Source organism: Evansella cellulosilytica DSM 2522 (genome assembly GCF_000177235.2).
Taxonomy (GTDB): Bacteria; Bacillota; Bacilli; order Bacillales; family Salisediminibacteriaceae; genus Evansella; species Evansella cellulosilytica.
In genome coordinates this window covers 3,806,324-3,921,666 of record NC_014829.1, presented here as the reverse complement: position 1 = coordinate 3,921,666, position 115,343 = coordinate 3,806,324, and the positions used below count along the sequence as shown (strand labels likewise).

The window sequence follows — 115,343 nt, the reverse complement described above, 5'->3', positions numbered from 1 at the left end:
CATATAGAAAAGCGCGTGCGCTCCAGGCAGACTATTACCATATTCATGATCCCGAGCTGCTGCCATTAGCCTGGCTTTTAAAGAAGAAATCAAATGTCGTCATCTATGACATTCATGAGGATTATGAAACGAGCATGCAGCAAAAGGAATATATCCCAAAGTCAATTAGAAAGCTAATGGGTAAAACGTATAGGCTAATAGAAAGGTTTTTTTCAAGAAAGCTAGCACTATGCTTAGCGGAAAAATACTATAAAGAGAAATATCCTTCCGGAACCTGTATTCTTAATTACCCTGTATTAAACGAGCAACTCATTGATCACAAGATTGATAGTACAATGGAACGGGAAGACAAGCTCATCTATACTGGTAATATGACTGAGGAGAGAGGGGCAAAAATCCATGCTCGGTTGCCATTAATTGACGAACAAATAAACGTTAGCTTTTACGGAAGGTGTCCTCGAGCACTGGCAGAAGAAATGCTTCATTTGGCTGGTGAAAAAAAGGATCAGTTGCATATTGAAGGCATAGATCGTTACGTTCCTAAGTCGATTATTGATCAGTCTTACGTAAAACACCAATGGTTAGCTGGTATTGCTTTATTTCCGCCAACAGATCATTACATGAAAAAGGAGCTTACTAAGTTTTTTGAATATATGAGTGTAGGATTACCTATAATATGCTCCAATTTTCCGATGTGGAAGCAGTTTGTCGAAGAATATTCATGTGGCATTGCAGTGGATCCTTATAACGATGATGAAATAAGATCCGCCATTGAGTTTTTGAGAACAAATAGGAATTTAGCTTTGGAAATGGGCAATAATGGGAAGAAGGCTGTAATGGAAAAGCTAAACTGGCATGCTGAAGAAAAAAAGCTAATCAACTGGTATAAGGAATTAGCATTAACAGTTAATGATGGAAATATCTCATAATGGTGAGTGATAACATGGAAAGAGTTGAAAATAAAAGCATGCCATTAATATCAATTATTACTCCGACATATAATTCGGAAAATTATATTGCTGATACGATCGAATCTGTATTAGCTCAAACGCTAGACGATTGGGAGATGATTATCGTTGATGATTGCTCGACAGATAATACAACGAGCGTGATTAGGTCGTATGTGGAAAAAGATGAAAGAGTAAAGCTTATTCAGCTCGAAAAAAACAGTGGTGCAGCCATTGCGAGAAACACAGCTATAAGCCACTCCGTAGGTAAATATATCGCCTTCCTCGATGGTGATGACCAGTGGTTACCAGAAAAGCTAGAAAAACAATTGCAATATATGCAGGAAAAAGGTGCTTCTTTCTCTTTCACGAAGTATAAAACGATGGATCAAAAAGGCGAAGAAACGGGGACAATTGTAGATGCGCCTGAAACAGTAAACTATCACCAATTATTAAAGCATAATGTGATAGGCTGTTTAACGGTCATGCTTGATGTGGAAAAGGTTGGACAAGTTAAAATGGTCGACATACGTTCTCGCCAAGATTACGTGCTATGGCTCGAATTATGCAAAAAAGGGTTTGAAGCCCACGGGATACAAGAGGTACTAGCAAAATACAGAGTGAGCCAACACTCCTTATCGAGTAACAAAGTGAAAATGGCAAAGCAAAACTGGAAGGTATACCGGGAGATTGAGGATTTAAGTTTATTAAAAAGTTTATGGTATTTTATAAATTACGCATTTTATAAGTTAAGTAAATCTCTTTTTAATAAAATTCTATAGTGAAATTTAGTAATGACTATACCCGATTTTACAATTTTTACAATAGTGTTCACTGCTACCATCATCTAATGATTTTACTATTTATTTTATTATGCACTTTGTTGTTAAATAATATGAAAATCAACCTTTATGAGTCTCGCTGCAAAACTGTTTAAATATGTAGGAAAATATTGTGTGATAAAAACTTGTAATTTGTCTTGTTGAGAAGTATTATAAAAAAAATATCATATAGGATAGTGGTTAATTATCAGATATTGTAGGACGAAATTTAATTAATATCAATTATTAGCAGAAATAAATTAATCTATATTAAAAATGTAACTTATTGTATATGTACAGGTTTCATTCTATCTATTTAATTTAGTAGAGAATATACAATTCTAAGAATAAGTGATTATTGAAGTAGTAAAGTAAAATGTACAGAGTTACATCTATTCAGAAGAAATCATTAATTGTAACATGTTAAATAGAGAATATGTTGTAATGTGAAAAATTTGGTTAGTATGATCCCGGTGGTGGTATTTAAGGGTTTAGTAATAGTAAAAAAATATTATTGGTAATGTTGGATCGAGGGGAAGCTATTTTCAATATTAAAAAAGGATTTGTATACTATGAAAAGATGCCTTTTCTTTTATTGAAAAAAATTACAAAATAGGAGAGATTTCTTTGACAATATTGAGGTGTTAGAGAGCTCATTATGTACATAAGTAATTGTTATGCACAATTATTACCTTTAAAAATTAAGGATATATACAATAAGGGGGTGAAAAAATAGACTGTATAGGAAGTTAATAAATGAATGTATGAATGAACTATAAGATTAAATAAACATAGAAAAAGTTTGAAAGTTTGAAAAGTTTAAATTAGCGTTTTTTGATAATAATAATGTATGTTATAGATTTTTATTTTAAGGCGGTGTAATACAATATAATGCAAGAATATATTAAAGAAATGTTAAAAAGGAAAGATCTTTTATTTTATCTAGTAAAGTCAGGTCTAAAGGCAGAACACCGTAATAGCTATTTAGGATATTTTTGGTGGCTGTTAGACCCTTTGCTAAATGTTGTAGTGTACTACTTTTTAGTAATTGTAATTCTACAGAGGTATTCTGATGTACCAGAATACCCTGTTTACTTAGTAATTGGTATGGTTGTCTGGCGTTGGATGAATACTACTGTAAATACGTCGGCAAAAGCAATTACAAAGTATTCTTCAATTATTAACCAAGTTTATTTGCCAAAGTCCATTTTCCCATTAGCTATGACTTCTACTCAATTGTTTAACTTTGCATTTGGATTAGTGGTAATAGCTATATTCTTAGCTATCTTTGGAATTGTACCAGGTTGGCATGTTATTTTATTACCAGTTATAATATTAATTCAATTAATATTTTTGACTGCTGTAAGTTTATTCTTAGCTTATATATGTGTTTTTGTTCGAGATATTGATAATATTCTATCACATATTTTGCGCTTGTTTTTCTACTCTTCTCCAATTATATGGATAGGGAGCCGTTTGCCAGAACAGTATGATTGGATTGTGGCAATAAACCCTGTAGCAATAATAATTGAATCATACAGGGATGTACTAATGTATAATACAGCTCCATCATTCACCGGTTTATTTATAATAGCATTATTGTCAATCATAGTTATTTTTGGAATGCTACGTCATTATAGCAAGAATGAACACAAAATAATTAAAGCATTATAAAAGAGGTTATTTATTATGTCATTTAATAAGATGAATAGACTGAATGAATATGATCAAAATAAAGAAGTAGTAATAAAGGCAGAGAATCTTGGTGCATCTTTTGTTTCTGGATATAAAGATGATTATAAATCACACGTAATTAATTTTTTTAAGAAAAAGGAAAATGATGAAGATGCCGAAGGTAAAGTAGTGTGGCCAATAAGGAATTTAAACTTTAGAGGTTATAGAGGTGAAATATTAGGTATTATTGGCTCAAATGGCTCTGGTAAAACAACACTGTGTAAGATACTATCAGGTATTCTTAATCCTGATGAAGGAGAAATTCAAGTTAAAGGAAAAGTGTCAGCTTTATTTTCCTTAGGGATGGGATTCAATAAATCTCTCACTGGACGCGAAAATGTATATCTTAATGGAATGATGTTGGGTATAGACAAAAAAAGAATTCATGAATCTATAGATGAAATTCATGCATTTTCAGGAGTTGGTGATTTTATGGACCAACCAATGAAATATTATTCAAGTGGAATGAGGGCTCGTTTAGGTTTTAGCGTTGCAGCATATCTAGAACCAGAAATTTTAATTCTTGATGAAGCTTTAAACACAGGTGATAAGGAATTTAGTGAAAAAGCAGCTGTGAAGATAAAGGAACTAGTTAAAAAAGCAAAAATGGTCATTTTAGTAACACATAGTCTAAAATATGCTGAAACTAATTGCGATCGCTTGATTTGGTTGGAAAAGGGTATTATTAAAGAAGTAGGAAATCCAAAGGATGTCATAGAAAGATATCAGTCTACATTACCAGAAAAAAAAACAAAGAAAAAGAGAAAGTTAGATCTAAAAAAAACAGAATCTATAATAAGAGACACTACAATAATTAAGGCTGAAAATCTTAGTGTGTCATATAATATAAAAAAAGGGAAACATTGGGCTTTAAAAGATATTAATTTTAAGATTAATGAAGGAGAAGTTGTTGGGATAATTGGGCATAATGGTGCTGGAAAAAGTACTGTTTGTAAAGTATTAACAAGAATTCTTACTCCTGATAAAGGCGTTCTTAAAGTAAATGGTGAAACTACAGCACTATTGGGGTATGGGACTGGATTTAATGCACAATTAACGGGTAGTGATAATATATACTTAAACGGAATGTTGTTAGGTATACCAAAGGATAGAGTGAATCGGGATTATAATGATATAGTTAAATTTTCTGAACTTGGCAAGGCAATAAATAAACCAGTTAAAGAATATTCAAGTGGAATGAAATCTAGATTAGGATTTAGTATTGCAGCAACATTACAACCAGATATATTTATTATAGATGAAGCTTTATCTACTGGGGATATATCATTTAAACAAAAAGCAAGTGAAAAGATCCAGGAGATGATGGAAAGTGCAAAAGCGGTTATAATTGTGTCACATAGTATGGGGTTTGTTGAAAAAGTTTGTACAAGAGCAATTTGGATTGAAAACGGCGAAATAAAATTTGATGGAGATTCAAAAGAAGCAGTAAAGCTTTACAAGGAAAAGGTTAGAGGTACAAAAGATAAAGGTAAATAGACAAGGTGTTGAATATGATGTCTAAAAGGGTATCACGAAAAATTGCTGATTTTTTTCAATGGGTTTATGATAAAGTACTAACATCGGAGCAAAGAGGTAGAATAAAAAAATTTCTGAGTGAGAATCAGAAACAGTTTTTAAAAAGTAAATTTAAAAATGGAAAAAAACAAATACAATTAGATAAGATAGATAGAGTTAAATATCGTCTAACATCACTTGGTTTTAATGGAAAAGCATATGATGATCTTAAAATGATGTATAAAAACAGTGAAGATGACAACATGAGAAAGCTTGCGGGATGGGAGCTGGCACTCTGGCATGCAAATCAATATACTTCGGACGATGCTGAACAATGTATTAAGTATTTAGAAGGTACATTTAAAAATGAAAAAGAATTCGGCAATATTAAAAAAAATGCGATATTACAAGCAGAATGTTTAGACTTGCTAGGTAAAATTGAGGAAGCAAAGAAAGTAATTTTGAAAGCATTACAGATTAAAGACGATCCGGATTTGTTTTTATCCTATGCTAACCTAGAGCCGGAGTTACAGACAAAAATAGAGTATATTAATAAAGCGTTAAGTATAAAAAAATTATCAAATATATCAATATCTGATTCAGGCAAGACAATGTATGACAGGTTAAAAGGAAGAAAAGGGGAAGATCCTAGAAAACTAATTAAAAATGTAATTCCAAAGGTAACAGTAATTATACCTGTTTACAATGCAGAAGAAGGGCTGACCACAGCACTAGACTCTGTGTTGTCACAAACTTGGACAAACCTTGAAATTATTGTAGTGGATGACTGTAGTACAGATAGTACTGTTACCATAGTTAATGAATATATTAAGAAAGATTCAAGAGTACTTTTGATTAAGACAGAAACCAATAGTGGTCCCTATATTGCTCGTAATCTAGCTCTTAAAAAATCTACAGGAACCTATGTGACAATAAATGATGCTGATGATTGGTCCCATCCTCAAAAAATTGAAAGACAAGTAACACACTTGGAAGGTAATCCAAAGGTAATAGGGAATACCTCTCAACAATCAAGAGCAACTAATGAATTGAAGTTTTTTAGAAGAGGGAAACCAGGCCATTTTATTTTTAGTAACATGTCATCATTTATGTTTAGGCGTGAACCTGTTTTGGAGAAAATAGGTTATTGGGATTCAGTAAGATTTGGGGCTGATTCTGAGTTTATAAAAAGGGTTAAGTTAGTTTTTGGTGATAAGTCTGTAATTGAATTAACAACAGGTCCCCTTTCTTTTCAAAGACAAACTAATACTTCTTTAACTGGTAGTTCTGCTTTTGGATTTCCTGGTTACTTTATGGGAGCCAGAAAAGAGTATACAGAGGCTCAAACCTATTATCACTCTAATACTGAAAACTATTATTATAACTTTCCGCAAAAACAAAGACCATTTCCTATACCTGAACCTATGTTACCATCTCGTGAGTCTACAAATGATGAAAAACGGAAATTTGACGTAATCATTGTTTCAGATTTTAGACTTGATGGAGGCTCAACTATTTCAAACTTAGAAGAAATAAAGGCTCAAAAAGAAATGGGATTTAGGACAGGACTAATTCAATTAGCTCGTTATGATTATTCACCAAAGAAATTTATCAACTCTAAAATAAGAGACACCATTGATGGAGTTAATGTTCAAATGCTTGTTTATGGAGAACAAGTAGCCTGTAGATTATTAATTATAAGGTACCCACCTGTATTGGAAGAATGGCAACGCTTTGTACCAAGTGTAGAAGCAGAATTTGCTTGTGTAATAGTTAACCAAACTCCAATGAGCGATTATGGGGATACTGGTATAAAGCGATTCGATATCATAAAGTGCAATCGCCATTTGCAAGAGTATTTTGGTGTTTCTGGTACTTGGTATCCGATTGGACCATTAGTGAGAAAAACTTTATATAAACATCATAAAAAAGAAATAGAAGAGATATCTTTAGGAAATGATGATTGGAATAACATAATTAACATTAAGGAATGGAGACGAGAGTCCTACGAACCAAATAAAGAAAAAATAAAAATAGGAAGACACTCTAGAGATCATGTAGTTAAATGGCCAGAGAATAAAGATGAACTCCTAGAGATTTACCCTGTGAATGATAATTTTGAAGTTCATGTCCTAGGAGGGGGCGAAATCCCCAGGGGAATATTAGGAAAGTTGCCAGAAAATTGGCGTGTTTATAATTTTGATGAAAAAGAACCAAAGGAATTTTTGGCAACTCTTGATGTATTTGTTTACTATACTCATTCGGATTGGGTCGAATCTTTTGGTCGTGTTATTATTGAAGCGATGGCTGTTGGGGTTCCAGTTATACTTCCTTATGAATATAAAGAATTATTTGGAGAAGCTGCTATATATGCATTCCCTTCAGAAGTGCAAAAAAAGGTTGAACTATTAATAGCAGATGAAAAGAAATATCAAGAACAGATTGAAATTGCCAACGATTACGTTGAGAAACATTTTGGATATACAAAACATGGGCAAAGATTGGCAAAGTATACAAAGATATAATGTTTGTAGGAAAGACCCCGGGAATTCTGGGGTCTTTTAATTTTTGGCCTGCCCAGCACAACTATTAATAACTTCTCCTTATTGATATGGTGCAAAACCTTGGATATTGACTTCCAATACCAAATAAGACATCTTACTCTCTTTTGTGGATTATATCTCTGCTCTTTTAGTTCCAACTAGGATTCATTGAGTAAAACCATCTTCTATGAACCATGTTATCTTCCAAAGTTGTTCTTCTGTTATTTTCTTGGTTTACATCATCGAAGGTTTCGTTAGGAAAGAAAAGGTGGTCTTTCTTTATATATATGAATCACACACCTCAAAAAGGCCAAAGCAAAAGGTGCTAACTTTAATTAAGGAATTCACCGAGCTAAGACATAAATTATATATGACATTTGCAATTTAGATAAAGGCTATAAATCAGTTTAAAACGACTTAATATCATAAGAATAGACGAAATAGAAAAACTAAAGTAAAGAAACTTTGGAAGAAGTTTAATACTGTATTAGTGAAACTGGAAAGCTAATGTCGAAAAGTCAAAGAAAGAAGAACGTCAGAAAACCGTATAAGTAAAAATAGCAATTACTGTCTGAATAAAGAGAACTGAATGTCAAGAAGAAATCCAAAGGGATATTCTATAAAAATCAGTTTTAATCTCATTTGGAAATAATTTATCTTAAAATCAAATGACATAAAATTTCAATATATGATAAAATCTACGATAGAACAAATCAAATGTGTTTTTTGTATTAAAATTGATAATTATTTGTATGAGAATGAATATATATATATTTTTTTTGTCACTTTTGTTAATAAATATTAATAATTGCTATAATATTAGGGGAGATAAATAATCAAAATACCTAATAAGTAGGTGAGTAAAATAGATACAATTGAAAAAATAAATAATGCAAAAAAATTAATGAAAAAAAGAAAATGGTCAAAAGCAATAGAGGAATGGAAAGATGTTCTAGACGTTCAAAAAGGTAATCCAAAAATATATTTAAATTTAGGGAAATGTTATCGTGCTACTGGTAAATATGATGCTGCAGAATTAGCAATTAAAGAGGGGATGTATCAAAGTAAAAAAACAAATAAAGAGCAAACAGAAGTACGTGTTATGTTTTATAGTGAACTATTTGGAGTATATAAAAAACAGAAAAAATGGGATGAAGCAATCAATGTTGGGGAAAAGTTGACTAACTTAGAGCCTAAAAGTGAAAAGTATTATCGATGGATAAGTCGAATTTATGAAAAGAAAAACATGAAGGACTTAGAATCAAAATACATGAAGGAAAGTTTAGAAATTAGACTATCCCCATCTTTGAATGAGGTGATAAATCATGTCGAGTGTGGTTTGGAAGCTCAAGGCTATCTGTGCAAATCCAATTACAGATGTATAACGGGAGCAAATAATCTCGGTGTTATTGAGCACTTTCCCATTAATAACGAAAGTAATAAAAGGGAATATATTACGAAAATTATTGAGAACTTTAAGATAGGAAATGAATCTTTATTTTATTCTAAAATACGTAATACATTTTCAGTATTACAAAACGTTACGCCTAGAATGGTTCATTATACTGAATCTAACAATATTAAATTTTTGACATTAGAGAAAGTAGAAGGCGTTCATCCAACTAAAGAAGAATTAAAAGAGATTTTAAATCTGCATAAGGCAATAACTTCTATTAAATTCGACGATGTTAAGGGTTTATTTACAAAAAATGAACATATTTTTAGAAACAACGAACCTGAGTTGGCATATTTCTTTCAAAATATGCATGATGGATATGTAAATGAAGAGATATTTAAATGGCTTTTTATGGAAATAAATAAAAAGCAATATTCTGTTGATATCTACACTCTAATTCAAAAACTTAAGGGTTTAATTATAGACAATAAATTATTTAGTATTTTAGAGCCAAAACAGAACTACACTCTAATGCATGGAGATTTCCATCATAAAAATATAATAACTAGTTCTCAAGGGGTTAGTAAGGTCATTGATTGGGCCTTTTGTGGCGTGGGCCCAAATGGAATTGATCTCGTAATATTATTTAGAAGATTTCAATACAAATTTAAACAAATAGAAAAAAATTTCCTTTCTGACTTAGAGAGTGGAGGAAAGCTTAAAAATATTGAGAAGATATTTTTTTGTTACGGACTAATTGTTACATGGTTTAGATATCAAGAAATAAAAATGATTAATTCAAATGACCAAAATCTTGAAACAATTATTAATTATATCGAATCATTAGTAAATCAAGAATTAGAAAATAATAATCAAGATCAAATATTAACAATTAATAGTAAATTTACAAATAAAGCATTAAAAAATAATAATAGTGATTTACAATTATCTCAAGACAATTCGAAAACTACTAACATAAGTATTTTAACTCGTTTAAAACAATTGTTTAACAAAGATAATTAAGTCAATGTATTTGTTAAATCTTAAACAGTAAAAATAACTTGTAGTAAATATTTAGTCTAGATTGGAGAAATTTTATGAAATGGATAATTAAAAATCCAGCACCAACTGACTGGAGACAAGATAAGTGGGGAGACTTCCACTTTGGGAGATCTCTAACAAAGTATTTATCAAGGATGAATCAAAAAGTTGAAACAGATTACCATGGGGAATGGGATAATAATAAAACGGCTGATGTTGTTCTTGTATTAAGAGGAAAACATCCTTACACAGTAAAGAAAAGTGATTTTAATATAATGTGGAATATTAGTCATCCTGAATCAGTTACACTTGAGGAGTATCAGTCTTATGATATAGTTTTTGTAGCATCAAATTCCCATGCCGAATATTTAAGTTCAAAAATTCAGGTTCCAGTATTTCCGTTGTTACAATGTACTGATACAGAAGAGTTTTATGAAAGTTCTTCTAATTATCACGATAGGAAAGATATTATCTTTGTTGGTAATACTAGAGGCGTTGAGCGAGCTTGTGTTATTTGGAGTTCTGAATTAGGTTTACCCCTTAAAGTATGGGGGAGAGGTTGGGTTGAGATGATTAATAAAAAACTTATTGTCGGAAAGTATATAGATAACCAAAAGTTGGGTGAACTATATTCTAATTCTAAGATAGTATTAAATGATCATTGGGAAGATATGAAGCAATATGGGTTTATTAATAACAGAATTTTTGATGCAATTGCGTGCGGTCTGCCAATTATATCTGATTATCACGAAGAACTTTATAAGTTATTCGGGAATAAAATTTTATATTACAAAGATAAAGAAGAATTTAACTTATGTGTGGAAGAATTCTTTTTAGCATATCCTCTTCTCAAAGAAAATGTAGATGAATTAAAAGAAGAAGTTACAAGCAATTACTCTTTTCAAAATAGAGCACAATTTTTAGTTGAAACTGTAGAAGAGCATATTAGAAAAAATAAAGTATAAGACTTCAGAAAAATTCTTAGATCGAACTACAATAATTTTTTGTAGAATAGGAGGAAAAATATTGAATAGATATTGGGAAAATCTAATGCAACCTATATTAGATATCACAAAAGCAAAAACGATTGTTGAAATAGGGGCACAAAAAGGGATTAACACAAGGAAGATTCTAGAATATTGTACAGAGAATGGTGGGAAATTATACACAGTTGATCCATTGAAAATACCTGAATATGATATATGGACAGAAGAAAATGGGGAACATTTTGAGTTTCTACAAGAATTAAGTCTTAATGCATTACCGAAAATTGAGGATTATGACGCTATTCTAATTGATGGAGATCATAATTGGTATACAGTTTATAATGAACTTAAAATAGTGGAGAAAAATTTTAAGGGCAAAAATAAATTCCCAATTATATTTGCACATGATATTGGATGGCCATATGGGAGAAGGGATTTATACTATACACCAGAAAATATTCCACCTTATTATCAGCAAGCTTATAAAAAGTTAGGGATGTTACCAAACAAAAATGAATTAGTGGAGAAGAATGGATTAAACGGACATTTATTTAATGCCATATATGAAAATAACAATAAAAATGGAGTTCTAACTGCCATTGAAGATTTCATACAGGAAACTAGCCTCGACTTAGAATTGGAGAAAATTCATGGTTTTCATGGTTTAGGTATTATCTATGAAAAAAATGATAAAAATCGTAAAATAACAGAGTTCATTTCTTCTCGATCTTTTCAAGATAGCCTGTCAATGAAATTAGAAGGAGAAAGACTAACGTATTTAATTAAGACTAATAACCTATCCATTAAGATAAGGGAGTTAGAGGAAATAAAAAATAAGACTGCTAGGGAAAAAGAACGCTTATTAGAAATATCAAAGGAAATGGACGTACTTAATGAAAAGTTAAGAAACTTATCTCAAGAAAAAGACAATTTAAGTGGTAAATTAGAAGCTGTATCAACTGAAAAAAATACATTAAAAAATAAAATTAATAACTTAGAAGTTGTTAATAAGGAACAAACTAAAAAATACAATTTGGTTACAGAAGAATTACGTAATATGCGTCAAGATCTAAAGAAACAGAGTAGAGAAACTGAGAAAGTCTATGATTCAATAAAGTATAATCTAGGTGATCTTTTGATTTCATCTGTCAAATCACCAAAAAATTTATTAGCATTACCATATCGTTTACTTAAGCTGTCAAAAAGGGCTGTTAGCAAAAATAAGTCTACGACTGTAAAAGAAAAAAAAAATAATAAGACTTTTAGGAAATTAAATTTTCACAATAAAAAATTTGATAAAACCCTATTTTACAAAGTTGTAGATGATATAAACAAAGAAAATCCAAAAGGCAATTTTTATAAAATATTACAAGATAGTGAATCACAATTAAAGGAAATAACCAGATATATTGAAAATGAGCCTTTAGTAACAATTATAATGCCAACATATAATAGAGCAAATGTAATTGGACAAGCTATACAAAGTATAGTTGAGCAAAGTTATACGAATTGGGAACTCATTATATGTGACGATGGAAGTAGAGATAAAACAGAAGAGGAGGTAAAAAGATTTAAAGACGAAAGAATAAAATATCATAAATTAGATTGGGGCGGAGCAGCAAAAGCGAGAAATTATGGACTATCAGTTTCTAAAGGTGAATATATAGCCTATTTAGATTCTGATAACGTATGGCATCCACTTTATCTTACAGCTAATATTGGAAGGTTACTTGCGAACCCAGGGTATTACTCTGTGTTCAATAGATATATTGATGTTTATTATTACGATAACAAATACAAAATTAAAACCTGTAAATCACTAACTTTTGATTACGAAAAATTAATGGAGAAAAACTTTATTGATTTAAATTCCTTCGTTCATCGAAGAGAATTATATGATCATTTTGGAGGTTTTAATAACGATCTCGTTAGGCGTCAGGACTGGGATTTAGTTCTTAAATATACTTTTTTGAGGAACCCACTATATGGAGATCAACTTCTTGTTATTTACCGCAGAAATGAAAATTGGGGACAGATATCAAATTTACAAAGTAATGACCACCAAAGTTTGAGCACAATCCAAGCAAATGTTTCTTCCTATTTTGAAAATGGATTACCAGCACTTAAACCTTCTGTTGATCTTCCTAAAATAACCATTATTTCATGGGATGTTAGTAGGAACCATTTTTCAAAAGCATATAATATCGCTGAATCATTATCTTCATTTTATACAGTTCAGTTACTTGGATTTAGATTTTTTGATGAGAAAATTTTTCCGCCTTATGAAAATGAAGTGCCAAATTTTGAAATGACTATACTTGAAGGAAAAGAATTCCCCGATTTCTTTAAAATGATGTCTGAGGCTTTAACAAAAATTAACGGAGATGTTGTTTACGCTATAAAACCAAGATTATCAAGCTTAGGTTTGGCTTTATTAGCAAATTATCATTTAAGTAAACCTCTTATATTAGAATATAATGACTTGGAAACTGTTGTTTCAAGCCCACAAAAAGACAAGGAGCTTCAAAAGAAATTTAAATTAGAAGAAGTAGATTTTACAGATAAAGAATTACAAGTTCCTTATAGTTTGCAATGGTCAAAAATAATGGAAGAATTATCTCATAAAGTACCAGTTACTACTACTCATAATAAAACACTTGACCAATTTTTTGGTGGAAAAAGCTTTTATATTAGAAATTTGAAAGATGAAAGCTATTACGATCCAGATAAATACAATAGAGATGAAGTTAGGGAAGAACTAGGATATACAAAAGATGACAGAGTTATTTTATTTGGTGGACTCATAAGAAAGCATAAAGGTATATATGAACTAGTTGACCTTATAGATAGACTAAATGACCAAAGATATAAATTATTGTTTGTAGGTTCAAGAGAAACACCAGATCAAAAAAAATTAATGGATAAGTATGGGGATAGAATTAAAGTTTTACCACCTCAAGGAAGAAATGAGATGGCAAAAATTAATTATGCTTCAGATCTTGTTATTTTATGGCTTGATCCAAGTATCCCAGCGAGTCACTACCAAATGCCATATAAATTTACAGATGCAATTGCAATGAAAGTTCCTGTTATAGCAAATGATATTTCAGATTTGGGTGATTTAGCAAGAAGTGGATACTTAAAACTTGCAAAACATGGTGATTTTGATGAATTAATGTATGCTATTAAAGATGTTTTTGATAATCCAATGAAAACAAAAGAAATTGTAGATAAAGCTCGTAGTTTATATATTAGGCAGTTCTCTTATAAGGCAGTAAAAAGTAATTTAGACTTAATTTTTGATGTAGCTAAAAAACAAGAGAACACATTGGATGTAGCTAACGAGTTTGTTGATTTTATGAGTAACTATTATAAACAATACAAAAATTAGTCTTAATGGTATGTTCCAAAATAAATGGGAATAGAAAAATTATTAAAATATATTATATTCCCTCTTTTCTACAAAAATGAGTCTAAGTATAGAAAAACAGGGTGATTAATTTGAAAGGTATTATTTTAGCAGGAGGTAGTGGTACGCGATTATATCCACTTACACGTACTGTCTCAAAACAACTTTTACCAATTTATGATAAACCTATGATTTACTATCCAATCTCAATTTTAATGTTAGCAGGAATTAAGGAAATATTAATTATTTCTACTCCAACTGATCTACCGAGATTTCAGGAGTTATTAGGTGACGGGTCTGACTTTGGAATTTCATTTAGTTATGAAGAACAGCCTTCTCCCGATGGTTTAGCTCAAGCCTTTATCATTGGTGAGGAATTTATAGGAAATGATTCCGTGGCTTTAATTTTAGGAGATAATATATTTTATGGAAGTGGTTTATCACAAACACTTCAAAAGGCTGCAAATAAAACAAAAGGAGCAACAATATTTGGTTATTACGTTAACGATCCAGAAAGATTTGGAGTAGTAGAATTTAACAGGTTTGGTGAGGTATTATCAATAGAAGAAAAGCCTACTGTACCAAAATCAAATTATGCTGTTACTGGTCTTTATTTTTATGACAACAGAGTAATTGAAATTGCGAAGAGTATTAGACCATCAGATCGTGGTGAATTAGAAATAACTGATGTTAATAAAGCCTACCTTCAATTAAATGACTTACAAGTAGAACTGTTAGGAAGAGGCTATGCCTGGTTAGACACAGGAACGCATGAATCTCTTCTAGAAGCTTCACAATTTATTGGTACAATAGAGAAGAGACAATCACTTAAAGTAGCATGCATTGAAGAGATTGCTTTCAGGATGGGTTATATTAATAATCAAAAACTTATTGAATTAGCTAAGCCATTAAGAAAGAATAATTATGGGCAATATCTGTTAAATATAGCTAATAGCAAAAATTAGATAAGCAAATAAGTCATGGGAGGAAGTCCTTATATAAATTTTTAAGGACTTCCCAAACATTTTTTTCACTTCTGTTTAAACTTCTTGAAAAATGTGTCGATAATAGTAATAGAGATTTTCTATTTATCTCAAGTTCACTATTAGAGACGGAGGGGAAAAGGAGATTTGAAGATTAAAAATAGTAGAGGGGATTGAGATGTTGTTATTAAATAAAAGAATAAACCTTATAATATTCTCTTTCACATTGTTACTTTTCGTAGGCTTTGTAAGCCAGCCTTCATATGTATTTGCTGATGAAAACCTTAATACAGCAGACGAATGGCTTGATTATGCTAGACGTGAGCCAAATTCATCTTCGCAGTTAACAGCTTATATTCAAGGTTATAATTTATACCCTGAAGACACAAGATTCACTGATGGAATAAATGATAGAGCTAAATCATTATTGAATTATGCTAGTAATCAACATCAATTAGGCCACTTTCAATCGGCTATTTCACGATATAATTTAATATTGTCAGCACCATCTCTTCATGAAAGTATAAAATATGAGGCATCCTTAAAAAAGGAATTAGCTGAACAGGAGAAGAAATTTCCAAATGCAGATGATTTAGTAAGAACAGCAAGAAATCAATCGAATTCATCAGCACAATTAACAGCATATATTGAGGGGTATTACTACTATCCAAGAGATAGTCGTTTTAAGGATGGAATAAATGACCGTGCTACCTCATTAATAAATTTTGCAAGAGGACAGCATGAAGCTGGAAACTTTGCTTCTGCTCTTATAAGATATGATCTAATATTATCAGCCCCCGTTCTTGATGAAAATATAAAAAATGAAGTTGTAAGTCTAAGAGAATTTGCGGTTCAAGGTAAACAATACAAAACAGCAGATCAACAGTTTAATTTTGCTAGAAATGAACCAAACTCTTCGGCCCAATTGACAGCATATATAAAAGGCTATGAAATGTTTCCACATGATAAAAGGTTTGAGGATGGAATTAATGACCGCGCTTCATCATTGTTTAATTTTGCCAGTGGACAGCACCAAATTGGTAATTATGGCTCTGCAATACTCAGGTATAACTTAATTTTGTCTGCTCCAGTACTAAATAAAACTATAAAGAATGAAGTGGAAAAAAACTTGCAGTATGCTTTAGAAGGAAAAAGAACTGCTGATTTACAATATTTATTTGCAAAGAATGAACCAAATTCATCGGCCCAGTTAACTGCTCACATAAAAGGTTATGAGATGTATCCAGAAGACGGGCGTTTTGAAGATGGAATTAACGACAGAGCACAATCATTATTAAACTTTGCAAGTCGACAGCATGAATCAGGTAATTTTGGCTCTGCAATTTTAAGGTATGAATTAATTTTATCTGCGCCTATACTAGATTCACAGATTAGAAGAGAAGTTGAAACAAAACTGGATTTTGCTAATAGAAATAGAACATATCCATCTGCAGATGATCAATTCGATTTTGCAAAAAATGAACCCAATTCATCAGCACAATTAGTTGCATATATTGAAGGATACGAAATGTATCCACATGATCAAAGATTTGAAGATGGTATAAATGATAGAGCTCGTTCTTTATTAAATTATGCTACTAACCAACATGAATTAGGTAATCTTACATCGGCTAACATGAGATATGAATTAATTCTATCATCTCCAGTACTTGATAAATTCATAAAACAAGAGGCAGAACTGAAAAAATCATTTGCTGATAGAAATAAAAGTATTCCAACTGCAAATGAAATGTTTAATACTGCACGTAATGAACAAACTAGCTCAGCCCAATTAACAGCTTATATACAAGGGCATGTTATTTACCCTGAGGATCAAAGATTCGTAGAGGGTATAAATGACAGAGCTCAATCTCTATTGAGATGGGCAAGTGAACAACAACAAGATGGTAATTTCTCTACAGCGGTAAATAGATACAATTTGATTTTAACAGCACCTGTTCTAGATCCAGGGATAAAGTATGAAGCTGAAATTAAACTTGAATATGCTCTTCAGCAAAAGAAAATTCCTACAGCAAATGATCTATATAATCTTGCAGTAGCTGGACCGAATTCATCAGCTCAGTTAACAACTTATATTACAGGTTATGTCTTATATCCAGATGATAGTCGTTTCGAAGAGGGAATAAATGATAGAGCGCGTTCCTTGTTGAATTTTGCTAGCAATCAGCATTTATTAGGTAATTATGGCTCAGCACTTTTAAGGTATGAATTAATTTTATCTTCACCTGTTCTAGATGATAGGTTGAGATTGGAGACTGAGGCTAAAAAGGCTTTTGCTAATGATAGAAAAATATATCGAACTGCAGAAGAACAGCTTATTTATGCCGAAAAACAACCGAACTCATCAGCACAATTATCTGCATATATTGATGGCTATATTTTATATCCAAGTGATGAAAGATTTATAAGTGGTATAAATGATAGAGCTCATTCACTACTAAACTATGCAAATAATCAGCATAGAGCGGGTAATTTTAGTACAGCAATTCATAGGTACAATTTGATACTAGATTCATATGGAGTCGATGAATCAATTAAAGAGAACGTAAGAGTTTATTTAAGATTAGCTGTTGATGGTGATATCTTAGGAAGTGAAATAGTACAATATACTACTTATAATGTTACCTTATCACAAGCAATAAATACTCAATTGGGTCTAAACCCTCCACCACAAACGGATAAGTATCGAAATACACCTGTGTATATACACAGTTCACTTCTTGATATTATTGAGAAAGGAGTTGTATCTTCAGGAGTAAATGTAAGAACATCTCCTTCAACTGGAGGGAATAATATTGACTTTACTACTACTTCTACTATAACTGTAACTATAGAAGAGGAAGTAGAGGGAAGTTCAGTAAGTGGTGATACTAAATGGTACAAAATTAAGCACAATAATAAAACACTATATGTACACAACTCAGTTATTAATGTTAGTGATGTAGCTATAGTCAAAAGCACAGCAAATATTCGTCAATCTGCTAGCTCAAGTAGTCATAGCTTCGGAACAGTAAGCTCTGGTACTGAGATGCGTGTTCTAAGTAAAAGAACTGGTACTTCTGTTGGTGGAAATAATGTATGGTACCAACTTGACTTTAATCGTACTTGGAGAAATGCAACTATTGATGACTTTAAAGCATATTTAGATCCAAATAACCATGATATATTTCAACATTTAGTATTGTCATCAAGTGTGGGTGTACCTTCCACTGAATTAAATAAACTCCTTTCAGGGAAAGGGATATTACATGGAACAGGACAAGCTTTCATTGATGCTGGCAGAGAGCATTCTGTAAACGAAGTTTACTTAATTTCACATGCTCTTCTTGAAACAGAACATGGTCGTTCCACATTAGCAACAGGTGTTGAAGTAGGAAGAAATAGTAGTGGTAATGCTGTTCGTGTCACTTCAAGTAACAGAAGTAACTTGACGAATATAAGAACAGTATACAATATGTTTGGTATAGGAGCTTATGATAATACTGCAGTAACAAGTGGAGCAATCTATGCTTACAATCAAGGGTGGTTTACTCCAGAGGCAGCGATAATAGGTGGTGCGAAATTTATCGGAGAAGATTATATTCACAATAGAGATAAACAAAACACCCTATACAAAATGAGATGGAACCCAGCGAGGCCAGGTGTAAAACAGTATGCAACAGATATGGGATGGGCAGTTAAGCAGGTTAGCACAATTAAGAATTTTTATAACCAACTAGACAATCCAGTTTTACATTTTGATATCCCAGTGTATAGGTAATCTAAAAAATCTAAGTTCACTATAGTGAACTTAGATTTTCTTATATATCATAATAAAGTAGAAATTGAAAACCATTCGTATTATAATACAATTGTTATAGGAATATTTCTTTTTTAATGCTGAAAGTATAATTAGTAAATCTATGCTAAGAGAGGAAGAGAAATAATGCACGTAAAAAAAGCCATTATTCCAGCTGCAGGTCTTGGAACAAGATTTCTTCCAGCAACGAAAGCGCAACCGAAGGAAATGCTACCAATCGTTGATAAGCCGACTATACAATATATTATTGAAGAGGCAATTGCCTCAGGAATTGAAGAAATTATCGTCGTTACCGGACGAGGGAAACGTGCAATTGAGGACCACTTTGATAAATCATTTGAGCTTGAAGAGACATTAGAGAAAAAACAAAAGCATAAGCTACTGAAGGAAGTACAAGCTATTTCAAGCATGGCTAATATTCATTATATCCGTCAAAAGGAAGCGAATGGATTAGGACATGCGATTTGGTGTGCACGTCAATTTATAGGTAATGAGCCTTTTGCTGTATTACTCGGTGATGATATCGTACAATCAGATACCCCGTGTTTAAAGCAATTAATTGAAGTGTATGACCGATACCATTCTTCTGTCGTTGGTGTACAGGAAGTTCCTGATGAAGATGTATCAAAATACGGTATCGTATCTCCAAAAGGGGCTAGAATTGAAGAAAACGTTATTCATACGGATACATTTGTAGAAAAACCAGCCTTAGAAGATGCACCGTCCAATTATGCGATAATGGGTAGGTACGTATTACGCCCTGAAATCTTTGATATTTTAGGAAACATACCACCAGGAGCTGGTAATGAAATACAGCTCACAGATGCAATTAAGGAGCTTAATCAAAGTCAAGCAGTATTAGCCTATAACTTTAATGGGATTAGATATGATGTAGGTGATAAGCTAGGCTTTATTAAAGCGACAATTGACTTCGCGCTTCAACGAGATGATTTATCTGATGATGTTTCAGAATATATAAAAGAAGTGTATGAGTCCAAGTTTGCCTCACCTGGAAATAGATAAAAAGTGAAACTATTTTGCGTTAATATCGTCTAACTCTTTGAGGCGATAAACAACATTATTTACTAAAAACTAACAGCATACAAGCCTCTCTTACGTGAATAACTAATAAGAGAGGTTTAATTATGTAATTTTTTGTTATTAATAAAAATGTATAGTCATGGTGAAAAATTTTTAGTATAGTTAATGATGATTGTTTTTTAAAAGAAAAAAATACGCAATGTAAACAACACGTTGATCAGCTAGGATGTAGGAAAGAGGGTTGAGCATGTCAACGATAAGCGAATTAAGAAATCATAAAATTTTAATTATCCTGGGAGACCTATTATGTATATTAATTGCATATGTAGGAGCCTTTTATTTAAGATACTTTGATTTTCCAGAGAGAAATTGGGAATCTTTTATATCATTATTACCATGGATATTGCTAATCGGTTTATTTTTTATATCGGTATATGAGTTATATGCATTAGATCGTAAAAATACACTCTGGGATATCGGAGTTAAAGTGTTTATTGCGGTTACGTTTATGGTATTTTTAACGATGTCTGCTTCCTATCTCTTTAGGGAGTTTGCAATGCCACGTTCCGTTATTTTAATTGCTTACTTTTTAATGATCTTTCTTCTATTAAGCTTTAAAGGGATTTATTTAAAGCTCACGCGAGGAAATGTCGTCGGAAATGTTTTGTTAATTGGCAATGATGAAGACTCAGATCGACTGATGGCTAAAATTAAGCATCCTATGCTAAAGGGAACAAGAGTGAAGCACATTTCACCAAATATGTCGATAAATAAAATAGACCGCTACTTGAAGGAAACAGACTATGTCATTCTTTGCCCAAGTATAAGTAAAGAGCAAAAGTCAAAAATTATTTATCATGCAATGGAATTCAATAAGATTGTTTATGTTATCCCAACGCTTTATGAGCTATTGCTACAAAGATCAACTGTATCTCCATTGGATGACACAATGGTCATGACGGTAAAGCCGTTTGGACTGACTTTAGATCAAACCGCCGTTAAAAGAGTTTTTGACTTTTTAGCAGCTAGTATGATAACCATTTTAGTTTCACCAATCCTGTTGATTGTGGCAATAATTATTAAGTTTGAAGATCCAAAAGGAAAGATCATTTATAGTCAAGAACGTCTTGGGAAAAATAATAAACCGTTTATGATATATAAGTTTCGCTCTATGATTGAAGGTGCAGAAAAAGAATCAGGACCAGTATTAGCAACAGAAAACGATGCACGGATTACGAAAGTTGGTAAATTTATGCGTGCAACTCGTCTTGATGAACTGCCACAGCTATTTAATGTTATTAAAGGAGATATGTCTTTAGTTGGACCAAGACCAGAAAGAGGTTTTTTCATTAAACAGCTTTCGAAAGAGCATTATCATTACATGTATCGAAATACAGTACAGCCAGGCATTACGGGCTATGCACAAATCATGGGTAAATATTCGACTAAGGTAGAGGATAAGCTCCGATTTGACCTTTACTACATTAGAAATTACACATTTTGGTTAGATATAGTTATTTTGCTTAAAACGTTTATTGTATTGTTTGACAAGACTAAAGCAGAAGGAACAGAAGACCCATCTTCGCAAAAATCTAAAGAAAAAAGTGTGAAATATACGTTGGCGAATAAGCCATAAAAACAACATGTTCTAAAACTTCATGTAGCCTCAGGTAAATATTACTGGGGCTTTTCTTTTTTCATTTTTCCATTCGATTCGGAACATCATCATTTGACAGATACACATATTTTTTATAACCTTGAATTGTATTTTTTGTAAATCGGAGGACACTTCATGTCTATTAAAAAGAAGAGAATATTAAAAATAATGATAGTAACTGTTAGTTTATTAGTGCTTTCAGGCGTGTCATATGCTAGTTTTGTAGGTTATAAAGTTCACCAAACTTTAAATGACATACAGGATACAGACTTTAATAATGAAGACGATATAAGTGAATCAGAGGATGAAAAACAAGAAACGAATAAACAGATAAATAATAGTATAGAAGAAGTAACTGAGAGAGTGAGACATGGGAACACAGTATCCATTCTTATTGCAGGTGTGGATAGTGAGCACGGGAGGTTTGTTGGGAGGTCAGATGTATTAATGGTCGCTGTCATTGACCTAGATAGTCAAGAATCGACATTACTCTCAATCCCGAGAGATACGTATGTAGAAATGGCTAGTACTGGTGAATATGATAAGATTAATCATGCCTATGCTGAAAGTGTAGAAAACTCAATGAAAACAGTAGAGAATTTTTTAGATATCCCAATTGATCATTATGTAGCTATTAATTTTACAGGCTTTGAAACTTTTATTGATCATATTGGCGGAATTGAACTAGACGTGGAAAGAACGATTTATCATAATCTTCACCCTGATCGTGTTTACTTATACCCTGGTGTACAAAAAGTGAATGGCTCTAACGCATTAGAATATGTTCGGTTTAGAGCGGATGGTGAAGGAGATTTTGGTCGTAATCGACGACAGCAGCAAGTAACAAAAGCAGTACTAGATCAAACATTGAATATAAGAACTGTTACACAAATTCCAGGGATTTTAGACATTGTTGGGAATAATATTAGGACGAGTATGGACACAAATACAATGCTTTCATTAGTTAGAAATTTATCATCGCTCACAGGAGAGAAAGTAGAAACGTTACGCTTAACTGGTGACGGAGAGATGATTGGTGGCATTTACTATGTAATGGTAGACGAAGATGAGCATGAGGAAGTTGTTGAAAGACTTCATAAGCGAATGGATATAGAGTATGTAACTTTAGAGAGATAAAGGTACGTCTTTAGAGGACGAGGGGGAAATGGTGCAATAGCCCGTCTTATTAATAGGCGATAGAGTTTAAATGAAGCAGTAAAATTTTTTTCATTAATAATAGTAGTGAGAGCGCAGTTCCTGCTAGATTTAAGCAGGTTTTACTTCTTATCATAAGGATGACTCTAAAGGTTGATTTTTACCGATTGAGTCATCCTTTTTCAATGATCGAAGCCCCTAAGTCACAAAAAGCCGACTAAAAGAGGGTTCCTACAGTGGTAGCACGAACGAAGTCTTTATCCATTGCCAATACTGTTGATAGTTTATTCCTCATCCTCTAACCGCTCTTCTATTCTTTTGAGAATAGCTTTAATTTCAACAAGTTCTGCTTTATTTGTATATAAAAATTCCTCGAGCTCATTTTTATATTGACCAACAATCTTTCTTAATTCTTCTAAAATAGATGACTTTTCATCTTCGTTAATCGTTGAAGCGATTTGTAAACGTGTCTTGTATTTACTTAATTTTGCCTCGATTGTTAGCTGTCTGTTTTCAATCTCTGCTTTCCTCGCTTCTAATTCTTCTTTCCACATTGTGAGTTCATTTAATTGGTCAGCATCCATGAAATACCTCCGTCAAAGAATATTACAGATATTATCTCATGCTCACCTTCTAATATCAAAAAAGGTGTTCAAAATGGCATTTGCCAATTTGAACACCTTTTTTCATTTTGAATATTAATTTATTGTTCTGTTTCAGCTTCTACTTCGTCAGTTTCAACTTCAAATTCTGCGTCTACTGCTTCAATAATATTTAAATGAACCTGTAATCTTTGGGAAATTTCTCGAACAGATTCTGGTCGAAGCTCGTAAAAGTAAACGCCACCTTCCGTCAAGTTATCACCTTCAAATGAAAGTGATTCAATGTCACCTAAGTCAGTAGCAAAAGTGTGCATAGATAAAATATTGTTAAAGGTAATATTAGTTTTTAAGTTACCTTCCAAACTATCCATTATTGGATTGAAGCGCGTAATAGAGCTAAAGCTTGCAGTTTTTTTAATAATTGCTTCAATTACTTCTTTCTGTCTATCTCCTCTTCCTAAATCACCACGAGGATCAGATTTTCTCATTCTTACATAAGCTAATGCTTCTTCACCATTTAATGTTTGAACACCTTCATGAAGCGTAATTGTGCCATATGTTTGGTTATCCTTCTCAGTAAACGTAAATGGAACATCTACTTCAACACCACCAAGCTCATCGATGACTTTCATAAAAGCATCGAAGTTTAAGGAAACGAAGTAGTCTACAGGAATATCCAGTAAGTTTTCTACTGTATCAATTGTCATATCAAGACCACCAAAAGCATGTGCGTGGTTTATCTTGTCTAGGCCAGGTCTTCCGACAATTTCTACGCGTGAATCACGTGGGATATTTAAGATTTTAATCGATTTATCTTCAGGGTTAAACGTAGCAAGCACCATGGCGTCTGTTCTTCCTCTTAAATCTCCATCTCTACTATCTAATCCTAGGAATAAAACAGAGATTGGATCACTACCAGGCTGAACGATATTTTCTCTAAAATCAGAGCGATCACCACGTTCTAAATCGGTTTGAGCACTTGAAACAGCGTTAGCTGCTTGGATAATCATATAAGCTGCCACACTACCAGTTAGAAGTAAAACTCCCAATAAAGTAAACAATGAAACTCTGAGAAATTTATTTGGCCTTTTTTTGTTTTTTCTTTTATATTCTGTTCTTAATTGTGCCATTTATCGACACTCCTCTTTTTTTGACTTTACACATCTTTTAAATTTGACGATGATTGACATGGAAAGTTTCAATTAATAGACAAATAATTTAACATTACTAAAGTATTTTACATCATAACTAATCGATAGTAAATATAATTATTTCTATTTTAATTACCAACATTAGTAAGCATTTCCGAGTTTACTATTTTATGAATATGCACGAAATGATGAATTGTTTCAGTATATATTCTTGTGTAGGTACATTCTCCTATAGAGAAGTAAACATTGATTATTTTTGGAGAATATAATTGGCATATAGTAGCTTATGTGACAAAATTCTGTCAAAGATTACAATAATATTCCTTAAATAACGTTACAAAAGTGTAAAAAAGTAGTAGAATAATAACTAATTAGTTACATAAATGTTATATCATTTGGAAATTTGTAGTAACTTGTGTAAAACCACTAGTTATATCGATCAGGGAATGTTCACTATTTAGAACGAAAACGATTTAGTCTAAAATAAAGAGCGCTAAAAATTGTTAGTTTCAGCATGATGCTCCCCTAGACATATTAAACTCAAAATGTGTTTGAGAAAGTAAAGGAGTTAAGTAAATTGAAAAAATATAAGTTTGCTGATATAAAAACTAACCATAAAATAACAGTAAATCCCGAAAATAAAGAGGTGTGGGATCACCGGACAGAACAGCTTGTTCAACAAATTAGTGTAAGGTACGCACACGAAATCCTCAATGCGCTAACACCTGTTTACGGTGTACTACAAATGCTTAAGAAGGATGCTAATATAAATACGAGTGATAAGCATAAGCAATTATTAGAAATTGCTGAGCAAGAGGTTTTAAAAGGGAAAAATTATGTGAATGATTTCATGAACATTAATATTAATCCGAATCCACATCGGCAGCTTTTAAAGGTCTCTGAGTTAACATCATACATACAGAATGAGTTGGACCGCCAATCGCCCGAGTTTTCACCACATGTGATTTTTCACTACGAGGAAAATGAGGATGAATGTGTGTATGTTGACCAAAAACAAATTCGACTAGTACTTCAGTTGATCGTCAAGAAGTGGATCGATTTTGTAGATGGTGTAGCACAACTGAAAATTACATTTGATGCTACTGAACCGAACTTGTTTCTGATCCACTTAAATATGGTTGGAGATGACGATTTTTTATTTGAGAGTGACCATGAATTTTTATTTTATTTACATTTAATTGCAAGGAATATGAAAAAACATGGTGGGAAAATGAAAATCGGTCATGGTGTAAGATTAGAGTATGCGTATCAATGTGATGGTGCAAAAGAACAGCTAGTAACACAAACATAAAAGTATCCACCTAGAACAGGGGATACTTTTTCTTCTTTAAAGGATAAAGTTTTTGTGGTTGAAAACACGCATCGCAAAGTAACATAGAATGATGAGTATTACTAAGCTTAGATTTTCCTTCTAGACAAAAGCTTCTTATAAACGAATTAGTTTTTAATTGAGTTCTTTCCTTTGCTCTAAATATTGTACATCTGTTTGCTCGATTATGGCTTGGCCATTTGTTAAGTTCGTTATCCATTCCTCAAACATAGACTCTTCTCCAGTCATCACGAAAGCTTCTACTTGCACTTTTTCTAAATATTGTATTTGATCAAGAATAAAGCTAGAGCTTCTTATTTCATTCTCGACTTTTCCAAGGTGATGATAATCTATCGTGATCTTATATTTTTGCGTAAGTTTTCTTTCAACGACTCCTGTAGCTTTAATCCCTTCAGAAGTAGAAGTGCTATACGCGCGGATAAGTCCCCCAGCACCTAATTTTACACCGCCATAATAACGGGTGATAACAACAACCGTATCCTTGAGCTTCATTTGTTTTAACACTTCTAGTATTGGTACTCCAGCAGTTCCAGATGGTTCACCGTCATCATTCGCTTTTTGGATTTGATCGTGCTCCCCAATCATATACGCAGAGCAATTATGTGTTGCGTTCCAATGCTGCTTCTTAATTTTTTCTATAAAAGCTTGTGCTTCCTCTTCAGTATGTACTCTATCAACGTAAGCAATAAATCTAGAACGTTGTATCGTTATTTCATGTTCCCCGAAACCTGCAACTGTGAGATAATATGATAGCATAGTGAATCTCCTCTAATATAGATTGTTGTCAATAGGGTATGATTTCTGTAAAGGTTTGTCAAGAAAAGAACAAATGGATAAGAATACCTAAGTAATCGTTTGTAATCATAGTATTTCTGTACCATTTAGACTAGTTTTAATAACTACTATTTAGGACTTTAAAGATCATGAAAATTAGCGAAAAATAATGTATAATTTTAGAAAATAGATTATTATAAAGTTGAAAGAATATTTGTTCTTTTTTATAACAAATTGTTTTATTATGATTTGAAAAAAAGAAATGGTATAGGTATTTATTAATGCCTATTTAGACCATACAATTGAGTAAAGTGGACAAGTATATGTGTTTTATCACTTTTGTTCTTCTTTCACTTTGGTATTTAGTCATCTGAAAAATGTAATAGGTTTTGGTGAAAGAGGGGATTGTTATGACTCGTGGGCACTCTATACAAAAAGTATTAGAGAAAATGATGGAAACTGTTGGCGATAGTCGTGAGAAAATATTTGAAATTGGGGAAGAGTCCAGAACGGAATACAATCAATTGAAAACAGAATTAGCACGAGTGCAATCAAATGTTATAGATATTATTGAAAGAAACGAAAGAATGGAAGTACATTCTCGATTTGCACGTAATCGCTTATCTGAAGTAAGTAAACAATTTGGAAACTACTCTGATGAAGAGGTTCGTAAAGCATACGAACAAGCAAATGATTACCAAGTACAGCTTGCAATACTAAGGCAAGAGGAAAAACAGTTAAGGGAGCGTCGCGATCAAATAGAGCGAAGGCTGGTTAAGCTAAAGGATACAGTTGAACGCGCAGAGACGTTAGTTAGTCAAATTAATGTCGTTATAAACTATTTAACTGGAGATCTCAAGCAAGTAACAGAAATGGTTGAAGATGCTGTTGAGATGCAGAAGTTTGGCCTCAAGATAATTTTAGCTCAGGAAGAGGAAAGAAAACGCCTTTCACGTGAAATACATGATGGACCAGCGCAGATGATGGCAAACGTTATGATTCGCTCAGAGCTAGTAGAAAGAGTATACGTGGACAAAGGAATCGATGAAGCATTAAAGGAAATTCACGATCTTCGTAAGATGGTTGGTGATTCACTTGCTGAGGTGAGAAGGATCATTTATGATTTAAGGCCAATGGCATTAGATGATCTAGGCTTAGTCCCAACGTTAAAAAGATATTTAAAGCATATGGAAGAACGTACTAAAACGATCATTACGTTTAAAAGCCTAGGAAAAGAAAGACGTCTGCCAACAGATTTGGAAATAGCATTATTTCGTTTCGTACAAGAAGCTGTTCAAAATGCGAACAAGCATGCATCAGCAACTCGCATTGATGTTAAGCTAGAACTAACTGCTAATAAAGCGCTTGTCATCATTAAAGATGATGGCATCGGTTTTAACCCTAATGAAAAGAAGGAAGGTTCTTTCGGATTACTCGGGATGAGAGAAAGAGTAAATATGCTTGATGGTGAGATAGGCATTGATTCGAAGGCAGGTGCAGGCACACTGATTATGGTTCAAGTGCCTATAAATAAGACAAAATGATAATTGGTTTATAGCAAAAATTCGAAAAAAATACAAGTTTTCAGAAATCGTATTTCTGGGGAGGAGAAACAATGAATATAGAGAAAAAGTTACGAATTGTGTTAATAGACGACCATCAGCTTTTTCGTGAAGGTGTTAAAAGAATTTTAGCAATGGAGCCTTCCTTTGAAATTGTCGCTGAAGGTAGTGATGGGGATGCGAGTATGGAGCTCGTTCAAATGTATGAGCCAGATGTTGTATTAATGGATATTAATATGCCTAACGTTAATGGTGTAGAAGCAACGAAGCAGCTTGTTGAAATGTTTCCTGGTGTAAAAGTACTCATTCTTTCCATCCATGACGATGAAACGTATGTAACCCATGTATTGAAAACAGGTGCATCTGGTTATTTGTTAAAAGAGATGGATACGGAAGCTTTAATTGAGGCTGTGAAGGTAGTCGGTGAAGGTGGTGCTTACATTCACCCTAAAGTAACACATAATCTTATTAATGAGTATCGTAAACTTGCAAACGAAGATAGACTAGAACCTGAAGTAGGATTCCGTGAAGTAGAATTCCGTCGTCCACTGCACTTGCTTACACGCAGAGAATGTGAAGTGTTGCAGCTTATGACAGATGGTAAAAGTAACCGTGCTATAGGCGAAGCACTCTACATAAGTGAAAAAACAGTAAAAAACCACGTTAGTAATATACTGCAAAAAATGGGAATGAACGACCGGACACAAGCCGTTGTTGATGCGATTAAAAATGGCTGGGTAAAGGTAAATTAATAAATGGAGACTATTAATCTTCGTAATGATTAATAGTCTTTTTTTGTATAAACCAAGGCGGTTGTGACGATTTTTGGCAAGTGTAGTGGCGAGAGGGGTACTCATTACCACTGGTGGGAACCCTTTTTAGCGGTTTGGGGATAGGTTTAAAATTCGCTTATTTGTTGACAATTTTCATTATGTTAATGTGCTCGATACACAGGAGAGCTTGAATTGTTAAGTGCGTTTTTTGTGAGGCGAGAATTCCGTTCGTGAATGGAATAGTATGCTGAACGGAAAGGAAAGCTGGAAAGTATTCCGTTCGTGAATGAAATAGTGTGCTGAAAGGGAAGCGAAGTTGCATAGTGTTTCGTTTATGCATAAATCTTTACCAGCAAATGAAGATAGCGAGCCATTGTAGTAGGAAATTAGCGTTGTAAAGGCATGCAAAAAGAAATAGTGTCCCATTGAAACAGGAAATCTAAAGTGAAAAGGCCAGCGAATGAAGAAAGCGAGCCATTGTAGTAGGAAATTAGCGTTGTAAAGGCACGCAAAAAGAAATAGTGTCCCATTGAAACAGGAAATTTAAAGTGAAAAGGCCAGCAAATGAAGATAGCGGGCCATTCATAAATGAAAACAGCGTTAGAACGTCCCGTACCCTATTGCGAATCCGCACTAGAAACGCACCACGAGTAGAGTGGAATAAGAGAGAGCCAATACGGTACCGTATAAAATTCCCTACGTCCATCGAGCAAATAAAGATTGTCCGCAACGAGTGATACACCACCCTCAACTATCCCTTACTGCAGTACTATTAAATCGATATTTCCAATTGTCGGAAATTTCCTTTATAATTTATTACCTATTTAATAGACAACCTTCATACTATCTTGATACTATAAATAAAGATATGTTGTAAGAAAAGAATATGATAAGAAAGAAGTTCAACGGATTTATTAAATATAGTTATAGCAAAAAACTTACTAAGAGAAGGTTCTACTACATTGAAGGAAAGAGGTTATCTAATGAGTAAAGTAGCGATAATCACTGACAGCACATCCTACATATCAAAGGAAACTCGAGAAAAAAACAACATAACGATGGTACCATTGAATGTTGTTTTTGGTGAAGAAGCTTATAAAGAGGAAGTTGAAATTACAACTGAGCAATTTTATAAAGAAATGGAGAATGTTGATAAACTCCCTAAAACGTCGCAGCCTGCTATTGGCTTATTTGAGGAAACTTATCAGCAATTAGCAAAAGATCATGAGGAAATCATTGTCGTTACTTTATCTAGTGGCATTAGCGGGACGTACCAAACAGCAGTAACAGCGTCCTCTATGGTTGAAGGGGTAAAAGTACACGTTTTTGATTCGGAAATTAGCTGTATGGTTCAAGGCTTTTACGTGTTGAAAGCTGCGGAGTTAGCTGAGCAAAATAAATCAGCTGAAGAAATATTAGAAAAGCTAAACGAAATGAAGAAAACGATACGTGCCTACTTTATGGTTGATGACCTTAATCATCTTCATAGAGGCGGACGTTTAAACGGTGCGCAGCTCATTGTCGGAAGTTTACTGAAGATTAAGCCTGTCCTTCATTTTGAAAACAAAGTGATCGTTCCTTTTGAGAAGGTCCGTACTGAAAAGAAGGCATTAAGTATGATTCTAGGAATGCTTGATGATGACGCTAAGGATGGTACGCCAATCGATGTTACGGTTATCCATGCGAATCGCCTTGATAAAGCTGAAGAAATTGCTAACGAGCTAACAGAAAAATACGATAATGTGAATGTGATTGTAAGTCATTTTGGCCCAGTTATTGGAACGCACCTTGGTGCAGGTAGCGTTGGTGTAGGCTGGGTTAGACGATAACAACGGAAAAAACGATAGCAACTGTTTTATACAAAGATGAGTGGGAACTAACGGAAGAATGGTTTACTACTCGTCTTTTTCTACATAAGCATTGTATTATTTTTCTTAATACCACGAGAACACGAATTTAAAACGTAAAATTCAAATTTTTTATAAAGGGGCTGTTGCCACATGCGCTTTTTTGCTCCGACGATGGCTGAACTCTTGACTTACATGGAGGAGATAGGAGGGACAATAGAGGATTACCGAAAAATACTACCATATGCCATTGACACTGCACAAAAGGACACCGTATGGTTGATACCCGAATTCCCCACAAATACTGAACATGAACCATTACATGAACCGACATTAAGAGAAAAGAAGCTAATAAAAAAATTAAACGATATCCACTCACCATTATCCCTGCACAAACATTCCTTTACTGAAAAACAACATTACACCCTCACAGAAAATAAACTCTTTACAATTAATTCCAAATTACGAACAATTCTTTTAGGAAGATTACTTTTACTTGATGAACTTCCGTTTTCCTTACATGAGATACATGCACATGTCAGTCAAGGCATGATCACATATGAGCAAGGCGTTGTATACGAGGATTATCGGTACAGTTGTAAAAGATGTGGAAATAACAAGCAAAGCATGTTTGCGACTTTTTCCTGCTATCGCTGTAAAGACGAATGTACGTATTGTCGAAGCTGCATCATGATGGGGCGTGTAACGACGTGTACACCACTTTTGAGATGGACTGAAAAAATAGAAGAGGAAACTAGAACCATACACACACTACAATGGCATGGAACTTTGTCTTTTTTTCAGAAGAAAGCTTCATCAAAGCTAACCGACATTATATCCGCCATGAAGGAAAACACCGAAACCCTACATGCTGAGTGCTTAATATGGGCAGTGTGTGGTGCTGGAAAAACAGAGATGCTCTTTGAAGGCATTCAATTAGCTTTAAATAGTGGATTAAAAATAGCGGTTGCAACGCCTAGGACAGATGTTGTACTAGAGCTCGAACCACGCTTTAAAGAAGCATTCCCAGAAACGCACATTCATGCCTTTTATGGCGGTGCTGACGATAAATACGCACAAGCGGAATTTGTGATAAGTACGACGCATCAATTATTACGCTTCTACAAGGCGTTTAATATTGTCATCATCGACGAAGTGGATGCCTTTCCATACTCATACGATGAAAAGCTGCGCTACGCGGTTGCAAAAGCAAAAAAAGATGATAGCCTTACCGTCTATGTGACAGCTACTCCAGAGAAAAAGATGAAGGAGAGAGCAGAATTAGGTATCCTTCCATGCATGAAGGTAGCACGCCGCTATCACCGATACCCATTACCAGTACCACACTATTTATGGGTTGGAAATTGGGAGAAAAAACTAAAAAAAAATGCGCTTCCTTTTCAAGTAGTGCTTTGGATAAACGAAAAAATGTCATTAGGAAAACAAGTGTTTTTGTTTGTCCCTACAGTGAAAGTGATGAAACAAGTAGTAGATTGCCTCTCACGTTACATTCAAGTGGAAGTGGAAGGTGTTCATGCTAGTGATGAATGTAGGCGTGAAAAAGTACTGAAATTCCGGAAAGGCGATATAAAAGTACTTGTCACTACTACGATTCTTGAAAGAGGTGTTACAGTAAAAGGCGTTCAGGTTGCGGTGTTAGGAGCAGATGATCGCATCTTTACAGAGTCAGCGCTCGTGCAAATTTCTGGTAGGGTAGGGAGAAGTCCTGACGAACCAGGCGGAGACGTAGTATTTTTCCATCATGGGAAAACGAATGCAATGGTCGAAGCGAGAAAACATATCGTTCGAATGAATAAGCTTGGAGAGGCTGAGCTGCAATAGGAAGGGCACTGAAAAAGTAGTGTTCTTTCACTTTTTCAGTGGTCTCTCAGAAAGGAAGGAGCGTCTCATGCGGTCGATAGACATAAATGGGGATGAAAGATGCCTTTGGTGTCATGAAAAATATAGTAGTAAGTTAAGTTGGAATTGGTTTGTTGGCTTTGAAACATATAGGAAGCTATGTGGGGAGTGTAACGAGCAGCTTGGACAAATACATGATGTTGATTGCCATGTTTGCGGCTGGCCAGCTGAAAAATCAAAGGGTAAAGCAAGTTTGTGTGGTGATTGTGAAAGGTGGAAGGAAACAAAACCGTGGGACGAATTACCTTTTGTTCATCGTTCACTTTATGTATATAATCCGTTTTTACAGGAGTTGTTAGCGAGATACAAATATCGTGGTGATGTAGCGTTGCATCAAATTTTTTCTCATCATCTAAAAAAGTTAGCAGGTAGAATAGGTGATTTTGATATAGCGACATATATACCTTTAAGTGAAAAAAGAAAATGGGAACGTGGGTTTAATCAAGCTGAAGTGCTTGGAGCGGCTTTTTCAAACAAGCTATCTTTATTAGAAAAAGTGAGTAAGCGTGACGTGGGAGAAAAACAGAGTAAAAGATCACGTGCTGAGCGGCTTCGCTCGCTTGACGGAGCATTTACTCTTTCAAAAGATGGACAAGGATTAACTATTGCTAACAAAAAGATATTACTAGTCGACGATATTTATACGACTGGTGCGACTTTAAGAAGTGCGGCAACAGTTTTATATCGTGCCGGTGCTAAAAGTGTGGGTGCTGTAACTGTCGCACGATCTGTTGCAGGCTTAGTGGAATAATTTGGTCAGGTGAGAGTCGAAAGACCTATTCAAATGTTGTGGAAATTTGTCGATATAATTAAAAAGGATTGGGGAGGAGACTTTTTAATGCCAGATTTAATGAATTGTCCTAACTGTGGCAAAGTGTTTATAAAAGCGTTAAGACCAATATGTGATGAATGTTATCGTGATGTCGAAAATAAATTTGAGAAGGTGTACAAATTCATACGAAAGCGTGAAAATAGAAGAGCTTCGATGGATGAAGTGCATGAAGGAACTGGGGTTAGTAAAGATTTAATCGTGCGTTTTATACGCGAAGGAAGACTCCATTTGTCGCAGTTTCCGAATTTAGGATATCCGTGTGAAAAATGTGGTGTATCGATTCGGGAAGGAAGACTCTGTAAAGATTGTGCGAAAGGTTTACAATCTGGACTTAATCAGTTAGAAAGAGAAAAAGACTTTGAGGGTCGTAAACTAAGAAGAACGAAGAACGAGGAAACACTCACATACCATACGTTTCGTGATGAAAGAAAGAAATGAGATAACGTGAAGTGCTCCAGCTGAGGAGCACTTTTTTTAGATAGCCTTTAAGTATTTGTTATAGGCTAATTTTTGGTTAGCTACTATGAGAAAAACCACTCATAGTAAAGTTTCAAAAGCATTGCAACGACTACAATGCATGGAGGGACTGGAAATAGCTAGCATTAGATTCGCTCAAAAACACTCTTCATTGAATTCATTCAGTAGCAATAAATAAACAGTTTTGTACAGTTAGTGTTGATTGAAACGAAATGGTACGAGACGCCTACGGGAAAAGCAAGAGCTGAAGATCCATCGGGGTGGGGTTCCCCGATTAGCTGAAGCCTTGCCCGAGACAAGCGAGTATCCTGAAGTGAAAATAAACACCGAAGTTAAGTTAACAAGAAATTTTATAATAAGGGATATTATTCTGAGTCTATTTATGAAACTGATTGAAATAAAAATATATAAATTTCTTATTGCTTTTACTAAACTTATAAGCTCTATGGCCGATATATACAGTAGATAAACGTGAAACGATGTAGAGTTGACCGTAAAAAGATGGGTATTATATACTGTATAACCTTATTAAAGGAGGTTCGGAGCATGAAAATAAATCCAATTCATTCTGTTAATGCGTATAAAAAAGTGCAAGAAGTAAACGTCAAACAAAACCAAGATGTTGCTAAAAAACGTGACGACGTACAAATTTCGTCAGCTGCAAAGCAAATGCAGCAGTCAACACAAGTCTCAGTGGATCGCCAAGAAAAAATTGAGAAGCTAAAAGCACAAATTGAACAAGGGGAATATAAAGTTAACCCAAATGAAGTAGCAAGAAAGTTTTATGATTTTTGGAATGAAAAATAACAGTTTAATTAAGCAGTAGGAGGGCGAGAGAAAATGGACCAAGTACAGAGCATCATTCGAATTTTTCAAGGACTCGTGTTAATCCATGAAAAGTTAAACGAACAAGCCCTCGCAAAGCAAACAGTAGTGACAAAAGGAGAAATCCCTGCTTTAGAGAAGCTCATGAAGGAAGAAACGGTATTAGTGAAGCAGCTTCAAAAGCTTGAGATTACGAGACGAAACGTTGTCGAACAGTGGCTACAGGAAAAGGGACTTGTGAAAGAAAACGTAACGATGCACGAGCTTATCGATCTTTTTCCAGCAGAACACAAAAAAGAACTGCATGAATTAGAAGAAAAACTCGTGGCAGAAATTGAGAAGTTAAAGCAGCAAAATGAATTAAATCAACAGCTCATTGAAGAGTCTTTACGATTTGTCAACATGTCTCTCGGTGCAATGTATCCACAAAAAGAGTTTGGTAACTATCGTCGACCCGATCAAAGAAGTGAGCACGATGATGACTTTGAAGCAGGTGGCCCATCGATATTTGATTCAAAAGCGTAATATGACGTGAAAAGTAGACTTACGTTCCAAATCGGAAGAGTGAGCATTCATATAGGGGAGATTACATTATGGCAACATCAACATTTCATGGATTAGAAACAGCGAGAAGAGCAATGACAACGCATCAATCTGCGTTGCATACAACAGGACATAATATTGCAAATGCAAATACGCCGGGGTATTCGCGTCAGCGCGTTAATTTTTCTACAACTGAGGCGTTTCCTACGCCAGCGTTTAACATGCCGAATATGCCAGGGCAAATTGGAACAGGGGTAAAGGCTGGAGAAGTACAGCGTATTCGTGAAGCCTTTTTAGATACACAGTTCCGTTCTGAAAACAATAAGAACGGGTACTGGACAGCGCGTCATAACGCTCTTGAAAAAATGGAAGACATTATGAACGAGCCTACTGAAAGTGGACTAGCTAGCACGATGGATCGCTTTTGGCAGTCTTTACAAGATTTATCTGTGCATCCAGAAGATGCTGGTGCCCGCTCTGTCGTAAGACAACGAGGAATTGCTGTTGCAGAAACATTCCAATATACGTATCAATCATTACAAGCGATTCAAGAGGATTATCGTAGTGAAATTGGTGTGCAGCAAGACCGTATTAACTCGTTAATTCGCCAAATTAATAACATTAATAAGCAAATATCTCAAGTGGAGCCACACGGACTTTTACCGAATGATTTGTATGACCAACGTGACCTTCTCGTTGATGAATTATCCGGGTTTATGAACGTGACGGTGGAAACGGTAAGTAGTGGTGGAAATGCAAGTCCACAAGCAACTGGAAGATATACGATTAAGCTAGCGGATGAACACGGTCGTGATATGGGTGTTACGTTAGTAGATGGCGCTCGACTAGAGAGAACGGAGCTGCACATTTCTTATTCGGATGATGGATTAGTACAGGGGCTACACGTAGCTAATGAAAGAGCGCTAAACCAAGTAGAGAATGCGAGTGAAATAAAAGATTTAACATCTGGTGTTGTACACATGAATAATCTCGATGCTTTTCGTTCTCCTGGCGCGCTCCGTGCAACGATTGAAACGCATGGATATATTGATAGAAATGGACAAGTAAGAGGCGATTATCCTGAAATGATGGCAAACTTGGACTTAATGGTATTCACTTTTGTTGAAGAGTTGAATGCTGTCCATAGTTCAGGATGGAGCTTATCTGAAATTGAAGCAGGAGTTAAAGCCAATGATGGAGAGGGGATTCCATTCTTCACATTTGCAGAAAATGCGAACATTAGTAGTGATAATATGAAGGGAGCGGCACAATTCCTTCAAGTAAATCGCGCGATTATAGAGGAGCTAGATAATATCGCTGCATCTGGATTTACGAGTAACCCTAATGAACCGTTATCAGAGGGCTTTGCCGGGGATGGATCTAACGCGCTTGCATTAGCAAACGTGAAAGATAAAAACTTGAGCTTTGGTGGATCAACAACGAACGTACAAAGCTTTTATCAAAGTGTCATCGGTAATATGGCAGTAGATTTAAATGAAGCAAACCGAATGATGAAAAATACAGAGACACTACGGGACTCTGTAGAAGACCGTCGTCAATCAGTGATGGGTGTTTCGTTAGATGAAGAAATGACGAATATGATTCAGTTTCAGCATGCGTATAATGCAGCTGCAAGAAACATTACAATGATCGATGAAATGCTAGATATTATTATTAATAGAATGGGCGTCGTTGGACGTTAAGATTTTTCATAGAGTAACATATTGATAAAGTAGGTGAACCGTGATGCGTGTAACGCAATCGATGTTAACAAATAGTTCCTTAAGACATTTAAGTCAAAGCTATCAAACGCTTCATGATATACAAAACCAATTAGCGACAGGGAAAAAAATCTCGCGTGCTTCCCAGGACCCGGTTATTGCGATGAATGGGATGCGTTACCGTACGCAAGTGGTGGAAACGGAACAGTTTAATCGTAACTTGACAGAAGTATACAACTGGATGGAAAATGCCGATGCGACGTTAGATCAAGTGACGAGCACGATGCACCGTATTCGCGAATTAGCAGTACAAGCATCTAATGATACGTACGAATCTACGCAGCGTGCCAACATTTCAAAAGAAATTGAGCAGCTTCGTGAGCATCTTCAATCATTAGCAAACACGAAGGCAAATAATAAATATATTTTTAACGGAACGAATACGACAAATGCACCGCTCGACGCTGATCAAATGAATGTTGGTTTTAATGCAATTGAGGAAGCTTTAGCTGATCTACCGAACTTTAATGCAGATGAGGCTGTCCCATTTACTCACGTATTGACACATAATAGTGGAAGATACGAGCTTGTTGAAAAAAATGATGACGGCTATATTTTTCAAGACGTTAATAATCCTAATAAATCGATTACAGTAGCTGTCGATGGCGAAGGGAATCCAGAAAGCTTTACACACGCACATACGTATGTGAATAATGCTGGAGAAACAGTGACAGATACGAAGGATCTTAAAGAACGCCAGTTTGTCGTATCGCGACTAGACTCTGTGTCAACGAATACGCAAAAAGTAGAAATCGAACTATTAAAAGGGGTAAATGTGGCAACGAACATTAACCCTAGCAACGTGTTTTCTACAGATTTCTTCGGCGATATTTATCAGCTTGAAAAAGCGCTCAATGATCCTGCAGCAACAGGTAAGGAGCTAGAAGAACTAATCGCAAACTTTGATCGTCAAATTGATAAAGTCGTAAACGAACGAGCTGAACTCGGTGCTCGCTATAATCGTGTTGAAATGATTGATGACCGCATGAAGGAACAAGAGGTTATCGCAAGACGAATTCTCTCTAACAACGAAGATGCAGATATAGAAAAAGTCATTACAAATCTACTCTCTTCAGAAAATGTTCATAGAGCGGCCTTGTCTTCAATGGGACGTATTATGCAACCGACATTAATGGACTTTTTAAGGTAGAATAGTTGCAGTCGTCGCACGATGAGCGCTACTGTTAGAATAATAGAACAAATCCAAAACTCCTGCATGACACAATTGCAGGAGTTTTGTTGAAATTGTTAAATAGAAAAAGGAGGGGGAACAATGGAACTAGCACGCTATCATATTCAATCAGAGCGAGCGATAACTGGTATTGCATCGCAACGGCCAGAAATGACAATCCGTCAACGTCCAGCTGATATGGAAATAAAGCAGGAGCTTAACGGAAACTTGCGTATTAGCTCAACAGCAGCGAAGCTATTCATAAATCAAACGGAAGCGTTTGCTGATGCTGACTTAAAAGGGCCATTACGCCGATCGAACGAATGGCATTCTTCTACTAAGCAAAAAGTGTACCAATATATTGCTAAAACGATGCGTGAGGGTGAACAATATAAAAGTATAGAAAATGGAGGAAATGCAATCGCTAACGTAGCGAGACAGAACGGCGAAAGAGCACCAAAATCGTATAATGTATCTACTGTTCCACAACCGTTTCGAGTGAAAATTGACCATGTCCCTTCGGAAGTTCGCGTGCAAGCGGATTGGCCAGAGCCAAGCATACGTTTTCATAAAAACGAACCGGATATAACGATTCCAAAGTGGCAAAGTAATGTATATATACAACAAAAAAACGCAATACATTTTTCTGTTACAGGTAATCAAGTCGATCGTGGCTTATAATGACGTAATATGGAGTGATAAAAAATGAAATTAGAAACAAAATATTCAGGTGAAATAGAAATCAATGAGGAAAATATTATTACGTTTGAACATGGTGTACCAAGCTTTGAGGATGAGAAAAAATTTGTTCTACTACCTTTTAGTAATGAACCGAGCCCATTTTATATTTTGCAATCCGTCAATACGCCTGGACTTGCCTTTGTTGTCATGACACCATTTCAATTTTTCCCTAACTATGAAGCAAAGCTTTCAGATAGTGTCATTGAACAGCTAGAAATAAATGATCAAGAGGACGTGGCGTTGTTCGTCATCCTTACTGTACGTGAAACTTGGGCAGAATCAACAGCGAACTTGCAAGGTCCAATTGTGATTAACGGTAAAAAACAAAAAGGGAAGCAAATTGCATTGAATGATTCTGAATACAAAACAAAGCATCCGTTAGGTGATGTACTTACAGCTACTGGTGAAAAGGAGGGGTAAACAATGCTTGTTCTTACTCGCAAACTGAATGAATCGATTCAAATAGGTGACAATATAGAAGTGAAAGTGATCGGCATTGAAGGAGACCAAGTAAAACTTGGAATCAATGCCCCTCGTAATGTTGATATTCACCGTAAAGAAATATATTTAGCGATACAAAAAGAAAATAGTGAAGCTGCACATGCATCGGTAGACATACTAAAGCAATTAACAAAAGCTTTAGATAAATAAGGTTTGACAAAATCGTGAAGAGTAAATTGGTATTTTAGGATCGGTTAGTTTAGTTTTAATGGAAAAAAATTCTCATACCTAAATCCTCGCTCACGATAGTCTGTCTGTTAATTAACTGCTTCATCGTTAGAGGAAGTTGTGACTATCGAACTATGTCAAAAATTGTATTTTTTTGATAATTTTAAAGCATGTTCACTTTACTTTCTTTCACTTGGGAGGGTTAACCTTGCAGACAACTTACTCAAATAAGTCTAATAAAACGAAGCAAATCCTCTTTTATGACATAACTGAAACGATCTCAAGAAATAGCATAAGGAATGTGGAAAGTGTTTTACATACTTCCGTATCGATACAGCATACTATTCCTGAACACCTTGACGTATATGATCTCATTATTTGTTATATAGATGGCGATTATAATGAAAATAAGAAAGTAATTCATGAGGTAATGGCAAAGTCAAATAATCTGGAGGTTCCAATCCTTTTAGTAACTGGCCATTCCGTACAGCGTGTACTCCAATATTTATCATTTCCGATTAGCGGAATTGTTACTTTACATTACTTTATACGATACTGTCCGATAGTTGTGAAGGACTTGTTAAAGGAAGGAGTTTTTCTAGAACCTTCTTTCCAAAGAGAGTTAGCGAAGCAAATTGATGAGAGCCAATCTTCAAATAAGCCAATCAAAAAGCTGTTATTATGTCATGACCGTATACATATTAAGCTATCTGAAAATGAAAAAGATGCACTACAGCTCATTCTGGATGGCTATAACAACCGGACAATATCACAGAAAATGTATTTAGCACCAACAACGATAAACACGATCATTAGTAACCTACTAAAAAAAATAGGTGCAAACGACCGCACAGACGCAATGATAAAAGCGATTCGAAGCGGTTGGGTCGATCCAGTTAGGTAATCAATGTAAGTATCATTCACAATAATGAGTGATGCTTTTTTTATTGGAAAAATTTTCAGGTGAAAAATCGCCAAAAAACATCAAAAAAATTTATAAAACTACTAAACATTCAATCAATCGATCCGATAATATATATGTAAAGGTCATTAGAGAAAAAGGCGGCCGACTTTTTCCCAATAGACCAACCTTTCCAATCACAAGGATGTGGCTGGAGTAAAAAAACAATATAATTTCAAGGAGGAAATTCATTATGATTATCAACAATAATATCCCTGCGTTAAATACGTTCCGTCAAATGGGCGCGAACCAAAATGCAATGCAAAACTCTATGGAGAAGCTTTCTTCTGGTCTTCGTATTAACCGTGCTGGTGACGATGCTGCTGGTCTAGCTATCTCTGAAAAAATGAGAGCGCAAATCCGTGGTCTTGACCAAGCTTCTCGTAATGCACAAGATGGTATCTCTATGATCCAAACAGCTGAAGGTGCTTTACAAGAAACTCAAAACATTCTACAACGTATGCGTGAACTAGCTACACAAGCAGCAAACGATACTAATGTAGGTGTAGACCGTAACGAGATCCAAAAAGAGATCAACGAATTAACTTCTGAGATCAACCGTATTGCTAACACAACTGAGTTTAACACTCAGCCAATGTTAAATGTTAGTGGAGCTGGTGGAGCTGGATTTAGTTCTACATTCCAAATCGGTGCTAATCAAGGTCAAAGTATGACTATCGAAATTAAGAGTATGACTGCCGAGTCATTAGGTTTACAAGGTGGTAGCGGTGCAAATGCTACAGCAGGTGCTTCTATCTCTGCATTGAACACAGGAAAAGGTGCTGAGGATGTAACTGGTGCAAAATTTGCAGCTGCGTCTGGTGTATCTAACGGTACAAGTAATAATAAAACAGCAGCAGGTTTAAGTGTAGCAAACCATACAGAAGCTTCAGCGTCTATCCAAGTAATTAATAACGCAATTGAAGCAGTTTCAGCTCAACGTTCAAACCTTGGTTCATTCCAAAATCGTTTAGAGCATACAATTTCTAACTTAGATAACTCTTCTGAGAACTTACAAGCTGCCGAGTCTCGTATTCGTGATGTGGATATGGCTCGTGAAGTAATGCAAATGACTAAGAATAACATTCTTTCTCAAGCTTCTCAGTCTATGCTTGCTCAAGCTAACCAACAACCACAATCTGTTCTACAGTTATTAGGATAATTACTAATTAAAAACAGAGTGTTTCCCGTTTATAAGGGAAGCACTTTTTTATTTCCAGTAAACTACTAAACATTTTTCAACAAAATCCGATAAAATATATTGTAGGGTATCACTTATTTTGGAGGGATATGAATGTTTTTAATTATCGAAGAAGAAATCTTTGAGTATAAAAATAATATTAATGAAATTAATAATATAATCTTAAAAATTAATAAAAAAGTCGAAGAAGGAGATAACTATTTTAGCCACTTGATAGTAGATGGTAAAGAGGTTTATGAGAATCATGATAGTTATCTTTTAGAAAATATTAATGGGATTTCTGAAATTCGGGTTATTTGTAAATCTGTCAGTGAATTAACAAATGATATTCTACTGTCGACAGAAAAATATATAAACTCAGCAGTGCCAGAAATTAAATTATTAGCTGAAGAATTTTATAACACACCAACGGATTTAACGTGGAAAAAATATGATCAATTACTTGAAGGACTTCAATGGATTACTCATATGATCGTATCGGTAGACCGTCTAAAGCATAATATAAGAAATTGGAATGAATATTTACAAATAGTCTCAAGTGTTGATGAAGAACTTAATCATATATCAGATGCATTAGAACATAAAGACTACGTATTAATAGCTGATATTATCCAATATGAAATCATGGATATGCTAGAAAAACTTAAAGTTCGTATAAGTATGACAATAGATAGTGTAGGTATAAGGGAAAACTTACTATAAAAGGTAGGGAACGTTTGTATGTCATTATATAGAAATAAAAGTATTTTAATTATTGGTGGCACTGGTACAATTGGCCAACATTTACTTAAAGAATTATTGCAACATAGTCCAAAAGTAATTCGAATTTTTAGTCGTGATGAACATAAGCAATTTGAACTGCACCAAGATTATTTAGCTCATGATAATATTCGCTATTTAATAGGTGATGTACGTGATGAAAGACGATTATCACGTGCTATGGAAGATATTGATTATGTATTTCACTTAGCAGCAATGAAGCATGTTCCAGCTTGTGAATACAATCCATTCGAAGCAGTTCAAACTAATGTATTAGGAACACAAAATGTTATTCAAGCAGCTGTTCAAAATAAGGTGAAACGAGTATTATTTACAAGTACTGATAAAGCAATTTCACCAACAAATACGTATGGAGCTACTAAATTAACTGCAGAACGTTTAATATCTGCCGCTGAATATCAAAAAGGACCAAACAAGACAATCTTCTCATCTGTTCGTTTTGGAAATGTTATGGGATCTAGGGGCTCTGTTATTCCACTATTTAAAAAACAAATATTGAACGATAAGAGAATTACTTTAACTAATGCCAATATGCTTCGTTATATGATGACTCCTAATCAAGCAATACAACTAATTTTAAAAGCAAATTCTATTGCACTTGGAGGAGAGGTATTTGTATTAAAAATGCCAATTATAAAAATGCAGGACTTAGTGGAAGTAATCATAGAGGAAATGAAAGATAAATGTTTTATTAATGAGGAAATATTAATCGATACTATTGGCCTACGTCCAGGTGAAAAACGATATGAAGAATTAATGACAGAAGATGAATATAGAATTTCCATAGAAACAAAAGAAATGTATATCCTACCACCACCATTCGGAGGCAAAGGTCGAAAATACAAAGGTCAACTTGAAATAGATCATTGTTCTGTAATGGACAAACCAAGAATAGAAGATGTCATTACTAAGAGACAACTTAGAGATTGGATATGTAATGAGAATTTATTGTATTAAAGGGAATGTGATTCAGGAGGAATCCCATGATAAAAAGTAATCAAAAAGAGTTGAAAAATAATCATAAATTACTATTAGATTTAATTGTAAAAAATGAAAATTTTTTGTCAGAAGAACCATTGAAGATTGGGGATTCAAAGACAGGTGATAAAACATTAGAAGTAGATATTAATGGGCGTCCACTTTCAATTCATAGTAAATACAATCCTTTGAAAGAAGCTCAAAAGGTAGTGGATCAATATAGGAATGGAATAGATCAGTACAATCATATTGTCTTCTTAGGTTGTGGACTGGGTTATCACATTGAGGAGTTCATAAATCAATACCCTGATAAAAAGTACACCATATATGAACCATCTCCAGCAATATTTTATCAGTTACTATGTACAAGAAAAGTTGATACAACTATTTTAAGTAAGGTCAATAATATATGTCTGGATTTTGACCCAATTTATTGGGAACAACTTATTAATGAATTAGTACATGATTATGATAGTAAAGTTTTACTTGTTATATTACCATCCTATACTAGAGCTTTTTCTGAACAAATTGAAGAGTTCACGAAACTATATAAGGAAAAAATTCAACAAAGAGGCATGTCACTAACTGCCGATCTTCATTTTTCAAAAAGATGGACATTAAATAGCTTAATCAATTTACCTGAAACGATAAAATCTCCAAACATCCTTATGGATAAGAAAGAAGTTTTTTATGGTAAACCGGTAATTATCGTCTCGGCAGGTCCTTCTTTACATGAGGAGCTAGAAAACCTTAGGGAAATTAAGAAAAATGGAACAGCATATATTATTGCAGTAGGTTCAGCAAATAAAGCATTGATAGCCAGTGATATCTTACCTGATGCGGTTAGTACTTATGATCCACAAAAACATAACTACCGAGTATTTATGCCAATGCTAGAAAAGAATATTGATACTGTTCCAATGATCTATGGAACTAGCGTTGGTTATGAAACAGTTGAAAAGTATAAGGGGCCAAAACTTCATTTTGTTACTACACAAGATACTGTCTCTCCTTATTATATTGATTATGGTGATAGACCAATAGAACTAGTTGATGATGCATTTTCAATTGCGACTGTCACATTTGAAATTTTTGCTAAGCTGAAGGCAGACCCTATTATTCTAGTTGGCCAAAATTTAGCCTTTAAAGATAACCTTTATTATTCAAAGGAAATTCGTAGAGGGAAAAGTGGAAATGCAGAAATAAAAGAAAAAGACCTAACAAAGGTGTTAACAGTAAAAGACGTTAATGGAAAAGATATAAAGACAAATATGTCATTAAATCAGATGCGATTAAATTTAGAAGAAAAAATAAGAATATATGATAATGTTCAAGTTATTAACACAACTAAGAATGGGGCTAATATTGAAGGTGCAAATTTTCTATATTTAAATGAAGTTATAGAGAAATACTTGGATATTAAAGTTGTAAAAAGGAATTGGTATACATTAAAAGATTCTCATCCTATAGAAAAAACGCTTCATAAAATAAGTAAGATGGAAAGAGAAGAAACTAGTTTTAAGGGTCTTTATGAAAAAGTCCGTAGGATAATAGAAGAAATATCAAATGCAACTGAAAATTATTCTATAAATAAGCTCGAAAATTTATTAAGTAAACTTGATAAAAGTATGAAAAAATTAATGAATAATAATTTTTTCCAATTTATAATTTTACCGATATCTAGAATTGATTATGAAAAGCTACAATTTGAAGTTAAGAAACTTCAAACTATTGATGACATAACAACGCGGTCTAGAATTATTACTAAGGAATTCGGTGGTTATTTGATAATCTGTAAAAAAATATACAACGAGTTGCTTCCTGAAATGAAATTAAATACCCATTCTAAACTTAGAACATTAAAAGGGAAATATTACTCTTCAGACTGTGGGGTATTTAAATATACAAGAGGATGGAGCACACATAGATATTCCAATGATATCAATAGAGTAGATTCTAAAATCTACTACAATACGAGAAAAAATGCGGAAGCGATTTCCTTTAAATTTAGTGGATCATCTATAAAGATATTCGCAGGTACTCGTAATGACTTCACATCTAAAGTAAAAGTAACGATAGATAATGAGGAATATATCGTATCATCAAAAAGTAATGAAAGTACTGAATTTATTTTTGAACCTGATTTTCCAATTCTAGAAGTAAGAAACCTAGAAGAGAAGATGCATTTTATTACTATAGAATTACTAGATGATAACCATTTTGTGTTTAACGGTATTGAAATTGAAGCCAACGCTAGAGTTTTTCATATTGAAGAAGTTACGGAAATCAGAGATTTAGAAATAGGGAAAAGAATTAGGTGCCATTATAAAGCTAATTTTAATAAACCAGGTGTATTTAGTGGTCTAGGAAAGGAGACTAAATTATTTATATCTTCTCAATCTAATGATTATCCAAACGGTGATTTCTATTTAATCATGGTTGATAAAGACGGTGAAAAATTGAAATTAATATCAGATAGAAATGTGCAAAAAAATATTAGTTGGAGTATCGACTTGACAAACCAACTAAACAGATATAAAAAATCTGATCAAATAAAAGAGACTATACAAATAAATTTGTTGGAAAGTTCTGAATGGGATTATTATATCGTTAATTCGGAGATGCTGGAATTAAATAAAATACCGAAATCTGATTGGAACTTATTACCTGGGAGTTATTTCTGGACTGAAACACTTCAAAATAAGGGTGTTGTCTATAGAGGGATGAACTATGAACAATGTAATAATATAGCGTTTAAAGGTGTTACACCAAACTATGAAGCTAGAGATAGTGCGGGAGCAAGGATAAAAATGTTAATTATAATGTAATTTATTATGAGGTGCTATATGAAAAAAAGTAGAAACTATACACAGAAAGTAATAATTGATATCTTTAAAGATTTGGTTCATTCTAAAATAATGCTATATGGGGGAGGTGAACATACAATTACATTACTGAGATTATTAGAAAAAAATCATGTGTGTATAGACAATATTATAGGAATTATTGATAAGAATACTGAAATAACGAAAATAAAAAATATTAAGTGCTACCCTCCTGAAAAATTGAGCGAAATAACTCAAAATGTTGATAAAATTATAGTATCTTCGTTTCATTATCAAGAAGAAATTATAAATAAATTAAACGAGTTGAATTTATTAAACAAGGCAGTAAAATTATACGATAAAACAGAAAATAAATGTTTTTATTGGGTTGTTAATAAAGAAGTCATACTTAATATTAATGATATTCCCAAGACTCCAATTTCAAGGGAAATAGCAATTAAGGATTGTTCATTTCAAATAAATTTGTACCTTCGGGATGATCTACAAAGAAAAATATTTAATAATGGTTATTATGAAATTATGGAGAGTAATTTTATAATAAATAATTATAAAAATAGTAAAATTGTTTTTGATATTGGTTCAAACGTAGGGTATTACACTTTATTATTATCAAAAACTCTAAGAGAAAAGGGGACAGTTTATTCAATCGAGGCGTCTACTGATAATATAAAATTATTACAAAAAAACCTAGTTTTAAATGATGTTAAAAATGTAATAGTAATGAATAATGCAGTTGGAACTGAAAAGGGAACACTAAAATTATATAATAATTCAGAAGAAAATTGGGGCCAAAAATCATTAATAAAATCTTTAAATGAATTAAATAAGTTTGAAATTGTACAAGTAGACTCATTAGATAATATTATCAGGTCATTAGGTTTAAGTAGTGTAGATTTAATAAAGTGTGATATTGATGGTGGGGAATATAACGCATTCAAGGGTGCTAGTAACTTGTTATCTAAAGCAAAAGCTCCAGATATTTTATTTGAAGTTAATCATCACAACTTAAACCAAATGGGGTTAGATTCAAATAACCTCGTTTCGTTAATAAATAGTTACGATTATTCTGTATATACTTTCTCAAAAGAAGGAGACCTAATACCTTTACAGGAATGTGAAACATTAGACACTAAATGTAATTTATTTGCCACTAAAAAAGGGATAGATAGCTTTGTTTTCTCTCGATAAATCAGTATATTTTAATACAATTTAAATATTTATTAAATCTTTGAAATGGGTGAGGGATTTTTGAATCTGATAATACTTGCAGCTGGTAGAGGTAAAAGACTAGGAAATATTACTAGAGATATACCTAAACCTCTCTTAAAAATAAACAATAATACTACTACAATATTAGAGAATAATATTAAAGGTGCAAGAAATTTTGACTTTATTCAGACTATTTCAGTTATAACAGGTTATCATGCTGATTCAATAGATTCTAGGATAGAAAAGTACAATGGAGTAAAAACGCTCTATAATCCCAAATTTTCTGATGTAGGACCATTATTATCCATTTGGACAGCCAATTCTTTGATCAGTTGTGATGATAGTATCATTATTAATGGTGATACGGTTTATAACAAGAATATATTTTCAGAAATAAAATCAAAGTGCGAAAAAGAAGGGATATATTTACTCAGTAGTACAAAAAGAAGCTACGCTTCAGATGATGTAAAAGTTAATATAGAAAATGGATTAGTTATTCAAGTATCCAAAACATTAGATGAATCTCTTTGTGATGCAGCCTCTGCGGGAGTACTAATTATAAAAGGGAAAAATAATAGAAGAGATTTTGTTGATGAACTAGGTCAAATAATAAAAGAAGAACATAAGTTTGGAAAAATATGGCATGAATTGATAAACCGACTAAATGAGAGTGGGAAAAAAGTTTATTCAATTAATGTTGATATAGATTCGTGGTATGAAATTGATACAGTTGAAGATTATGAAAATCTGAAAGTAGGTTGGAATATATGAAAATCAAGCACCCAATAAAGTTTATATTTAAGGGAATCTTATATAGATTTATAGTTGGGTGGTGTATTTGCATCCCTTTATCAATAATTATACCAAAAAACAAAAAACAAATAGTTTTTATCCCTAGAATGAACAATAGGTTTGCTGATAATGTTAAATACTTATATCTATATTTGTACAATAATATAGATAAAGATCAAAGGATGAATATATATTATTTATGTGAAGACGCTGCAACATTTAATACATTAAATGATAATAATTTACCAGTTATATTTTATCCAAAAATATCATCAATTTGGAAGTTATTAAGAGCAGGCGTTGTAATTGTAGATAGTAATGAATGGTTAGGAAATTTCAAGCCACACTTATTATATAGAAGTTACAAAATACAGTTATGGCATGGGGTTGGAATGAAGAAAGTAGGAAATTCAAACCCCATTATGCAGGAATACAAGAAAAGAATGCTCACTAATATTTATAGTAAAATCATAATTAAGTCCCCTTTTTATGACTTGCTTGTCCTTAGCTCTGAACTTCAAATTAAAGAAAAAGCAAATATGTTTAGATATAAGAACATTTTTATAAATGGTCAACCTAGAAATGATATATTCTTTAATAAAAAAGTTTCAAGTAATGTCATGTTAGGTGTAGATGCGTCTGTATTAAATAAAGTCGAGTATTTTAAGAAGCTTGGGAAAAAAATAATACTCTATACACCTACATGGAGGAATAATGCTGATACTATTAAATTGGAAACTGAAGCAGTTGACTATAATAGACTATCTAATTTCTGCATGAAAAATGAATTTATTTTTATTTTAAAACAACATCCAAAGAGTAAATCGATAATAAATTGTAGATACGAAAATATTATTGAATACCAAAAAAATTTAGATCTTTATCCATTATTCTCATTAATAGATGTTTTAATAACTGATTACTCTTCTATATACACAGATTTTATTTTAATGAATAAACCTGTTATTTTTTATAACTATGACTATGAATATTATAATCAAAAAGAGGATAGAATTCATTTTAATTATGGTGAAATAACGCCAGGTAAAAAATGTAGTACGCAGATTGAATTAGAGGAGGAACTTCATAATTTATTTTATAAGGGTGATAATTACATTGATGAGAGAAAGGTTTTATTAGATAATCTTTTTGAATATCAAGATGGTTACTCATCAGAAAGGCTATGGAGGTATCTGGTAGATATTAACATTACCTATAAATTGTAGACTTACACAAATCGGTATCAAATTTTCATCCTATTGAGCGGTACAAACAATACACATTAGAAAAACATTTGTTATATAAAGGTTGTGAAGGAATGAAGAGAATTATCACTTATGGTACCTTTGATTTATTCCATGAAGGTCATTTAAATTTACTGAAAAGAGCTAAAGACCTAGGAGATTACTTATTAGTTGGTGTTACTTCAGAAAGTTACGATAATAGCCGGGGCAAATTAAACGTTCAAGATAATTTAATGAAACGAATAGATAATGTATTAGCGACTGGACTTGTTGATGAAGTAATAATAGAAGAATATGAAGGACAAAAAATAAACGATATTCTGAAATATAATATAAATATATTTGCAATTGGTTCAGATTGGTTTGGGAAGTTTGATTACTTAAAAGAATATTGTGAAGTTGTTTATTTAGAACGTACAAAAGGAGTTTCTAGCACATATCTAAGGGAAAAAAATAATGGTATTTTAAAACTTGGAGTAGTAGGTTATGGAAGGATAGCTAACAGGTTTATTCCAGAAGCAAAGTTTGTAAGTGGTGTTAATGTAGAAGGGGTTTTCGGACCAAATAAAGAGTCTTTAATAAATTTTTATGAAAATCATCAATTGATGTTTTGGACATTAGACTATGAGGAATTTTTAAATAGAGTTGACGCAGTTTACATTGCGTCACCGCATCAAACCCATTATGAATATATTAAGCATGCAATTCAAAGAAAAAAACATGTATTATGTGAAAAACCAATGGTACTATTTGAAGAGCAAGCTCGAGAACTATATGAACTTGCACAAAAAAATAATTGTGTCCTTATTGAAGCAATTAAGACAGGATATTCACCAGGTTTTAACAGACTTATTAGTACAGCTAAAAGTGGATTGATAGGAAAGATCAAAAGTGTAGATGCTACTTTTACGAAACTAGTCTCAGGACAATTACGTGAATTAAATAAAGAATCTGCTGGAGGTAGTGTCAACGAATTAGCATCATATCCACTTTTAGCTATTATAAAACTACTTGGTGAAAAAATAGAAAGTGTAAATTATTATACGCATTATGATCAACAAAAAGAAGTAGATTTATTTACTCAAATAAATATCAAATATAAAAATGCGATTGCAACAGCAAAAGTTGGATTAGGTGTAAAATCGGAAGGTGATCTAGTTATTTCAGGAACAAAAGGATATATATATGTTCCGGCACCTTGGTGGAAAACGGAATATTTTGAAATAAGATATGAAAAAAGTTCGGAAAATAAAAAAATATATTATAAATTTGATGGAGAGGGGTTAAGGTACGAACTTTCAGAATTTGTTAAATTAATTAATTCGAATCATAAGGAAACATATAAGCTTCTATCATCAGAATCAATTTCTATTATTAGAATAATTGAACAATTTAGTCTTGGTAAAAATGTTCAAAGAATATAATAGAAAACTCCTCTTTAGGAAGGGAAATATATTATGAGAAAAGTTGGTTTTGCTTGTACAACCATTTTTCATTATATTCATTATAAACATATTGCTAATGAATTAGAGTCTAGGGGATATGTTGTTGAATATATAATATTTACGCCAAAATTAAGTGATCGTTATAATCGAATTTTTTGCTACTTTAAGGAACATTCTATTAAATTTAGTGATTTTGAAGACATTTTTTTAGCGGAACAATTTGATGTTATACTAGCTCCATATTATTTAGCAGGATTCCAGTTACTTGATAAAAATATATTAAAAGTACGACTAATGTATGGGTATGCAAAAGACAGTTGGAATTATGCAGAATGGAATAAAGGGTTTGACTTAGTATTGGCATATGGACCTTACGCAAGCAAAAAATTAAATCAGTTTACAGAAGTGAAAAATATAGGTCATCCGCGATTTAAGGATAAATATAAAGAAAATGTAGTAGACATATCTGGAAAAATATTCACAAGAGAGGGTGATAAACCAATTCTGTTATATTGTCCAACCTGGTCGGATTTATCTTCCCTAGAAAAGTTTATGGAAAAGAAGGAAATATTTTTGGAAGATTTTACCCTTCTTATTAAGCTTCATCATGGTAATAGTAGTTCAGATTTATTTAATTTATCTAAAGCGCAAAATATATACTATTTTAATGAAACAACAGATCTCTTTGATTTGCTATACCTCTGTGATGTTATATTGAGTGATTATAGTGGATCAATATTTGACGCTATGCTATTAAGAAAGCCCATAGTTTTACTAGATAGTTATGATAAGGATATAAAAGATAGTGGGTATTTGAATATAAGTGAAATGAAAAATGTAGCGGTTTATAGTCAAAGTCACAGAGATGAAAATAACACAAGTTTAGATATTAAAGTTAGAGGTGTATTACCGCATGCGAGAAAAATTTCAGATGTTATTGAATTAATTAAAAATTATAGTTCAGGAAAAGATTTACCATACGAGGGTTTAGTCAAAGAACTATATAGTTATCAAGATAATAATGCACCTATTCGAGCAGCTAATGCAATTGATGAACTAATTGAGAATAAAAAAAATTATAGAAAATACGGGGATGATTCTTTTTATTTACTAAATACTATTAAGATTAACTGTTTTCTTAATGCAAATAACGACCAACAGATTGCAATATGGGGAGCAGGAGAAATGGGGCAAATATTATATGCCTGGTTAAAAAAACAGTGGAAAATAGATTGCTTCTTTGATATGGATGTAACAAAACAGGGAAAAAAAATAAATGGTATATCAGTTAAGAAAATTGATTTAAGTAAGAAAATTTTAATCACTGTGGCAAAATATGAAATTGAAATAAAAGATTACTTGATAAAAGAAGGTAAGAGAGAAGGCATTGATTTCATTTCTGTTTTTAATCGAGGTGAGTGTTAATGAGCCTTATATGTAAATTTCGTTCTTTTCGTCAGAAATATGTTGTCCAACAAAGACGCCCTCAAGAGTATCTTTTTAATAAATATTACGCACATCTTATAGACCCCTTTTTTACAAAACTGGTCTATGATATGAGATTAACACCAAACATGGTAACTGTTATTGCTGGGCTGTTTGGTATTGGTGCAGGACTTTCCTTTATATTCGAACAATGGATTCTTGGAGCAATTTTACTTCAGCTACATCACTTAATGGATGGCGCTGATGGTAACCTAGCTAGACTAACGAATCGTTGTTCGGATTTTGGGGCGAAATTAGATCAGTGGGTAGATCAAATAGTACGACTTGTATTATTTGTATCTATTACTTTTGTTGTTGATGTACCAATGTGGGCTAAAGTATTATTTGTAGCAACAATATATATCGATGTTATTGTTGTACATAAATTCGTTTTACCATTTATGAGGAAATATACGATAGTACGTTCAAAATGGAAACAGTGGTTTTTTTCTAGGGGTATTATACCTGCTTTTGATATCTTCTTAATATATTTCTTAATATCACTATTTGCAATCATAAATAATTTAGAGATGTTAGTTTTTATAGTGATTGTAGGGAAGAATCTCGATTGGTTATACCGCGTTTGGGAGTGTTTAAAGTCTAAGTACTTGTATCAAGTTAAGCATACAGAGACTTGATATAATTAGAAGGAGCTTGTAAGTTCAAACAGGCTCTTTATTTTTATTGTTTAGTCCGATATTAAATTAAATAGGAAGGAATATTATAAATGGAAAAAAACATTCCAATCTTTGACTTAGATGATACATTATTTTGTGAACACGAATATGTTCGTTCAGGGTTTAATGCCGTTGCAAAATATGTTGTTGGCAAATTTCCTAACCTAAATCAAGAGACTCTTTATAACAGTTTTATTAAAGAATGGATGATAAGTGGAAGGGGAAGAGTTTTTAATGCCGTTTGTCAAAGATATAATATTGATGTGAGTATTGATAAACTTATCAATGTCTATAGAAACCACAGACCTTTGATTGATTTATATAATGATGCAAAAAGTTTGATATCTTTTTTGAAGAGGCAAAATATACCTATAGGAATAATTACAGATGGTAACTCAATAATGCAATGGCGAAAAATTGAAGCATTGGGCTTAAATGAATTAGTTAGTTCTATTATTGTTTCAGATGACTTAGGAAGTAGTTGTTGGAAACCTAGTGATATCCCCTATAAGGAAGTATCAAAAGTATTAAACACGTCATTAAACGAATGTATTTATATTGGTGATAATCCCCATAAAGATTTTGTTACTGCAAAAAGATTAGGCATGAAGACGATACGAATAATCAGACCAGTAGGGGATCATATGAAAATCTCATTGGACAAACACTATGAAGCAGATAAAAAAATATATTCTTTATTAGAATTAAGGAAAGATTTTGGTGGGGGAGAATGAACATATTAGTAACGAGTATTTCCAAAAAAGTACCCCTTCTTAAAGCTATTAAAAAGGCTGGAAAAAAAATCAATGCTAAGTGCCAAATTTTTGGAGCTGATAGTCAATTAAATGTAATTGGCAAATATTTTGTTGATCAATTTTGGCTAATGCCACCCTTAAGTCAATTAAAACTTGAAACATTAATAAGCTATTGTCGCTCTAATAATATATTTGCTATTATTCCTACAAGAGATGCAGAACTTTTAATTTTCTCTGAGTGGAAAGATTCGCTAAAAGAGCATGATATTTTTGTCATGGTTTCAGATAAGGAACCAATTAAAAAATGCATAGATAAACTTGAATTTTACAAATACAGTACAAACAAAAATTACCCCGTTATTCCTACTACAGAAAACATCGTCGATATAAAAGCTTTTAGTTACTTTGTAGTGAAAGAGAAATTTGGGGCAGGTTCTGAAAATATAGGTACTAACTTAAATATGGATGAGGCAAGAATTCATGCAAACAAGTTAAGGGGGCCAATATTTCAGCCTTATATAGTTGGTAAAGAGTATAGTATAGATATTTATATTAATAATGAAATTAAAGCTAAAGGAGCAATTGTAAGAAGTAGAGACACTGTTATAAATGGTGAATCACAAATTACGACAACTGTAAAGAACGATATGATAGAAAAAGTTTGTTGCAACTTTGCTGAAGAATTAGGATTATATGGGCATGTAGTATTTCAAGTCATTTTAGATGACAATAATAACCTAAATATTTTGGAAATCAATTGTCGTTTTGGCGGGGCTTCTCCATTAAGTATTGCTGCTGGGTTAGATAGCTTATATTGGTTTTTATTGGAGGCCAAAGGGATAGGCATATGTGATTCTCCTTTTGTTCGAACTAGTAAAGAATTGAAACTGATTCGTTATCCCAATGATTTAGTTATTGATATGAAGGAGGATTAAATAGTGAAAGTAAATATTATCATCCAAGCTAGAATGGGGTCAAGTAGATTACCAGGTAAGGTGTTAAAGCCTCTTGGAAACTCTATTGTCCTTGACTATGTAGTATCTAGGTGTAAACGTATTAAAGGGGTAGATGAAGTCATTGTAGCTACTACCATTTCAAAACAAGACGCGGATATTGAGAAATGGTGTCAAAGGAATAGAGTTAATTGTTTTAGAGGGTCTGAATTAGATGTTTTAGATCGTTACTATAAATGCGCCAAATTATATCAATCAGATTATATAATAAGGGTGACATCTGATTGTCCATTTGTAGACATTGAAATGGCAGAAAATATAATAAAAAAAATGATAAATAATCCATGTGACTTTGTGAAGGTAGAGGGGGATTTGCCCAGAGGGTTAGTAGTTGAAATGTTTGCGTTTAATGCATTGGAGTATATCTATAAAAATGGCAAAGAAGAAAGACATCGTGAACATGTTACATACTACGGATATGAAAATGAAGATAAATTCTCTGTTAAAAAGTATTTTGCGCCAGACTCATTGTGTAATCCGGAACTCCGTATCACCCTTGATACAGTAGAAGATTATGAACTATGTAAAATGATAGCACAACACTTTAATAATGATAAGCTTGTATCATCTAACCAAGTTGTAAATTTTCTAGTAAATAATCCTGAAGTAGCAAATATTAATTCTCATATTGTACAGAAACCTGTGAAGTGATTTACTATTTTTTCAATATTTACTTATTTTGAGATTTGAAGGAATGATGGTTTTGAATGTTATAATTCGTGTGGATGCTTCAATTAACATAGGTTCGGGTCATGTAATGCGATGCTTAGTATTGGCAGAGATGTTAAAAGAAGAAAGAGTAGAAGTATGTTTTATTTGTAAAAACATTAGAGGTAATCTCATTGGTATAATTAAGGATAATGGTTTTAAAGTATTAGAATTACCAAACATTTTAAATGAACTAGAGGACGCAGATAAAACTGTTCAATATTTAAAAGAAATGGATATCACTTGGATTGTTATTGATCATTATAGTCTTGGAGAGAAATATGAGAGTATTGTAAGACCTTTTGTTAATAAAATAATGGTAATAGATGACTTAGCGAATCGTAAGCATGACTGTGATCTCCTTCTTGACCAAAATTTTTATTCGAACATGAGAAATAGATATAATCATTTGGTATCATCTACTTGTAAAAAATACTTAGGTCCTAATTATCTCTTATTACGTCAGGAGTTTAATAATGTAAAAGGATTGACGTACCAACCTACTCAAGTTAGTAAGATCCTAATATTTTATGGTGGAAGCGACCAGACAAACGAAACCGAAAAGGTTTTAACAGCTATTAAGCAGCATAATTTTACTTCCTTAGCTGTCGATGTAGTTGTAGGGAGTTCTAATCTAAATATCAGTACTATAAAAAAAATGTGTACAGATATTGGCGCTACTTTTCATTATCAAATTAATTATATAACTAAGTTAATGGTAGAAGCGGACGTATCATTTGGAGCTGGAGGAATTACAATGTGGGAACGTTGTTATCTAGGTCTCCCATCGATTGTTACAATAGTAGCAGAAAATCAAAGGAAGTCTGTAGAAGATACTCACGAACATGGTGCAATAATAAATATTGGATGGCACGAAAATATAACTGAAAAATCATATATTAAAGTATTAAAGGATCTAAGGGAAGGCAAGATATCTTTAGTGCAATTAAGTGAGAGGTCTAGGGCATTAGTGAGAAATAACGGTTGTTTACAACATCCTATTGTAAAAGAAATAATCGGAAATTAATTTAAGTGAAAATATGTATAAGCTTTTTAAAGAATATTAACTATGAGAAAGATAATAAGTAAGAATCTGCATTTTATCAAAATCAAACACATTACATATAATTAATGAGGAGGTGTTTCAATGAAAGAATTCACCATTGCAGAACGCAAAATCGGTCCCAACCAGCCCCCATTCATCATTGCTGAAATGTCTGGGAACCATAATCAATCACTAGACAAAGCGTTAGAAATTGTGGAGGCAGCTGCAGCCGCGGGTGTAGATGCGTTAAAGCTTCAAACATACACAGCAGAAACGATGACACTAGATGTTAGAGAAGGCGAGTTTTTTATTGATGATGAAAATAGTTTATGGAAAGGGAATTCTCTCTATGACTTATACAAAGAAGCGTATACACCATGGGAGTGGCATGAGCGAATATTTCAACGTTGTAAAGAACTAGGACTTATTGCGTTTAGTTCTCCGTTTGATGAAACAGCAGTAGACTTCTTAGAAAGCCTTGATGTACCTTGCTATAAAATTGCTTCCTTTGAAAACGTGGATATTCCGTTGATTCGGAAGGTAGCACGTACTGGTAAGCCAGTTATCATGTCAACTGGAATGGCATCTGCTGCAGAATTAGATGAAGCCGTTAGAGTCGCACGCGAAGAAGGCTGTGAAAACCTCATTCTCTTAAAATGTACAAGCACTTATCCTGCTTCACCAGAGAATTCAAACTTAAGAACATTGCCACATTTAAAAGAATTGTTTGGGACTCAAGTTGGGCTATCCGATCATACGATGGGCGTCGGTGTTGGGGTAGCTAGTGTTGTTTTAGGAGCAACGGTAATCGAGAAGCATTTTACATTATCCCGTGACGATGGTGGAGTAGATGCTGCCTTTTCTATGGAGCCTAAGGAAATGAAGGCATTGGTGGAAGAGACAAAGAAGGCATGGCTTAGTTTAGGTACGGTTAAATATGGTCCTACAAAATCAGAAGAGCCTTCGTTAAAACACAGACGTTCTTTATATGTTTCAAGCGATCTCAAAGTAGGAGATGTACTTACGAAGGAGAATGTACGAGCAATTCGACCAGGACTAGGAATGCCAACAAAGTACATCAATTTAATAATTGGCAAAAAAGTAGTGAAAGAAGTGAAAAAAGGAGATCCTCTTACGTTTGATGTTGTGATGGAAGAGGGGAATTAATCATAAAGGGAAGTGTAGTAATGAACGTTTTAGTTACTGGTGGTGCTGGATTTATCGGTAGATGGGTTGTTAAACACCTGCTTCACGATGGGCACAATGTTGTTGTGCTAGATGACCTTTCCAACGGACAAAAGAAAAATCTAGCAGATTTTAAAGACAAAAGCAATTTGTTAGAAGTAGTAATAGGCGATATTAAGGACGAACAACTCCTAGATTCTTTATTTAGCAAATATTCATTTGACATCTGCTATCATCTAGGTGCTTCCATTAATGTTCAAGATTCAATTGATGATCCAAGAACAACGTTTAACAACGATACAGTGGGTACGTTTTATGTTATGGAACAATGCCGTAAGCATCTTGTGAAAGTAGTATTTATGAGTACTTGCATGGTATACGATCGCTGTTTAGATGAAACAGGAATAACTGAACAGCATCCTACTAAACCTGCCTCTCCATATGCGGGCGCAAAAATTGCAGCAGAAAATATGGTGTTGTCCTATTTTTTCGCTTATGACCTTCCTGTTGTTGTCGTACGACCATTCAACACCTATGGTCCTTTTCAAAAGACCGGTGGTGAAGGTGGTGTCGTTGCTATTTTCATTAAGAAAAAACTTGAAGGAGAGTCGCTTCATATTTATGGTGATGGAACGCAAACACGTGATTTATTATTCGTGGAGGATTGTGCAAATTTTGTTGTACAAGCAGGTTACTCTGAGAAAGTAAACGGAGAAGTTATAAATGCTGGTTTAGGTAGGGATATCTCAATAAACGATCTTGCTAAGCTTATAGTAGAAGATGAGAATCGCATTAAACACGTCGAACATATACATCCACAGAGTGAAATCCAAAAGCTTCTCTCTAATTATGAGAAAGCACATCTTCTATTAGGTTGGAAACCCAAAGTATCGCTTGAGGAAGGTATAAAACGCACAGAAGATTGGATAAGTGAAGGGCATTTAGATCAATAATTATGACATAACCTCCAATGGAATGAAACATTGGAGGTTATCTTTAAATGGAAGGGTGATATTTATGTTAGCCATACATGGTGGGAAACCAGTAAGAGACTCCTTTTTGTCGTATGGAAAACAATATATAGATGATGAGGATATTAATGCAGTGATTGAAGTATTAAAAAGTCCTTTTCTAACACAAGGGCCTGCTGTTGAGAGGTTTGAAGACGCAGTTGCGAAGTATGTTGGAGCTAAACATGCAGTTGCCTTTGCTAATGGTACAGCTGCACTACATGGTGCCTATTATGCCGCTGGAGTTACAAAAGGAGATGAAATAATTACGCCTGCAATGACCTTTGCAGCAACGGTAAATGCTGCGCTTTATCAGGGAGCAAGGCCAGTATTTTCCGATATAGATAAAGATACATATAATTTAGATCCAAAGAAAATAGAGGATAAAATTACAGAACGCACAAAAGCGATTGTTTCAGTTGATTATACAGGGCAGCCCGTAGATTATCATTCATTTCAAAAATTGGCAAAGAAACATCATTTAGTTTTTATTAGCGATGGGGCACATTCACTAGGTGCAACTTTTGAGGGGAGAAAGGTTGGGAAACAAGCTGATATGACCATGTTTAGTTTCCACCCTGTAAAACCAGTAACTACAGGTGAAGGTGGTATAGTCGTTACTGATAATAGTGTTTATGCTAATCAACTCAGGTTATTTAGATCACATGGTATAACGAAAACAGAAGTAAGCGAGAAAGAAGGACCGTGGTTTTATGAAATGGTAGAACTCGGGATGAATTATCGCATGAATGATATACAGGCCGCTTTAGGCACGTCCCAACTCAGAAAAATAGACGAATTTATACTAAAACGAAAAAAGATATCTGAGCAGTATACGACAAGATTTCAGAAAATACCGGGACTCATCACACCTAAACAACTTAATCATACTGAATCCGGTTGGCATCTATATATATTACAACTAGATTTATCTTGTTTTTCTGTTGGGAGAAAAGAAATATTTGAGGCATTGCGAGCAGAAAATATTGGTGTACATGTCCATTACATACCTGTCTATAAACATCCATATTATAGGAAGTTAGGGTATACTAGTATGAAAACACCAATAACTGAGGAAATATATGAGGGTATAATCACGCTACCAATCTTTCCAACGATGACTAAAAAGGATGTTGAAGATGTTATAACAAGTGTTTTAAAAGTGATTTCAGAATACAAAATAAAATAATTCTGATATTTAGTAACTTCTCTCATTTTTACCTATAAAAAGTAGTGACAATTCTACCGATAAAATAAGTAGGTATATAGTATAAATGAGAGGAGAAAAGCACATGGAAGTGAAGTCAAGTTTAGGCTCAATGTCTGTAAACGAACTATACTCTCAAATAAAAGCGGATAGAGTAGAGCAACAGCAGACAAATACACAAGGAAGTGTAGATACATCATCTAGAAAAGCAGAGGCTACATCATACGAAGAATCACGTACATGGAGTGTGGAAGTGTTAGATGAAAAAATTGGGGCACTCAATCATTTAACAGAGGCTCAATTTACCTCTTTAAAGTTTGAACGTCATGAGAAGTTAGACAGAACGATCGTAACTGTTATAGACCGTGACACAGAAGAGGTAATTAAAGAAATTCCACCACAAGAATTTTTAGATATGATATCCTCTATGCTTGAGTTTGCCGGTATTATTATTGATGAAAAGATTTAAGAACTCGATTTTTCGAGTTCTTTTCTTTTTTCGTTAATACATTGAGGGAATTAGCCGATATATATAGCAGATACTTAATAATCGGATAAAAAGAATAAGAGGTGTTTATAGATGCGTATTGGTGGATTAGCTTCTGGAATGGATACACAACAGATGATAACAGATTTGATGAAAGCAGAACGTATGCCATTAGATAAATTAATTCAAAGAAGAACTACTCTTGAATGGCAAAGGGATGCCTATCGTGACATTAATTTACAGATTACTAATTTAAGAGATTCTTTTCGAGCAACTGGCTTAGGATTACAGGCCACCTTTTTACAAAAATCGGTTAATAGCTCTAACCAAAGTGTGGTAAGGGCTACTGCCACTGCTAACGCTCCTAACACGAGTGTACAAATGAATGTTCAAAGATTGGCAACGGCAAGTACCTATGTTTCTCAAAATACATTGTCAGCCGAAGTTCAAGATTTGGAGTTAAAAGATTGGAATGTACCTGGATTAACATTTGAAAATGGCGTTGCAAACTTCGAAATGACAGTAAAAGATCCTAGTACTGGTGAATCTAGAGTAGCTTCATTTCAATTAAAGGAAACTGACAAACTATCCAATGTATTAACAACACTTAATAGTTCGTCACTAGGTTTTAATGCCTATATGGATCAAAATGCTGCCGCCGATAGTCCTCAAATCGTTTTAAATATGAGAAATACAGGTGCAAATAGTGATATTAACTTTGATCAAGTCGGAGAAGAAGGCGATTCAACAAAATTAAATAATGGTTTAGCATTGTTCCAAAGTCTAGGCTTCACAACTGTGTCACCAACTGAAGAAGGAGAAACCTCTACTACACTATCTCTTGAAGGTGGACGTCCAGGAACAAACGCTAGGTTTACATTAAATGGGCATACGACGGAAAGAACGACAAACCAGTTTACAATTAATGGTGTGAATTATTCCCTTACAGGTGTTTCAAGCAGTCCAGATGAAATTACAATGATAACAACACAGACGAATACCGATAAAATCTTTGAAGATATTATGAAATTCGTTGAGCAATATAATGAGCTTGTAGACAAGATTAATGGTTCTGTAAATGAACCACGTCATCGTGACTTTCCTCCATTAACAGACGAACAAAGAAGAGAAATGACTGAATATGAGGTTGAAATGTGGGAAGAAAAAGCCAAAAGTGGCTTATTACGTGGAGATTCGGCTTTAAATTCTGCGTTGTCTCAAATGAGGTCAGCAATGTTTTCGGTAGTTGGGGTTCAAGGAGATCTAATAAGAGACTTATCTCAAATAGGTTTAGTATCATCTCCAAATTACATGGATGGTGGTAAGATTGTATTAGATCATACTGCAAGGGAAATGCCGAATGGAGAAAGGATGACAGGAGAGGACCGTCTTCGTTATTATATAGAAAACCATGGGGAAGAACTTTATGGATTTTTTATGGGAGATGGACCAGAAGCAAGTGATAAAGGAATTTTAAGAAAGCTACGGCCAGCATTGGAAGGTGCAATGGACCGAATTACATCTCGTGCAGGACGCGAGGGAAGAACAAATCATCAATTTACATTAGGTAGAGAGTTAATCAATGTTGAAGATAGAATTACAAATTTCGAACGTCGTTTACAGCAAACAGAACAAAGGTACTGGAACCAATTCACGGCGATGGAAACAGCTATGGCGCAAATGAACTCACAAGCAGAACAAATGTGGGCGATGGTAAGTGGTATGATGGGTAATTAAGCTTTAAAGAATAAGGAGTGAACAATGATGGCAGTAAATAATCCGTACGCCAATTATAAACAGAAAGCAGCGGAAACGAAAACACCTGGAGAACTAACGTTAATGCTTTATGAAGGATGCTTGAAGTTTATAAAACAAGCGGGAAAAGCGATGGATGAGGAAAACTACCAAGATAAAAATACCAATCTTATAAAAGCACAGAATATTGTTAAAGAGTTAATGGTCACATTAAAGACAGACACTGAAGTTGCGATAGGTATGCTGCAAATGTACGACTTCATTTTAAGTCGTCTCACAGATGCAAATATTAATAATGATGTAGATGCACTAAAGGAAGCAGAAGAATTTGTTGTTGAATTCCGTGATACTTGGAAGCAAGTCATTCAAATTGACCGTAAACAACGCCACGGTGTTGGTGTCGGTGGGGGATCTAGCAAGTGAATGAGTTCGTCAAACTCTATGAAGTGACAAAGGAGCTTTTCGATCATGTTAATACCTCTCCAGATAAAGAGGCAAGAGAAGACTATATCGAAAAGTTGAATGCATTAATTGAAAAGCGAGCTTCGATTATAACGTCTATTACTAGAGAAGCAACAGATAAGGAAAAGTTATTATTAAAGCAGGCAGCAAACCTAAATGAACAAATGACACAGAAGCTTCAAGAAGTGCTACATGCAATAAAGCGTGATATGCAAAGTTTGAAAAAGAAGAAGGATACGGGCCAGCGCTATGAAAATCCATACAATTATGCGCCGATTGACGGTGCATTTATAGATAAAAAGAATTAATGAATCATTGGATTTTTGACTGATTTTCTTATACGATAATAACAAAGGGATGTGACTATTCACGTCCCTTTACTATTATCCAAGTTTAGCGGGTGAGAGATGATGAGTCAGCATGTCAAGGTAGCTCAGCGGACATTTTTAGAAAACTACTTGAAGCTACTGCAAGAGGTAGAGGGATCGTTTTCATTTGTACTAGATTGCTATAAGCAAGGTAATGAAGACATCGGCGATCGACTTCTTCAGCAAATGATGATGGGATTACTTCCTTATAATACGGAAAATATGACGGTTGCATCTATTTTTGGACACGATGATGCGAGCATGGAGGCACTTCGCGTTTTTCACAAAGAAGTACATATTGCTATAAAAATAGATGAAGAAATGGCTACAGCAGAGGAAAAGTCCCGTTTCGTACATGAGGTGATGCAGCCTCGTATACAACAATGGAGAAACACGGTCCATGAAAAGTTAACAGAATTATTATAAAAGGAGGTGTTATGTATTAATATTCCAATGCTATCGATGGGGATGAGTCAAGCGTATGTGAAGCAGGAAGCATCTATGGCCATGATGAAAAAGGCGATGGGGTCAGCGGAGCAAAATGGAGACTTTGTATCGAAAATGCTAGAAGGTACGCAAGCGCCGGCTACGGCCGATGCACCTCACCCTTATTTAGGCGGTAAAATCGATGTGAAACTATAATGATGTTGAAAGAGGTTGATCAAAAGGTCGTTTTTTTACCTTTTGAGTCAACCTCTAAGCAATGTGCGTAGCCGCCGCAATCCCTTAAAGACCACTATAAGTGGTTTTTTTATAGTGGTCGTGCGGTGAGTGGAGCCATTGCCAAGACTTTTAATAGCTTTTGGGATACCCTTTTTTTTATTATAAATATGTTATATTTGTTATGATAACAAAAACTATTATGCTAATTATAATTTAGAGTGTTATAATGATAAGCAAGTATATTTTCGGGTAATAACTTATATTATCGTACAAATAATCGTGAAGAAAGGTTGATACAAATGAACGATATTATCGTGTTAGAGCCAGTTCTAATGGAAAAAATATGGGGTGGAAGCCGACTCAAGCAGTTTGGATATGACACTCCGTCAGATAAAACAGGAGAGTGCTGGGGAATTTCGGGGCACGCACATGGAACGAATGTCGTTGCAAACGGGCCATACAAAGGGTTAACGCTACGTCAACTGTGGGAGGACCACCGTGAATTGTTTGCAAATGAGGAAGGGGATGAATTCCCACTACTCGTTAAAATTATTGATGCGCAAGACGATTTGTCAGTACAGGTGCACCCAGATGATACATACGCGAAGGAGCATGAAAACTACGCTTTTGGAAAAACAGAATGCTGGTACATTTTAGATAAAGAGCCTAGCTCGGAGCTAGTACTCGGACATAACGCTTCAACACGAGAAGAGCTACAGCAAATGGTCGATGATCAGGAGTGGAAGGCATTGTTCCGTTCTGTTCCTGTTGAAAAAGGAGACTTTGTTTATGTGCCAAGTGGAACTGTCCATGCGATCGGAAAAGGTATTATGATTCTTGAGATTCAGCAAAGCTCAGATATCACCTATCGTTTCTACGATTACGGCCGAAAAGATACAAATGGGAATGAACGTGATCTTCACATTAAAGATTCGGTTGCTTGTTCCATGGTTCCTCATGTTGATCCAGTATTAGACCGTTCGTCTTGGAAAGAAGATGGTGTTGCCATCGAGCGGCTCATTCAAGAGCATTATTTTACTGTCCATAAGTGGGACATTAACGGGAATGTTGTGCGTGAAAACAGATCGTATTTACTGATGAGTGTCATTGAAGGAACGGGTTCTGTCGTAACAGAAGGCGGAACACATACGTTGAAAAAGGGAGACCACTTTATTATTCCTTCCACTGTAGCAAACTACGAAATTATTGGTGAAATGAAAGTGATTGTCTCTGAGACAACGAAATAAACAAAAGGAATGCAACCACGAACGATTGCATTCCTTTTTTACGATTTAGGAGTCGATCATTGTGAGTAGAACACTTTTATCAGTTGGTAATGAAACGCCCAGTCTTCTTAACGAGCGCGAGCGATGGACAATGATGCGTCTCTTTGCTGAATGGAGCGAAGCAGGAGCTCGTCAGCGTTTATATTATCGAGATGCTTCATTTCAACGCTGAATTTTACATCCTCAATTGATTTTTGTAATGATTCCACTTTTTCCTCTTGATTGATTAATAGCTCTATCACACCATCTAGCTGATTCTTTTTTAACATTTCACTATCTATTTTCGCTAGTCGATGCAAAATAATTTTTAATAAATCTAGTTCGGTCAACACTATCACCTCATTTTTCATAGGTTGCCTTTTCGAAAAGAATTGTTCTTCCGACAAACAATCGTTTAAAAAGGTAGATCATTTGTAGTTGTTGCTTGTCCATTAAGCTGTTGTGAATCCGGTGGTGGCACAGAAGGGGAAGCTATACTTTCTATTGTATGGTTGTTAGCACTCTCCTCATGAGTTGAAGGGGGAGCTGTGGCATTACTTTGTGGCGGTGTATCCATGTCAAATGGAATTTCACGGTTGTTGCTCGTGCCGTTACCAGTAGGGATAGGTACTTGCTGAATGTGATTTGATCCATATTGTGAACTAGCACCATTTGTAGCGTTAACTTGACTTGTCGTTGTTTGATTACGCTTGAGCTGTAAAAATGTCACGTTTTCAGCAACGATTTCAGATACGGTCATTCGTCTATTATCGCCAATATCATAGCTGCGCATTTGAATGCGCCCTGTGACGCAAACAAGTGACCCTTTAGAGCAGTAATCACTCGTCGTTTCAGCTAGCTTTTTCCATGCTGTACATGATATGAAGTCTGTATCATAGTTTCCTTCAGCATTTTTGTAATTACGTCGCACAGCTAAATGCAATCGTGTAACAGCAGTTCCTTCCTTTGTTGTGTTCATTACTGGATCTTTAGAAATACGTCCTATAAGCATGACTTGGTTTAACATTACTTCACTCCTCTAAAATATTTTTTTCATCTACTATAAGGTGTTCGCATAAAAACATCACTTATTACAGGGGTACTATGTAATAGCCTCTAGGCAGTAGAGGTGTAATAAGTGAGCTATTTAGTATACAAGAGTGTAGTATTAAATTCTTATAACTAAATAGGAATGGGGACATATTTGAGGCACAAAGGTGCATATTGCTCAAGTCCATTCATTTTGGTAGGTTTTAAGTAATGTAATGATTCGTTGGGAAAAAAGGTAGTGTATGAAATAAGAAGGGTATGTGTATAAGAAGAAAAAAATGAAGGCGCTTACATAAGCTAATTAAATAGTAAGGCAGTGTTGAAAAAAATACAAGCTTTTCCAGAGTGGGAAACTGATGTTTTGTTCAATAATTCACATATTGTTCACATATGACGGGGGAAAGCGAGGAATATCTCTTTAAGTGGTTGCTGTAACTTCTTAACCTTGGCAGTGGAATTTTCCCGCCGTGCGTACTAGTGAGAAGAGGGGACTGAAAAAGTGGTGTTCTTTCACTTTTTCAGTGTCCCTAAGCAATGTGCGTAGCCGTCGCAATCGTTAAAAAGCCTGATAGGAGTGGATTTCTCCTATCAGGCGAGCGACGAGCGTAGCCATTGCCAATACTTTCTACATTAATAGAACAGTCTCTTAAAACTATTGGCGGCGGAAATGTTGCCACGCGTAGTAGTGAGCACTGAAAAAGGTCGAAATTTACCTTTTTCAGTGCCTCAAAGCAATGTGCGTAGTCGTTGCAATCTTTTAAAAGACTACTATGAGTGGTTTTCTCATAGTAGTCGCGCAACGAACGAAGCCATTGCCAGTACTTTCTACCATTTATGATACAACCTCTTCATAGAAAAAGAAGTAAAACTATGGGCGGTGGAAATGTTGCCACGCGTAGAAGTGAGAAAAACACTCACTACTACTTTTAAGAGATGTGGCATCATTTCTTCACCGCATCTAAGAAAAGACTAACAACGAGCTTGCCGAAGCTCGTTGTTAGTTTTTCTTAAAAGACCAGAGATATAAAATTGGCAGTGGAATTTTTTTTCGCCGTGCGTACTAGTGAGAAGAACACTCACTAGTACTTTAAGAGATACGGCGAAAATTCCACTGCTTTAAAGAAAGGACGTTAATAGCAGCTTCTTGAAGCTGTTATTAACGTCTTTCTTCTTCAACTAATATTATAAACAGATGAATCATCTTCGCCTTTTTTCTCGATGTATTGATGGTGCCAGATCATGTAAGTGAGTATCGTCCATATTTTACGACTGGCATCTATTTTTCCTAGTCGATGATCCTCTAACAGCTGCAAGCAGTTTTTCTTGTGAAATAAGTGGTCTGTATTGCTTGCTTGTATCCAGCTTCTTGCCCAATCGTACATTTCATCCTTCAGCCAGTGTCGAATTGGTACGGGGAACCCGAGTTTTTTTCGATGAAGGACATGGTTAGGAACGATGTCTGCTAATGCTTCACGAAGCCAGAGCTTTGTTTGTGTACCTTGTATTTTACCGCGAAGCGGAATTTTTGAAGCTACGTCAAAAACTTGTGGATCTAAAAACGGTACACGGAGCTCTAACGAATGCGCCATTGTCATTTTGTCTGCTTTTACTAAAATATCACCGCGAAGCCACGTATGAATGTCGACGTATTGCATCGTTGTTACATCATCGTAATTCGCGTTTCTTGCTTCTGCATAAAGCTGTTTTACAATATTGCTCGTTTTCCAATCGGGAGAGCCAGGGATAAGAATGTCTTCTTTTTCTACATCGGTAAAAATTTTAGCATTACCGACGAAGCGATCCTCAAGCGGTGTACATCCACGAATGATGAAGCTTCTACCGCGCATTCCGACTGGCAGTTGTTCCGCTATTTTTTTGAGTGATGGTTTAAGGCGATTTGGAATAGCCTTAAACATCTTTAATGATTGTGGTTCACGGTAAATGTTGTAGCCGCCAAATAGTTCATCTGCACCTTCTCCTGAAAGCACGACGGTTACATGACGACTCGCTTCCTGAGCGACAAAATACAGTGGAATCGCAGCAGGGTCTGCTACTGGCTCATCCATTTGCCACAAAATTTTTGGAAGCTCCTTCATGACATCTTCAACTGAAATTTTCACCCGTGTATGGTTCACATCCAATGCCTTCGCAGTTTCTTCCGCTACATCTCCTTCACTAAAGCCATCTCTATCAAACTCTGCCGTAAATGTATTCAAATTAGGATGGAACTGTTTAGCAATTGCAACAATGGCAGATGAATCGATACCGCCAGATAAGAACGCACCAACAGGTACATCAGAGCGCATATGGCATTTTACAGAGTCTATTAATGTATTTTTGATCGATGATGTCATCTCATCTTTTTCTATTTTTAGTGCATTTCTTTTGAAAGGAGCTAACCACTTCCTATTTTTTTCTTTTTCAATAAACGTAGGAGTGAAATAGGTGTACATTCTTAAGGATTCATATGGCTTCCATGAAAAAGAATGTCCAGGTTCGACCTTCATGATGTTTGCAGTCACAGTGTGTGGTTCAGGTGCATACTGGAATGTTAAATAATGAAAGGCAGCTTCTCCTTCAATATAAGTCGGTTCGTTAAGGAAAAATAATGATTTTTTCTCAGAAGCAAAGATGATTGTCCCATCTCTCAACTCACGATAAAATAAAGGTTTAATACCAAATGGATCACGCGCCCCAAACAACCTCGACTCTTTTTTATCCCAGATGATAAATGAGAACATCCCGCGCAGCTTGCTTACACAATCATCTCCATAATAATGATAGGCTGCAAGAATAACTTCCGTATCAGAGTTCGTTTGAAAGCTTAATCCTGCGTCTATTAATTGCTCGCGAAGCTCAGGCGCATTATAGATCTCTCCGTTAAAAATAATCGTGTATCGGTCCTCGGCGTAGCACATTGGTTGATGCCCTTTTTCAATGTCTACAATACTGAGTCTACGAAACCCCAGTCGAACATGTTGATCACCAAATGTACCAGCATCATCAGGCCCGCGGTGCGCGATGACATTCATCATTTCCTCTAAAGGAAGCTGATTCAATGACTCAGAATTATTACTTACCATTCCCACAAACCCGCACATATTGAAAGACTCCTTTCGTTACAAACTAGTTCTTCTTTAAAACATTTAATAGTATAACCAACTGCTTCTTTTTTCATGAAAAAATAGTAATAGGACAGTAAATCTGTTGTTTCAGACGACATAAGACGCTCAATATTGAATGGAAGTTTCAAATATTTTTTGAAAAAAATTAAAATATTTTTGTCAATTTCTGTTTAATAGATGACGCATCTAGAAAGCGTTCGCAAAGCGTGTCAAATGGTGTCAAAATAATCAGATTAAAATGGTTTGACTAAGTTTTTTGCCCTTGTTATAGTGGAATTGTAGTGGTACACTGTGCTGCTAGATTTTAGAATGAAGGGAATGTGTTATGAACATGCAAGGAAAAGTGAAATGGTTTAACGCAGAAAAAGGATTTGGCTTTATCGAGCGCGAAGGTGGAGACGACGTATTCGTACATTTCTCTGCTATTGAGCAAGAAGGTTTCAAAACTCTTGAAGAAGGACAAGAAGTTGAGTTTGAAATTGTTGAAGGTGCTCGTGGACCACAAGCCTCTAACGTAGTTAAGCTGTAATTCACATTCCCGGTTGATCGAAGATGCATATCATCATGCAGTGAAACCGAATAGGGACTAACTGTTATTATGAGTATAGCTTTCCAAAGGGAATTGAATACTAGCATAAGTACAAAAGAGAAAGAAACCGCTTATATCACTGTGGGCGGTTTTTCCTTTTTCACTTAAGTGCGTTATCCGGTGGAAAGCTCTCACTGGGATGGAGGGAACTTTTAAACTCGATTCTGTTGTTGCCTATAGAAAATTTAACAAATGTATATTTCGTGAACACGGTTATCCTCAAGCTAAGTTGTTAATAATATAAATGTAAGAGTAAGCGTCGCTCTAAGGCTTTGGACAATATTTTAGCTAAAACAAAAAACGACAAAAATTTTATGTTTTTTTAAAGGTTTTAGCAGGAATATTAACTACGTATGAAGAATATTACATACATAACCGAAAGGAGGAGTTTGCTTATGAATTTCAATATTCGTGGCGAAAACCTTGAAATCACACCAGCACTTAGAGACTATGTTGAGAAAAAGGTTGGAAAGCTTGATAAGTACTTTGAGAGTCCGCTAAAGTCTGATGTTAATGTAAAGATGAGTGTTTTAAACAACAACCAAAAGGTAGAGATTACAATCCCGATGGTGAAGCTTTTATTACGGGCAGAGGAAAAGCACTCTGACATGTATGCAGCGATTGATTTGGTTATTGAAAAATTAGAGCGTCAAATTAGAAAGCACAAAACGAAAGTGAATAAAAAGTTTCGACAGGATGATAGTCTAAAATATATGTTTAAAAATGAGTTAGAGCCTTTACAGGAAGAAGTAAAGGTTGCCGTTGAAGACGAAGATGAATTCGAAATTGTTCGTACGAAGCGCTTCGACTTAAAGCCGATGGACGCTGAAGAAGCCGTACTACAAATGGATATGCTTGGTCATAACTTCTTCGTATTCTCAAACGCAATAAGCGGCTCAACAAATGTAGTATACAAGCGTAAAGACGGCCGATACGGCTTAATAGAGCCTGAAGCTTAAAACATAAATAGTTAAGTGCGAACCTCCACTAATTTCTTTAGTGGAGGTTTTTTTAAATGATAAAGTATAAATTTGACGGTGGAATTGCTGCCACGCATGGTAGCGAGAAGAGCACTACTACTTTAAAGACATGTGGCATCATTTCTTCAACTCTTCTAAGAAAAGACTAAAAACGAGCTTCAGCAAGATCGTTTTTAGTCTTTTCTTATTGAATTACAGGCTGTGGAATATTAAGTGTGTTTTTTGTAGGAGTTCGTTTTAGTGGAAAAATGCAAAATAGATTAGCATTCCTTTCTAATGAGGAAAGAGTTGAAGAAAGGAAAGCCAGCGCGGCTGGTATTCCTTTCGAGTAAGGAAAGAGGCAATGAAAGTAAAGTTGAGAGAATTGGCACCTTATTTTAACAACTGAAAACAACCAAAGAAGGTCCAGCAACCCAAAAAAGCGTCCCATTCAAAGTAGGAGAAAGTAATAGAAAGGCGAGCAAACTAAAATAGCAGCCCATTCAAAGTAAGGAACAGCATAAAAAAGGGCAGCAAACTAAAATAGCAGCCCATTCAAAGTAAGGAACAGCATAAAAAAGGGCAGCAAACTAAAATAGCAGCCCATTCAAAGTAAGGAACAGCATAAGAAAGGGCAGCAAACTAAAATAGCGTCCCATTCAAAGTAAGGAACAGCATAAGAAAGGGCAGCAAACTAAAATAGCAGCCCATTTAAAGTAAGAAAAAGGACTAGAGACTAACAACCCATTTGTGAAATATATCTTCTATTAGTTAATTTAGCGCCTTCCTAAAGAAAATCTCATCCTCATCACCGCAAAAACCCACAAAAAAACCAAGCGAGGTGCAATTCCTCGCTTGGTAAAAAGCTAACACTTATTTCTTTGCAATTCGGATTCTGCCTGTTTCACCAGCTTTTGTTGGTCCAGGTCTATCGATGACGACATATTCATCTTCTTTTAAGTTAGTGAACACAATAGGTGTCATGACAGAAGGCGCTTCGTTTTTCACTGATGCCAGGTCTACTTGAAGAAGCTTTTGTCCTTGTTCGACTTTGTCTCCTTGCGCTACTGCAGCTTCAAAGCCTTTTCCGCCAAGCTTGACAGTGTCGATTCCGACATGGACTAACACCTCTGTTCCACCTTCCGTTTCGATACCGATCGCGTGTTTTGTGTGGAATAAGTTAACGATTGTTCCACTTACAGGAGAAACGACTGCACCGTTAGAATCTGTTGGATCAACCGCGAAACCGTCACCCATCATTTTTTCTGCGAACATTTGATCAGGTACTTCAGAAATTGGTTTGATAACCCCAGCCATTGGTACTGCAATAGAAACTTGCGTTGCAGGAACACCTACCGCATTAGCCTCGGCATTATCGTCACCTTCCATCGGAGCATCGCAGTTCTCGTTAGAAGGTGTTTCAATTTCCTCCTCAGGAGTCGGTGTTTTTCCACTAATAATGTCTTCAATTTGACTCTTAATTGTTTCTGATCTAGGACCAAATATTGCTTGGAAGTTTTGGTCCACTTGCATGACACCAGATGCGCCAAGCTCCTTCAGACGATTTTTATCTACTTTTGTGTTATCAGACACAGATACACGTAAGCGAGTAATACAAGCATCAAGGTGAGTTAAGTTTTCTTTACCACCTAACGCTTTTAAGATGTTGTAAGGAAGCTCAGTATTGCCGCCGCCTTTACGGTTATTTTGATCTTCATCAACCATGCCAACGTTTTTCTCACGGCCTGGTGTCATGAGATTAAACTTTTTGATCATGAATGTAAATAGCACATAGTAAATTACAGCAAACACTAAACCAACGAGAATTACAAGCCACCACGGTTCACGACCAGGAACGACACCGAATAGGAAGAAGTCGATCGCACCACCTGAGAATGTGTACCCCATGTTAATGTTTAGCCAATACAGGATAACGAATGATAAACCGTCTAACACCGCGTGAATGAAGAATAGTAACGGTGATAAGAACAAGAATGAGAATTCAATTGGCTCAGTAATTCCAGTTAAAAAGGAAGTTAAGGCAGCTGAACCTAATAAACCACCAACAATTTTTTTATTTTCTGGACGTGCTTGATGGTACATTGCCAATGCCGCAGCTGGAAGACCGAACATCATAATTGGGAATTCCCCAGCCATGAAGTGACCCGCTGTTAATTCAGCACCATCACGTAATTGTGCGAAAAAGATGTTCATATCTCCACGGACTACATCTCCTGCAGCCGTAGTGTAAGAACCGAATTCAAACCAAAACGGAGCGTGGAAAATATGATGAAGTCCGAATGGAATTAATAAACGCTTAATGAAACCAAATGCAAAGACGGCAAGCGTCATCGCTTCATTCATTAAAAATTCAGATGCAGTGTTTAAACCAGTTTGAATTGGTGGCCACACGAAAAACATTGCCACACCGACGAAAAATGCAGTAAATGCTGTTACAATTGGTACGAAACGTTTTCCAGCAAAGAATCCTAAAAACGCTGGTAATTCAATCGTGTAATATCGGTTATACGCCCATGCAGCGAGCGCACCGATAATGATCCCCCCGAATACACCCGTTTGTAATGTTGGGATACCGAGGACGAGCGCATGAGCAGGATTTCCTTCTGTTAAAACTCCTTCAACAGTTAATCCGCCCATCACACTCATTGTCACGTTCATGACGAGGAAACCAACGATAGCGGCTAATGCTGCTACCCCAGCTCCGTTCGCTAAACCGACGGCGACACCTAGAGCGAAAATAATCGCCAAGTTGTCAAAAATGATACCCCCAGCCGATTCCATCATAGTAGCTAAAGAAGCGAAGAAATCGTTTTCTAAAAAGGGCATTAATGATGTCATATTTGGATTTTTCATTGCATTACCAATTGCAAGAAGTAAACCTGCAGCAGGTAAAATAGCAACTGGTAGCATGAGTGACTTACCAATACGCTGCAATTGACCAAATAGCTTTTTAAACATGTGCATTGACCTCCTTGATTTTTGTAAAATATGTTAATAAAAATGAACAACAAAAAAAGGCATAAGAGAAAAAGAAATACAACACTTAACGTTAAGGGTAGATTTCCCTTAATCTAAAGTGCTATACAACCTTTTTCACTCATGCCTGCTTCACCAGTAACACGTAAAAAATGTGTGTGTTATATTTTGTTGTAAAGACGTTGAATATGTAACGTTAAATATACAGATTCCGCGTCTGGTACTGGCTTTTGCAACTTTTGTTGCATCACTCTCATTAACTTCCATGACAAAGTGTAGCATATCGGATATTCTTCTTGCAATACCTTTTTAAGCGCATCTTGTTCCTCCATATAATTACCTGATGTAACACGGTCTATCGTATGATGAAGGTGTCTCACTAATCGTAAATAGTTCATATCCTGCTTATCTATTGTTATTTTAAGGTTATCTTCAATCATGTTCACTAATTCTGTAACGAGCATCGTATGTTTATTAATTTCATTTAATGCTCGATTGGACAAGGCACTGTGAATGTGGAGGGCAATAAAGCCGATTTCACCTGTAGGTATTTTCATATTGAGCTTATCGTTTAGCGCTTCGACTATTTCCGTTGCCATCGCATATTCCTTTGGATAAGCTAATTCGGTTTCACGACCAAATGGGTTCTTCACATCCATCCCTTGCTTGATTCGTTTAATGGCAAAATAAAGGTGATCAGTTAAGCCGACATGAATATGCTCGTTTAAGCTTGTTTGAAAGCGTTCCTCGATTTTCCCAATAAAGTCATTCATCATTTCGATAAAAGACTCGTCAACATATTCAAGAAGATTTATATATTGCTGCTGCTCTTGAGCATCCTTTAGAACGAAGAATTTTTCTGCCTTTTGTCCAGCTACTTCGTCGCCAGTTTTTTTCCCAAACCCTAGCCCTTTACCGATAAGGACAATTTCATCATATTGAGAATGCTCTGCGATAATGACATTATTATTTAATACTTTTTTAACTGTAATCATTTTTTCACCACCTTGTGCCATAGATAAAATAAAGTATATTAAAGCGATTTCAAAACTTCAACTATGATACTTTCCCTTCATGAGTATATAGTGTCTATTCATGCTGTCAATCATCAAGTCTTGAGAGTAAGAAGCTTTTCACAAAATTGTCGGAAGTTATCTTTTTGAATCCAATACACATACATATACGAATTGTTGTAAGGGACTTAGCAAACTGTTAAAATGAAAGATAGGTTTTAGAGAGACAGTATCGTTTTTACAAGAATAACTTGAAATAAATAAAAAGGGAGCAATGTCCGATGTTAGGTTTGTTAAAAAAGGTCATTGGAGATTCGGATGCAAGGCACATAAAGAAATTACAAAAAACGGTCGATCAAATTGAAGCACTTGCTGATGATATTAAAAAGCTAAGTGATGATGGTTTGCGCCAAAAAACAGAAGAATTTAAGGAACGCTACCGTAATGGTGAAAAACTAGAGTCGATGATCCCAGAGGCGTTTGCTGTTGTTCGCGAGGGAGCTACTCGTGCGCTTGGATTACGTCATTATTCAGTTCAGCTTATCGGGGGGATTATTCTCCATCACGGTGATATCGCTGAAATGAAAACAGGGGAAGGTAAAACGCTCGTTGCAACTTTAGCTGTTTATTTAAATGCTATTACGGAAAAGGGTGTACACGTTGTTACAGTGAACGAATATTTAGCGAAGCGTGACGCTGAAGAAATGGGCAAGCTATATACATTCCTTGGCCTTACCGTAGGATTAAACTTGTCTGGTATGTCAAAGGATGAGAAAAGAGCTGCGTACAATTGTGACGTCACTTATGCTACAAACAATGAGTTAGGGTTTGACTACTTAAGAGATAACATGGTCATTTATAAAAAACAAATGGTTCAGCGCCCATTGCATTATGCGATCGTCGATGAGGTTGACTCAATTTTAATTGATGAAGCCCGTACGCCGCTTATCATTTCTGGTTCTGCTGAAAAATCGACACAGCTATATACAGCTGCAAATTCCTTTGTTCGCATGCTGAAGGAAGACGAAGATTTTACGTATGACGAAAAAACGAAGAACGTTCAAATTACAGACGAAGGTGTTAGTAAAGCTGAAAGAACGTTTGGAATAGAAAACTTATTTGATTCTGAGCACTCGCAATTAAATCATCATATTAATCAAGCGCTAAAGGCACATAAAGTGATGATTCGCGATGAAGACTACGTTGTTGATGATGGTGAAGTAGCGATTGTTGACCAATTCACTGGTCGTCTCATGAAGGGGCGTCGTTATAGCGACGGCTTGCACCAAGCGATTGAGGCGAAGGAAGGGTTAGAAATTAAGCGCGAAAGTATGACGATGGCGTCAATTACGTTCCAGAACTATTTCCGTATGTATGAAAAGCTTGCGGGGATGACAGGTACGGCGAAAACAGAGGAAGAGGAATTCCGTAATATTTACGGAATGAACGTTTACTTTGTCCCAACAAATGAGCCTATTGCTCGTCTCGATCAGCCTGACTTAATCTATAAAACGATGGAAGCTAAGTTCCGTGCGATTGTTGAGCAAATTGATGAGCTTTATCAAAAAGGGCAGCCTGTCCTCGTTGGTACTGTAAATGTAGATACGTCTGAGCTAATTTCTTCATTGCTGAAGAAAAAGCGCATTCCGCATAACGTGTTAAATGCGAAGAATCATGAACGTGAAGCGGAAATCATCGAAAATGCAGGGCAAAGAAAAGCGGTCACAATTGCAACGAATATGGCCGGACGTGGAACAGACATCAAGCTAGGCGAAGGCGTGAAAGAGCTAGGTGGGTTATTCGTATTAGGAACGGAGCGTCATGAAAGTAGACGTATCGATAATCAGCTTCGTGGGCGTTCAGGTCGTCAAGGGGATCCAGGGGAATCACGCTTCTATTTATCACTAGAGGATACGTTAATGCGTCGCTTTGGTTCAGAAAATATGAGTAAAATGATGGAACGTCTTGGTATGACAGAGGATCAGCCAATTGAAAGTAAAATGGTTTCTCGTGCTGTTGAACAAGCTCAAAAACGCGTAGAGGGTAATAACTTTGATGCGCGTAAGCAATTACTTCAATACGATGATGTTATGCGTGAACAACGTGACATTATTTATGAGCAACGTATGGAAGTTTTAGAATCAGAGAACTTGCGTGAAGTTGTAGAAAAAATGATTGAATCTATGGTCGAGCGTAATGTGTCATTATATACGCCTGAATCTGAAGTGCCGGAAGATTGGAACTTACAAGGGATCGTAGATTATGTCAACGCAACAGTTCTAAATGACAAAGAAATTGAATTGAAAGATATAGATGGCCTAGACCCTGAAGAAATGGTCGAGTTAATCATGGATCGTGTCATCGAAGAATACGACCGCAGAGAAGAAGAGTTTACGTCAGAGCATATGCGTGAATTCGAAAAAGTGATATTACTGCGTATCGTTGATTCTAAATGGACAGCACACATCGACCAAATGGAGCAGCTACGACAAGGTATTCACTTACGTGCATATGGTCAAAACGACCCACTTCGCGAATATAAGTTTGAAGGCTTCCAAATGTTCGAGGAGATGATTGCCTCCATTGAAGAAGATGTGTCGCGTTATGTAATGAACGCACAAATTCAAACAAACCTAGAGCGTAAGCAAGTTGCAGAAGGAAAAGCAGTGCACAGAAGTGCAACAGAAGCACAGCAGGAAAAGAAACGAAAAACCCCATTCCGTAAAGAGAGCACCGTTGGACGTAACGACGCATGCCCATGCGGTTCCGGCAAAAAATACAAAAACTGCCACGGAAAATAAGAGATCAACACCAAAAGGTCGCCTTATACCTTTTGGTGTTGATCTTGAGTAAGAAGGTCGCCTTATACCTTTTGAGGTTGATCGAATAACAATAACAAAGAAGAGAAGGGGCTCACCGAAGCGCCTTCTCCGTTTGTGTCAATATAATTTTTTATGAGGTGATGTTGTAAGATGGAATTAGTGGAAATTAAACAAGAATTAGCAGCAATGGCAAAACGATTAAATGACTTTAGGGGGTCTCTTTGACTTAGAGGAAAAAGAGACACGTATCGCAGAGCTGGAGGAGCTCATGTCAGATCCGTCCTTCTGGGATAATCAAGATAATGCGCAAAAGATTATTAGTGAAAACAATGCTTTAAAGGAAATGGTCGACACGTACCGTGAATTAGAGGCAGAGCAAGAGGATCTAGATGTTTCCTACGAATTAGTAAAGGAAGAGGGAGACGAAGAATTAGCGGCTGATTTACATGCAGGAATAAAGGAATTAGGGAAAAAGTTTAATGATTTTGAGCTTCAACTGCTGTTAAGTGAACCGTATGATAAAAACAATGCAATATTAGAGCTTCACCCTGGAGCGGGGGGAACGGAGTCACAAGATTGGGCATCGATGCTCTTACGTATGTACCAACGCTGGGCCGATGATAAAGGCTTTAAAGTGGAAACTCTAGACTACTTACCAGGTGACGAAGCAGGGGTGAAAAGTGTTACACTCATGATTTCTGGCCACAACGCCTACGGTTATTTAAAGGCTGAAAAAGGAGTCCATCGACTCGTTAGAATTTCTCCATTCGATTCATCTGGTCGTCGACATACTTCATTTGTATCATGCGAAGTGATGCCAGAGCTTGATGACAATGTCGAAATTGAAATCTCTCCAGATCAGCTGAAAATAGATACGTATCGTGCGAGTGGAGCAGGTGGACAGCACATTAACACAACAGACTCTGCTGTTCGTATTACACACTTGCCAACGAATACGGTAGTGACATGTCAATCGGAGCGTTCACAAATTAAAAACCGTGAACAAGCAATGAAGATGCTAAAGGCGAAGCTATTTCAATTAGAAATAGAACGCCAACAGCAGGAGCTAGATGAAATCCGTGGTGAGCAGTCTGATATTGGGTGGGGAAGCCAAATACGTTCTTACGTCTTCCATCCTTATAACATGGTGAAAGATCACCGTACAAACTACGAAACAGGAAACACTCAGTCAGTCATGGACGGTGAACTCGATCCATTTATCGATGCGTATTTGCGATCAAAAATAAACTAAATTTGGTTCTTAATGAGGGTGATACAAAAGTCGTTTTTGTCTTTTGGATCACTCTTTTTTTCTTGAAAAATGTGAAGTTTATAAATTGGCTTTAATAACACGAATCATCTCAGCACACTAACCTGTTAAAGCGTTACTACAATCGCGTTTACACGTTCATTTCATGGTGTTATACTACTTTAGGATTTTAAAAACAGCGTGTGATTTTTAATAGAATAGTGAACGTTGAGTAACCTAAGGTAAGGTGATCATGATGATGAAAAAAATGCAAAGAAAATTAGAGTTAGAGCCAATCAAACCGTTACATAGAACGATACTGGAATTTGCCCATGTACTCATAGGTTCTGCTATTGTAGCGATCTCATTTAATATATTTCTACTGCCTAATCAAATTGCTTCCGGTGGGGTTTCCGGTATTTCTATCCTTTTTCAATCACTGTTTGCATTTGAACCCGCTTATACACAGTGGGCTATTAACATTCCACTGTTTGTAGCTGGAGTACTACTGTTAGGCGGAAGCTTAGTCGGCAGCATTATGTACGGTGTTAAAACGCTCGTTGGGACGATTTTTTTACCATTTGTCGTGTTTATGACGAGAGATTTTGAGGCTGCAACCTCTGATCCACTATTAGCCGCGCTCTTCGGTGGGATTGGTGTTGGTTTAGGATTAGGGATCGTATTTCGCTCCAATTCCTCGACAGGGGGAACAGACTTAGCAGCTCAAATAGTGAACAAATATACAGGTTTGTCGTTAGGTGCATGTATATTTATTATGGATGGATTGGTTGTAGCGGCATCAGGAGTGATCTTTGGATTTGAATTTGCACTGTACGCACTCATTGGACTATTTACGACGGGGAAAACAATTGACCTTGTACAAATAGGCTTTGGGTATTCCAAAATGGCAATCATCATTTCAGGGTATGAAGAAGAAGTGAAGCAAGGCTTATTAACAAAAGTAGATAGAGGCGTCACAAAGCTCGATGGGTACGGTGGCTATACAAATGATAAGCGACCTGTCCTTATGTGTGTTGTCGGTCGAAATGAAGTTACGAAGCTGAAGCAAGTTGTGAAAACGATAGATCCAAACGCATTTGTTATCGTAACGAATGCTTCTGAAGTGTTAGGAAAAGGTTTTAAAAATAAATAAAAGCGTTATAATAAGAGGAGGAAATTCCCTATAAATAACGATAAGATAGGAGAATGAAACACGATGAAGAAGCTCCTTATGACGCTAATTGGAACGATAATATTGACGTCCGCGTGTGGCACGACTGAGGATGAAGTGGACGAGCCCCAAACTGGTGAAGATATAGAGCAAAATGAGGAAGAGATAGCTAATACGAGTGATGAAGAGGTATTATATGATGCTTCTAGCGCAGAAGCAGTCTATATCGGTCGTTGTTCTGGCTGTCACGGTCAAGATTTAGGCGGTAGATCTGGTGGACCTGGCATCATCGGGCTTTCAAAGGAAGAGGTATTATCTGCAATCGAAGAAGGCCCAGGTATTATGCCTAAAAACGTGATTACTGGGGAAGAAGCAGAGAATGTTGCTGCATGGGTAGCAGATCAACAGTAAAAGAAGAGGAAGACTTAATAGGTAAAAAAATTACCATTTGAGTCTTCCTCATTTTTTTATGTTTAAATACACTGTTTTGCAAGTTTAGCTTTGGGAAACTAGTAGGAAGAATTACAAATTTCGACATCAACAAAAATGATAGCCTATTCTGAAAAGTAACTTTCTCACATAAACTTCTTTTTTTACTATAAAAAACCATAAATTTTTCCATAAAATATCAGCTTTGGTTAATATATTTCAGCTTTGAAATATAATTGTAAAAAAAATACCCTTAACACGTCAATTTATGATGATATAATGTTTAAGAGTAAAAGTTTTGTAGAAATATAGAGTAAACTTCATAATTAAAACATATTTTTTTGTCATGATGTGTTCAATTGAGTGAACAGCAACTGCGTTTACTTTAGTATATACCGCACTTTTCGACATTTTATGGAAAACAAAAATAGGAAGTGATTGAATGATAACGATGAATGAAGTTTGGAAAACATATCCGAACGGCGTAATGGCGATCAATGGAATAGATATAAATATAGACAAAGGCGAGTTTGTTTATGTAGTTGGACCGAGTGGTGCAGGAAAATCGACGTTTATAAAAATGATGTATCGCGAAGAAAAACCAACTCGTGGAGACATCATTATTGATGGTAAAAACTTAGCAAAAGTAAAAGAACGACAGATTCCGTATATTCGTAGAAATATGGGGGTAATTTTTCAGGACTTCAAACTACTCCCGTCTTTATCTGTTTATGAAAATGTTGCCTTCGCTATGGAAGTTATTGAGGAAAGCAAAAGTAATATTCGTAGACGCGTCATGAATGTATTAGAAATTGTCCACTTAAAAAATAAAGCACGATTCTATCCAGACGAATTATCAGGTGGAGAGCAACAACGTGTTGCGATCGCTCGTGCTATCGTTAATAGTCCGTCTGTTTTAATTGCGGACGAGCCCACAGGAAACCTTGACCCAGAAACTTCTTGGGAAATTATGGATATTTTAGAGGATATCAATAACCGTGGTACTACTATAGTTATGGCTACCCATAATAAAGAAATTGTAAACACAATTCGTAAACGAGTGATCGCAATAGAAGGCGGACGAATCGCTAGAGACGAAATGAAGGGGGAATACGGCTATGAAAAGTAGAACCCTTTTGAGGCATTTAAAAGAAGGCTGTAAAAACCTCGTTCGTAACGGATGGATGACGTTTGCATCGGTAAGTGCTGTTACCGTCATGCTTCTCGTTGTAGGTGCATTTTTATTAGTTATTATGAATGTTAACCATTTTGCTAGTGCGCTTGAAGGCGATGTAGAAGTACAAGTATTTATCGATTTAACGGCAAGTGAAGATGATCATGATGAACTGCTAGATGAGCTCGAAGGAATAGATGGTGTCGAATCAGTCACATTTGTTTCTAAAGATGAAGGGCTAGACGCCTTGATTGATAGCTTAGGAGAGCAGGGTGGGCTTTACGAAATGCTTCGTGATGAAAACCCGCTCAATGACAAATTTGTTGTACAAGCTGAGAATCCAGAAGAAACAGATGTTATTGCAAGTGATATTGAAGATTTATCACATGTAGAGAATGTCGAATACGGTAAAGATATTTTTGAACAGCTATTTAGTGCTACTGATTTTGTTCGTATGGTTGGTTTTGCGATTATTATTGCATTAATGTTTACGGCGATGTTTTTAATTGCGAACACGATTAAATTAACTATTATTGCTAGAAAACGAGAAATTCAAATTATGAAACTAGTAGGTGCTACAAACGGCTTTATTAGATGGCCATTCTTTGTAGAAGGATTATTGTTAGGTACTTTAGGTGCAGTTATTCCTATAGCAATCTTAAGCTACGGATATTCAAACTTTTATTCTAGCATGGGTCAACAAACAGGATTAGACTTCTTTAGCTTTTTAGCACCAAATCCTTTACTGTCTCAAATGGCCTTACTACTTACCGCAATCGGCGCGTTTGTTGGTATTTGGGGAAGTATGATGAGCGTAAGAAAATTCTTAAGAATATAAGAACGATGTCAAAAGGTCGTATTGTACCTTTTGACATTGTTAGAAGCAATGAGCGAGTGCTGCGTATCACTTAAAGTCAAGCGGAGACTATTCTCCGTTTGACGCACGCAGCCAAGCTATTGCCCTAAAAGATTTGACTGTATCTTTTGACAATGTTCTATATAAATAACAATTTCTGTCTAATAATGACTATTTCCGTGGAAATAAAACAAGAAAAAATGCAGAAGGAGGGTAAATTGATGGATCGAAGGCTACTATATGTATCACTAGCTATACTACTTACTTTTTCAACATTTTTAGGGACGAATCTACTTACAACTGCAGAGGCGAATACTGGAAATGAACTTCGTGATGAAATTAATTCGTACCAAGAACAACAAAGTGATATTGAAAGGGAAGCTGAAGAGGCAGAAGAAGAACTAAAACAAGTTCAAGCTGAGATTGACCAAGCTGCAGCGGATATTAGAAAATTAGATGAAGAAATGGCAATTACGAACAGTGCTATTGATTCTAAGCAAGAAGAAATTGATGAAACAAATGATAGAATAACAGATTTAGTTGAGGAAATAGAAATTTTAGAGGAAAGAATTGCACAAAGAGACGAAATACTTAAAGACCGAGCAAGGTCTATGTACCAAAGCGGTGGATCCTTGAGTTACATACAAGTTATCCTGGGTGCACAGAGCTTCGGTGACTTAATTGAGCGTGTAACGGCTTTAAATACAATCGCACAACAGGATCGAAATATATTAGAACAGCACGTAGCTGACAAAGAGGCTGTTGAAGCAGCAAAACTCGATTTAGAAAATGAGTTAATGAATTTAGAAGATCAAATGTCACAATTAGAAAGTTTAAAAGCCGAATTAAAAGGCCAATTAGCTGAAAAAGATGAAATATTAGATTGGTTAAGAGAAGAAGAGATTAGCCTAGAGGATCAAATGGTTTCTCTCGAAGAAGAACAAGCGATATTATTAGCTCAAGAGGAAGCAGCGAAGCAAGAGCTTGAGCGCTGGGAAGAAGAGCAAAGAAGATTAGAAGAAGAACGTAAAAGACAAGAGGAAGAAGAACGTAAGCGAAAAGAAGAGGAAGAACGACAAAGGCAATTAGAGTTGGAGCGTCAACAACAGCAGGAACAAGAACAACCTAGTAGTCCGCCTCCATCACAAGATAATAATTCAAATACTAATAATAACGCTTCACCACCACCTGACAATAGCTCATCTACATTAATGAGACCAGCTACTGGAACAATAACTTCAGGATACGGGCACCGTTGGGGAAGAATGCATCATGGAATTGATATTGGACAAGGTGGTCGTTCGAATGTTCCTATTGTAGCAGCTGAAGCAGGTACTGTTACTTATGCAGGCTGGATGAATGGTTATGGTAATACAATTCTCATTACGCATGTAATCGAAGGCAGAACTGTTACTACCCTTTATGCTCATTTAGCGAGCTTTTCCATTTCAAATGGGCAACGAGTGAGCAGAGGGCAACAAATTGGGATAATGGGTAATACAGGTGAGTCGACTGGGCCACATTTACACTTCGAAGTTCACGAGGGTGGTTGGAATGCAGCGAAATCTAACTCAAGAAACCCTATGAATTATATTAACTAAAATGATGGAAGAATTTTAATAAGGTTTTATTGAAAGAAATATGATAAAGTAGGTCATCTAAAAGGATATTTTTTAGGTGACCTATTTATTTTCACCTAGACAATTAAATAGCACGAGCACATAATCTTATTAGAAACACATATAATAAGCCATGCTTTTTTAAAAGGAAAGAGGTCACAATTCATTTATGACCGAATGTTTGTTATGATTAATACAAATTAAATAAAATTCGAACATGAGTAACGATGAATAAAAATACGATAAGAGGCTTAAATGAGGTGGGACAATGGAAGTCAAAAAATCACTAATAGCAGTAATGATCGGACTATCTTTAGTTCTAGGTTCAGGGATTACGTTTGCGGGCATGCAAATAGCAGAGGTAAGGTCGTCTGAGTCAGTTGATAGTATGGATGAAGAGGCGGTTGCCGTAAATGGTGAGTTAGAAGATGGACTAAAAGAACTAGAATATATAGAGAAATTCAGTAAAGCCTTTGATATTATTTTAAATAGTTATTATGAAGAAGTAGAGGGAAATGATTTGTTGGAGGGTGCTATCTCCGGGATGCTCGATTCGCTAGGTGATCCGTATTCAGTCTATATGGATCAAGAAACAGCGCAAGAGTTTATGGAATCGTTAGACTCCTCTTTTGAAGGCATTGGAGCAGAAGTAAGTATGAGTGATGGCCGAGTTACTATTATGGTCCCATTTCGTGACTCTCCTGCAGAGAGGGCTGGCTTGCGTACGAATGACCAAATCTTAAAGGTCGATGGTGAAAGTGTCGAAGGTCTTGCATTGTATGATGCTGTTCTAAAAATACGCGGTGAAAAAGGGACAACTGTTACATTAACGATAGAAAGACCTGGTGTTTCTGAGCCATTTGATGTAGATATCATTCGTGATACTATTCCTATTGAGACAGTATATAGTGATATAATTGAGGAAAATGGTCAAACGATTGGTGTCATCGAGATCACGTCTTTCTCTCAAAACACGGCTGTCCGTTTCGGTGAAGAGCTAAGTAATTTAGAATCACAAGGAATAGATGGTTTAATCATTGACGTTCGTGACAATCCAGGGGGACTTTTACAAGTGGTCGAGTCAATTGGTAGTATGGTTATTCCTGGTGGTGAACCAGTGCTTCAAATCGAAGATCGTGCTGGGGAAAAAGGTCGCCGTCTTTCTAGCTTAGATGAGACGAAGCCATACCCAATTGTGGGTTTAATTAACGAGGGAAGCGCTTCTGCATCAGAGATTTTAGCAGCTGCACTAAATGAGGCTGGTAACTATGAATTAGTTGGGCAAACAACCTTCGGTAAAGGTACTGTTCAACAAACGTTAGATGTAGGCGATGGAAGTGAAATTAAATTGACTTTATTTAAATGGTTAACTTCCGCTGGAAACTTCATTAATGAAGAAGGTGTAGCGCCGACAATCGAAGTGGAACAGCCTGAGTTTTTCTATGTGTCACCGATTAACACAGACGAAGATTTACAGTTAGACATGAATAATAGTCACATTGCTACTGCACAAGTGATTCTAAAAGGATTAGGATATGACCCACAACGTTCTGACGGATACTTTAGTAAAGAAATGGAAGAAGCAGTCCGACAATTCCAAGCTGATATGGGTATAGAAGTGACAGGGGTTATCGATAGTGAAACTGCAGACCAATTGCAGCAGGAAGTCATAAATGCCATTCAAAGCAGAGAACACGACAACCAATTTAAAAAAGCAGTAGAAATTTTAACACAATAAGGATAGGGAGACTCACTAGGTTGCTTAATGCCTAAGGAGTCTCTTTTTTTTGTATGTATATTGAAGGTGAGAGAAATGAACCCGGGTTCAAGGCAACCCGGGTTCAAAGTTCTCACCTTCAAAACGAGAGAAAACAAGAGAATAAGCGAGCCTGAAGGTGAGGGAAACGAACCCGGGTTCAAGGTAACCCGGGTTCAAAACTCTCACCTTCAAACCGAGAGAAAACAAGAGAAAGAGCGAGCCTGAAGGTGAGGGAAATGAACCCGGGTTCGAGGTAACCCGGGTTCAAAACTCTCACCTTCAAAACGAAAGCATCAATATCCTCGATGAGTCAGGGCAATTGCTCTTTCATAATTGACGTGCTATGAATGTAGCTATTGATCGCTACTAAAAACGCTATTTTTTACATAGCAATTACTACTATAATGATGTCACGATTAGGTCATATTCAAAGCAAAAGTATATAATAAGGAAGAAAAAGTTCTTTTCTTTTTGTATAATTGATTTACAATGATTATATAGGAAACATTTCAGATCACTATATAGAACAAAACACAACGATAGATAAAGGGGGATTTTTTTTGGATGTCATTGGGATAGAGTTATTAAAAGCTTTTGGACGAATGTGGCTACACCCGCTTCCATACTTATTTGTATTATTGGCTCTATGGTTCGGTTATTCAAGGGTGAAGCGTGAAAGAAAAAACTTTCATACGAGAATATACGATGTCGTCCATGAATTATTTTTCCCCATTGCTATTGGTTTAAGCTTTGGACTTATACTATCTATTATTTTTCCAATAGTAGGACTAGAAATACCAATTGGCATGATGGTATTACTTCTCTCACTATGGATTATTGTATTGCCATTCAGAAGTTTTAAGTATTTAAGTATGACGTTTGTTGCTAGTATTGCTTTACTCATCTCCTTTTTCTTGCCAGAAGGTGGGACAGGCATTTCATTACTAAATGATTGGCTCTCTGAAATTAAAGCAATGGATATGGTCGGATTTGCATGGTTTATTGCTGTACTGTTTTTAGCAGAATCACTGCTAATTTTTGTACACGGATGGAAGAAAACATATGCAAGGCTTACTTTAAGTAAACGCGGAAAAACGATAGGGAACCACGAGGCGAAAAGGTTATGGCCAGTTCCAATCTTATTTCTTTTTCCAGTAGGGAACCTAGCGTTTGAAGGCTGGTGGCCATTGTTTGATTCTATTAGTACAACGGGGCAAGGATTAATGTTTCTACCATTTATATTAGGTTTTCAAATGTCCGTTCAATCTAGCTATTCAAAGGATGCAGTCAAACATGTTGGGAAGAGATTAATCCTCTTAAGTATTCTTTTACTTGCTCTTGCAGGAGTAGCAACCTTTATTCCGCTATTCGTGTATGCAGTTGCTATTGTTGGTATCTTAGGTAGGGAAATCATCTATATCATGCACCATACACGTGACAAACACCGAACAGGTCTTTTTACTTCTCGGGAAAAGGGTCTAACAGTACTCGGAGTTTTACCACATTCAACAGCTGAAAAAATGGGAATCGAAGTAGGCGAAGTAATCTTAAAGGTAAATGGCTGGGAAGTATATTCTCAAAGAGATTTATATGAAGCGCTTCAGGAAAATTCAGCCTTTTGTAAAATACAAGTCGTTGACCGATCAGGGGAGCTTCGATTTGCTCAATCGTCTTTATATGAGGGGGATCACCATCATATAGGCCTATTATTTATTCCTGATGGAGAAATGGTAAACCTTTCGAGGCGTGCCCTTCGTTCATCTGTCGTGATACACCATGACCGCAATGGTGGGAAAAATTTAAAGCAACAAGTCAATGATGATGAAGATATCTTCGAATATGACACGTCTGCATCTGAGGAAGCGTCCGCTTCAACTATACAAGCACATCCTGACGTGCTAGAAGAAAACAGCCAAGAAGATGTGATTGAGAAAAGTGCAGTACAAGCATATGAAGATGCTGAACAAGATGAAGCAACCGTGACGAATGACCTTGAACGTGAAGGACATGAAATGGAAAATAACGTGGATGTTGAGAGCGATATAGAAGACACTACTGTAACAATTGAAGAAGATCATGATTATGCTGGTGAAGCTGCGGCAACGAGCGATGAAATCATAGAGGAATCTAATACAATAGAAGATCCAAATGATCGGAATGAAGCGACTCAAGCAATAGAAGGAAGCGCAGAAGAAGACGCCCATAACAGCGAAGAAACTACTGAAGAAGATGAACAAGAAGTTAAGTCAAACGACGAAGAAAAACTAAACAAAGAAGATAACGATGTACTCCCTTATGGACAAGCGGCAGGACTTTCCGCCTTTTACGAAGAGTTTCGAACAGCTTCAAAGGAAAAGAAAAAGTGGGGAAAAAACTTTAAAAAATAATAGTAAGGTGAAGTGGATAAATGTTCACTTCATCTTTTTATGTACAAAGAGAAGAAATTTGCGGTGGCATTGATGCCACGCGTAGTAGCGAGAAGAGCGGTACTACATTAAAGACATGTGGCATCATTTCTTCACCGCATCTTAAAAAAACTAATAAGCGAGCTTCACCAAGACCGATTTAGTTTTCTTAAAAAAACAGAGAATATATGTTCGTATTTGTTTTTTTATATGTTATAATGTTACAAGAATTGTAAAGAATGATATAGATAGGTCAAAATAAGAAAATTTAGCTTATTTTTCCTAATGCTTCATCGTTGCATTTTACGCTTATTTTAGTGATGATTAAGAATAGTTCACAATGTATGTAATGATACGTCTTCTATAAAAAATTACAACTTCAAGGAGGAAGTTCCGATGTCAGAAGAAATGACAACTGGATTCGAACTCGTGTCAAAGTATGAGCCACAAGGAGATCAACCGCAGGCAATAAAGGAGCTTGTGGAAGGCATAAATGAGGGAAAAAAGTTTCAAACGTTACTTGGGGCAACAGGTACAGGTAAAACATTCACGATTTCAAATGTCATAAAGGAAGTTAAAAAACCGACCTTAGTTATTGCCCACAATAAAACGTTAGCTGGACAGCTATATAGTGAGTTTAAAGAATTTTTCCCAAACAATGCCGTTGAATACTTCGTTAGCTACTACGACTACTACCAGCCAGAAGCATATATCCCACATTCAGACACGTATATTGAAAAAGACGCAAGTATAAACGATGAGATAGATAAACTAAGACACTCTGCTACAAGTTCATTATTTGAAAGAAAAGACGTGATTATCGTCGCGAGTGTATCTTGTATATATGGTTTAGGGTCACCTACGGAATATAGTGAGCTTGTCGTTTCTTTAAGAGTTGGAATGGAAAAAGAACGCAATCAACTATTACGTAATTTAGTAGATATACAATATGAAAGAAATGATATTAATTTCACGAGGGGGACATTTCGTGTTCGAGGCGATGTTGTAGAAATATTCCCAGCATCAAGAGACGAGCATTGTTTACGAATTGAGTTTTTTGGGGATGAAATTGATAGAATCACGGAAGTTGACGCACTTACTGGTGAAATATTAGGGGAAAGAAACCACGCAGCTATTTTTCCAGCTTCTCACTTCGTTACGAGAGAAGAGAAGTTAAAAAAAGCAATGGTAAGAATCGAACAAGAGCTTGAAGAAACGTTAAAGGAAATGAATGAAAAAGGAAAGCTATTAGAAGCACAGCGTCTCGAACAGCGGACGCGCTACGACTTAGAAATGATGCAAGAAATGGGGTACTGCTCTGGAATTGAGAACTACTCAAGGCATTTAACATTCCGTGAAGCTGGTGCAACACCGTACACGTTGCTCGATTACTTTCCTGAGGATTTCTTAATTGTTGTCGATGAATCCCACGTTACATTACCACAAGTCCGTGGTATGTATAATGGTGACCAAGCGAGAAAGGGAGTACTTGTTGATCATGGATTCCGTCTCCCATCAGCAAAGGATAACCGCCCATTAAAGTTTGAGGAATTTGAAAAGCACATTCATCAAACTATATTCGTTTCGGCGACACCTGGGCCGTATGAGCTTGATATATGTCCAAAAATGGTAGAGCAAATTATACGTCCTACTGGTTTACTTGATCCTACGGTTGATGTACGGCCAATTGAAGGGCAAATAGATGATTTAATAGAGGAAATTCGCTTAAGAAAAGAACGAAACGAACGTGTATTAGTGACAACCTTAACGAAAAAAATGTCTGAAGACTTAACGGACTACTTAAAGGAAGTTGGCATTTCCGTTCGTTATCTGCACTCAGATATTAAGACATTAGAAAGAATTCAAATAATAAGAGAGTTAAGATTAGGGCACTTTGATGTGCTCGTTGGTATTAACTTATTAAGAGAAGGACTCGACATTCCAGAGGTGTCTCTTGTTGCTATATTAGATGCAGATAAGGAAGGCTTTTTACGTGCAGAGCGATCGCTTATCCAAACGATGGGTCGAGCGGCGCGTAATGCAAATGGGCACGTGATTATGTATGCCGATAAAATAACGAAGTCGATGGACATTGCAATAGGAGAAACGAAACGCCGTCGCGAAATCCAGAAGGAATTTAACGAGAAGCACGGTATTACGCCACAGACGATTCAGAAGGCAGTACCACAGCTTATCCAAGCTACTTACGCTGCAGAGGCTGATGAAGCCTATGAAGTAAAAGAAGTAGCAGCACCAAAGCAGAAGCTAAGTAAAAAAGAACGTGAAAAAGTGATAGAAAGAATGGAAATGGAGATGAAGGATGCAGCGAAAAACCTCAATTTTGAGAGAGCGGCTGAGCTGCGTGATGTCATCATTGAATTGAAAGCGGAAGGGTGACATGAATGGCACTAGAGAATATTGTTGTAAAGGGTGCAAGATCTCATAACTTAAAAAATATAGATGTAACAATTCCAAGAAACAAGCTAGTAGTATTAACAGGGTTATCAGGATCAGGAAAATCATCATTGGCCTTTGATACGATTTATGCTGAAGGACAAAGACGTTACGTCGAATCATTGTCCGCATATGCACGTCAGTTTTTAGGGCAAATGGACAAGCCAGATGTTGATGCGATAGAAGGATTATCTCCAGCGATCTCCATTGACCAAAAGACGACGAGTAGAAATCCGAGGTCAACGGTAGGGACAGTTACAGAAATTTATGATTATTTAAGACTCCTTTTTGCCCGTGTTGGAAGACCAATTTGTCCGACACATGGGGTTGAAATTACGTCACAGACGATCCAGCATATGGTTGATCGCATGATGAACTACCCGGAAAGAACGAAAATGCAAATACTTGCCCCGATCGTATCCGGTCGTAAAGGAACACACGTAAAAGTACTCGAGGACATGAAAAAGCAAGGCTTTGTTCGTATTCGTGTGAACGGTGAGATGCGTGAGGTTGCTGAGGATATCGAGCTGGAGAAAAATAAGAAGCATAATATTGAAGTTGTTATTGATAGAATTGTCATAAAAGCAGGCATCGAGTCTCGTCTAGCAGATTCTTTAGAAACTGCGCTAGCGCTTGCCGATGGTAGAGTCATTGTTGATGTGATTGGCGAGGAAGAGCTTTTATTTAGTCAAAAGCACTCTTGCCCTCACTGTGGTTTCTCCATTGGCGAGTTAGAACCACGTATGTTTTCATTTAATAGTCCGTTCGGTGCTTGTCAATCGTGTGACGGACTAGGCTCAAAGCTAGAAGTAGATCTCGATTTAGTCATTCCCGATTGGGCTCGTTCATTGAATGAACATGCTGTAGCAGCTTGGGAGCCAACAAGCTCACAATATTACCCACAGCTACTGTCGAGTGTATGTGACCATTTCGGTATCGATATGGATGCACCACTTGAACAACTACCGAAGCATCAAGTGGATAAAATTTTATTCGGTAGTGGGAACGAAAAAGTATATTTCCGCTATGAAAATGAATTCGGAAATGTTCGTGAAAAAGAGATCTATTTTGAAGGTGTCGTCCAAAACATAGAACGGCGTTATCATGAAACGAGTTCTGATTACATTAGAGAACAAATGGAAGGCTACATGGCGCAAAAACCTTGTCCAACATGTAAAGGAAATCGTCTTCGCAAAGAAACGCTTGCTGTTAAAGTGAGTGATAAGCATATTGGTGAAATAACACACCTATCGATTAAAGATGCAAAAGATTTTTTCTCCAGCCTCGAGCTATCAGAGAAAGAAATGACGATTGCCAAAATGATTTTACGAGAAATAGATGAAAGATTAGGTTTTTTAATCAACGTGGGACTAGATTATTTATCACTCTCTCGTTCGGCTGGGACATTATCAGGTGGAGAGGCCCAACGTATTCGATTAGCAACACAAATAGGGTCGTCGCTCATGGGTGTCTTATATATTTTGGACGAACCGTCAATCGGATTACATCAGCGTGATAATACAAGACTTATTCACACATTGGAGAAAATGCGTGACTTAGGGAATACGTTAATTGTCGTTGAACACGATGAGGATACAATGTTGGCCGCAGACCACCTTATTGATATCGGACCAGGTGCAGGTGTTCACGGTGGTATGGTTACTGCTGAAGGGACACCGGAAGAGATATGTAATAATGAAGGGTCTTTAACGGGACAATTTTTATCAGGTAAACGATTTATCCCGCTTCCAGTAGAGCGCCGCAAACCAGACGGGCGCAAATTATCTATAAAAGGAGCAAAAGAAAACAATTTAAAAGGCACGAATGTAGATATTCCTTTAGGTGTCATGGTGGCAGTTACAGGTGTTTCTGGATCAGGAAAAAGTACGTTAATTAACGATATTTTATATAAATCTCTTGCCCAAAAGCTAACAACTGCGAAGGATAAGCCTGGTGATCATAAAAAAATTGAAGGAATTGAACTACTAGAAAAGGTAGTTGATATCGACCAATCACCAATAGGGCGTACCCCACGATCAAATCCTGCTACTTACACAGGTGTATTTGATCAAATTCGTGACGTGTATGCGATGACGAATGAAGCGAAGGTTCGTGGCTATAAAAAAGGTCGATTTAGCTTTAACGTTAAAGGTGGTAGATGTGAAGCGTGTCGCGGTGACGGGATTATCAAAATAGAAATGCACTTTTTACCAGATGTATACGTTCCATGTGAAGAGTGCCACGGTAAACGTTATAATCGTGAAACGTTAGAAGTAAAATACAAAGGAAAAACAATTGCAGATGTTTTGGATATGACCGTAGAAGATGCGCTGCAATTTTTTGAGAATATTCCTCGCATACAAAGGCGTATCGAAACATTGTATGACGTTGGTCTCGGCTATATGAAGCTAGGTCAGCCTGCGACGACGCTATCTGGTGGAGAAGCACAAAGAGTGAAGCTCGCATCTCAACTACATCGTCGCTCTACAGGGAAAACGCTATATATTTTAGATGAGCCAACGACCGGACTCCATGTAGCTGATATTGAAAGATTATTAAAGGTGCTGCAGCGTCTCGTCGAAAATGGCGATACAGTACTAGTAATTGAGCACAATTTAGACGTTATCAAAACGGTCGATCACATTATAGATTTAGGACCTGAAGGTGGAGATAAAGGTGGTCAGCTCGTCGCTCAAGGAACACCTGAAAAGGTTGCAGAAGTAAAGGGCTCTTACACAGGAGAATATTTAAAGCCAATATTGGAACGAGAGCGTAAACGAATGGAAGAGTTATTAAAGGAAAAAGAAAAGGTTGCAACGATGAAATAAATAGATAACCATACGAGGAGGGGGACTCAAAGCTTTAGTTTTTGAGTCCCCTCCTTTTAACTATAGTACAAAGAGGGTATGAAATATATATAGGGTTGGTCGAGCTAAGAGCCTTCATGTCAGTTGGAAATTTACCTGATAAAGAAGAATGACAAAAAAATAAGCCTCCGGTCTTAGTCTAAAACGGTCTTGCGTCTGTATTCGTTTCATGTAAGAAAAGGTAAAGTTAAAGTAACGAAGAAATAGTGATTGTGAAACCTTCCATCATGCTTTGTCGTAATTAAAAATGTAAATACTAATACACATTACATGAGGCAATGTGGATATCACGATAACATCAATGGAAAAGACTAACACCTTAATTTTAAAGGAGGAATAGATGTATGCAAGAAGAACGTAAAATGATATTAAAAATGATCGAGGATGGGAAAATTACAGCTGAAGAAGGACTGCAATTACTTAATGCGTTAAAAGAAGGGAAAGAAAATAGTACAACTGCTGCAGAAGAAAAAACGACAGAGCAACTTTCCAAGGATGTTGATTGGGAAAACTCACAAAACAATTACTACGAGAAAACATCGAAAAAGAGCTCTTTTGCTAATCGTTTCAGCGAATTTATAGAAGAAGCGGTTCAAAAAATTAAAGAGTTTGACTTAGACTTTAACTTTGGATCATCTGTTGAAATCCAGCATATATTCCAGCACAAAGGAGAAAATGTAAGGAACGTAGATGTTCATTTGGAAAATGGAAGCATTACATTCCGTCCGTGGGAGGAAGAGGATATTAGAGTAGAGTGTAATGTGAAAGTGTATAAAGTGCATGATAACGATGAAGCGCGTAAGTTTTTCCTTGATGAGGTAAATTTCGATGTTTCCAACGAAAGACTTCGTTTCGAATCAAATCGGAAGACAATGAAAATCAATACTGTCATCTATGTTCCTAAAGAAAACTTAGAGAAAGTAAAGCTTTATACTTTTAACGGAAAAGTTGACGGGGAAACTGTTCAAAGTGAAAAATTTGAAGCGCAAACGGTAAATGGCCGTATCAACTTTGATGAAGTAGATGCAAAGGACGTTCGTTTTGAAACGGTAAACGGTACAATCTCTATTAGTAAGCTTAATATGGAACACACAGATGCGAAAACAGTCAATGGGACGATGTCGTTGAATGTTGTAAAAGGGAAGCTTGATGCAGAAACGTTAAATGGTACGGTTCACTATACGTTGTTAGAGCCTACTAATAGCAGAGCCTACATTAAAACAACGACAGGTAGTGTTAACGTCATCGTACCAGAAGAAGTGAAAACGGAAGGCGAGTTGAAAACGACAGTTGGCGGAATCCACTGCGATTTAGATCACTTAAGCATTATCGAGGAGAAAAAGGAATTCGCTAGTAAGAAAATGTCATTTTTAGCAAACAAAGAAGGAGAAAATGCATTTTACGTGGAAGTAGAAGCGACAACTGGTTCGATTACGGTGAAGCATTAATTACCTTGCCTCTAAAAGGGTAACTTGACACTAATCGTCGACAGAGTAGGAGATAGAAACGAGAAAGGAGCGTGGTCGTATGAAGCGTTTATATAGAACTGTTAGCGACCGAAGAATAGCTGGCGTTTGTGGTGGAATCGGACATTACTTTAATATTGATCCAACAATGGTAAGAATAATTGCATTAGTTCTGATGATCCCATTTGCGATTTTTCCAGTTGTGCTCGCTTATTTTATTGCGACGATCATTATCCCAAATGAAACGGACGTTATATAATGGGCTGGATCATACAGCTCATGGTCAACGCTATCGTACTTCTCATTATCGCTCACTTTTTTAATGGTATTGAGATAGCTGGATTCGCTTTTGCTATATTGGCAAGTTTCATTTTGGCGCTGATCAATATAACTGTAAAACCAATTCTAATTCTATTTACGTTACCTATTACGATTTTAACGTTAGGCTTGTTTATGATTGTGATTAATGCGATTGGTTTAATGTTAACGTCCTTTATTATGGGAAATAGCTTTATCATAGAAAGCTTTAGTATAGCTATTATTACAGCGGTACTATTTGGGCTATTGAATAGTATGATTCACTCATTCTTAGTGGATCCAGTAACAAAAAGATAAAGGTTAGGCCGAATGATGGCTTAGCCTTTTTTAAATGAAATGAAAGTATATATTTGGCGGTGGTACGATCTTAGCACACAGTAAAAGGAATTGGCGGCCCCGCACATTGCTTGAATAGCCAAAAATATACTTTTTCTTATAATCAACACATTCCTTTCATACCCCTAGTCGCATTTAAAAAATAAATATAGTATGATGGAAAACATAAGAGGAAAATCACTATTTTTCCTTGAAAGGCATGGAAATGCTAAAACTAAACATCATTATTTAATCATTACATTCCTTTTCAAGTGCAACAAAGAGGTTTCACATTAAGGAGGTTATTCAAGCATGGTAAAAGTAACAGTGCAGGATTTAGTGAAAGAATTTAAATTGGAACTACTTAACAATGAAGAAGACGTTGCATTTCGACCAATTACAACGAGTGATTTATCTCGTCCTGGTATGGAGATGGCTGGTTTTTTTACGTATTATCCAGCGAAGCGAATTCAATTACTTGGAAAAACAGAAATGACGTTTTTCTCTCAGCTAACGCCTGAAGAGCAGGAGGATAGAGTAGAAAGATTATGTACATATGACACGCCTGGAATCGTTTTATCAAGAGGAATGGAGGCGCCAGAGAAGCTCGTTGAGGCAGCTAATAAAATGGGGGTTCCTGTGCTCCGTTCAGAAATGACAACGACTCGCCTTAGTTCCCAGTTAACGAACTATTTAGAAAGTCAGTTAGCACCAATGACTGCGATGCATGGTGTACTTGTTGATATTTACGGTATTGGTGTGATGATTACTGGCTCCAGCGGCGTTGGTAAAAGTGAAACTGCACTGGACCTCGTGCGGCGTGGTCATAGATTAGTTGCAGATGATTCTGTTGAGATACGCCAAGAGCATGAAGGGGCACTCGTCGGACGAGCACCTGAACTAATTAGACATCTATTAGAAATTCGTGGTCTAGGCATTATCAATGTGATGACGTTATTTGGAGCAGGATCTGTTCGTAACTTCAAGCGTATCGGTTTAGCCATTCATCTTGAATTATGGGATCAAAAAAAGCAGTATGATAGATTAGGACTAGACGAAGATACGATTAAGATTTTTGACACTGATTTACCGAAAATGACGGTACCAGTTCGCCCTGGTCGTAACCTTGCAGTTATTATTGAAGTAGCAGCCATGAATTTTAGGTTAAAACGAATGGGGATTAACGCAGCACAACAATTCTCTGATCAGTTAACAAATGTGATTGAAGAAGGAGACAAAGACGATTTTTAATTTAAACCGTTGATCTTCATAACAAATTCACATTCCTATGCGATAATGGTTATCTCATGTAATATAGAAATGAATCTTTAACAGAGTACATACATAATTAAAGAGGTGAAATGAATGTTAGCAACGATACAGCCATTAAACCCAGTTGCTTTTGAACTTGGACCGCTAACGGTTTACTGGTACGGTCTTTTAATCGGGGTTGGGGCGGCGTTAGCATACTTACTTGCTAATCATGAAGCGAAGAAGCGCGGCTTTCCGAAGGATATGTTTGCGGATTTATTAATTTTTGCAGTTCCAGCCGCTATCGTAGGTGCAAGATTATACTATGTCATTTTTCGCTGGGAACATTATGCCCATGACCCGATAAAAGCTTTTGCGATTTGGGAAGGTGGCTTAGCCATTCACGGTGCTTTAATAGGTGCAGTAGTAGTAGCCGTTATCTTTGCTAAAAAGAGAGGTTATTCCTTCTGGAAAATTGCGGATATCGCAGCACCTAGTATTTTACTTGGGCAAGCGATCGGACGCTGGGGAAACTTTATGAACCAAGAGGTGTATGGAGGAGAAGTATCGCGAGCATTTTTAGAAAACCTCATGCTACCTGAATTTATTATTAACCAAATGTATATTAATGGTGCCTATTACCATCCGACGTTTTTGTATGAATCGCTTTGGAACTTACTAGGTGTCGCTTTTCTTCTTTACTTAAGACGAGTAAACTTGCGTCGTGGAGAAATGTTTATTACGTACGCAATCTGGTACTCGGTAGGCCGCGGTGTTATTGAAATGATACGAACAGATAATTTATTGTTCTTCGGAATCCGAACAGCGGTCGTTGTTTCTATTATCACAATCATTGGTGGTATTATTTTAGCCATTTACCGTCGTCAAAAAGGTCTTGCAGATAAACGTTACCTAGATGACGATGATCAACTCCCACCGAAAAGCTCAAACAGCTCAGGGAAAAAAACAAATAAAAAGAAGAAAAAGAAATAATAAAATAAGAAGGTGATGTCAAAATTACAATCCTTGACGTCACCTTTTTTTTCACGAATAATGACTAAGTAGGGCTGTTGAGGAGGGACTATCATGAATACGTTAAAAAAGGGGTTAATGGTCGGACTCCAAACGACTTGGACATTAGGGAAAATCATATTTCCGATAACTTTAATCGTTACAATATTAGGGCACACTCCGGTAATGGGGTGGCTGACTACGCTTTTATCACCACTGATGGGCTACATAGGCTTAACAGGGGAAGCGGCGATACCACTCGTGCTCGGGAACGTACTGAACTTATATGCCGCTATCGGCGCAATGCTTACGATGGACTTAACGGTAAAGCAAGTTTTTATATTAGCTGTCATGCTCTCATTCTCTCATAATTTATTTGTTGAATCTGCAGTTGCAAAGCAGGTCGGTGTGAAAATTTGGATCGTTTTATTAGTGCGAATCGGGCTTGCACTGTTCTCAGCATGGCTTATCAACCTCGTTTGGCATGGAGGTAGTGAACGTGCGCAATACGGCTTCGTGCCATCAGGGGAAAGAGAAGCTGTCGACGGTTTCTTACCTATCGTTTATCAAGGGGTTGAAAGTGCGTTACTTGGTATACTGCAATTAGCGCTAATTGTCATCCCGATAATGGTATTCATCCAAATAATGAAGGATTTAAAATGGTTGGACGTCTTCTCACGTTGGATGTCACCGTTTACTCGCGTACTAGGAATCCGTGAAAATACATCGACTACGCTAGCAGCTGGCCTCGTTTTTGGCTTGGCATATGGCGCAGGCGTCATGATTCAAGCGGTGAAAGAGGATGGTGTAAGCAAAAAAGATGTGTATTTAGTGATGATTTTCTTAGTGGCTTGTCATGCTGTTATAGAAGATACATTATTATTCGCGCCTTTGGGGATTCCGTTATGGCCACTTTTATTAATTCGCCTTATTGTGGCAATCCTATTAACGATTACTGTTGCAATTATATGGAAGCGACTTGAGAAAAGAGAAGAGAAAGACGCAGAAACTGGTGATTCAAATGCGATTCCTTAAATTGTAATGACAATGGGGAAATGCCTTCGTTCGGGGGAAATGATTTTGTGTACCGGTGGTGAGGAGGAAGATGGTAGTGAACGGAAAGGAAAGTGGTTTAGTTTTCTGTTCGCGAGAGGAATTTGCTTGAGAAAGGAAAGTACAGAGATATTACACACCTTCATAATATGAATGTGGTTGTGAATATCAAGTTGAGAAGAAATAGCAACCCATTCGAGCAGAAAAACAACGCGCAAAAGGCACGCAAAACAAAATAGCAACCCATTCGAGCAGAAAAACAACGCGCAAAAGGCACGCAAAACAAAATAGCAACCCATTCGAGCAGAAAAACAACGCGCAAAAGGCACGCAAAACAAAATAGCAACCCATTCGAGCAGAAAAACAACGTGCAAAAGGCACGCAAAACAAAATAGCAACCCATTCGAGCAGAAAAACAACGCGCAAAAGGCACGCAAAACAAAATAGCAACCCATTCGAGCAGAAAAACAACGCGCAAAAGGCACACAAAATAAAATAGCAACCCATTCGAGCAGAAAAACAACGCGCAAAAGGCACACAAAATAAAATAGCAACCCATTCCATCAGGAAAACAACGTGACAAAAGCGTACAAAACGAAATAGCAACCCATTCCATCAGGAAAACAACGTGACAAAAGCGTACAAAACAAAATAGCAACCCATTAAATCAGGAAACACTAGTTGCAATGTCACACAACATAAAAAAGCAATCCATACTAACTTTCCAAAACGAAAACAAACGAAACCCATTAACAAAATACTGATACATCACTTACATAAGGAGCTGGAAGTTTTGATAAACAAGGAACTAAAAACAATTGATACCATTTTATTCGATTTAGACGGTACGCTCATCAACACAATTGAGTTAATCGTTGCATCATTTCTCCATACGATGGAGCACTACTATCCTGGCAAATATACGAGGGAGGATGTTATCACATTTATTGGCCCACCTCTTTCAGAAACCTTCACGAACCTGGACCCATCAAAGGTGGAGGAAATGACAAAAACGTATCGTACGTATAATCATGCAAAGCATGACGAACTTGTAAAGGAATATGAAGGAGTTTACGAGACACTAGAAAAGCTTGAGGAAAAAGGTTATAAGATGGCGATAGTAACGACGAAGAGTCGTGGTACGGCGGTTAGAGGACTTGAACTTATGAAATTGGACAAGTTTTTTGATGTCGTCGTTTCTTTAGATGAAGTGGAGAATTATAAGCCCCATCCTGAGCCACTAGAAAAAGCGATGGCTGCGCTACAAGCAGACAGAAGCAAGACACTCATGGTCGGAGATAGTAAGCATGACATATTAGGTGGGAAAAATGCTGGAACAAAAACAGCGGGAGTAGCATGGAGTATACAAGGGAAAGAATCGCTACAAACGTATGAGCCAGACATCATGCTGGACACAATGCCTGAGTTGTTACATTATTTAGGTGTGGAGTAAAAAATGTGACTACAAACATACAACATCGTATCGCCATGCTAACAAGCATTCATTCGAAAAGGGGAGTAAGCAATGCGTCGTACTAAAAGATATCCTGTACAGGAGGCCAATTCTCTTTGGCAAGTATATAAAACAGTACCGTTTTTAAAGGTTATAAAAAACTTTATCGTTATTCAAATAGCCCGTTACACCCCTATATTAGGAATGAAAAATTGGCTATACCGTACTTTTCTTCGAATGGAAGTAGGAGAGAAAGCGGCTGTAGCATTGATGGTTATGATGGATATTATGTTTCCAGAAATGATTAAGATCGGGAAAAATTCTGTGATAGGCTATAATACAACGATCTTGGCTCATGAGTATTTAATTAAGGAATATCGTTTAGGAGAAGTCCACATCGGTGACAATGTCATGGTCGGAGCGAACACGACTATTCTCCCAGGTGTTATCATTGGAGACGGAGCCACTGTCTCTGCTGGAACGCTCGTACATAAAGATGTGCCACCAGGAGCATTTGTCGGTGGAAACCCGATGCAAATAATAAAATTAAAAGAAGAAATAGAAGAGAATGAGCATGCTCAAACAGAATAGATCGAGACGTGATAAACCCCTTAACCTTTCGAATTCTTTTGAAACAAAAAGTACCTTTGTTGGTTTATAACTAATACTCCATACTTCAGAAGAATATCTTCACCACTTTTAAGAAAAAGACTAATGACTAGCTTTGCACTTGTGAAGCTAGTCATTATTTTTTTTGTTTGAATAAATAGGTCAAACCGCTTAGAATGTGGATAAATTTTCAAACATTTTTACTAAAAAAAAGTAAGAGCCTCCCCTTAAGTTAGTAAAATATTCTTATTTTTGTTCATCGGAGTGAATCTCTTTAGTAATAAAGTTACCCTTAAACACACTAGTATGATAAAAGGACTATTACTTTCTGTTTATATGCGCTAAAAACGTAGAACTACCAAGGGATTTACAGTATATGTAAAACAAACAAACAGTTCGTTAATCCAATTTTTTTACAGTATTTAACCGTGTATGAGAAATAAGATATTAGACTTTATTCCTAAAAGATAGATAAACACAGTGTTTTTATTACAAAATATAGTAATTTTGACCAATTCCTTTAGCGTGTGAAAAGGCTATTATATAAGTTAGAAATAAATGTAAGAACATTGTAATCATGGCGCGGTCGTACTAAAAAGGAGGGAAATGATGCCTTTTTTAACTGCTTATCATACGGACAAGGGAATCGTGAAGAACACAAATCAAGATGCATTATTAATAAAGACAGCTAACTCATCGAAAGGTAAGGTTGGCCTTTTTGTTGTTTGTGATGGAATGGGTGGATTGTCACATGGAGAGTTGGCTAGTGGAACAGTAATTAAAGGTATGAACCAATGGTTTGACGAGAAGTTACCCTCGATCATTTTATCTGACGATTTTAGTGAAGCGTATATAAATGAGACGCTTCAATCATTATTACAGCAGTTAAATGAAAAGATTATGGGTTATGGTGAAGATAACCATATTAGATTAGGAACAACGGTTACAGCACTGTTAATGATAGATGACCAATTTTATACAGTACAAGTCGGAGATAGTCGTCTTTATGTGATTGACGGGGAATTAAAACTACTAACGAAGGATCAAACATTAATAGCTAAAGAGATTGAAAGAGGAAATATTACAGTAGAACAGGCTAAAAATGATCCGAGAAAAAATGTGTTGCTGCAATGTGTAGGAGCTACTAAAGGTTTAGAAGTAGTCATTGATAAAGGACAGATAGAAAAAGGGGAAATGTATATTTTATGTTCGGATGGCTTTCACCACCGGTTATCTGATGAAGAGTTATTCTCCGAACTCAATCCGGAACAATTCACTGATGAAGAGCAAATGAAGGATAGAGCACTCTCACTCGTACATTTAGTAAAGGAGAGGCAGGAGACAGACAATATTTCGATTTTGCTAGTAAAAACATAAAAAATGCTGTTGTGAATGTTTTGTTGGAGGTGAGATTAGTGATTGAAATAGGCACAATTATTGATGAACGATATGAGGTTTTAAAAGAAATTGGGCGCGGTGGAATGAGTATCGTTTACTTAGCGATGGATAATAGGCTGAATAAATCGATTGTCATAAAAGATATAAGAAAACGGGCGCATAGTAATGATGAGTTACTACTCAATAGTTTAGTCATAGAAGCAAATATGTTAAAGAAACTCGATCATTGGTCCTTACCCAAAATTTATGACATTATCGAATCGAAAGATGGCATTTATGTCGTCATGGATTACATAGAAGGTGAGTCATTAAAGGAGAAGCTGAAGAGAGAAAATGTAATCAATGAGAAAGATGTCATTGAATGGGGGAAGCAGCTAGCCGATGTTTTAGGATATTTACATAGTAGAAAGCCGAACCCAATTATATATAGAGATATGAAGCCAGACAACATCATGCTTACTCCTGAAGGGAATATTAAGCTCATTGATTTTGGGATAGCTCGTGAATATAAAAATGAAAGCACAACAGATACGACTAACTTAGGTACGAAAGCTTATGCTGCACCGGAGCAGCAGGCTGGAAAACAAACGGATGCGAGAACGGACATTTATAGTCTTGGAGTCACGTTGTATCATCTCGTTACAGGTAAAAGTCTTTCTGAACCTCCATTTGAATTGAGGCCAATACGGACGTGGAATCCTGCCTTATCAGAAGGATTGGAACACATCATTTTAAAATGTACACAATCTGAACCGGAGAACAGGTATCAAACTTGTGAAGAGTTGTTTTATGATCTAGAAAACATCAATAAGTTAACAAAAGGTTATAAAAAGAAATTAACAAAGCAATTATCCTATTTCTTAATTCCATTGATCTTGACAATGATTTTCTCTACAACTTCATACATCGGCTATGCGGAAATAAAGAAAGAGCAGTTTCAGGACTATATGAGATTGATTAATGACGCGAGTAGATATGTTATTGACGGGAATGATGCTCGTGCCATTGAAGTTTTAGAGCTTGCTATTTCGACAGTGGATAGTCGGAGATCTGATGCATATATTAATTTACTAGATTTATATATTAATCGAAATGAGACAGATATAGGCATATCAAAAATAGAGTCTTATATTAATGATGAATACGGTCAAGTACATCGTAATGATAGAGTACTGTTCAAGCTAGGTATGACATATTTTGATGTTCAAAATGATTATAGTAATGCACTTAAATATTTGCAGCAAGTAGATGAAGAAGAAATACCGCAGGCTAGATACTATAAGACGTTAGCAACGACGATGAGTCAAATGAATATTAATTACGAAGAATTTACTGATTACCTAGAAGAATTTGAGGCATATAATGACGGCCTACCAAACACTAGGGAAAAAATAGATAACTATCATGCTCTTGCAAACATATATAGCTCCTATAAAGCGCAAATACAAGGGGCAAATACGAAGGTTATTGAGCTAATAACGAAGTCAGAAGAAATTATTGACCGGATGGATAATGAGGAAATGCAATATCGCTATGAAATGGATTTTACATATAAGCTTGCACAAGCCTTTCATAGTAGAGCAACAAATTCAGAGGACCAAGAAAGTGCAAAGGAAGATTATGAACATGCAATTGAATATTATTACGATTTAATAGATTTAGATGTTGCGAACCAAGAAGAAATAAAAACGAGAATAGGCGTTATATACCAGCAAATGGGGGAAGAAACGCAAGCAATTGAACAATTTCATTTAGTAATAGAAGAGTTCCCAAATAGTACGGGGCCGTATGTGCGATTAATGAACTTGCTACTTGATATTGAAAGCGCTAAGGGAGAAGAAGAGCGAGATTATGGATCTGTGATGGAAATATTTCATGTAGCCCGTCAGTTGCACGGGGCAGCAGAAGACGATGGGCTTAACAGAGTAATAAGGAGACTCAATAATTTAGATTTGATCGATTAGTAAAGGGGTGTTGTTGTTTGGCATATCAAATAATGTTTTATGGTGGGTTAATAGGTGCAACAATATCTCTTCTAATCAGTTTGACCGTTTTCTTTAGACTTAAGATTTGGCGTGTAATACAAGACCTTACTGGTACTAGAACGTTAAAAAGTAGAAAAAACAGAAATGAAGGAGTAAAGGAAAAGGGTAAGACAAAAAAAATAACAAAAGAGCTAAAACTAAAGAAGAACGAAGGAAGCGACAAGCAAGTTGCAGCAACGTTAGAGAAGCAAAGTGCTATGCCTGAAACAGCGCTTCTTCAATACGATGATGTAGGAAGTACGGAATTGCTAGAAGAAGAGTTAGATGAAACGGTGTTATTAATGGAAGAGGAAACAACATTATTAGAGGGTGATGAACAAAAATCGGTAGAAGCGGGAGAAGACTTTTTTGTAAAAGAAAAAGAAGTGATGATTATTCATACTAACCGAAGCATTTAATGACGCGACTGAAAGAGGTAGAGGTCTCCTTTTTCAGTGCCCTAACATTCCATAAGGAGGGATCTGAAAATGACAGCAAAAGTGATGAACTACTATAAGAAAAACAAGTATGTAAAATGGATTACTGCAGTGTTGCTCATACTCTCAGCTGTATTCATTAGTAGTAGCGTTTTCTCACTTGATGGCACAGAGAGACATATCGTATATAACGAAGATAATTGGGAAATGTCAAGTCAATTCGATAAGGAATGGTATTTCTTTGATAACGAATTGACGTTTGATATCAACTTAAGCGAAGACTACATAGAATCATTTGATGAATTAGTTTTACCTTTTATGCTAGAAGCTGAGTACAATGGTGTACCGCTAGATGAATCGAAAATTTCTATTGAACCAAATTATATAGAAGTCGAGGTTCCGATTGTTCCTGAAGTGCCTGAAGAGGACGATCACCCTGATAATGGAGATTCAAAAGAACCAGAGGATCCAGAAAACGGTGAAGAACAAGAACAATCAGAAGATCCAATAGATACAGAACAACCGGAACAACCGGATAGCGATGTGGGTGAGGAGAACTCCGACGCGCATGAAGATTCTGATGAATTAGAAAGCAATAACGAAGAAATAGCAGAAGGTCAGGAAGGTAACGAGCAACAAGAAGATCAACAAAACAGCGATGGAAACAATGAAGAGCAAGGCGAAGAAAACGAGCAAGAAGAAAACCAAAACGAAGAAGATACAAATGAAGAGCACGAAGAACAAGAAGAACAATACGAAACGATTCAGCAGTTTACAGGGGTATATTCTGTTGAAGTTACTTTACCTGCAAATGAAGATGGCAAGTTAGATCTATTGTTACAGTTTAATGAGGATAATGAATGGAATATCCCAGCTATAAGCCGAGCGTTTTACTTTGAGCGCGATACTACAGCACCAAGCGTATCGGTTATAAATCCAGATAATCTAAATGGAACAAATTTTGAAAGCTATTTTAATGTCGAGTTACTAGTTGAAGATAAAAATATAACGAGCGACGGTGTTGACATAAATGTTTTCAAGAACGATGAGTATATAGGGAAATATTGGTCTGTTGTAGAGGGCGATTCAAGTCTTACGTTTGAAGCTGAGTTTGATAGCGACGGAGATTACAGGATTGTTATCAATGCACAAGATAAGTTGGGGAATCGTGCATCAGAAAAAACGATCCAATTTTCCATCAATAAAGAAGGTGTTAAATGGGATTTTACTGACAGTGATGGAATCATTGAAAATGGTGGGTTTTCCAAGCAAGAGCGTATTCGTTTTTCGGCTACTAATGGAAGATCTATACAAAAAGTTGAAATAGAAATAAGTAAGGACGGAGTTATCGAAGAAGTAATAGAGAGGGAATATAGAGGGATAAATACTAGCGCTTCGATTAGGATTGACTTTAGCGAAGATGGAGAATATGTACTAAAGACAACGATAATAGAAAGAGATTGGCCATTTAATCCAGGTGATACGTTTGAATTAGAAGCATTTCATCTCACTGTTGATACGTTAACTCCAGAGGTAATTGTTGATGGTGTAGAGGCTGGAGCTGTATATAATGAATTACCACACATACTTGTCCAAATATCAGATGAGAACATTCAAGAAGTTAACCCAGCTTCTATTAAGCTAGAAAAAAATAGTGAGGAATACTTAAGTACAGAGGATTTTCAAAAAGAATGGTTAGAAGACGGCTCTGTGCAGTATGAATTTTCATTTTCCGAAACTGACGAACATGATGGCGTGTATGAACTATATGTCGATTCTACGGACAAAGCAGGGAACAAGTCTCATCTAGAGGCAATTCCTTTTACAATTGATACAACGAATCCAGTCATCGAGATTACAGGCGTAGAAAGTAACGAATATTATCATATACCGACTGTGACTTTTTCGGTCGAGGACTTTACGCTAGATGAAGAGAATACGTCAATCGTTGCTAAAGTAATGGATGGTGATGATTGGGTAGATTATAACAGCAATATTCCATACAGTGTGATAGGGGAAACGAGATTAGAAGGGGAGTATACGTTTACTGAAGATGGCGTGTATCAGTTTATTGTTACGTCTACAGACTTGGCAACTAATACGAGCATAGATGTTGTTTCATTTGTGAATGATACGATAGCGCCAACTTTATCGATTGAAGGGGTAGAGAATGGGCAAGAGTATAAGGAGCCATTTGACGAAAATAACAAAGTTATTATTCGTGCACAGGATACGAATTTAGATGTATCGAATACGGAAGTAAAAGTGACTAGAACGAATATGAGTGGAGAAACTAGTGAAGTTTCAATAGATCAACTAGAAATCGTAAACGATACAGAAGCGAAAAACGAATATACATTTACACGGGATGGTATATATGAAATTAATGTTCATTCAACAGATAAAGCTGGGAATGAATCGGTGCATGATACGGTAAGATTCACTGTTGATACACAATCACCAACAATCAATGTGTCGGGGGTAGAATCAGGCGCACATTATAATAAAGATCAAGACGTCGCGATTACAGTCGAGGATATGACACTAGATTTAGAGAATACAGACATTATTGTATTGAAAGATGGAGAACAATACAGCAATCGTTTTAAAGAAGAAAAGAAATCAGACAGAAAGGTTGAATACACTCATACGTTCACTGAAGAGGGGACGTACGAAGTGAAGGTCATATCTATAGATCGAGTAGGCAACGAAAAAACCGAAGAGAATGTGAAATTTGTCATTGATAAAACAGTACCTACCATTTCAATTTCAGGTATTGATAATAAGGGGTTTGTTCAAAAAGGCGATGTAACCATCGAGGTAACAGAACGATATTTTGATACAAATAATGTTGAGATTAAAGTAGAGAAAGATGGAAGAACTTTTACAGATGATCGTTTTGAAGAGTGGAATAATACAGGAAGAGTATCTCGACTTACGTTACCATTCGATGATCGATTTGAAGATGGCGAATACAAAATAATAGTAAACGCTACTGATAAAGCAGGAAATAAGGCAAAGGAAGAAACGTTACGTTTCACTTTAGACAATACAAAGCCAACAATATCTATTAGTGATGTCGAAAGATACAGCAACAAAAATCAAAAGGTAACTGTAGAAGTTGTTGAACAAAATTATGAAAATAACAACGTAACTGTAGAAGTAACTGAAAGGAATCCAGTTACAAAGGAAGTCAAAAACAACTATACAATGGTGTGGGAAAACACAGATCCTCGTTCGAAAAAACAATACGAGTTTAAAGAAGAGTTCGAGTATACTGTCCGAGTAACAGCTACTGATGCTGCAGGCAATAAGGCGGAAGCTAAGGAAGTTACTTTCACAATTGATAAAGTAAAGCCACAATTACAAATAAGTAACGTAGAGAATAATATGCATTATCAATCAAGAACGGTTAACTTTCGCGTGACAGATACTACGATTGATTTATCTAAAACGAACTTACGAGTGACTAGAAATGGGAATCCTTATAACGATATTGGGAACTTTACGATGCAATCTAACTCTAAAACGACAGCGACGTTAAGTCATCACTTCAAGCAAGAAGGTAACTATGTTTTACGGTTAGAATCAACTGACAAAGCTGGAAATACAGCTACTCATGAGACAATTGCTTTCGTTATTGATAGTACGAAGCCTGTAGTGAAAATAGATGGTGTTGATCATAACTCATTTAACGCAGAGAACAAGACGGTTACCATTTCTGTAGATGAGTTAAATTACGCAACAAACAATGTAGAACTTCAAGTTACAAAGGATGGGCAGCCATATCAAATCGGTCAATGGAGAAATAGTGGAAAGGTATCACGCTTAAGTCATACTTTTGCAGATGACGGCTTGTATACGATTGCTATTACCGCTACTGATAAGGCAGGAAATGGACCAGTAACTCAAAATGTGACATTCACTATTGATAAGACTAATCCACAAATCGAGATAACGGGAGTGGACAATGAGGCTTATTATAATACTGATCGTGCTGTTCAAGTAAGGATAACGGATAGAAATTTAGATATTAATAGAGTGACCGTGACTAGAAATGGTGCCAATTATCAAGTAGGAGGCTTTACTGTTAACGGAAATGTTGCATCACTAAATCACAATTTTAGTCAAGAGGGTACGTATGTGTTGCAAGTAGAGGCTACAGATAAGGCCGGAAATATAACAACAGAAGAAGTGACATTTACGATTGATAAAACACCTCCAGAAATTACGCCTATGATGAGTGGTGAAAATAGAGTAATAGAAAATGGAGAATATATAAACCAAATATTCACACCTATCTTTGCACTAACTGAGTCAGAGGACACAATTGTTTCCGTCACGTTAAATGGTTCAGATGTTACTGGAAGAATACCAACAGCATCAAGAGATATGATTTATAACTATATTGTTAAAGCAGCTGATAGGGCAGGGAATGAGACAACATTAGAGATTAGTTTCACCTTAGATACTACGAAACCGACACTACAAATTGCTGGTGTAGTAGAAGGCTTCTTTAATAAATCTATTACTCCAGAGGTAACGTATTCGGATACGAACTTAGACACGAGTAGAACATCTGTCACATTAAATGACGAACCTTTTGTTAATGGAACATTATTAGAAGAGGAAATGGATTACATTTTAAGAGCTGTTGTAACAGATTTAGCAGATAATGTTTCTTCACGAACAATTGTATTTACGATAGATAAAACAGCACCAACCATTCGATTCACAGAACCTTTATCAAATCAATATTTTAATAGTTATGTTATACCAGAATTTATTATCGATAGCTTAAGTCCTTACGAAATTCTCTCTATTACGTTAAATGGACGGCCATACAACTTAGGTGATCCTATTGAGGAAGAGGGGCTACACGTACTTTTCTTTGAATTACGTGATAGTGCTGGTAACATCACTCAACTATCCGTGGAGTTTGTTATTGATATGACCCCACCAGTTGTCGTTTATGAAGGGGTGACGAGTAATGAGATCTATTACGATCCAATTGACTTGAGCATTCGATTAGAGAATCCAGAGGACAAAATTCAATCTATCACCATTAATGGCGAGTTGTTTAGTGGTGAGGTAGAGATGGAAGATGATTTTGAAGTAATACGAACAACCATCTCAGAAATAAATGAATATGAGGTCGTAGTTGAGGCGTATGACGAGGCTGGTAATGAAACAGTTTATACGATACCTTTTGAAATTGCAGAGAAAAGTATCCTGACTAAATACTATGAGAACACGCCATTATTTGCTGGTTCTATCGTGGGACTACTAGGAATGATTTCAGCTGGAATCTCCGTAATTGTTGTAAGACGGAAAAAAGCAAAAAAAGTAGAAGAGATGGAGCTAGAGGATTAAATGATGTATGAATCTGAGAGGGGGATTCCCCTCTCAAGGTTCATCCCCATTTATTTTAGTATCGCTATTTCTACTTTAGCAATAACAATACTAAAGTAAATGAATTGCTTTAAGAAAAAAATAGAAGATGGTGATAAAAATGAGTATTAACGTAAGTTTGGCAAACTCCCAAGCCAATCGAGTGAGAGACTATGCTTCAACAATGAAAGCAATAAGAAGTAGTTTATCTGGTGTCAGAGGTAGTTTGAATAATGGTTGGAATGCTCGTGAAATGTCATTTATCAACTATGCTATTGATGACTTAAGAGGAGAAATGAATAGTGTGAACAACCGATTACAAGCCATTAGCTCTGATATTGTTACGACAGCTTATGAAATTAAAAGAGAAGAGGAAGAAGCGAAACGTGCCGCAGAAAGGGCTGCTGCAGAGAGAGCTGCTGCAGAAAGAGCAGCTGCTGAACGGGCAAGATTAGCGAGGTAAGGAGGAAAAAGCAAAATGTCAGCAATTCAAATTAGAGTAGGACTCGTTAACAGTACAATTCCTAGTTTGTCAAATGTAGTGAACCAAATATCTGATATGAAAAGTGGCTTATCTTCCCTGCAATATAGCTTGGATAACCGTATAGCAGCTAGGCGTAATATTCGTGGAAGATTGAATAGTGTAAGCCAAGACCTAGCTAAGCTCGAATCGAAAATGAAAATGCTAGAAAAATTTGTTGGGAACTCTATGCAAGCATATTGTCGGGCGGATGATTCTGCAAATAGAGAGTTTAAGGAAGTGGAAAAGAGAAGTATTTCACTTATAGGGGCCTTAACAGCAACTCATACGATGAGTAAATATGTTCGTCCTTTTTTAAACTCAGATTTATTCCTAAGATCAAAAAATGGCATGAATTTTTTCATGCATAGGGTTAATGGGCAAGTACATTTAAAGTTAGTAGGAAAGCGAAACGGCCATACACGTGCAATGTTACCAGGTGCTTTAGGAGGAACAGCTAAGTGGGGGAACGGCTTTTGGAGGAAGATAGATTCTAAAAATGGCGTGCTACTGTATGATAAACAGCATGGCTATTATAAGTCAAATAGTAACAAATTTAGAAATACAGATTTTGATGCACTTAGCCGAAGTATTAATAATCTCGGTGAAAATAAATGGAGTGTTGCTACAAAAACAGGCTTCGATACGTTAAAGGGCCAATTAAAAGTATGGGATGATGCACTGAATTGGAAAAACTCTACGACATTGTCAAAAGGTGGTAAAGCTCTCGGAATCTTTGGAACAGGCTTTACAGTGTACCAGAATGCAAGTGAGCACGGGATCGCTTCTAAAGAATTTGTCGTAGATACAGCAGTTGATATTGGTAGTGCAGCAGGAGCAGCGGCCATTGGAGCAGCGGCAGGATCATTCTTTTTACCTCCTGTAGGTACAGTTGTAGGGGCTGGAGCAGGCTTAGTAGTGAATGCAGGTTTAAATATAGGATTTGGCGATCCGAAGCGAAGTATTGTGGACAGAACGAAAAGTATAGCTAATAAAGCGGTTGATTCAGCAGCAGATTGGATAGGTGGAGCGGGAGAAAGTATTAAAAACACTACTTCTACCGCAGTAAATAACATTAAAAAAGAGTTTAATAAGATATTTTGGTAGGTGTGAAAAAATATGTTGAGTGCTTATAAAAAAGAGGACTTCTTTCTACTAGAAGATGTTGCATATGATCGTATTCACCCTGCACGCATCTTTATATTCTTTTGGGGAGTACTAGGAGCCAGTGCAGTAGTTACAGCTGTGACATCGTTTGCTACAAGCTACAGTATTTATATTCAAGCACCACATTGGGAAAATATCGTTACGATAAATTATTTACTATTATGTATTCAGTTCCTAGTGACCGTATTTTTTTCGTTTCCTAAAACGTTTTATCGGTTTCAAAGGATCCAAATGATTTTTGTTTGTCTATTTTCACTAAAGTTATCAATAGATTTTTATCAATTTATCTTTTTGATTCGAGAAGATAGAGGTTTGCCTATTTTGATAGATTATGGCATGTTATTGATTATTTTAGGTGGAATTGTTTTTTTACTATTTTCTATTGCTCGATCGATTAAAAGGGTAAAACAAGGGCACTTCAGGCATGGCGGGAAAGGTCTTTACAATTTTCAACAATCAAAAGGGTACGTCAGCTTGCCTATTATTTTCGCAGCATCAATGATAGGAGGTCTCGTTGCAAGAGCTAGTTTCGAAACGAGCTTCGGTGAATTGACTGAACTACTATTTTTTATCGTAGTAACCGTTGTGATTCAATATGGCATTGCAATGGCTTGGCCAGAGTTTCTACTTATTGCTTACTGCAAATTTCGTTTTCCTTCTTTCATTGTACCTGAAGAGAAAGTCGATAATAAGAAGTCGATAAAACCGAATGCAAATAGAAAAAAACAATTGCAAGTCAATCAGTATCCTTTATCGTATTGGTTTTTTAGGCCTTTGACAGTGTTCAGGAGCAGGGCAAGTTTAGTGAGTGGAGAAAAAGCCCCATTTTTAGCTGTCGTTATCGTCTGGTTGCAACTAACGCTACTTATTTTCATAGTGTTCTGTGGACTTTATATACGCAATGCAATGAGAGGAGTATTTGAAGTTGAAAATGTCATAGAGAGCATGAGTGTGTATCTATTCATGGCAAGTATACTCTCTTTATTATTGCTCATCATTTTTAGGGTTTGTTTATTTGCTGCAAGGAAACTAAAAACAATTTAGTTTTTATATGGGGAACTAATTCGAGGGGTGTTTAGATGAAAATTAAACGTGGGCCAGTAGTGTTTAACAATGTGATAAGTGCGAAGGCGCGTACGGATATGAACGAATGGTTTCATGCTGCTAGAGAATTTAGGAATGCAATCATAAAGAATGGGCTATACAGTACAGGGCCGATCATTTATCAAGTCGCAAATATTGATGAAGCAGCGAACGAAGCAGACTATATATTTTATGTCCCAGTAAATAGACCAGTAGAAATGAAAGACAGCGGGCAATTTAGCTTTATAGAGTTGTTTGAGTTTCCAGATGTACTAATTGTTAGACATGCTGATTTAGAGGAAGATATTGAAGAAACGTATGACATTCTTCGTGAGTGTGCAGATGCATATACGGTAAAAATTAGTGAACCGTTTTATAACATATATTTAGATGTTTATGGTGACGGTATGATAGATGTTTTCGCTCCAATCGTCGAGGAGGGGTCCAATGATTAATCCAATGGATTCCATTCGCTATAAGAATGTTGTATCAAAAAGGTATCAAGTTTATTACAGAGACTTAGATTCAGTCATTGAAGAATTTGTCACTGAAATAGTCGAACAGGAAGGGACGTTAAAGGGACCACTCTTTTATTCTTTAAACAATATTCCACTAGATGAAATAATGCAAATTGAGTTATTTATGCCGATTGAAGAAGATGATATGGCACTTTTAGATGGGCAGTATTTTCATAGCTATTTTAGTGTTGAGGATATGATCTCTTTATGTTTATTTGATGAATTCGAAACGAAAACAGAGATTGCGTACAGGGCATTGATTGACTATATCGAAGAGCAGCAATTAAAACAAATAACCCCTATTTTTCATGTGGTATCAGGTGATGAAACATTACAGTACATGTTTATAAAAATTGGTGTGACGATAGATTAGCTTTCATATAACAATAGATTCAGAGGGAGGTAAAGCCATGATATTAACACTCTTTGCTAATGGGAAGGCAGTTACTACTGTACTCCCTGAGCGCATAACCGGAAAATACATACTTTCAACGGATGACAAAGATATCATGGCCATTGAAGCACAAGATGGGCAATGGTTTTTAAAGTCAAATAAGCATGCTTTTCTAAAGGATACGCATGCTCAAGTCATCATAAGTCAAGTAATAGAGCCTTTTCAAACATACTCTATTTTTCAAGACGATGGATCGGTTGCCCTATTGTACGTTGAACCTCAAACATCGGGTTTAAATGAATATACGAGACACCATGTGATGAAAAAAACGATTAGGATTGGTAGATCGAAAGAGTCACAAATTTGTTTTTCAAATAAATTAGTGTCAAGTGTGCACTGTGTGATTGAGTATGATGTGAACGGACATACAGTGATAAAGGATAATAATAGTTCGAATGGGACTTATGTAAATGGGAAGAAAGTGACAGAAGCGCAACTTGAAATTGGTGATGTTATTTACATCATGGGTCTCAAAATAATATATAATGGCAGATTATTGTCACTAAACAACCCGCATGACCTCGTGCTATTAGATCGCCATGCATTGAAACCTTTTATAAGTGAGAAGCCCATCATGGAAGAGGAAGATCCTCTTGATGATTTTAGAACAGATGAATCAGATCCGAATTTGTTTTATCGATCACCTAGATTTAAGCGGGACATAGAGAAAAGAGAAATTAAAATTGATCCACCACCGCAAAAGAATAATACAGAAGAAACACCGTTAAT

91 protein-coding genes and 1 pseudogene (2 of these 92 running past the window's edge) are annotated in these 115,343 nt (G+C 35.8%); 84 read left to right on the top strand and 8 right to left on the bottom strand.

Going from position 1 to position 115,343, the window contains the following annotated elements; translation table 11 throughout:
- The 13 genes from BCELL_RS18095 to BCELL_RS18035 all read left to right on the top strand — a co-directional run.
- On the top strand, positions 1–929 hold the 3' portion of the coding sequence (locus BCELL_RS18095; protein ID WP_013490222.1) for a glycosyltransferase. 220 nt of this gene lie to the left of the window's left edge; the window shows 929 of its 1,149 coding nt (coding positions 221–1,149); its start codon lies off the left edge, out of view; its stop codon occupies positions 927–929.
- A gap of 14 nt (positions 930–943) precedes the next feature.
- The gene (locus BCELL_RS18090) at positions 944–1,729 is read left to right on the top strand and encodes a glycosyltransferase family 2 protein (protein ID WP_041809173.1); all 786 of its coding nucleotides are present in this window, start codon (positions 944–946) and stop codon (positions 1,727–1,729) included.
- Between the two features lie 930 nt (positions 1,730–2,659).
- Positions 2,660–3,442, top strand: a complete 783-nt coding sequence (locus tag BCELL_RS18085) for an ABC transporter permease (RefSeq protein WP_013490220.1) — start codon at positions 2,660–2,662, stop codon at positions 3,440–3,442.
- Positions 3,443–3,457: 15 nt separating this feature from the next.
- Positions 3,458–4,999 (top strand): ABC transporter ATP-binding protein, encoded by a 1,542-nt coding sequence (locus BCELL_RS18080; protein WP_013490219.1) that lies wholly within the window; start codon positions 3,458–3,460, stop codon positions 4,997–4,999.
- Between the two features lie 14 nt (positions 5,000–5,013).
- The gene (locus BCELL_RS18075; protein ID WP_013490218.1) at positions 5,014–7,542 is read left to right on the top strand and encodes a glycosyltransferase; all 2,529 of its coding nucleotides are present in this window, start codon (positions 5,014–5,016) and stop codon (positions 7,540–7,542) included.
- Positions 7,543–8,416: 874 nt separating this feature from the next.
- The gene (locus BCELL_RS18070; protein ID WP_013490217.1) at positions 8,417–9,979 is read left to right on the top strand and encodes a tetratricopeptide repeat protein; all 1,563 of its coding nucleotides are present in this window, start codon (positions 8,417–8,419) and stop codon (positions 9,977–9,979) included.
- A gap of 74 nt (positions 9,980–10,053) precedes the next feature.
- A complete protein-coding gene (locus BCELL_RS18065) occupies positions 10,054–10,962 on the top strand; it encodes a CgeB family protein (RefSeq protein WP_013490216.1) in 909 nt (302 codons plus the stop codon).
- A 61-nt stretch (positions 10,963–11,023) separates the two neighbouring features.
- Positions 11,024–14,374, top strand: a complete 3,351-nt coding sequence (locus BCELL_RS22260; RefSeq protein WP_013490215.1) for a glycosyltransferase — start codon at positions 11,024–11,026, stop codon at positions 14,372–14,374.
- 110 nt (positions 14,375–14,484) lie between these two features.
- The gene (gene rfbA, locus BCELL_RS18055; RefSeq protein WP_013490214.1) at positions 14,485–15,357 is read left to right on the top strand and encodes a glucose-1-phosphate thymidylyltransferase RfbA; all 873 of its coding nucleotides are present in this window, start codon (positions 14,485–14,487) and stop codon (positions 15,355–15,357) included.
- 196 nt (positions 15,358–15,553) lie between these two features.
- The gene (locus tag BCELL_RS21775) at positions 15,554–19,156 is read left to right on the top strand and encodes an N-acetylglucosaminidase (protein WP_013490213.1); all 3,603 of its coding nucleotides are present in this window, start codon (positions 15,554–15,556) and stop codon (positions 19,154–19,156) included.
- 165 nt (positions 19,157–19,321) lie between these two features.
- Positions 19,322–20,218: a UTP--glucose-1-phosphate uridylyltransferase GalU gene (gene galU / locus BCELL_RS18045; protein ID WP_013490212.1), complete on the top strand. Its 897-nt coding sequence runs from the start codon at positions 19,322–19,324 to the stop codon at positions 20,216–20,218.
- Positions 20,219–20,483: 265 nt separating this feature from the next.
- Complete coding sequence (locus tag BCELL_RS18040; protein ID WP_013490211.1) at positions 20,484–21,872, top strand: sugar transferase; 1,389 nt, start codon at positions 20,484–20,486, stop codon at positions 21,870–21,872.
- Positions 21,873–22,028: 156 nt separating this feature from the next.
- Complete coding sequence (locus tag BCELL_RS18035) at positions 22,029–23,030, top strand: LCP family protein (RefSeq protein ID WP_013490210.1); 1,002 nt, start codon at positions 22,029–22,031, stop codon at positions 23,028–23,030.
- A 302-nt stretch (positions 23,031–23,332) separates the two neighbouring features.
- Here the strand turns inward: BCELL_RS18035 and BCELL_RS18030 are convergent, their stop codons facing one another.
- Together BCELL_RS18030 and BCELL_RS18025 are read right to left on the bottom strand one after the other, a co-directional pair.
- Positions 23,333–23,632, bottom strand: a complete 300-nt coding sequence (locus BCELL_RS18030; RefSeq protein WP_013490209.1) for a hypothetical protein — start codon at positions 23,630–23,632, stop codon at positions 23,333–23,335.
- A gap of 119 nt (positions 23,633–23,751) precedes the next feature.
- Entirely contained in the window at positions 23,752–24,780 is a 1,029-nt protein-coding gene (locus BCELL_RS18025; protein ID WP_013490208.1) for an LCP family protein, read from the bottom strand.
- Positions 24,781–25,378: 598 nt separating this feature from the next.
- Here BCELL_RS18025 and BCELL_RS18020 point away from each other — a divergent pair.
- Positions 25,379–26,113, top strand: a complete 735-nt coding sequence (locus BCELL_RS18020; protein ID WP_013490207.1) for a histidine kinase dimerization/phospho-acceptor domain-containing protein — start codon at positions 25,379–25,381, stop codon at positions 26,111–26,113.
- A gap of 153 nt (positions 26,114–26,266) precedes the next feature.
- Here the strand turns inward: BCELL_RS18020 and BCELL_RS18015 are convergent, their stop codons facing one another.
- Positions 26,267–26,908 carry a YigZ family protein gene (locus tag BCELL_RS18015; protein WP_013490206.1) on the bottom strand — a complete coding sequence of 214 codons (642 nt, stop codon included), beginning with the start codon at positions 26,906–26,908 and terminating at the stop codon, positions 26,267–26,269.
- A 428-nt stretch (positions 26,909–27,336) separates the two neighbouring features.
- Here BCELL_RS18015 and BCELL_RS18010 point away from each other — a divergent pair, with 428 nt between their 5' ends.
- From BCELL_RS18010 to manA, 39 genes and pseudogenes are all read left to right on the top strand, one after another.
- Positions 27,337–28,470, top strand: coding sequence for a sensor histidine kinase (locus BCELL_RS18010; protein ID WP_013490205.1), 1,134 nt, complete (start codon positions 27,337–27,339; stop codon positions 28,468–28,470).
- 71 nt (positions 28,471–28,541) lie between these two features.
- Positions 28,542–29,240: a response regulator gene (locus BCELL_RS18005; protein ID WP_013490204.1), complete on the top strand. Its 699-nt coding sequence runs from the start codon at positions 28,542–28,544 to the stop codon at positions 29,238–29,240.
- A 1,004-nt stretch (positions 29,241–30,244) separates the two neighbouring features.
- Entirely contained in the window at positions 30,245–31,090 is an 846-nt protein-coding gene (locus tag BCELL_RS18000; RefSeq protein WP_041808397.1) for a DegV family protein, read from the top strand.
- A gap of 171 nt (positions 31,091–31,261) precedes the next feature.
- Positions 31,262–32,950: an ATP-dependent helicase ComFA gene (locus BCELL_RS17995; protein ID WP_013490202.1), complete on the top strand. Its 1,689-nt coding sequence runs from the start codon at positions 31,262–31,264 to the stop codon at positions 32,948–32,950.
- 67 nt (positions 32,951–33,017) lie between these two features.
- Entirely contained in the window at positions 33,018–33,779 is a 762-nt protein-coding gene (locus BCELL_RS17990; RefSeq protein WP_013490201.1) for a ComF family protein, read from the top strand.
- Positions 33,780–33,866: 87 nt separating this feature from the next.
- On the top strand, positions 33,867–34,298 hold the full coding sequence (locus BCELL_RS17985; RefSeq protein ID WP_013490200.1) for a TIGR03826 family flagellar region protein: 432 nt from the start codon (positions 33,867–33,869) through the stop codon (positions 34,296–34,298).
- A gap of 585 nt (positions 34,299–34,883) precedes the next feature.
- Positions 34,884–35,144 (top strand): flagellar biosynthesis anti-sigma factor FlgM, encoded by a 261-nt coding sequence (flgM, locus tag BCELL_RS17980; RefSeq protein ID WP_013490199.1) that lies wholly within the window; start codon positions 34,884–34,886, stop codon positions 35,142–35,144.
- 33 nt (positions 35,145–35,177) lie between these two features.
- Entirely contained in the window at positions 35,178–35,687 is a 510-nt protein-coding gene (locus BCELL_RS17975) for a flagellar protein FlgN (protein ID WP_013490198.1), read from the top strand.
- Positions 35,688–35,755: 68 nt separating this feature from the next.
- On the top strand, positions 35,756–37,408 hold the full coding sequence (flgK, locus tag BCELL_RS17970) for a flagellar hook-associated protein FlgK (protein ID WP_013490197.1): 1,653 nt from the start codon (positions 35,756–35,758) through the stop codon (positions 37,406–37,408).
- 43 nt (positions 37,409–37,451) lie between these two features.
- Positions 37,452–38,636, top strand: a complete 1,185-nt coding sequence (flgL, locus tag BCELL_RS17965) for a flagellar hook-associated protein FlgL (protein ID WP_013490196.1) — start codon at positions 37,452–37,454, stop codon at positions 38,634–38,636.
- Positions 38,637–38,759: 123 nt separating this feature from the next.
- Entirely contained in the window at positions 38,760–39,338 is a 579-nt protein-coding gene (locus BCELL_RS17960; RefSeq protein ID WP_013490195.1) for a DUF6470 family protein, read from the top strand.
- 24 nt (positions 39,339–39,362) lie between these two features.
- A complete protein-coding gene (fliW, locus tag BCELL_RS17955) occupies positions 39,363–39,818 on the top strand; it encodes a flagellar assembly protein FliW (protein ID WP_013490194.1) in 456 nt (151 codons plus the stop codon).
- 3 nt (positions 39,819–39,821) lie between these two features.
- Complete coding sequence (gene csrA / locus BCELL_RS17950; protein ID WP_013490193.1) at positions 39,822–40,049, top strand: carbon storage regulator CsrA; 228 nt, start codon at positions 39,822–39,824, stop codon at positions 40,047–40,049.
- A 226-nt stretch (positions 40,050–40,275) separates the two neighbouring features.
- Positions 40,276–40,971, top strand: coding sequence for a response regulator transcription factor (locus tag BCELL_RS17945; RefSeq protein ID WP_013490192.1), 696 nt, complete (start codon positions 40,276–40,278; stop codon positions 40,969–40,971).
- Positions 40,972–41,221: 250 nt separating this feature from the next.
- Complete coding sequence (locus BCELL_RS17940) at positions 41,222–42,190, top strand: flagellin N-terminal helical domain-containing protein (protein WP_013490191.1); 969 nt, start codon at positions 41,222–41,224, stop codon at positions 42,188–42,190.
- 132 nt (positions 42,191–42,322) lie between these two features.
- Positions 42,323–42,931: a hypothetical protein gene (locus BCELL_RS17935; protein WP_013490190.1), complete on the top strand. Its 609-nt coding sequence runs from the start codon at positions 42,323–42,325 to the stop codon at positions 42,929–42,931.
- An 18-nt stretch (positions 42,932–42,949) separates the two neighbouring features.
- Positions 42,950–43,966: a polysaccharide biosynthesis protein gene (locus BCELL_RS17930; protein WP_013490189.1), complete on the top strand. Its 1,017-nt coding sequence runs from the start codon at positions 42,950–42,952 to the stop codon at positions 43,964–43,966.
- A 26-nt stretch (positions 43,967–43,992) separates the two neighbouring features.
- Complete coding sequence (locus tag BCELL_RS17925) at positions 43,993–46,815, top strand: motility associated factor glycosyltransferase family protein (RefSeq protein ID WP_013490188.1); 2,823 nt, start codon at positions 43,993–43,995, stop codon at positions 46,813–46,815.
- An 18-nt stretch (positions 46,816–46,833) separates the two neighbouring features.
- Entirely contained in the window at positions 46,834–48,021 is a 1,188-nt protein-coding gene (locus tag BCELL_RS17920) for an FkbM family methyltransferase (protein ID WP_013490187.1), read from the top strand.
- Between the two features lie 60 nt (positions 48,022–48,081).
- Positions 48,082–48,813: a phosphocholine cytidylyltransferase family protein gene (locus BCELL_RS17915; protein ID WP_013490186.1), complete on the top strand. Its 732-nt coding sequence runs from the start codon at positions 48,082–48,084 to the stop codon at positions 48,811–48,813.
- A complete protein-coding gene (locus tag BCELL_RS17910; RefSeq protein ID WP_013490185.1) occupies positions 48,810–50,060 on the top strand; it encodes a CDP-glycerol--poly(glycerophosphate) glycerophosphotransferase in 1,251 nt (416 codons plus the stop codon). The genes BCELL_RS17915 and BCELL_RS17910 overlap by 4 nt, the downstream gene beginning before the upstream one ends.
- 92 nt (positions 50,061–50,152) lie before the next feature.
- Positions 50,153–50,524: pseudogene (locus BCELL_RS23085) on the top strand (FAD synthase family protein); the annotation flags it as partial.
- A gap of 15 nt (positions 50,525–50,539) precedes the next feature.
- The gene (locus tag BCELL_RS17905) at positions 50,540–51,502 is read left to right on the top strand and encodes a Gfo/Idh/MocA family protein (RefSeq protein ID WP_245547042.1); all 963 of its coding nucleotides are present in this window, start codon (positions 50,540–50,542) and stop codon (positions 51,500–51,502) included.
- A 33-nt stretch (positions 51,503–51,535) separates the two neighbouring features.
- Positions 51,536–52,948: a CDP-glycerol--poly(glycerophosphate) glycerophosphotransferase gene (locus tag BCELL_RS17900; RefSeq protein WP_013490183.1), complete on the top strand. Its 1,413-nt coding sequence runs from the start codon at positions 51,536–51,538 to the stop codon at positions 52,946–52,948.
- Between the two features lie 131 nt (positions 52,949–53,079).
- Entirely contained in the window at positions 53,080–53,646 is a 567-nt protein-coding gene (locus BCELL_RS17895; RefSeq protein WP_245546897.1) for a CDP-alcohol phosphatidyltransferase family protein, read from the top strand.
- Between the two features lie 89 nt (positions 53,647–53,735).
- Positions 53,736–54,419: an HAD family hydrolase gene (locus BCELL_RS17890; RefSeq protein WP_013490181.1), complete on the top strand. Its 684-nt coding sequence runs from the start codon at positions 53,736–53,738 to the stop codon at positions 54,417–54,419.
- A complete protein-coding gene (locus tag BCELL_RS17885; protein ID WP_013490180.1) occupies positions 54,416–55,375 on the top strand; it encodes an ATP-grasp domain-containing protein in 960 nt (319 codons plus the stop codon). The genes BCELL_RS17890 and BCELL_RS17885 overlap by 4 nt, the downstream gene beginning before the upstream one ends.
- A 3-nt stretch (positions 55,376–55,378) precedes the next feature.
- Positions 55,379–56,104 carry a cytidylyltransferase domain-containing protein gene (locus BCELL_RS17880; RefSeq protein ID WP_013490179.1) on the top strand — a complete coding sequence of 242 codons (726 nt, stop codon included), beginning with the start codon at positions 55,379–55,381 and terminating at the stop codon, positions 56,102–56,104.
- A gap of 43 nt (positions 56,105–56,147) precedes the next feature.
- Positions 56,148–57,188, top strand: coding sequence for a UDP-2,4-diacetamido-2,4,6-trideoxy-beta-L-altropyranose hydrolase (gene pseG, locus BCELL_RS17875; RefSeq protein ID WP_013490178.1), 1,041 nt, complete (start codon positions 56,148–56,150; stop codon positions 57,186–57,188).
- A gap of 120 nt (positions 57,189–57,308) precedes the next feature.
- Entirely contained in the window at positions 57,309–58,373 is a 1,065-nt protein-coding gene (pseI, locus tag BCELL_RS17870) for a pseudaminic acid synthase (RefSeq protein ID WP_013490177.1), read from the top strand.
- A 20-nt stretch (positions 58,374–58,393) separates the two neighbouring features.
- Complete coding sequence (locus BCELL_RS17865) at positions 58,394–59,344, top strand: dTDP-glucose 4,6-dehydratase (RefSeq protein WP_013490176.1); 951 nt, start codon at positions 58,394–58,396, stop codon at positions 59,342–59,344.
- A 64-nt stretch (positions 59,345–59,408) separates the two neighbouring features.
- Positions 59,409–60,590, top strand: a complete 1,182-nt coding sequence (pseC, locus tag BCELL_RS17860) for a UDP-4-amino-4,6-dideoxy-N-acetyl-beta-L-altrosamine transaminase (RefSeq protein WP_013490175.1) — start codon at positions 59,409–59,411, stop codon at positions 60,588–60,590.
- Positions 60,591–60,693: 103 nt separating this feature from the next.
- Complete coding sequence (locus BCELL_RS17855) at positions 60,694–61,077, top strand: flagellar protein FlaG (protein WP_013490174.1); 384 nt, start codon at positions 60,694–60,696, stop codon at positions 61,075–61,077.
- 111 nt (positions 61,078–61,188) lie between these two features.
- Positions 61,189–62,832 carry a flagellar hook-associated protein 2 gene (locus BCELL_RS17850; protein WP_013490173.1) on the top strand — a complete coding sequence of 548 codons (1,644 nt, stop codon included), beginning with the start codon at positions 61,189–61,191 and terminating at the stop codon, positions 62,830–62,832.
- Between the two features lie 27 nt (positions 62,833–62,859).
- On the top strand, positions 62,860–63,273 hold the full coding sequence (gene fliS, locus BCELL_RS17845) for a flagellar export chaperone FliS (protein WP_041808396.1): 414 nt from the start codon (positions 62,860–62,862) through the stop codon (positions 63,271–63,273).
- A complete protein-coding gene (gene fliT, locus BCELL_RS17840) occupies positions 63,270–63,620 on the top strand; it encodes a flagellar protein FliT (protein ID WP_013490171.1) in 351 nt (116 codons plus the stop codon). Before fliS ends, fliT begins: the two co-directional genes overlap by 4 nt.
- A 99-nt stretch (positions 63,621–63,719) precedes the next feature.
- Positions 63,720–64,106, top strand: a complete 387-nt coding sequence (locus BCELL_RS17835) for a DUF8042 domain-containing protein (RefSeq protein WP_198283990.1) — start codon at positions 63,720–63,722, stop codon at positions 64,104–64,106.
- Between the two features lie 27 nt (positions 64,107–64,133).
- Positions 64,134–64,322, top strand: coding sequence for a YjfB family protein (locus BCELL_RS17830; RefSeq protein ID WP_081457332.1), 189 nt, complete (start codon positions 64,134–64,136; stop codon positions 64,320–64,322).
- Positions 64,323–64,642: 320 nt separating this feature from the next.
- Complete coding sequence (gene manA / locus BCELL_RS17825) at positions 64,643–65,590, top strand: mannose-6-phosphate isomerase, class I (protein ID WP_013490168.1); 948 nt, start codon at positions 64,643–64,645, stop codon at positions 65,588–65,590.
- Between the two features lie 107 nt (positions 65,591–65,697).
- On the opposite strand, the gene BCELL_RS17820 is transcribed toward manA, so the two are convergent.
- The 3 genes from BCELL_RS17820 to asnB form a co-directional block, all read right to left on the bottom strand.
- Entirely contained in the window at positions 65,698–65,958 is a 261-nt protein-coding gene (locus tag BCELL_RS17820) for a hypothetical protein (protein ID WP_041808395.1), read from the bottom strand.
- Positions 65,959–66,023: 65 nt separating this feature from the next.
- A complete protein-coding gene (locus BCELL_RS22255; protein ID WP_013490166.1) occupies positions 66,024–66,635 on the bottom strand; it encodes a single-stranded DNA-binding protein in 612 nt (203 codons plus the stop codon).
- A 1,195-nt stretch (positions 66,636–67,830) separates the two neighbouring features.
- Positions 67,831–69,759, bottom strand: coding sequence for an asparagine synthase (glutamine-hydrolyzing) (gene asnB, locus BCELL_RS17810; protein WP_013490165.1), 1,929 nt, complete (start codon positions 69,757–69,759; stop codon positions 67,831–67,833).
- Between the two features lie 355 nt (positions 69,760–70,114).
- Here asnB and cspD point away from each other — a divergent pair, with 355 nt between their 5' ends.
- Positions 70,115–70,312, top strand: a complete 198-nt coding sequence (gene cspD / locus BCELL_RS17805; RefSeq protein ID WP_041809164.1) for a cold-shock protein CspD — start codon at positions 70,115–70,117, stop codon at positions 70,310–70,312.
- 455 nt (positions 70,313–70,767) lie between these two features.
- Positions 70,768–71,331, top strand: a complete 564-nt coding sequence (gene hpf / locus BCELL_RS17800) for a ribosome hibernation-promoting factor, HPF/YfiA family (RefSeq protein ID WP_013490163.1) — start codon at positions 70,768–70,770, stop codon at positions 71,329–71,331.
- Between the two features lie 873 nt (positions 71,332–72,204).
- Here hpf and ptsG read toward each other — a convergent pair.
- Together ptsG and glcT are read right to left on the bottom strand one after the other, a co-directional pair.
- Positions 72,205–74,310: a glucose-specific PTS transporter subunit IIBC gene (ptsG, locus tag BCELL_RS17795; RefSeq protein ID WP_013490162.1), complete on the bottom strand. Its 2,106-nt coding sequence runs from the start codon at positions 74,308–74,310 to the stop codon at positions 72,205–72,207.
- 179 nt (positions 74,311–74,489) lie between these two features.
- Positions 74,490–75,323, bottom strand: a complete 834-nt coding sequence (gene glcT, locus BCELL_RS17790; protein ID WP_013490161.1) for a glucose PTS transporter transcription antiterminator GlcT — start codon at positions 75,321–75,323, stop codon at positions 74,490–74,492.
- Between the two features lie 299 nt (positions 75,324–75,622).
- Between glcT and secA the strand changes: the two genes are divergently transcribed.
- From secA to essC, 29 genes are all read left to right on the top strand, one after another.
- A complete protein-coding gene (secA, locus tag BCELL_RS17785; RefSeq protein WP_013490160.1) occupies positions 75,623–78,142 on the top strand; it encodes a preprotein translocase subunit SecA in 2,520 nt (839 codons plus the stop codon).
- A 171-nt stretch (positions 78,143–78,313) separates the two neighbouring features.
- Positions 78,314–79,415 (top strand): peptide chain release factor 2 gene (gene prfB / locus BCELL_RS17780; protein WP_013490159.1). Its coding sequence is split into 2 segments (ribosomal slippage): positions 78,314–78,385 and positions 78,387–79,415, totalling 1,101 coding nucleotides; the frame shifts between segments, so codons are not numbered across the junction.
- A 265-nt stretch (positions 79,416–79,680) separates the two neighbouring features.
- Entirely contained in the window at positions 79,681–80,565 is an 885-nt protein-coding gene (locus BCELL_RS17775) for a YitT family protein (protein ID WP_041809163.1), read from the top strand.
- A gap of 63 nt (positions 80,566–80,628) precedes the next feature.
- A complete protein-coding gene (locus tag BCELL_RS21770; RefSeq protein WP_013490157.1) occupies positions 80,629–80,994 on the top strand; it encodes a c-type cytochrome in 366 nt (121 codons plus the stop codon).
- Positions 80,995–81,454: 460 nt separating this feature from the next.
- Entirely contained in the window at positions 81,455–82,141 is a 687-nt protein-coding gene (gene ftsE / locus BCELL_RS17765) for a cell division ATP-binding protein FtsE (RefSeq protein ID WP_013490156.1), read from the top strand.
- Positions 82,131–83,024 (top strand): permease-like cell division protein FtsX, encoded by an 894-nt coding sequence (ftsX, locus tag BCELL_RS17760; RefSeq protein WP_013490155.1) that lies wholly within the window; start codon positions 82,131–82,133, stop codon positions 83,022–83,024. Before ftsE ends, ftsX begins: the two co-directional genes overlap by 11 nt.
- Before the next feature lie 239 nt (positions 83,025–83,263).
- Positions 83,264–84,643, top strand: coding sequence for a murein hydrolase activator EnvC family protein (locus BCELL_RS23245; protein ID WP_013490154.1), 1,380 nt, complete (start codon positions 83,264–83,266; stop codon positions 84,641–84,643).
- A 286-nt stretch (positions 84,644–84,929) separates the two neighbouring features.
- Complete coding sequence (locus tag BCELL_RS17750; protein ID WP_013490153.1) at positions 84,930–86,399, top strand: S41 family peptidase; 1,470 nt, start codon at positions 84,930–84,932, stop codon at positions 86,397–86,399.
- Positions 86,400–86,980: 581 nt separating this feature from the next.
- Positions 86,981–88,807, top strand: a complete 1,827-nt coding sequence (locus BCELL_RS17745; RefSeq protein ID WP_013490152.1) for a PDZ domain-containing protein — start codon at positions 86,981–86,983, stop codon at positions 88,805–88,807.
- A gap of 426 nt (positions 88,808–89,233) precedes the next feature.
- Positions 89,234–91,222, top strand: coding sequence for an excinuclease ABC subunit UvrB (gene uvrB, locus BCELL_RS17740; RefSeq protein ID WP_041809160.1), 1,989 nt, complete (start codon positions 89,234–89,236; stop codon positions 91,220–91,222).
- A 5-nt stretch (positions 91,223–91,227) separates the two neighbouring features.
- Positions 91,228–94,107: an excinuclease ABC subunit UvrA gene (gene uvrA / locus BCELL_RS17735; RefSeq protein ID WP_013490150.1), complete on the top strand. Its 2,880-nt coding sequence runs from the start codon at positions 91,228–91,230 to the stop codon at positions 94,105–94,107.
- Between the two features lie 383 nt (positions 94,108–94,490).
- Positions 94,491–95,594 carry a DUF4097 family beta strand repeat-containing protein gene (locus BCELL_RS17730; protein ID WP_013490149.1) on the top strand — a complete coding sequence of 368 codons (1,104 nt, stop codon included), beginning with the start codon at positions 94,491–94,493 and terminating at the stop codon, positions 95,592–95,594.
- A gap of 79 nt (positions 95,595–95,673) precedes the next feature.
- Complete coding sequence (locus BCELL_RS17725) at positions 95,674–95,871, top strand: PspC domain-containing protein (RefSeq protein WP_013490148.1); 198 nt, start codon at positions 95,674–95,676, stop codon at positions 95,869–95,871.
- A complete protein-coding gene (locus BCELL_RS17720) occupies positions 95,871–96,227 on the top strand; it encodes a phage holin family protein (RefSeq protein WP_013490147.1) in 357 nt (118 codons plus the stop codon). The genes BCELL_RS17725 and BCELL_RS17720 overlap by 1 nt, the downstream gene beginning before the upstream one ends.
- A gap of 330 nt (positions 96,228–96,557) precedes the next feature.
- Positions 96,558–97,496 carry an HPr(Ser) kinase/phosphatase gene (hprK, locus tag BCELL_RS17715; protein WP_013490146.1) on the top strand — a complete coding sequence of 313 codons (939 nt, stop codon included), beginning with the start codon at positions 96,558–96,560 and terminating at the stop codon, positions 97,494–97,496.
- 114 nt (positions 97,497–97,610) lie between these two features.
- A complete protein-coding gene (gene lgt / locus BCELL_RS17710) occupies positions 97,611–98,489 on the top strand; it encodes a prolipoprotein diacylglyceryl transferase (protein ID WP_013490145.1) in 879 nt (292 codons plus the stop codon).
- Positions 98,490–98,582: 93 nt separating this feature from the next.
- Positions 98,583–99,542: a nucleoside recognition domain-containing protein gene (locus BCELL_RS17705; protein WP_013490144.1), complete on the top strand. Its 960-nt coding sequence runs from the start codon at positions 98,583–98,585 to the stop codon at positions 99,540–99,542.
- 811 nt (positions 99,543–100,353) lie between these two features.
- Positions 100,354–101,013: a pyrophosphatase PpaX gene (gene ppaX / locus BCELL_RS17700; protein ID WP_013490143.1), complete on the top strand. Its 660-nt coding sequence runs from the start codon at positions 100,354–100,356 to the stop codon at positions 101,011–101,013.
- Positions 101,014–101,085: 72 nt separating this feature from the next.
- Entirely contained in the window at positions 101,086–101,604 is a 519-nt protein-coding gene (locus BCELL_RS17695) for an acyltransferase (protein ID WP_013490142.1), read from the top strand.
- Positions 101,605–102,228: 624 nt separating this feature from the next.
- Entirely contained in the window at positions 102,229–102,999 is a 771-nt protein-coding gene (locus tag BCELL_RS17685) for a PP2C family protein-serine/threonine phosphatase (RefSeq protein WP_245546895.1), read from the top strand.
- Between the two features lie 38 nt (positions 103,000–103,037).
- Positions 103,038–104,984 (top strand): serine/threonine-protein kinase, encoded by a 1,947-nt coding sequence (locus tag BCELL_RS17680; RefSeq protein ID WP_013490140.1) that lies wholly within the window; start codon positions 103,038–103,040, stop codon positions 104,982–104,984.
- 17 nt (positions 104,985–105,001) lie between these two features.
- The gene (locus BCELL_RS17675) at positions 105,002–105,463 is read left to right on the top strand and encodes a hypothetical protein (RefSeq protein ID WP_013490139.1); all 462 of its coding nucleotides are present in this window, start codon (positions 105,002–105,004) and stop codon (positions 105,461–105,463) included.
- A gap of 69 nt (positions 105,464–105,532) precedes the next feature.
- Positions 105,533–110,854 (top strand): Ig-like domain-containing protein, encoded by a 5,322-nt coding sequence (locus BCELL_RS17670; protein WP_013490138.1) that lies wholly within the window; start codon positions 105,533–105,535, stop codon positions 110,852–110,854.
- A 139-nt stretch (positions 110,855–110,993) separates the two neighbouring features.
- Complete coding sequence (locus tag BCELL_RS17665) at positions 110,994–111,335, top strand: hypothetical protein (protein ID WP_013490137.1); 342 nt, start codon at positions 110,994–110,996, stop codon at positions 111,333–111,335.
- A 15-nt stretch (positions 111,336–111,350) separates the two neighbouring features.
- Positions 111,351–112,499, top strand: coding sequence for a hypothetical protein (locus BCELL_RS21765; RefSeq protein WP_013490136.1), 1,149 nt, complete (start codon positions 111,351–111,353; stop codon positions 112,497–112,499).
- A 12-nt stretch (positions 112,500–112,511) separates the two neighbouring features.
- Positions 112,512–113,603 (top strand): hypothetical protein, encoded by a 1,092-nt coding sequence (locus BCELL_RS17655; protein ID WP_013490135.1) that lies wholly within the window; start codon positions 112,512–112,514, stop codon positions 113,601–113,603.
- Positions 113,604–113,638: 35 nt separating this feature from the next.
- On the top strand, positions 113,639–114,097 hold the full coding sequence (locus BCELL_RS17650) for a DUF5085 family protein (protein WP_013490134.1): 459 nt from the start codon (positions 113,639–113,641) through the stop codon (positions 114,095–114,097).
- The gene (locus tag BCELL_RS17645) at positions 114,090–114,533 is read left to right on the top strand and encodes a DUF5085 family protein (RefSeq protein ID WP_013490133.1); all 444 of its coding nucleotides are present in this window, start codon (positions 114,090–114,092) and stop codon (positions 114,531–114,533) included. Before BCELL_RS17650 ends, BCELL_RS17645 begins: the two co-directional genes overlap by 8 nt.
- 37 nt (positions 114,534–114,570) lie before the next feature.
- Positions 114,571–115,343, top strand: the 5' portion of a protein-coding gene (essC, locus tag BCELL_RS17640; protein WP_013490132.1) for a type VII secretion protein EssC. Its footprint extends 3,826 nt past the window's final position; 773 of the gene's 4,599 nt are visible here — the first part of the coding sequence; its start codon is at positions 114,571–114,573; its stop codon lies off the right edge, out of view.

Bases quoted from the DNA above. Each gene is read 5' to 3' on its own strand.
- BCELL_RS18090 (WP_041809173.1), top strand. From the start codon at position 944: ATGGAAAGAGTTGAAAATAAAAGCATGCCATTAATATCAATTATTACT.
- BCELL_RS18085 (WP_013490220.1), top strand. From the start codon at position 2,660: ATGCAAGAATATATTAAAGAAATGTTAAAAAGGAAAGATCTTTTATTT.
- BCELL_RS18080 (WP_013490219.1), top strand. From the start codon at position 3,458: ATGTCATTTAATAAGATGAATAGACTGAATGAATATGATCAAAATAAA.
- BCELL_RS18075 (WP_013490218.1), top strand. From the start codon at position 5,014: ATGATGTCTAAAAGGGTATCACGAAAAATTGCTGATTTTTTTCAATGG.
- BCELL_RS18065 (WP_013490216.1), top strand. From the start codon at position 10,054: ATGAAATGGATAATTAAAAATCCAGCACCAACTGACTGGAGACAAGAT.
- BCELL_RS21775 (WP_013490213.1), top strand. From the start codon at position 15,554: ATGTTGTTATTAAATAAAAGAATAAACCTTATAATATTCTCTTTCACA.
- galU (WP_013490212.1), top strand. From the start codon at position 19,322: ATGCACGTAAAAAAAGCCATTATTCCAGCTGCAGGTCTTGGAACAAGA.
- BCELL_RS18040 (WP_013490211.1), top strand. From the start codon at position 20,484: ATGTCAACGATAAGCGAATTAAGAAATCATAAAATTTTAATTATCCTG.
- BCELL_RS18035 (WP_013490210.1), top strand. From the start codon at position 22,029: ATGTCTATTAAAAAGAAGAGAATATTAAAAATAATGATAGTAACTGTT.
- BCELL_RS18030 (WP_013490209.1), bottom strand. From the start codon at position 23,632: ATGGATGCTGACCAATTAAATGAACTCACAATGTGGAAAGAAGAATTA.
- BCELL_RS18025 (WP_013490208.1), bottom strand. From the start codon at position 24,780: ATGGCACAATTAAGAACAGAATATAAAAGAAAAAACAAAAAAAGGCCA.
- BCELL_RS18015 (WP_013490206.1), bottom strand. From the start codon at position 26,908: ATGCTATCATATTATCTCACAGTTGCAGGTTTCGGGGAACATGAAATA.
- BCELL_RS18010 (WP_013490205.1), top strand. From the start codon at position 27,337: ATGACTCGTGGGCACTCTATACAAAAAGTATTAGAGAAAATGATGGAA.
- BCELL_RS18005 (WP_013490204.1), top strand. From the start codon at position 28,542: ATGAATATAGAGAAAAAGTTACGAATTGTGTTAATAGACGACCATCAG.
- BCELL_RS18000 (WP_041808397.1), top strand. From the start codon at position 30,245: ATGAGTAAAGTAGCGATAATCACTGACAGCACATCCTACATATCAAAG.
- BCELL_RS17995 (WP_013490202.1), top strand. From the start codon at position 31,262: ATGCGCTTTTTTGCTCCGACGATGGCTGAACTCTTGACTTACATGGAG.
- BCELL_RS17990 (WP_013490201.1), top strand. From the start codon at position 33,018: ATGCGGTCGATAGACATAAATGGGGATGAAAGATGCCTTTGGTGTCAT.
- BCELL_RS17985 (WP_013490200.1), top strand. From the start codon at position 33,867: ATGCCAGATTTAATGAATTGTCCTAACTGTGGCAAAGTGTTTATAAAA.
- flgM (WP_013490199.1), top strand. From the start codon at position 34,884: ATGAAAATAAATCCAATTCATTCTGTTAATGCGTATAAAAAAGTGCAA.
- BCELL_RS17975 (WP_013490198.1), top strand. From the start codon at position 35,178: ATGGACCAAGTACAGAGCATCATTCGAATTTTTCAAGGACTCGTGTTA.
- flgK (WP_013490197.1), top strand. From the start codon at position 35,756: ATGGCAACATCAACATTTCATGGATTAGAAACAGCGAGAAGAGCAATG.
- flgL (WP_013490196.1), top strand. From the start codon at position 37,452: ATGCGTGTAACGCAATCGATGTTAACAAATAGTTCCTTAAGACATTTA.
- BCELL_RS17960 (WP_013490195.1), top strand. From the start codon at position 38,760: ATGGAACTAGCACGCTATCATATTCAATCAGAGCGAGCGATAACTGGT.
- fliW (WP_013490194.1), top strand. From the start codon at position 39,363: ATGAAATTAGAAACAAAATATTCAGGTGAAATAGAAATCAATGAGGAA.
- csrA (WP_013490193.1), top strand. From the start codon at position 39,822: ATGCTTGTTCTTACTCGCAAACTGAATGAATCGATTCAAATAGGTGAC.
- BCELL_RS17940 (WP_013490191.1), top strand. From the start codon at position 41,222: ATGATTATCAACAATAATATCCCTGCGTTAAATACGTTCCGTCAAATG.
- BCELL_RS17935 (WP_013490190.1), top strand. From the start codon at position 42,323: ATGTTTTTAATTATCGAAGAAGAAATCTTTGAGTATAAAAATAATATT.
- BCELL_RS17930 (WP_013490189.1), top strand. From the start codon at position 42,950: ATGTCATTATATAGAAATAAAAGTATTTTAATTATTGGTGGCACTGGT.
- BCELL_RS17925 (WP_013490188.1), top strand. From the start codon at position 43,993: ATGATAAAAAGTAATCAAAAAGAGTTGAAAAATAATCATAAATTACTA.
- BCELL_RS17920 (WP_013490187.1), top strand. From the start codon at position 46,834: ATGAAAAAAAGTAGAAACTATACACAGAAAGTAATAATTGATATCTTT.
- BCELL_RS17910 (WP_013490185.1), top strand. From the start codon at position 48,810: ATGAAAATCAAGCACCCAATAAAGTTTATATTTAAGGGAATCTTATAT.
- BCELL_RS17900 (WP_013490183.1), top strand. From the start codon at position 51,536: ATGAGAAAAGTTGGTTTTGCTTGTACAACCATTTTTCATTATATTCAT.
- BCELL_RS17895 (WP_245546897.1), top strand. From the start codon at position 53,080: ATGAGATTAACACCAAACATGGTAACTGTTATTGCTGGGCTGTTTGGT.
- BCELL_RS17890 (WP_013490181.1), top strand. From the start codon at position 53,736: ATGGAAAAAAACATTCCAATCTTTGACTTAGATGATACATTATTTTGT.
- BCELL_RS17885 (WP_013490180.1), top strand. From the start codon at position 54,416: ATGAACATATTAGTAACGAGTATTTCCAAAAAAGTACCCCTTCTTAAA.
- pseG (WP_013490178.1), top strand. From the start codon at position 56,148: ATGATGGTTTTGAATGTTATAATTCGTGTGGATGCTTCAATTAACATA.
- pseI (WP_013490177.1), top strand. From the start codon at position 57,309: ATGAAAGAATTCACCATTGCAGAACGCAAAATCGGTCCCAACCAGCCC.
- BCELL_RS17865 (WP_013490176.1), top strand. From the start codon at position 58,394: ATGAACGTTTTAGTTACTGGTGGTGCTGGATTTATCGGTAGATGGGTT.
- pseC (WP_013490175.1), top strand. From the start codon at position 59,409: ATGTTAGCCATACATGGTGGGAAACCAGTAAGAGACTCCTTTTTGTCG.
- BCELL_RS17855 (WP_013490174.1), top strand. From the start codon at position 60,694: ATGGAAGTGAAGTCAAGTTTAGGCTCAATGTCTGTAAACGAACTATAC.
- BCELL_RS17850 (WP_013490173.1), top strand. From the start codon at position 61,189: ATGCGTATTGGTGGATTAGCTTCTGGAATGGATACACAACAGATGATA.
- fliS (WP_041808396.1), top strand. From the start codon at position 62,860: ATGGCAGTAAATAATCCGTACGCCAATTATAAACAGAAAGCAGCGGAA.
- BCELL_RS17835 (WP_198283990.1), top strand. From the start codon at position 63,720: ATGATGAGTCAGCATGTCAAGGTAGCTCAGCGGACATTTTTAGAAAAC.
- BCELL_RS17830 (WP_081457332.1), top strand. From the start codon at position 64,134: ATGCTATCGATGGGGATGAGTCAAGCGTATGTGAAGCAGGAAGCATCT.
- manA (WP_013490168.1), top strand. From the start codon at position 64,643: ATGAACGATATTATCGTGTTAGAGCCAGTTCTAATGGAAAAAATATGG.
- BCELL_RS22255 (WP_013490166.1), bottom strand. From the start codon at position 66,635: ATGTTAAACCAAGTCATGCTTATAGGACGTATTTCTAAAGATCCAGTA.
- asnB (WP_013490165.1), bottom strand. From the start codon at position 69,759: ATGTGCGGGTTTGTGGGAATGGTAAGTAATAATTCTGAGTCATTGAAT.
- cspD (WP_041809164.1), top strand. From the start codon at position 70,115: ATGCAAGGAAAAGTGAAATGGTTTAACGCAGAAAAAGGATTTGGCTTT.
- hpf (WP_013490163.1), top strand. From the start codon at position 70,768: ATGAATTTCAATATTCGTGGCGAAAACCTTGAAATCACACCAGCACTT.
- ptsG (WP_013490162.1), bottom strand. From the start codon at position 74,310: ATGTTTAAAAAGCTATTTGGTCAATTGCAGCGTATTGGTAAGTCACTC.
- glcT (WP_013490161.1), bottom strand. From the start codon at position 75,323: ATGATTACAGTTAAAAAAGTATTAAATAATAATGTCATTATCGCAGAG.
- secA (WP_013490160.1), top strand. From the start codon at position 75,623: ATGTTAGGTTTGTTAAAAAAGGTCATTGGAGATTCGGATGCAAGGCAC.
- BCELL_RS17775 (WP_041809163.1), top strand. From the start codon at position 79,681: ATGCAAAGAAAATTAGAGTTAGAGCCAATCAAACCGTTACATAGAACG.
- BCELL_RS21770 (WP_013490157.1), top strand. From the start codon at position 80,629: ATGAAGAAGCTCCTTATGACGCTAATTGGAACGATAATATTGACGTCC.
- ftsE (WP_013490156.1), top strand. From the start codon at position 81,455: ATGATAACGATGAATGAAGTTTGGAAAACATATCCGAACGGCGTAATG.
- ftsX (WP_013490155.1), top strand. From the start codon at position 82,131: ATGAAAAGTAGAACCCTTTTGAGGCATTTAAAAGAAGGCTGTAAAAAC.
- BCELL_RS23245 (WP_013490154.1), top strand. From the start codon at position 83,264: ATGGATCGAAGGCTACTATATGTATCACTAGCTATACTACTTACTTTT.
- BCELL_RS17750 (WP_013490153.1), top strand. From the start codon at position 84,930: ATGGAAGTCAAAAAATCACTAATAGCAGTAATGATCGGACTATCTTTA.
- uvrB (WP_041809160.1), top strand. From the start codon at position 89,234: ATGACAACTGGATTCGAACTCGTGTCAAAGTATGAGCCACAAGGAGAT.
- uvrA (WP_013490150.1), top strand. From the start codon at position 91,228: ATGGCACTAGAGAATATTGTTGTAAAGGGTGCAAGATCTCATAACTTA.
- BCELL_RS17730 (WP_013490149.1), top strand. From the start codon at position 94,491: ATGCAAGAAGAACGTAAAATGATATTAAAAATGATCGAGGATGGGAAA.
- BCELL_RS17725 (WP_013490148.1), top strand. From the start codon at position 95,674: ATGAAGCGTTTATATAGAACTGTTAGCGACCGAAGAATAGCTGGCGTT.
- BCELL_RS17720 (WP_013490147.1), top strand. From the start codon at position 95,871: ATGGGCTGGATCATACAGCTCATGGTCAACGCTATCGTACTTCTCATT.
- hprK (WP_013490146.1), top strand. From the start codon at position 96,558: ATGGTAAAAGTAACAGTGCAGGATTTAGTGAAAGAATTTAAATTGGAA.
- lgt (WP_013490145.1), top strand. From the start codon at position 97,611: ATGTTAGCAACGATACAGCCATTAAACCCAGTTGCTTTTGAACTTGGA.
- BCELL_RS17705 (WP_013490144.1), top strand. From the start codon at position 98,583: ATGAATACGTTAAAAAAGGGGTTAATGGTCGGACTCCAAACGACTTGG.
- BCELL_RS17695 (WP_013490142.1), top strand. From the start codon at position 101,086: ATGCGTCGTACTAAAAGATATCCTGTACAGGAGGCCAATTCTCTTTGG.
- BCELL_RS17685 (WP_245546895.1), top strand. From the start codon at position 102,229: ATGATGCCTTTTTTAACTGCTTATCATACGGACAAGGGAATCGTGAAG.
- BCELL_RS17670 (WP_013490138.1), top strand. From the start codon at position 105,533: ATGACAGCAAAAGTGATGAACTACTATAAGAAAAACAAGTATGTAAAA.
- BCELL_RS17665 (WP_013490137.1), top strand. From the start codon at position 110,994: ATGAGTATTAACGTAAGTTTGGCAAACTCCCAAGCCAATCGAGTGAGA.
- BCELL_RS21765 (WP_013490136.1), top strand. From the start codon at position 111,351: ATGTCAGCAATTCAAATTAGAGTAGGACTCGTTAACAGTACAATTCCT.
- BCELL_RS17655 (WP_013490135.1), top strand. From the start codon at position 112,512: ATGTTGAGTGCTTATAAAAAAGAGGACTTCTTTCTACTAGAAGATGTT.
- BCELL_RS17650 (WP_013490134.1), top strand. From the start codon at position 113,639: ATGAAAATTAAACGTGGGCCAGTAGTGTTTAACAATGTGATAAGTGCG.
- BCELL_RS17645 (WP_013490133.1), top strand. From the start codon at position 114,090: ATGATTAATCCAATGGATTCCATTCGCTATAAGAATGTTGTATCAAAA.